This window comes from Corallococcus exiguus (assembly GCF_009909105.1).
Classification (GTDB): Bacteria; Myxococcota; Myxococcia; order Myxococcales; family Myxococcaceae; genus Corallococcus; species Corallococcus exiguus.
This window is the reverse complement of sequence record NZ_JAAAPK010000003.1, coordinates 397,303-512,645: the sequence shown is the minus strand read 5'-3', so window position 1 is coordinate 512,645 and position 115,343 is coordinate 397,303. Positions and strand designations below refer to the sequence as shown.

Genomic DNA, 115,343 nt, shown 5'->3' with positions numbered 1-115,343 from the left:
ACTGCTTGAAGCGCTCGGCGCCCGCGTTCCAGGTGGAGACGCGGCCATCCGGGTCGAGCATGTAGATGGCGTAGTCCTGGATGTGCTCGACGAGCAGGCGGAAGCGCTCCTCGCTCTGCAGCAGCTGCTCCTGGGCGAGCTTGCGCTCGGTGAAGTCGCGCGTCACCTGGCCGTAGCCCACGAGCTGGCCCTGGGGGTCGCGCATCTCGGTGATGACGACGTTGGCCCAGAAGAGGCTGTGGTCCTTGCGGACGCGCCAGCCCTCTTCCTCGATGCGGCCCTCGCGGTTGACGGCCTCCAGGTCCTGCTGGGGCTTGCCCCGGGCGATCTCCTCGGGCGGGTAGAAGCGGCTGAAGTGCTCGCCGAGGATCTCCTCGGGCCGGTAGCCCTTGATGCGTTCGGCGCCGGTGTTCCAACTCATGATGTTGCCCGCTGGGTCCAGCGTCACGATGGCGTAGTCCTTCACGCTGTCGATGAACAGGCGCAGCTGTGCGCCCATGTCTCGAGTCGCGTGCGGGGTCGCGTAGGCGATGTCGCCACCGCTGGCGGACGAGGGGGGCTGGCTGTCGTCCAGGGGACTTCTCATAGACGGTCCAGACTAATGCACGGCGCGGGGGCTTCGGTGGGGAACGACAGGGTGGATGCATCCACCACCCAACCCTGCTGGCAGGCCGTGCTTCCGAGCAGAGCGGAAGCTCACACCCTGCGTGGAGAACCCGTCGATTTTCGGGGGCCGCATTGGCCCCAGGTCCAATACGCGGGCCGGGGGCTGGCGTGACGCGCGGCCGGCCCGGCTAGGGCTTGAGGTGGTCGTAGCTCAGGAAGACGACGCCGCAGTCGAGCGAGCGAGTGCCCGTGAGCTTCAATCGGTGGGGCGCGAAGCCCGCTTCGACCAGGCGGATGTCCTGGCCGACGATGACGGGGTTGACCTTGATGATGAACGCATCGATTTCGGGAAGCAGCTCGGCCGCGAGCGCGCCGCCGCCGCACAGCCAGATGCCCAGGCCGTCGCGGGTCTTCAGCTCGCGCACGGTGGCGAGCGGTGTGCTGGAGAGGTTGACGGCGGGGTCGGGGCTCTTCGTGAGGGTGCGGGAGAAGACGTGGTGTTCCAGGTGCGGGTACGCGTTGGTGACGCCCGCGTCCAGGCCGACCTGGTAGGTGTTGCGGCCCTCCAGCACGGTGTCGAAGTGCTTGCCCGGACCGGTGATGCCCTTGAAGGCGCGATAGGCGGCAGGGAGCGTCTCCGGGTATTCGGCGGCGATGGCGTCGAAGTACTCCTGCTCCGTGCTGAAGAAGTCGTACGCGCCGGTGGGCGAGGCGATGAAGCCATCGAGCGAGGTGGCGACGTAATAGGTCAGTTTCCGCATGGGCGTGCTTCCTCCTGAAGTCAGGGCTTAGCACCGGGCGGGCGGACGCACCTGTTAGAACGGCGGCGTCGGTTGCCTGCACGGCAATCACAGAGGAGGGAGTGCCATGCGGATCCTGTGGATGCTGGGAGGAATGGTGCTGGGTTCGGTCCTGACGGTCATCGCCGGGGTCGCGCTGTGGTTGCACGACACGGGGCCCGCGCGAGCGGGGATTGAAGTGCGCGTGGAGAACCGCACCGGCCAGGACGTGCGGGAGGTGCGCCTGGAGCACGACCACGGCCAGGTCCTCTACCGCGCCATGGGCAAGGGGGACACCGTGGCCCTGACCTATCCCGTCCGAGGTGAGTCGTCGTACCGCCTCATCGCTGTGTTGGCGGACGGACGGGAACTGCGAGGCGGTGCGGGCTACATCGAGAGTGGGGCTCGGACGCGGGAAGTCCTGGAGCCGGAGCGGGTGGTCTCGTCGGATCCGTGAGCCGTGGAGGGCACATGAAGCTCTGGGCAATGGCTGTGCTGCTGTGGCTCACGGCAGGCTGCGCGACGACGCGCGTGGTGAACCTCGACACGGGGCGGGGCAGGCCCATCGCCTATACGCCGGTGGAAACGAAGCCGGTGCGCATTGACGAGGATGCGTTCAGGGACGCGGTCACGCAGCTCGTGCTCGAGCTGAAGCTGGATGTCGCGATCCGGGAGGATGGCCGGCGCTCCCTGCTCGCGTCGGCGGGAGGCATCGTCGCGGGCGCTCAAGGTCGGCACGTGCTCCGCTTGAGCGATGACTTTCCCCTGGACCCGATGGAGCGGAGGAGCATGGCGCTCTCCTTCGCGCTCGATACGGTTTGGGAAGGGGTGGCGGACGCGGTGGAGGACCTGATGAATCCCGCCGCGCTGCGGACCCTGGTCACGGCGATGATTGGCACCGCGATGGTGATGCTGGTCGCACCCGAGCCCGTGTCCAAGTTGGTCGCGGTGGTGCTGACGGCTTCGCTCATCGCGTATCTGGGCACAGGACCTGTGTGGAACATGGGGCAGGCCTTCTTGCGGCTCATGGACGAGTCGCGGGACGCCCGGGACGAGGCTGCTCTGAAGGAGGCGGGGCATCGCTTCGGGCGCGTGCTTGGGGACAACGGGGCCCGGGTGTTGGTCATCGTCGCGATGACGGCGCTCGGTGGCAGGAACGCGATGGCCGCGCAAGGGCCTCGCATGCCGGGCTTCCCGCAGGCGGCGCTGAGGGCGGAAGTGGAGGGTGGGTTCCAGCTGTCGCGGGCGCTGGCCGGTGAGGTGCAGTCCATCTCCGTGTCGTCAGCGGGAGTGCTCAACGTCACGTTGGCGCCCACGGCCGTGGCGGCCGTTGCCATGGGGCCCGGGGGCGGAGGGATTCAGGGGGATCCCGAGGGAGACGTTCATCACATCTGTACGGACAAGAACGAAGTGTCGGAGCAGTCAGGCGGCCCTTGGACGCCCCTCTTCGAACCGTTCTTCGAACAGGCGGGAATGAGCCTCAATGACTCCGCGAACCTGGTGCGGATCAACGGGCACCGAGGGCCGCATCCTGCGGAGTACCATCGAGAAGTGCGCATTCGAATCAACCAGGCCATGCTGAGCTGCCGGGGCGTCGCGCAGTGCCGAGCCGCGTTGGTGGACATCCTGACGGCCATCGCGAAAGATCTGACGACTGCGGGCACTCGCCTACGCAAGCTCGTCACCAGGAATCCCGATGCCTGACGTGATGCAACGACAGTTCTTCGAACTGGACATTGATGTGTATGTGCCGGGGCGGTGGTACTTCAAGACCCCGACCCAACTCGACGGTCAGCCATTGGAGGACCCCTGGGTGTTCACGATCGGGGGGCCTATTGCCGACCCAGGACCGCTGCTGATTCCTCTCTCCCTGTCTGGGAACCCCCTGGACTTCACCTCCGCCGGGGTGGGGTTCACACCCATCCTCAACACCAGGACGGCCGAGGTGTTTCGCGCGCTGGCCCCCAACGACGTGCAGCTCTTCCCGGTGCAGGTCGAGGGACAGGCCGAGCCTTATTTCCTCCTTGTCGCGGCACGCACGCTCCGCTGCGTTGATGAAGTGGCGAGTGAAGAGGTCCAGTTCTGGAGACCTGAGGACGGTCAGCCTGCGAAGGTAGGGCAGTACCGGTACATCGCTGGACTGCGTATCGACAAAGCAAGGGTTGCTGACGAGCGCGTGTTCCGCGTGTGGGGATTCCAGACCGCGCTAATCGTCGACGGACAGCTTAAGCAGGCCCTGGAACAGACCGGCATCGTGGGAGGAAAGTTCGTCGAAGTGTAGAACCCGAGCCCATGGAACTTCGTCCCGCCGTCCTCCTGGGCCTGCTGTGCCTCCTGCCAATCACAAGCACCGCGCGTCTGCGGTCCAGTGACCTGGGCATTCCCTTCGGCGGACAGCCGGGTGCGCTCAATGCCATCACCGACGTGAAGGGCGTGGAAGTGGGCCACGTCACGCTGAACACCGGCGCACAGGTCCGAACCGGCGTCACCGCCGTGCTGCCCCGGGGCCGCGAGGCCGTGGCTCGGCCTGTCTTCGCGGCGACCCATGACCTCAATGGCAGCGGTGAAATGACCGGCACCCATTGGGTGAAGGAGTCCGGCCTGCTCTCCGGCCCCGTGATGATCAGTGACACCCACGCCGTGGGTGCCGTGCACGAAGGCGTCATCGCCTGGGCCCAGAAACGCGACCTCACCTGGGAGCTGGGCTTGCCCGTGGTCGCGGAGACCTGGGACGGCTTCCTGCACGACATCGATGGCTTCCACGTCCGGCCCCTGCACGCCATGCAAGCGCTCGACGCCGCGCGCCCGGGCCCCGTCCTGGAGGGCTCCGTGGGCGGCGGCACAGGCATGATCTGCCATGGCTTCAAGGGCGGCATCGGCACTGCCTCCCGCAAGCTCCCAGCGGAGCAGGGCGGCTACACCCTCGGCGTGCTCGTGCAGTGCAACTACGGCAGCCGCCGCCTCTTCTCCGTCGCGGGCGCTCCCGTGGGCGAGGAGATCCCCGACCTGCGCTCCTGCTACTTCGGAGACACGCCTCCCCAAGGGCCCTACCGCGCCAATCTGCCGCCCTGCTCGCGGCGAGCCAGCGCCGGTCCGCCGCCTCCGGAAGGCATGGGCTCCATCATCATCGTGGTGGCCACCGACGCGCCGCTCCTGCCGCACCAGCTCGACCGCGTGGCCCGGCGCGTGCCTCTCGCGATCGGGAAGATGGGCGGCCTGGGGGAGAACGCCTCCGGCGACATCTTCCTCGCGTTCTCCACCCAGCCCGTGGGCTCCACGGAGGTCGCTCCGGTCTCCATGCTCGACAACGAGCGGATGTCCCCCCTCTTCGAAGCCACCGTGCAGGCCACCCAGGAGGCCATCCTCAACTCGATGCTCGCCTCCGACACGATGACCGGGTTCCAGAACGTCCGCGTCCACGGCCTGCCCGCGGACCGGCTTGTGAAGTCCCTGCGGAAGTACGGACGCCTGCCTCCGGCCCCGAAGCCCACGAAGTGACAGCGGAGCCGCGCGGCCTTCCCCGCGCTCCATCCGCTGCGTCATGCTGCGCCGCCTGATGCCAGCAAGGGGATGCGGGATGGAGACGGACGACTACGGAGCGCCGAAGGATGAGCAGGAACTGGCCGCCATCGCGGACATCACCGCGCAGGCGTTCGCCATGCCGCTCGCGGACTCCGACACCGTGGTGCGCAAGAACTTCTCCGAGTCCTCGCTGCGCATCCTGCGCGTGAACGGCGAAGTGGCCGCCACGCTCACTCTCATCCGCATGGGCCAGTTCCTGGGTGGCCGCTCGGTGCCCCTCATCGGCGTGGGCGGCGTGGGCGTCGCTCCCGCGCACCGGGGCGCCGGCGCCGCCACTCGCCTCTTCCATCACTTCCTGCGCGAGATGCGCGACGAAGGCGCTCCCCTCTCCGTCCTCTACCCCGCGACCCAACCGCTCTACCGGCGCGTGGGCTACGAGGTCTCCGGCGCGCGCTACGAAATCCACGTCGAAGCGGCCTCGCTGGAGCTGGGAGAGCGCTCGCTGTCCCTGCGCCCCATGCGCCCGTCCGACGCCGCGGCGGTGGAGGCGTGCTACCGGCGCTTCGCCTCCCAGCACCACGGCTGGTTGGACCGCGGGGACTACATCTGGCGGCGCGTGCGCACGCCCCGCAACGACACCGCCTACGGCTACGTCGTGGAGGGCGCGTCCGGCTTGGAGGGCTACGTGTACCTCGTGCGGGGCCTCTCTCCCCAGGGCGCCGTGCCCACGCAGGTCCTCAAGCTCACGGACTTCACCGCCACCACGCCCGCCGCCGCGCGACGGCTCCTGCGCTTCCTGGGCGACCACCGCTCGCTGGCGCGGGACGTGATGTGGTTCGGCGGCGCGGACGAGCCGCTCCTCGCGCTGCTGCGTGAACAGACCTACCAGGTAAAGCTCTCCATGCACTGGATGACGCGCCTGCTGGATGTTCCCCGCGCCCTGGAGGCACGCGGCTTCGCTCCCGGCCTGTCCGGCGCGCTCCATCTGGACGTGGAGGACGACCTCCTCCCGGAGAACACGGGGCGCTTCGTGCTGGAGGTGGAGGGAGGCACCGCCCGCGTCCGGCCCGGCGGCGAGGGCCGCCTCAAGCTGCACGTGCGCGCCCTGGCGCCGCTCTACACCGGCTTCCTCTCGCCCCGAGCGCTCCAACTCGCCGGCATGCTGACCGGGGACGACGCGTCGCTCGACACCGCCAGCGCCCTGTTCGCGGGCCCCGCCCCCTCGCTGCGCGACATGTTCTGACGGACAGGCGCGGGCTACCCGGCCCGCGCGGGGAGTGGTAGGAGCGGCGTCTTCGGTCGGAGGAGGCTTCACACGTGCGCGCGTTCGTCACCGGTGGCTCGGGGTTCGTCGGGAAGCACCTGCTCGCGGCGCTCGCGAAGCGCGGCGAACCGGCGCGTGCGCTGGCCCGCTCGCCAGAGGCCGCGAAGGCCATCCAGGCCGCGGGCGGCGAGCCGTGGGAGGGCGACCTCACCGACCCGGAGCGCCTGCGCCTGGGCATGGAGGACTGCGACACCGTCTTCCACGCCGCCGCGCACGTGAAGATGTCCGGCCCTCGCGCCGCCTTCTATGAAGCCAACGTGCGCGGCACGGAGGTCGTGCTGGAGGCGGCGCGCGCGGCGGGCGTGAAGCGCTTCGTGCACGTGAGCACGGAGGCCGTGCTGGTGGACGGCGGCCCCATGGTGAACCTCCACGAAACGCACCCGCTGCCCGAGCGCCCCGTGGGCCCGTACCCGTCCACCAAGGGCCAGGCCGAACGGCTCGTGCTCCAGGTCAACTCGCCGGAGTTCACCACCGTCGCGGTGCGGCCCCGCCTGGTCTGGGGACCAGGGGACACCACGGTGCTGCCGCAGCTGGTCGCCGCGGTGAAGTCCAGGCGCTTCCGCTGGATTGGCGGCGGGCACTACCTGACGTCCACCTGCCACGTGGCCAACGTGGTGGAGGGCCTGCTGCTGGCCGCGGAGAAGGGGCAGGGCGGTCAGGCGTACTTCCTCACCGACGGCCCGCCCGTGGAGTTCCGCGCCTTCGTCACCGCGCTCCTGAAGACGCAGGGCGTGGAGCCCGGCGACAAGACCCTGCCCACCGCGCTGGCCGCGACCGTGGCCGTGGTCAGCGACTTCGTCTGGGACATCCTGGGCCTCAAGAGCACTCCGCCCCTGTCCCGCACGGAGCTGCTGCTCGTGGGCCAGGAGGTGACCGTGAGCGACGAGAAGGCCCGGCTGGAGCTGGGCTACACGGGCAGCGTGTCGCGGGACGAGGGATTGCGCTCCCTGGCCACGAAGGTGGAGTAACCTCCGCGTCCATGCGCAGGTTCGAATTCGTCGACGGCAACAGCTCCAAGTTCTGGATGCCCGAGGTCCAGGGCGCCAACTTCATCGTCACCTACGGCCGCATCGGCACCGCGGGGCAGCGCAAGGAGAAGGCCTTCCCGGACGAGGAAGCCGCCCTGCGCGAGTACAACAAGAAGGTCGCGGAGAAGGTCCGCGAGGGCTACGCCGAGGTTTCCACTGGCGAGGCCCCGCCCGCGGCGCCCCCGAAGGCCGCCGCCCCGCCGCCTCCCGCGCTCGTGCTGCCGCGCCGCGTGGCCGCCGCCTCGCCGGGCCCCGAGGCCGTGACCGCCGCCGCGTCCGCGCTCGCGCTGCTCCAGTCGAAGCTCAAGGGGCCCAGCTGGAAGGTGACGCGGCTGGCGCGCAAGGCCCGCCACGCGCTCCGCGCCCTGGGCGGCGTGGACCCCTCGGCGCACCCGGCCCTGGCCGCGCCCTTCACCGCGCTGATGGCGCACGTGGTGGGCCCCAAGGCGGAAGGTCGGCTGCCCGTGCGCCACGCGCTGGGGCTTTTGTCCCAGGTGGACGTGACGGCCTTCCAGCGCGCGGCGGAGATGTGGAAGGCCGCGCCCGCGGGCTCGGTGCCGGCGGGTGTGGCGGCCGCGCGGACGCTCAACGACCCGGAGCTGGCGCTGCGCGTGACGGCGCTCCTCTCCGAGCGCCCCGACCTGCGCGACGGCTCCGAGGACGCCTGGACGAAGCGCTGGACCGTGCTCAAGCCGCACGTGGAGGCCTACCTGTCCGGCGCGGGCCAGTCGCTCGCCGCCTTCGTGGGCGGCGTGGACGCGGGGGGCGACGCGCACCTGTCCAAGCGGCTCGCCCGGCTGGGAGCGTGACGGCGGAGGCCCGCGCGTCACGCCCTGGCCTACGGCGCGCCGCCACCCGCGGACGCTGCGGGCTTCTGGAGGGTGGGGGCCGTGGGCTCGCGGTCCATCTCCTCCTCGGGGTAGGTCTGCGCCGCGTCCAGGTACTTCTTCGCCTGCACCCGGCGGCGCTCCGCCTTGCTCAGCCCCTCCGGGCTCAGCAGCGTGGGCTCCCCGCCGGCGGACTTCTCCACCACGTGGCCGTCGCAGAAGAACCACTCGGTGCGCCCGTCCGGCGACAGGCGCGCGAAGAACACGTCCGGCTGACCCACCTTCACGGGCTTCGGGCACCACGTCTCGCGCGCCTTCGCCTCGCGCTCCCCGCCCTGCTCGCGCCACTGCTTCTGCGCCTCGCGCAGCGCCGCGGCCGCTTGAATCCGGGGCCCCAGCTCCATCCGCTCCCGCGTCTCCGTCAGCAGCTCCCCACCGCGCCGGGCCAGGTCCGGGAACGCGCCCGCGCGACGGAAGTCGCAGGTCTTCAGCGCCTGGAGGTTGGCCTCGTGCACCTTGAGCACCGGGGGCAGCGTGCGCAGGCCCTCCTCCAGCAGCTCCAGGTGCTTCGCGTGCTCCAGCCCCTTCGGGTCCAGGGCCTGCTCCGTCTCCTTGACGAAGCGGGCCAGCAGGCCGTTCACCGCGGTCAGCTCGTCCTGGAACCAGCGCGGCTCCGCGTCGCAGGGGCTCGCCTTCGCCCCCGTGTAATCCCGATACTCCGCCCGGGACATGCCCAGCGCGTAGTGCTGGACGGGCGGGGCCTGCTTCGCCGCGCAGCCCCCCAACACCGCTCCCAGTCCCAGGAGCGCGATGCTTCGTGCCAGTGTCGTCATCCGGCCCATTCTGCCAGTCCTATGAGGGCAAACAAACCGACAGGATGGTTCCTGGAAGGGGAGCGGCCGGGGGAGAGGCTGTGAGTGACAGGGTTGTGACAAAAGCACCGGTGGGCTTTCCGGGACCGCGACCCGGGGTACGAGGGGGAGCATGAAGCCCCGGGCTCTCCTCCTCATTGGCATGCTGGCCGCGTTGCTGGGGGTGTTCTACCTGCTGGCGGCCCCGATGGCGCCCCTGCAGGGGACGCCGGAGCCGGAGTCCACCGTGCTGCCGTCGCGGCGGCGGGTGACGGACATCACGTTCCTCTACAGCACGGAGAAGCGCGCGTGGGTGGAGGCGGCGCTCGCGGAGTTCGAGCGGACGCATCCCCGGGTGCGGGTGACGCTGGTGGGGCGGGGCTCGTTGGAGGCGGCGCAGGCCATCCTGGAAGGACGGGAGAAGCCCACGGTGTGGAGCCCGGCGGACAGCGCGGAGTTGCGCATGCTCGCGGCGGATTGGGCGACGGACGCCTCGCACGGGCCGCTGTTCGCCACGGAGGGAGACGCCGCGCCGCATCCGCTGGTGATTACGCCGCTGGTGTTCGTGGGCTGGCAGGATCGGATGGAGGTGTTGCGCAAGGCGGGCGGTGGCGCGGCCCTGTCGTGGAAGACGCTCCAGCGCGCGGTGGCGAGCGACCGCGGTTGGCCCGCGGTGGGCGGCCCTCCCGAGTGGGGCTTCGTGAAGCTGGGCCACACGGACCCCCGGAAGTCGAACTCCGGCCTGCAGGCGCTCCTGTCCGCGACGCTGGAGTACCTGGGCCGGCGCGAGAGCGTGAAGGAGGGTGACCTGCTGGATCCGGGCTATCAGGCGTGGCTCCAGGGACTGGAGCGGGGCGTGACGCGCTTCGAGCCGTCCACGGGCACGTTCATGACGGACCTGGTGCGCTACGGGCCGTCCCGCTACGACCTGGCGCTGGTGTACGAGAGCCTGGCCATCGCGCAGTTGGATCATGCCCAGGGCCGGTGGGGTCCGCTGCGGGTGGACTATCCGCCGGTGACGCTGTGGAGCGACCATCCGGCGGCGGTGCTGCAAGCGGACTGGGTGACGCCCGAGCAGCGCGAGGCGGCGCTGGAGTGGGTGGCCTTCCTGCGCAGCCCGGAGGTGCAGGCCCGGGCGCTGGCGTTCGGCTTCCGGCCGGCGGATCCATCCGTGCCGCTGAAGACGCCGGACGCGAACAACCCCTTCACGCGGCTGGCGGCGCACGGCATCCGCGTGGACGTGCCGCCCGCGGCGGACGTGCCGGATGCGTCCGTGCTGCGCACGCTGTTGGAATTGTGGACGCGCATGGGCGTGGGGCGCTGAAGGCCGCCGCCTACCGCACGTGCGCCACGAACTCGGAGACGCGCAGGGCCCAGGCCTCCGCGGAGTCCAGCTCCGAGCGGGCATCGCAGTAGCGATCGAACGACGCCTCCGAACCGTCCCTCGCGAAGAGGGCCGCGTTGAAGTCCCTCTGCGCCGTGGTGAGCCACTGGCTCGCGCGCATGCGCAGCCAGTTCGCCACCTGCGGGGTGGGATCCACCTGGTTCAAATCCAGCGAGGTGGGGTGCAGCTCCACCATTTCTCCATCCTTCTCAGACTCTGGCATCGCGTTCATGGATCGGATGGTTGCCACGCCCCCCAGGCTGAGCACCCGACCCGGATGGACGAGACAAACGTCGATAGTGAGCAGTTGCCGACGCTGAAATCTTCGCTGGAGGACGGAACGTCAGACTGGCGGGCTGCGTCAGATGACGCCGTCCCACCCGGTGTCATTGCGACGGAAGGCGTCCCGGATGGCCTGAACGGTGGGCTCGGGGAGGGGACCCTGCTCCAGGGTGCGAGCGTTGGCGCGCAGGTTGTCCAGGCGCGTGGTGCCCACGATGCAGGTGGCCACGCCCGGCGCGAACGCGGTGAAGCGCAGCGCCAGCTCCGGCCAGTCCAGGCCGTCCGTCTGGAGGGCCATGCGCTGCATCCGTTCCCAGTACTCGCCCACGTCGTGAGCGTAGGGGCGCCCCGGAAAGCGCCACGGTGCATTGGCCAGGGGCCGCTTGGCGATGACGCCCACGCCGCGCTCCTGGGCCTTGGCCACGCCATGGTCCAGCGAGCGCTGGTCGAAGAGGTTCACGGACGTCTGCACCACGGCGAACGCGCCCGTCTCCAGCGCGGCGTCCAAACCCGCGTTGTCGCCCGAATACGCGGCGGCGCGCACCTTGCCCGCCTCCACCGCGCGGGTGAGCGCTTCAATGAGCCCCGGGCGGCGGAGCACGTCCGGAGGACACGAGTGGAAGTGCAGCACGTCCAGCACGTCGGTGCGCAGGCGCTGGAGGGCCAGGTCCACGCCGCGCGTGATGCACTCGGGCGTCCAGTCCTCCACGCCGGGCACGCCATAGCCGCACTTGGTGGACAGCACGAACTCGCGGCGGCGAGCGCCGAGGAACCGGCCGATTCGCTCCTCGGACACGCCGTAGCTGGGCGCGGTGTCGATGAGGGTGATGCCCGCGTCCAGCACGCCGTTGAGGAGCGCCTCCGCGTCGGCGTCGCTCAGCGCCTCACTGCCCACGGGCCCCGCGCCGAAGCCGAGCGCGGACACGGTGAGGCCGCTCTTCCCCAGGGGACGTTGAATCATCGGGTGGGCCCCTCTCCACGCGCGGCCAGGTCGATGAAGCCGCGGATCCAGATGAGGTTCACGGCGTCGCAGGCGTCCTGCGACATGGGCGTGGTGGTCTCCAGCGCGGCGGCGTACGGCACGCCCTGGCGCATGTACCAATCGGTGACGCTGCCGTCGTGGAAGACGATGAGGCCGTGCTCGTCCGCGTAGGCGTTGTCATCCACCTTGCGGCTCTTCACCACGGTGGCATGCGCGGCGGCGGCCTCCTGCATGGGGTGATAGGCGGCCTTGTCCCCGAAGACGTACGCGTACGTGGCGACGCCGCCCAGGTAGTTGTCCTGGTGGATGTCGAGCGCGGCGTCCGGAGCGGGGAAGCGCGCCAGGTCCGTGCGCACCGCGCGCGTCTCCTTGGGGCCGCCGTCGTACAGGGCCCAGCGGAGGATGGACGGGTCACCCACGAGCTCGCCGCGCCACTCGCCGGGGGCGACCTCGTAGCGCATGAAGTCGTTGTTGGGCTTCTCGCCGCTGCGGTTGTAGCGGGTGCCGTCCTCGAAGCCGGAGGGGTTGATGCACGGGTAGACGCGCAGGCCCACGCCCTTGGACTTCGCGTACGCGACGATGTCCGGCAGGTGCTTCGCGAGCGTCAGCGGGCCGGCGGGCTCCTCCCCATGGAAGCCGGACGTGATGACGAGCCAGCGGTCGCCCGGGACGATGAGGCGGAAGAGGGGATAGTCGCGCCCCCCTTCATGCACCTGTCCGTATTCAGAGAGCTCCCCCAGGGAGGCGTGGGAGCGGATGCGTCGAGCGTAGTCGGTGTAATCCACCGACCGACAATAACCGCGCGCGTCATCCCTGCCCACGAAGGTTCACGGTGGGACACGGAATGTGTCATTCCGAGCGCACCGTGAGACCCACCCGGGTGGGGTTACTTCTCGCCGGTGCGCTCGCGGAAGTCGCTGACCAGCTCCTGGCGCTGGGCAGGGGTGAGCGTGCGGTGGACTTCGAGCACGGCATCCACGGCCTTGTGGGCGAAGGCGCGAGCGGCGTCGATGCGCGCGTCCACCAGGGCGTGGAGCTTCGCGGAGTCAGGCGTTTCGGACGCCAGCTGGCCCACGGCCTCGGAGCGTGCGGCCTTCTGGCCCTCCATCAGCGACTGCCCTTCGTTGAGGAGGCGGTCCTTCACGGCGTGGATGGAGGAGCGCTGCGCTTCGGTGGCGTTGAGGTCATCCAGCTTGTCGTCCAGCTTCCAGGTGACCATCTGGTGGATGCGCTCCGGGTCGGGCGTGCCGCGGTGATGGCGGCCCCAGCCGAAACCGGTGAGCAAGGTGACGGCGACGACGGCGGTACCGGCGATGACGAGCGTCTTCTTCATGGCGTGTGGCTCCAGGAGTGGGGGTGCTGTTTCCCGCTGCTTGACTGGAACCAATATGGAAGCCGCCGGTTGCGGTGGTTTGAGCAGGGCGTGAAGAAGTGTGAAGGCCGAGGGGGCGGCTCAGCGGCCATCCCAGAACGACATGTGGCCGTATTCCCAATCCCAGGGCACACCGGCCTCGCCCAAAACGAAGCGCACCAGGTGGGGATACGCGGGTTCGGCGCGGACGTCGTTGCTCAGGATGAGCACGCAGCGGCGTCCGCGCGGCAGACACACGAGGGTGTTGGCGGTGCTGTCGTTGTGGCCGTTCTTGAAGAACCCGCGTCCCTGAGGACCGTCGAACACCACCACGCCAAGGCCTGCCGCCAGATCCTTGCGCCGTGACTCCGGCGGCAGTTCGTCCTGGAGGGTAGGGAACTGGCTCTGGGTGGTAATGGGCAGCTGCGGTGAGGTCATCCGGGCGAAGAGCTCCGGGGACAAGCCTTCACCGCTCACCAGCGCGGCCGCGAAGCGCGACAGGTCGTCCAAGGTGGTGTCCATGGAACCGGCCGCGCGCACCCTGCTGCGTTCGTCGTGCGGTTCCACGCTGCCGTCGAGCTTCCATCCGTCGGCCAGGTTCTGTGCGAAGTCCGGCCGCCACATCATGCTGGTCGTGCGCATGCCGAAGCGGTCGAACACGCGCCGTTGCATCTCCGCACCTACGTCCAGCCCGAGCCCGCGTTCGAGCACGAACTGCATCAGGATGATGCCGTCACCGGAGTACGCGAAGCGGCTGCCCGGAGCGAAGTGGATGCGAAGCCTCTCGTCCGGTTCGAGGAACCCGAAGTTGGCGAAGCCCGCGCTATGGGTGAGCAGCACGCGAGGCGAGATGTCCCGCCAGCGTTCGTCGCCGGCCAGGTGGGACCAGGTCGAATAGCGGTCCTCGTCCGGGTACTCAGGTAGCGGCTTGTCCAGGTACTTGGAGATGGACGTGTCCAGGTCGATGCGCTTCTCGTCCGCCAACTGCATCACGAGGTACGCGAAGACCGTCTTGGTGATGGACGCGCCATACATCACCGTGTCGGTGCGCAGCGGTTCGCCCTTCGCATCACGTGCGCCGTAGGCCCGGGTCGCCACCACGCGCCCGTTGTCGATGACCGCGATGGCCAGCCCCTTCGCGCCGGTCGCGGACATCGCGCGAGCCGCTTCCGCATCCAGCGCGGCCACATCGGGAACGGGCGGCGATTCACGGACCGCGGACGTCGTGGCACAGCCGCTGGCAAGCAACACACACAGGCTCCAGGCACGCAGCGCATTCCGCAATCGGCTCTCCTCCAACGCGAAACATCCGCGAGGCTGGAAGCGTACTACGGGCCCGAGCGCGGCTCCCTGCATCCGGAGGAACGCATCCGCGTTCGCGCTGAACGCGGACGCCGTGGCCCTGCGCGAGAAATTCCGGGCGTTCCCTGGGATGGGGACCCGCATCCACGGCTGGCCCTCCGGTTGCTAACGGCAGCCCCGGAGCCCGCATCCCCCTATTCGCACTCCCCCAACGACAGGATGGAATCGCCGTGCCCAACTCTCCCCCGCCCTCGACGCCTCAGGTCCCGCTCATCCCTCCTACCACTGAGGTCATCAGCATCCCCGTCGCCGGGCCGCTCGACGTCGACGGCGACGACGGAGAGTTCCGCCTCATCCAGACCGGCTCCTCCCTGGCCCTGGTCGGAGTCGACGATGACGAGAAGCTCCAGGGCTACTTCAGCGCGTCGACCGTCGCCTACCTCAGCCGCCCCCAGGGGAATCCGAAACGACTGGATCCCTGGACCCACTTCACCATCGAGAAGGACTCCACGCAGTCCTCCCTAGCCTTCCTGACCCAGAAGCGCATTGGCGTGGTCGCGAACCGCGACCTCGTCTACATCTTCTGGATCGACACCACGAACAACCTCCTGTGCGCGACGCGGGTCTCCCCCGGCTCCACTCGCTCCACGACGGACTGGTGCCAGGTCTTGCTGCCCGCGACGACGGGAGGCAGCGCGACTCCCGTGAAGATCCTCGCCCACGGCGTGTCGACGTGCGCCGGCAAGGGCGCGACGGAAATCCTGCTCAACTACCTCGTCTGGGACTCCGCGCATAACCAGGTGCAGGTCTGGCACCTCGTCCTGGACACGGGTGATTACAATCCATTCACCAATCACTGGGTATCCAAGGTCCCGTCCTGGTACGTGACGGCCCCCGCCACCAGTCCCTCCCAGACGTCCTCGAACCTTTCGCATCTCGACGTCCGCACCATCCTCGTCACCCAGCCGGGAGCCGCCGCCACCGACGCTCCCGTCAACTGCGTCATCGCGGCGCTGTGGGATGAAACCCATACCAACACGACCACCTTCTCCTGGACGCTGGACGCCGCGTGCCACGCCAACGTCAGCGCTTCGCCGCCAGCGCCGATGCTCCTCAGTTGGCCCAACTCGATCAAGAGTCGCAAGGCCCTGGGGACGAGCCTGACCGTGGATCCCGCTGGACGACTGGTCGCCCTGTTCGCCGACGGCAACAAGAGCAACGCGATCTCCATCGCCGTGATTCAAGACATCCTGCCCCTGCGCCAGCTCAGTGCGTCGGTCGCCGCGCCTGTCTGGAAGGAGTACGGCAAGATCTTCACGAGCACGGAAGAGGACACGAAGGGTCCTCTCTCGATGTTCTTCTCGGTCGGCGCCATCCCCGAAGCGTCGAGCCAGGACGCAACCACCCTCCCCATCATTCTGGGGATGGTGTGGGTCCGCGAGGCTTCCTCCTCGATCGGTTCGCCCATCCAGATGTCCTCCCTGAAGTATGGCGACTTCAAGATGCAGACCGCCCTCCACCCGCCGAAGCAGGAGAACGCGGGCAAGCGTTTGCTCACGTCGGTTTGCGACCCGTTCCCCATGCCCATCCCGGCGCCGGAGGTCTGGAGGAATTCCAGCCCCGACGGCATGGCCGACTGGAACATGTTTGATTACGAGATGAACACGACCCAGGAAGACGTGGTCTTGAATGAGATCAACTTCTCCGCGACCCTGGGATTCCAGACCTCCTCGAAGGCGACCGCCTCCGTGGCCGCGTTCGATGGCCTCAAGGCGGGCGGGAGCTTCGGCCTTTCCGTGAAGGCCGGAGGCTCGGGGCACTTCGCCTGGCAGGACGGCAAGTTCACGGCCCAGAGCATCAAGGTGCAGACGAAGGCCTACCGGCATCCCTATTACCCGCTCAGCGACGCGTCTCCCTACCTGGTCCGGCCCTACAGTTGCTACTTCGGGCGGTCGCTGTTCTGGCTGCGTTCCCAGTACGGCACGGCGGCGAACCTGTCCTTCAACCAGAACGCCTCGTTCAGTCCGGCGCCGTTGATCGTGGCCCACTGGCCCGTGGTTTCGAAGGACGCGGATGAAACCGCGGCGGGTGACTTCTTCAGCTACGCGTGCACGCCCGGCGTGGTCGACTCCTACACCGAGGCGGCAATCAACGCCCGGATGTTCAGCCTGTATACCGAGTGCGTGAACAGGTTGGCGGCCGCCGGCAAGACACCGGCGGAGATCCAGCAGATCTTCACGGCTCCGGACGGAACCGACCTCAGCCAGTTCTACAAAGGCAACAACTACGTCGCGGCCGTCGTCGCGAAGTACGGCACGGAAACCAACATCAATGGCCAGAAGTACCTCAAGTTCGCCATGAGCGGCGGCTCGGTCTGCGACGGCGAGTACCGGGTGGCGAACAGCGAGACCTCGGGCTTCGGCGTCCACCTGGATGTCAACGCCTATGCCGGCTTCGTTCAGGAAGTGGAGGTCGGGGTCCCGGGCCTCTCTGCCTCTGGAGAGACGTACATCGGAGGGTCGTTTGACTTCTCCTTCTCGTTCAAGCGCGATTCGACGAGCACCACCTCGAGCGGCGTCGGCGTCTACACCTACCTGAATACGCTGGCGCCGACGCAATCCCTGTCGGCGCGGCTGTACATCCTCAAGGAGGCGTATCTGTGGGCGCTCGAGCTGAAGTACTTCCCGGCCATCGCGCGGGATTGGTACCTCCAGGCGCTGGCCACCGCGAAGCAGCAGGGGGAGTTCACCTCTCCGGCGGCGGAGCCGAACCTGGACATGCTGGCCGGCACCACGTCGGCGGACAACCTCCTGCTCTACGAGCAGTCGCTGCCCACGCGCTTCATGTTCGTGGTCACGGGCTGGGACCAGGGGCCGCAGCCCTACACGCCCATCAACGTGCCCAGGGACCTGCCCGGTGGCTACGACATCGCCACCTTCAACGTCGGCGTTCCGGATGGCGCCACCTTCAAGCTGCCGGGGCCCTGCGACGTGGCCTACGGGGCGAACGGCCACTTCCGCTTCATCCCGGGGGTGACGGGCAGCATCACCTTCAACGCGGCGACCTTCGGTGATCCGCAGTCCGGTGGAGCGAACCTGGGCTACTACCGGCAGGTCGGCTACCCCAACCGCTCGGCGTACAACGTCCAGCAGGACTTCACCCAGGTCTGCTCCGAGAACCAGACGTATGCCCTGGGAGATGAGCCGACGACGGTGGCGTTCGGAATCGACACGCTCTGGAACGTGGTCGGTGGGCTGACAGGGACCGTCAGCGCCTCGGATTCCACCTTCGGAGATCCGGCGCGAGGGAAGGGCAAGGAGCTGCGGATCCTGCCGAAGTAACGGACCATGGGCCCCCGGTGACGGCGTCGTCACCGGGCTGGCCGTTCCAAAGCCAGTGACAGCCGTCGCGGATCGCGTGTTTCATGGGTGTGTCCGCGTCTTGACGGAAAACGGGCGACTCAAGTCTATTCAGAGCATGGCGACTCTTCTCGACTTCAAGACGGTCTTGACCGAGCTTCGTACTGCCCGGAACGTTCTTCCCCAGGAGACAGCGAAGAACTTCCTGGGGTTTGGCGGAAGCAAGGTCTACAAGCGCGACGTCGCGAGGGCGCTGGGGCAGGACCTCATTGATATCTGTGCCGATTGTGTGAACGCGCTCGCGGATCGCTCGACGGCCCGGTTCAATTTCAATGACGAGGTCGCTGTCATTGATGCCCTGTTGAACATCCAGATGGTCACCAAGCCAAAGGCCCAGGTTCAACGCCTGCACGCGGCGGCGCTCGCGTTGAGGGGGCATTGCCAGACAACGGCGGCCATCAACAGGGTGGATGCGGTTTCCACCCGGGGCGACTGGAATGGCTTGAAGGCCATTGATGTTGTCATGGCCGAACTCAATGGAAATGCAGGGCGGCTGACCGCCAAGCAACTCGCGGGGCGCGCCCAGTTGATCATCAACAACGCCGGTGACCCCGCCAACATCGACGACGGTGATGGCTGGAATTCCAGCAGGCGGGCGGTCGTCGCGGAGCCGCTGGAGCGGGTCCCGGAGGAGAGCCGGGACCTCGTAGGGGCCGCGAAGGAGGCGTCGCTCGACGCTCGTCAGGTGGGCTCCCTGGCCATCTGCCATGCCACGGCGGCCGGGATGATCAACATCCTGGGCCGCAAGCACGCCACCTACAAGGCGGGAGGCAGGGGCCCCGTCCTTCGCGAACAAGCGCGGGCCCTCGCCGTGCAATTGTTGTCGGATCACAACAAGCTCTATCTCTTGCATTTCAGGTGCACCGCGCAGGCGGACGGGCACTCGTTCATGCTGTGCATGAACCATGATGGCACGGTGACGCTCTCTGAGTCCTGGGCCAACCCGGGGGGCAACGGCCTGTTCCTGGAGCTTCAGGCTGGCAAGGTGCTGAGGGGCAGGGCGGAGATTTCGAACGGCAACGCCATCGGCGCCGTCAACCGGATCTTCGACGAATCCCCCGCCGTCCGTACCCAGGGCTATACGAGGCTCTCACAAGCCTATGGTGACAGTGTGCGCTACGAACTGCGCGCCCACGACGAGCATGCGGAGGGGCATGACTGCGGTGACGACTGCCGGGCCAACGACGCTGACATCTCCATCGTGGTCCGGGCCCGGCAGCTCACCAGGCCGGCGACGGTGAGGAACCGGCTCACGGAGCTTCGAGGCGTCTACGACGCCATCCGCTAGCGTCCGCCCCAGTCCCCCGGAGAGGAGGAACCGGGTCACTGTCGGGCCGCCGCCCGCATCAGTCAGGGAGGTCTCCCGGTCAGGACGCGGTGCCTGCTCGGCCAGCAGCCGCTGGATCCGCTCCGCTTCGGCCAGGCAGTCCGCGGCGCTCATCATTCGTTGGCACTGTGGCATGGAGGCGTCAGCCATCAGCGCAAGCCAATGGATCAGAGCACTCCGTCCTGGATGAGCCCACGGCGCTGGTAGTCCTGCATCTGCGCGCCGTCGTGGGCCACCACCGGGTGCAGCTCGGGCGCGGTGCGCAGCAGGTCGTGCAGCCATCGCAGTTGGTGTGCCATCGCCTGTGCATCCTCGCCGCCCAGCCAGTTGGTGAGCCGCGGGTGCATCCTCGGGAGCCGGATGTTGTCCTGGTGCCAGGCCACGTCGCCGACGAGCAGGAACTCGCGCCCGTCGCCGAGCCGCACGTACACCAACTGGGTGCCGGGCGTGTGGCCCGGGGCCTTGATGAGGACCACGCCGGGGCGCAGCAGGTGCAGGCGCTCGTACTGGAGCGGAGTGAGCCTGGCGCGCAGCTCCGCGGTGAAGCCGGCTTCCTGCGCGAGCGGGCTGCGCAGTTGTTCGTCCGTGAGGTGAACCTTGCTCGCCACCTCGTCCAGGTATGCCGAGTGCGCGATGCCCGCGCAGTGGTCGAAGTGCTCGTGGGTGACGACCGTCGCGTCCGCGCGGCGCAGCGCCTCCTGGACCCGGGTATAGGCCGCGGCGTCGAACTCCGAGCCGGGGAACTGGGCCCGCTGTGTCTTCTCGTCGTTCACGACGTCCACCAGCACCGTGCGGCCGTCGGCATAGACGACCTGGTACGCGTAGAAGTCGAAGGTGGCCTCTCCGAAGCCGCTGCCGGCCACCACGAGCGCGTGCGGCACTCCGGAGGCCCGGCCCACGCGCTGGCTGCGCAATCCTGTGGGGAGCGGCGCACTGGTGGAGACGGCCAGGGCCCGGATGGCGCCCAGATCGGCGTCGAAGCGAGAGGTCTCCGGTACGTTCACGTCGCTCAGTCCCACGGCCGCGACGACGACCAACACCAGCAACAGGGCCGCGACAGCCAGGCCCACGCGACGCCACAGGGTCCGCTTCATGGCCGGCATCTTGCCGACTCCCGCCGCCACCCTGCGTGAAATTTCCGCGGTGTGCGCACCTGCGGTGAATCAAGCGGTGCCCTTCTGGGGGCGCAGCAGCGCGGCGGCCAGCACGACTCCGTAGATCGCCGCGCTTCCATGGACCGCGAGCGCGAAGGCGAGCGAGGCACCGCCATTCATCACGGTCAGCGCGTCCACGATGGGCATCACCATGCAGGCGAGCACGAAGACGCCTGCGGCCTGTCGCTGCCGGATGGCCACCAGCGCGAACATCGCCAGTGCCAGGCCGAGGTCCCTGCCCGCCTTGATGTACAGCCAGGGGATGACCTCGCTCCCGGAGTCGCGCAGACCGAAGCCCCTGGCCGCGCTGATCGGGTCCCGCGCGGCATTGAGGCTGAGGAACAGCATGAAGGCGCCCAGCAGCAAGGTGAACAAGGCCGTGGGAGACGTGAGCTTCCAGGGCAACTGTGAGGGATTCGGATTCATGAGGCCTCCAGCCGAAGAGCGGGTGTCGTTCATGACTGGGAATGTGACGGTCTGGCCTCGGAGTCGCCATTCGCGGACGACTCAACCTTTTGTCTGAAACGCTCAGGGCGTGAGCGTTGGGGGCAGCCCGCTGCTAGCCTTGAGGGCATGGACCTCTCGCATGCTTCCGATCTGCTGGGGCAGATTCTCGAGCGAACCCGGCTGCGAGGGCAGCTCTACTGCCGCACCGTGGCGCGGGCTCCCTGGGGACTGCGCTTTGCGCCCACGGCCTCGGCGGCCCTGCATCTGATCCTCGCGGGCTCCTGTCATCTCACGCAGGGGCGGGACACCGTCGCGCTGGGGCCAGGGGATGTCGTGCTGCTGCCGCGCGGCGACGGGCATGCCGTGGCGGACTCGCCCCGCAGCCCCAAGCTGAGGGTGGAGGAGTGGCTGGCGACACGTGGGGAAGGGGCTTCCTCGTATGTCCTGGGCGGGGCCGGCGTGGAGTCGCGGGTGCTCTGCGGCTTCTTCTCGTTTGACGAGCCGGGGGCGCATCCCGTGTTGCGGTTGCTTCCCGAGCGGGTCCACCTGCGGGGGGCTTCCGAGGACGCGCGTGCCCTGTTGCCCACGGTGTCGCTGCTCGAACGGGAGTACGAGCGGGGAGAGCGGGGCTCCTCGATCATCGTCTCCCGGTTGCTCGACATCCTGCTGGTGCAGGTGCTTCGTGCCTGGGCGGACGCGCAGCCGCCGGGCGGCGCGGGCTGGTTGGGGGCGCTCGGCGACCGGACGCTCGCCAGCGCCCTGGGCTGGATGCACGCGGAGCCAGGGCGGAGTTGGACCGTGAGCGAGCTGGCGCGGCGCTCGGGGACATCGAGGGCGACGCTCGCGCGGCGCTTCTCGAGCGAGGTGGGCGTGGCGCCTCATGAGTACCTCACGCGGCTTCGGATGCAGGAGGCAGCGCACGCGCTGCGTGACGGACAGGACGGGCTCGCGGCCATCGCGGGCCGCGTGGGCTACGAGTCCGAGTTCGCCTTCAACCGGGCTTTCAGGCGGGAGATGGGAGTGCCTCCCGGCGAGTACCGGCGCAAGGCTCGTGAGGGCTGAACCGGAGTTCGTGCGGGGCTTCGGCGCTGCTTCACAGGACTTCGGCGTTTACGGGCTGAACATGCCGGTGAGCACGCTGACGCGGCCATGAGGCAGCGAGTGCTTGAACCGGCTCGTCGCGAGGTCCGAGCCGGGCGGGCACACGTTCTGGGGGGGCCGTGTGCAGCACCGCCACGCGCGTCGCGGTGGTGGAATCGTTGCTCGTGCTGAGGCGGTAGATCGTCACTTCGACGTATAGGCGGACGTGTGCAAAAACATTGGACTTCGCTCTGACCTAGAGGTTCCAACGGGCTCGCCTCGGACTGCTTGCCCACTGGCGGGCGTGCAGTGCGAACCATGCGGCAGCAGCTGCTGCTAGTTCCGCAGGAGCCCCCTGTTCAATCTCGATTCCATCAGGTGGTCCAACGTCAACGCCTGCTTCTTGCGCCGGGACCCCATCGTCCCCATTTAGAAAACTTCGACTCCAGCCACCACGAATCGCTCGGCCGTCGAAGTCGAGTCGCAGTGTGTCGCGAACTGCTCCGTCCTCGACGAAGTCCATGGACACGATAAGCCACGGATGTCCCTCCGCGCTCTCGTGCTGCCACACATCAAGATCCGGTTGAAGATGGAGCAGCGCCTCCAGAAACCTGGCCTCGGCATCAGTCCTCGCGACGTCTTGGAGATCAGGGATTGGCATTTCCTCATGATGAGGTCGTTCTCCTCTCGCTCAAAGTGGGGAGGTAGCATCGGCCGCCATGGATTCACCTTCCGACCCGTCCTCCACCGCCCATTCGCCGGTCCCCACATCGCCGCCACGCTTGTGGACGGTCCTGGTTGCGTTCGCGCTCCTGGTGACCGCAATCGTCGTCGGGGGCGTCATTTCCGCCAGCATCGCGATGGCGATGGAGATGCTCCGCGCAGGAGTGAAACCCCAGGACACGGTAGCCATCCAGGCCCTGACTGAGCAGCTCAAGTCGATGCCCTGGCTGATGGTCGCGGCCGTGATGACGTCCAGTTGCTTTGGGCTGGTCGCTGCGCTCCTGGGCGGGTTCTTGTCCCCCACGCCGTTGAGGCAGCGGCTGCGCCTGGACGCGGGAGCGCCGATACCTCCTTGGGCCTGGGTGGCCGCGCTGGTGGGTTGCTTCACGATGGGACAGGCGATGGAGAGCCTGTCGGTGCTCACGGGCGTATGGAATTACGCGGCGTCGCTGAAGGGGCTGCAGGCCGCGAGCCAGGGCTCGTTCGTCACCTTCGCGGCGTTGCTGTTCTTCGGGGCGCTGGTCGCGGGCACGGCGGAGGAACTCTTCTTCCGAGGCTATGTGCAGACGCGGCTCGTGGAGCGCTGGGGGCGCACGGCTGGCATCGCGGGAGCCGCCACGCTCTTTGGCATCCTGCACTTCGATCCCATCCACAGTCCCATGGCCCTGATGATGGGCCTGTTCCTGGGCTGGCTCGCGGAGCGCACGGGAAGCCTGCGGCTGCCCATCTTCGTCCACGTCTTCAACAACCTGACCTCGTTCCTGCTGTCTCGCTATGCGCCGTCCACCACGGAGCTACCTGCCTCCGTCCACGTGACGTTGCTGGCGGTGTGCTCGCTGGCGTTCGTGGGAACGGTGACAGCACTGCGGCGGATGGATGCCCGGCCGCCAGAGCCTGTGCTCGCCGGGCCCTGAAAGCATCTCAAGGACCCACGGCACCGCGAGCCTCACCGGCCACGTCGCGCAGTTCCGCCGGATCCGCCACCGTATCGAAGAGCTGCACGAGCCGTCCCTCCGTGGGTGTCAGGGCAGGGCACGGCCGGCGTCCCCTGGGGCGTGCCGGGCTTTCCCCGGTCCGCCTATAAGGGTTCCATGCCTCAGCCCCAACCGGTCGAGCTCACCCCGCGTCGTCGCCGTGCGCTCCTCACGCAGCGGCTCCTCACCGAGCGGCTGGCCCCCGAGGCGCTTCGCGGCCTGCTCGCCGCGTCCGATCCGGAAGAGGTCCACGCGGCGCTGCTGCACCTGAAGCGCCGCCTGGAGCGGCTGGAGGGCGGTGACACGCCAGTGTCCCTGATGGAGGCGCTTCCGGCGGCTATGGGCGCGTGCGCTCCCGAGTCGCAGGTGCTCCTCGCCAAGCTGGCCCGGCTGCTACCGCCGGAGATTCCCCTGGCGAGACTGAAGTCGCTGGCGAAGGGAACGGAGCCGCTCCCCGTTGACGCGGAGGCGGAGTGGCTCGTCACGGAGATGCTTCGTGAACCCGCGAAGCTGGCCGTCCTGCCGGGTGGCGCACTGCTGTTGCATGCCGTGCAGCGACTCTCCCCAGCCGATGGGGTTGACGCGGAGGCGCTGGTCGACGCGCTGTGCGGCCACCTGGACCCGGAGGTCCAGCTCGAGGGTCTTCGCCACCTGGGCGGGGCGCTCGGTCTGGGACTCGTCACGGTGAAGCATGCGCTGGCGGTCGCGGTCCGCGCGCTCGAAGCCCCGGACGCGCGGGTGGCGCTCCAGGCCGCGGAGCTGCTCGCTGAACCCTGGGCGGCGAGGCCCGACCTGGCGCCTCCCCTCGGTTCGCTCCAGGGCCTGCTGGAGCGCTCGGAGCGACTGGCCCTCGCTTCGCTGCGCATCCTCGCCCGTCGAGGAGACGCCGCCGCGCTGCGGCTCGTGCTGGAGGACGGCCGGCGATCGCTCCGGGTGCGACGCGAGGCCATGGCCCTGCTGGCACCCTTCGCGAGCCATGCGGAGTTGCGGCTGTCGCTCCACCTCTCACTTGAGGATCCGCTCCTCTTCGGCCCCATGTGCGCGGGGTTTCTCCAGACGCTCTACCGGCGGGGCGTGCGGTGCGAGCCGGACGATGTCCCCCGGGTGCGCGAGCTGTTCCTCGCCAACCCGGCCATCACGCCCGAGGTCATCGCGGAGGTGTTGAGTCTCCGGCAGCGTGAGTACGTCGAACCGCTGTGGCGGTTGTCCGCCACGGACGCGGACTTCACCCGGCACCTCGCGCTCCTGCGCGAACTGGACGGTCCGGAGGCGTTCGACCTGCTCCGCGCCCTGCTCGTCCGGCCCGAAGCGCGCACGCTCCGGCCGGAGGTCATCGAGGCACTTGGACACCAGGGACACGCCGCCGCCGAGGAGGACCTCCTCGCCTGCTTCGATGCCGAACCCTGGGCCTGCCTCGATGCGCTCCACCACCTGGGCGGCGCGCGCACCGTGGCGTTCCTTCGTGCCCACCCGGGCCTGACGGATTCCGCCTGGCGCGCCGAAGCGCACGCCCTGCTGGCGGCGCTTGAAGACACCTCCGCGTCCATGCCCTCGCCAGTGGAGGTCGAGCCGAGCCGTGAGGTGCTCGCGAGCCTTCAGCCCGGCTACGACGACGCGTCCTTCTCCGAGGTCTCCCGCATCGCGCTCCAGACGCAGCATCCGCTGCGACTCCAGGCCATAGGCCAGCTCGGCCATGAAGCCCGGCGGCGCGCACTCGTGCCGCTGGGGGAGCTGTTGCTCGATGCGGACGAGCATGTCCGGTCCGCGGCGCAGCAGGCCGTCGCACAGGTGGGGCGTGGGCTCCATGCCCGGGGTGGTGTGCGCCCGGACCGGCGCTCCGCCCCCGTATCGGAAGACGAAGCCGGCGCGCGGGTCCTCACGGAGTGTCTGCTCGACCTGCTCCAGCGGCGGGACCTGAGCGACGCGCAGCTCGAACGGGTGCTGGGGCAACTCGTCGGCCGGAGGCATCCCGCGCTCGCGCGGCGGCTGCGGCGCTTGCTCCGCCATGAGGGCGTGCAGGTGCCGAAGCTCGTGCTGGAGTGCCTCGCGCACTCCGGAGATTCGCGGGCCGTGGCCTGGCTGGTGCCCTTCGCGCGGTCGGAGGACATCTATCGCCTGCGACAGGCGCTCAGTGGCCTCGGGGTGTTCAAGGTGGAGTGGGCGGTGCCGCTCCTCGCGGCGGGGCTCGCGCACCCCAACATGAACATCAAGAAGACCGCCGCCGAGGCGCTCGTCAACGCGGGCCCCGGTTGGCCGCCGCCCATCGGGCTGATGCTGGGCTGGCTCCGGCGCCACGACAACCCGGGCCTGCGCGAGTCCCTCATCCGCGCGCTGCGTGCGGCCTGCGGACGGGGCCATGTGGCGACCGTGCTCGATGCACTCGAGGACGCGGACACGCCTCGTGAGCAGGAGTTGCTGTGCGAGCTGCTCTCCGGCGAGCTGTCGCCCCATGCGCTCGTGTCACTCCTGCGGCGTGGGACACGCTCCGCGAAGGTGCTGAACGATGCGGTCCATGGCGGAGTCCTCCTGCTTTCGTCGCAGGCGCGCGAGACGCTGGAGGTGCTGCTGCGGCGCCATGGCCTGTCGCAGTGGATTCCCGCCACGTCCGACGACCCCGTGCAGGCGAGGCTGCTCCGGGAGCGGCGGCTGGATGCGGACCTCGCGTGGATGGATGACGCGCTGTCGTCCGGGGACGCGGCCCTGCTCGAAACCGCGGAAGAGGAGTTCACGAAGCGGCTCGCGGCGGTGGCCAGCGCGGCCCTCACGGACACGCGAGCGGCCGTCCTCAAGCGGCACCTCGATGGGATTCGCGGCCTGCTGGACAGCCCCAGGCCTTCCTTGCGGCGACTGGCCATGGGCCTGCTGACGGCGCTCGCCGGACGGCTGTCCGAGCCCGAGCAGGTGGGGGTGCTCGCGGAGGTCCGACGCGCATGGACGGGGAAGCTCATCGAACCTCACGAGGCCCTTGGCGTCCTGTTCCGGTTGGGGGCCGTCCCTTCTCTGGAGGAGGCTCGGATGGCTTCCTCGCTCCCGGACGAGCGCGTGGCGCTCTGGGGGACGGAGCGACGCATCCTCGCGGGGGACCTGTCCGGCCCTGGGCTGATGGAGGCGCTGACCCAGGCCCGCGGGCCTTCGGTGCGGCGGTTCCTTGTGCCGTACGCGCTGCGAGAAGTGCCGCCGCTCCAGGTGCTGGCCGCGGCGGCGCGAGGGCCGCACGGGGACCTGTTGGAGCTCGTCCGCGATGAGTGGGGCGCACGCGTGCCGGAGGATGCGCTGCTCGCGGAGCTTGCCCTCGCCGCCGGATCCGGGACGTCTCCGCGAGCGGGAGTGCTCGTGCGGTGGCTGGCGGAGGTCGGAACGGAGGCGGCTCGCGCGGCCCTGCGGCGACTCGCGCGCAACCATGAACGGGGGATGGCCCTCGCAGCGCTCGCGGCGCTGGGGACACCCACTTCGGCGGAGGATGAGGCGCTGCTCGTCGATCTGCTGTCCCATGCCCACGTCGAGGTCCGCCGACAGGCCGCGCGACAGCTCTGGCGGGTGCGGGGACTGCCTCGCCTCGAATCCCTGCTCGACATCCTCGGCGAGGCGCGACCGCTCCGGTGGATCCCTCCGTGGGCCGTGGACCGACAGGATCTGGAAGCACTGCGCGCGACGCTCGGCTCCCTCGGAGCCCCGGGCTCCGATGCGGAGAAGTTGGAAGGAGAAGTCTGGTTGGAGTCGCTGCTGGAGTTGCTCGGCGGGCTCGGGTCGAAGCGGAGTCTGCTGCCCTCCCTGGTGCTGCTCCTGCTGGACGTGTGGCGGATGGGCCGGGGTCGGTCGGGGACGATGGCGGCGGACATGCTGCGCTCGCTCCCGGCGGCCCGGGTGCTGCCCTTCGTCCTTCCGATGCTTCGAGAAGGCCACTCCGCGGCGCTCGAAATCCTCCCGGGCAACACGGTGTGGGGACCCGAGTTGATGGCGATGTTCCTCCAGGCGCGAGGCCTGGCGCGAACGCACTTCCTGGAGTGGCTCCAGCGAGCGGACCCCGCGCAGGGCCGCGACGGTCGGATGCTGGAGGACGCGCTCTTGCGCATCGTCCACGAGGACGACGGTCATCGCGAGGCGGCGTTGCAGGTCCTCGCGGGACGCGCCTCCTGGGGGAGCCGTGAAGACGCCTTCCGCCTGGCGGACGGGCTCATCGAAATCGTGAACCAGAAGGACGACGCCCAGGCCCTGGCGGCGGTGTCGCGAGGGCTCGAACGGCAGGGCCCGGAGGTGCGGAGCGCGCTGCTCGCGCGGGTCACCACGCCCGCGCTGCGGACGGAGGTCGTCACGGCGCTCGCGCTCCTCGTCGTGGATGATCCGTCGCTCGAAAAGAAGCTCCCTGCGGGGCTGATGCGCGACGTGGAGCGGAGGCTGGAGGCGCTGGCCTGGGAGGTCCCCGAGCCGGAAGTGAAGGCGATGAAGTGGATGGTGCTCAGGCGTGCGCCTCACGTCGTCGAACGACTGACGGGGCTGCTCACCCACCGGAAGCCCTCGGTGCGCCTGCATGCGCACCGGCTGCTGAAGGTCCAGGTGCCACGGGAGCCGTACCTGGAGCTGACCCGCGAGCTGCTCAAGGATGCGGAGGCCGGGCACGTCGTCCGGGCCGTCCGGACGCTCACGTTCGGAGGGCACCTGCCAGCGGTGGCGGAGGTGGCGGCGCTGCTGCCTGACCGCCGCAATGCGGTGGCGCGCGCGGCCTGGGATGGATTGCTCGTCATGGGAGGGGCCGCGCTGCCCATCCTCCGAGGCGAGCTGGCCCATGCCCGCCCGGACCGGCGCGCGCTGCTCGCGCGGGTCATCTCCAGCCTGGAGGAGGTGCCGGGGAGGGCCGCTGACGGGGCCTTCAGGGCGAGGCTGGCTTGAACAGCATCCGCTGCCTCAACGCCCGCAGGGACTCCAGGTCGGGAGCAATCTTGCGAACCTCCGACATGACTTCGTCCGCCGCCTCCAACGCCTCTCCAATCAGCCCCTGGCGATACTGTTGCGCGGAGTAGTCCGGCCACTGCGCCCAGCGCGAGTAGAGCCTCATGGGCCAGTCGGCGATTCGGACCTCCACATAGTAGGGCTCGGCTTCTGGTTTCGCGGGACCGCAGCGCAGGAGCCATCTGGGCGCCTCCGCCAGCAGGACGCCGTGGCCGCGAATGGATTCATCTCTCCAGAGATCAAAGTAGCCGCGGGAGAACCGCTCACGGTGCGGCCAGTGAGCCAGGCATTCGAGATGCAGCGGAGCGTCGCAGTAACGCCAGAGTTCATCCCGTTCAGGGAAGGCCCCGCCGGATGTCGCGGTATACGGCTTCGATAAGTCGGTGCTGCCGCAGATGGGACAGCTTGTCAGTCCCTCCATGATGATGGCCATGGCACGGCACCCTAGCAGCGGTGCTTCGTTCATGGTCCCACGGCGCCGCGAGCCTCACCGGTCGCATCCGGCAGTTCCGCCGCCAGCTTCGCCCGCATCGTGGCCACGACGTTCGGATTGTCTCCCGCCACGTCCCGCAGTTCCGCCGGATCCGACACTGTGTCGAAGAGCTGCACCCGAACCCCATCCGGCGTGGGCAGCTCCAACAACTTCCACCGTCCCAGATACAAACCTCGGTGCCGCGCCCGGCGCACCGGTCCCTCCCACTCTGGCTTCAGCGCAATCTCCCCCGTGTCGCCCTCCACCATCGCAATCTCATAGAGCCACGGATACGGCACGCGCACCGTCTGATATGCATGCCCATCCCTGTCGCTGAACCAGATATCCGTTTCAATCAGTGCGGGCACATCCGGCAACGCCTTGGGCTCAGGCCCCGGCCTCGCGAGCGACGCCAACGAGCGCCCCCGGAACGACTCCGGCGCGGGCACGCCCAGCAAATCCAACACCGTCGGCGCCACGTCCAGCGAACGCGCCCGCTGCGTCACCTGCCGCCCTGAGGCCACCTGCCCGGGCAGCCGCACCACGAACGGGATCCGCAACCCCGCGCTGCCCCACAGGTGGTCTCCATGGCCCTGACCCAGCCCTTCATCCTCCAGGTGCTCGCCATGGTCCGACACCAGCACCACCAGCGTGTCATCCCACCGCCCCCGGCGCTCCAGGTCCGCGCGCACATTCCCCACGAGCCCATCAAACGTGCGCACTCCCGCGTCGTAGTTCGCACCCAGCGCCGCGACATCCTCCGGCGTGGTCGCGGGCGCATCCGGATCCACCTCCATCCGAGGCGTCGCTCCAAACCGCCAGGGCCCCCGATATCCCCGCTCCACGTACTTGCCCTCCAGCGGCCACGGCGCGGCGTACGGGAAGTGCGTGGATGACGCGAACACCACCAGCGCGAACGGCGCGTCCTCCGGCAGCCCATCCAGCACATGCCGCACCCGCGTGCGCAGCGGGGCAGGGTCCGTCAGCTCCGGGAACTCGCCCCGTTCCTTGAACAGCCCCGGCGCCAGCGCCGTCCACGGCAGCAGCGCCACGTGGGTGATGAGCATCCGCTGCCGCACCAGGTCCGGGAAGCGGAAGTCCGGCGCGGACACCTTCTGGAATCCGTACGGGAACCGCGAGAAATGATCCCCCGCGTAGTCCGCCACCACCGCCGTGCGGTACCCCTGCGCCTCCAGCGCTGTCGCCAGCGTGGTGAGCTTCGTCTCGCGCGCCTCACGTCCCACCAGCGTGTGCACCACCGGGTGCTCGCCCGCGTACTGCGACGTGAGCAGCGTCGTCCACGACGGCGCCGTGCGCGGCACCTGCACCACCGTATCGTTGAAGCGCGTGCCTTCCTCCATCAACTGGTCGATGTTCGGCGACGTGGACCGCGAATAGCCGTTGCCCGACAGGTGATCCGGCCGCAGCCCGTCCGACGCCAGGATGAGCAGGTTCGGCCGCGCACGTCCGGGGGATTCCGGCCCCTGCTCCGTCCGAGTCAGCCCCAGCCCCGTGAAGCCCGCCACCGCCGCCGCGGCCGTCACGCCACCCAGCACGCCGCGCCAGCGGGGCGACTCCGCCAGCCACCGTCCCACCACCGCCAGCACACTCAACACCGGCAGCACCAAGGCCGCGAACGTCCACCCCGACGGCTGCGTGCCGCTCAGCACCCGCAGCACCTCCGCCGTCACCTCCGAGCGCTCATACAGCGTCGCCGCGTACAGGTGCGGATGCCTCGCCATGTCCGCCGTCACCAGGAAGCCCTCCACCACCAGGCACCCCAGGCCGCTCAGCCAGAACACCGCGCGCCGGCTCCGCTCCGCCGCCCACAGCCCGGCCCCCAGCAGCGCCCCCAAGAGCAGCCCCACCGCGCAGTACGCGCCCAACAGCCGCGCCACCTGCCACAGCACCACGCGCCGCCACTCGCTCCACACGTACTCCGTGACGACGCGGCTCTCGTTCCCCTGGTAACCCAGTTGCATGTTCAGCAGGGCACAGAGCGTGTAGAGCGCCAGGAAGACGAGCAGGCCCGCCCGGCAGCCCAGCAGGAGGGCGCGAGCGAGCGTCGGCGGTGTACGGGCGAAGGCGGGCATCCTGGGGCAGCGTGGTCACGAATCCCACGGCGGCCACCCCACTCCCGGAAGGAGTGCCCACGCCCGGACGGACGGGGGGCTGGAATTCCGCTCCCGGTGTCTCCCAGGCCGGTAATCCGGGCCCTGGATCCATCGCGGCCCCGCTGTTTTCACCTGTGCCGTTACTGGACTGGCGAGCAGGGGTTGCGGGCTCTAGTGTTCGGGCGCCTCTTTCTTCACCGGGAGCCGGAACGCCCATGTCCTTTACCCACCTCCACCTCCACACCCTCTATTCGCTGCTGGATGGGGCCATCCGGATGAAGGACCTCATCAAGACGGTGAAGGAGAAGGGCATGTCGAGCGTGGCCGTGACGGACCACGGCAACATGTTCGGCACCATCGACTTCTACAAGAAGGCCAAGGACGCCGGCATCAAGCCCATCCTCGGCCTGGAGGCCTACGTCGCGGGCCCCAAGGGGCGCGAGGACCGTTCGGAGAAGGTGGCCCACCACCTCATCCTCCTGGCCAAGAACGCGGAGGGCTACGCGAACCTGCGCTACCTGTCCTCCACCGCGTACATGAACGGGTTCTACTACCACCCGCGCATCGACAAGCAGGTGCTCGCGGAGCACAGCAAGGGCCTCGTCGGCCTCACCGCGTGCCTGGGCGGTGAAGTCACGAGCGCGTGCTTCCGCGGCGACATGGACCACGCCCGCCGCGTGGCCGCCGAATACAAGGGCATCTTCGAGCCCGACAGCTTCTACCTGGAGGTCCAGTCCAACGGCATGGTCGAGCAGGACAAGGCCAACGAGAACCTGAAGCAGCTGTCTCGTGACCTGGACATCCCGCTCGTCGCCACCGCGGACGCGCACTACATCAAGCGCGAGGACGCCAAGGCGCACGAACTGCTCATGTGCATCGCCAGCGGCAAGACGCTGGCGGACAACAAGCGCCTGCGCCACTCCACCGACAAGCTCTACGTCACGAGCCCGGAGGAGATGCTCGGCTTCTTCTCCGACTCTCCGGAGGCCGTGCACAACAGCATGCGCATCGCGGAGATGTGCAACGTGGAGCTGAAGCTGGGCAAGCCCATGCTCCCCACGTTCAAGGTGCCGGATGGCCACACCCCGGACTCCTTCATGTCGGAGCTGTCCTATGAGGGCCTCCGCCAGCGCTTCAAGGAACTGGAAGGCCAGTACCCCATCGACCGCGAGCAGTACCAGGCGCGCCTCACGCTGGAGCTGGGCGTCATCCAGCGCATGGGCTTCTCCGGCTACTTCCTCATCGTCCAGGACTTCATCAACTGGGCCAAGGACCACAACATCCCGGTGGGCCCGGGCCGTGGCTCCGGCGCCGGTTCGCTGGTCGCCTACGCGCTGCGCATCACCGACCTGGACCCCATCCCGTACAACCTCCTCTTCGAGCGCTTCCTCAACCCGGAGCGCGTGTCGATGCCGGACTTCGATATCGACTTCTGCCAGGACCGGCGCGACGAGGTCATCAAGTACGTGGGCCGCAAGTACGGCGAGATGAACGTGGGGCAGATCATCACGTTCGGCTCGCTCAAGGCCAAGAGCGTGCTGCGCGACGTGTGCCGCGTCTTCGGCCTGCCGTTCAGCGAAGGCGACCGCATCGCCAAGCTGGTGCCCGAAGTCCTCAACATCACCTTGAAGGAGGCCATCGAAATGGAGCCTCGCCTCAAGGAGATGATCGAAAAGCCCCAGAACATCGGCGAGGTGGAGGGCAACCCCGTCACCACCAAGGACGTGCTGGAGATCGCGCTCGCGCTGGAGGGCCTGCACCGCCAGCCCGGCATGCACGCCGCGGGCGTGGTCATCGCGGACAAGCCGCTTTGGGAGTTCGTGCCCGTCTACCAGCCGCCCGGCGAGAAGATCCTCATCACCCAGTTCGCCAAGGACGAGGTGGAGGCCGCGGGCCTGGTGAAGTTCGACTTCCTCGGCCTGAAGACGCTCACGGTCATCCAGCACGCGCTGGACCTGGTGAACCGCAACCACGGCAAGGACATCAAGCGGCACGAAATCCCGCTGCACGACGAGAAGATGTGGCAGCTGATGGCGGAGGGCGACACCGCCGGCGTCTTCCAGATGGAGTCCAGCGGCTTCACCGAAATGGTGATGAAGCTCAAGCCCACCTGCTTCGAAGACGTCATCGCCGCGGGCGCGCTCTACCGCCCGGGTCCGCTGGACGCAGGCATGGTGGACGTCTTCATCAACCGCAAGCACGGCCGGGAGAAGGTGTCCTACCCGCACCCCAACCTGGAGCCGGTGCTCAAGGACACCTACGGCGTCATCGTCTACCAGGAACAGGTGATGCAGATCTCCCAGGTGCTGGGAGGCTACACCCTGGGCCGCGCCGACCTTCTTCGCCGCGCCATGGGCAAGAAGAAGGCCGAGGTCATGCAGGCCGAGCGGGCCGGCTTCCTCGAAGGCTGCAAGATCAACAACGTGGACCTGAAGGTCGCGGGCGAAATCTTCGACCTGATGGAGAAGTTCGCCGAGTACGGCTTCAACAAGAGCCACTCCGCGGCGTACGGCCTGGTCACCATCCACACGGCGTGGCTCAAGGCCCACTACCCGTGCGAATTCATGGCCGCCCTTCTCACCAGCGAGAAGGACAACACCGACAAGGTGGTGAAGCACATCGGCGAGGCCCGCGAGTCGGGCACGCAGGTGCTGCCGCCGGACGTGAACCTGTCCGACCTGGCCTTCGGCGCGGTGGAGGGGAAGATCCGCTTCGGTCTGGGCGCCATCAAGGGCGTGGGCGAGGGCGCCATCGAGTCCATCCTGGAGGCGCGCAAGGAAGGCCCCTTCAAGAGCCTCTTCGACTTCTGCGAGCGCGTGGACGGCCGTCGCGTGAACCGCAAGGTGCTGGAAGCGCTGGTCAAGGCCGGCGCCTTCGACTTCGAGAAGCGCCCCCGCGCGCAGCTCTTCGAGACCATCGAGCGCGCGATGAACCGCGGCTCCTCCAGCCAGAAGGACAAGGCCGCGGGCCAGAGCTCGCTGTTCGGCATGCTCTCGGGTCCCGCGTCCGCTGGCACCGGCCTCAAGGATGACTACGCGGCGGTGGAGGAGTGGCCGGAGAAGGAGCGTCTGGCCTTCGAGAAGGAGTCCATCGGCTTCTACGTGTCCGGCCACCCGCTGTACCAGTACGAGAAGGAGCTCAAGCGCTACGCGCGGCCCATCACCGCCGTGCAGCGCGCGCGCCGCGACGAGAAGCTCACCGTGGCGGGCATCATCACCGTGCTGCGCGAGCGCCCCACCAAGACGGGCAAGCGCATGGCGTGGGTCACCATTGAAGACCTGTCCGGCTCCACGGAGCTGGTGTGCTTCCCGGGCAAGGACGGGACGCGCAACGTGATGGGCAAGGACGGCAAGTGGGCCAAGCAGGGCCCCAAGCCGGGATACGAGCACTGGGAGCACCTGCTCAAGTCGGACGACCCCATCCTCGTCACCGGCACCGTGCAGATTTCGCAGCGCGACGAGAACACGCCCACCGCGGAGCTCATCGTCGACGACATCCAGAGCCTCAAGGCCGTGCGTGAGAAGCGCACCAAGCGGCTGGAGTTGCGGCTGCCCGCGGAGATCGTCACGGAGGAGCGGCTGGCGAAGCTCAACGAGCTGGCGAAGAAGTACGCGGGCGCGACCCCGGTGGCGGTGAGCGTGCTGTTCCCCGGGGAGGCGGAGGCGCACATCTCCGGCACCACCCTCAAGGTGCAGGTGAACGACGATTTGCTCCTCGCCGTGGACCGCCTCTTCGGGCAGAAGGTCGTCGAGTTCGGCTGATTTCGAAAGGAAGCGACTCCATGGCGGACAGCGTGTTCAAGGATGGGCTGCTCAAGGGCAAGACGGCGTTCGTCTCCGGCGGCAGCAGCGGCATCAACCTCGGCATCGCCACCGCGTTCGTGAAGGCGGGCGCGAAGGTGGCCATCAACGGCCGCAACGTGGAGAAGCTGGAGGGCGCGGTGAAGGGCCTCCAGGCCCACGGCACCGCGATGGGTGTCGCCGCGGACGTGCGCGACTACGCGTCCGTGGAGAAGGCGTTGCAGCAGGTGAAGGACGCGTACGGTGAGATCGACGTGCTGGTGTGCGGCGCCGCCGGCAACTTCCCCGCGCCCGTGCTGGGCATGTCCTCCAACGGCTTCAAGGCGGTGATGGACATCGACGTGCTGGGCACCTTCAACGTGTCCCGCGCCGCCTTCGAACATCTGCGCAAGCCGGGCGCCGCCGTCATCAACATCTCCGCGCCCCAGGCGTACCTGCCCATGGCCATGCAGGCCCACGTGTGCGCCGCCAAGGCCGGCGTGGACATGCTCACCCGCGTGCTCGCCATCGAGTGGGGCGGCACGGGCGTGCGCGTCAACGCCATCACCCCGGGCCCGATTGAAGGCACGGAGGGCATGAGCCGCCTCGCCCCGTCGGAAGGCGCCCGGCAGAAGCTCGCGGAAGCCCTGCCGCTCCAGCGCTTCGGAAAGCCGGATGACATCGCCCGGCTGGCCCTGTTCCTGTCCTCGGACGCCGCGTCGTACATCACCGGCGCCATCATGGTCTGCGACGGTGGGCAGTCCCTGTTGGGCGGCGCCGCGGTGCTTCAAGCCATCAACGGCTGATTCCAGTTGATGTGCAAACTTCCGGCCCTGCTTCGCGGTGGCCGGGGGATGTCTGCTAGAAAGCACTGCACCCCCGCGTGAGGCGCACGCTGCCGCGCGGGGCTGCTCGCTGGACGGAGACATTCATGTCCCCACGGATTGCTGTGCTCGCCCGCTGTCTGGGGCTGAGCGTGCTGTGTCTGGGCTTGTCGCTGGGCTGCAAGGATTCTGGAACCCCGCCGCAGCCTCCTCCGGAGGTGGAGAGCGTGGTGGACGCCGCTGCCTCCAAGGTGGTGGTGGACCGGCCCACGGGGGTGTTGGCGAACGGCGTCGACGCCGCGGTCGTCACGGTGACGGCGCTGCGCAAGGCGGACGGCTCGCGGCTGTCCGCGCGCGCGGTGTCGGTGACGGTGGAGGGGGAGGGTGCCTCCGTCCTGGAGTCCGCGGTCATCACCAACATCCAGGGGGAGGCCCAGACGCGGGTGATGTCCACGGTGCCGGGCGTGAAGACGGTGAAGGCGTCCGTGAAGGACGACACCGGCAAGATGGTGCAGCTCACCCAGACGGCCACGGTGGAGTTCGCCGACGTCAGCACCGTGAAGACGCTGGCGTTCCGCTCGGCGCTGCCGGATGGCGTGGCGGGCGAGCCGCTCAAGCTCCTGGTGGTGGAGGTTCGGGACGGCGCCGGCGCGGTGGTGACGGACAGCACGGCGGAGGTGACGCTGTCGCTGGGCTCCGGCGGCATCGTGTTCCCGGAGGGCCAGGTGAAGGTGACCGCCGTGAACGGCGTCGCGACCTTCCCGGACGTGGTGCTGAAGAAGGCGGGCGGGGGCTACCACTTCATCGCGAACGCCCCGGGCTTCGAGCCCGTGGCCAGCACCGTCTTCTCAGTGGCGCCCGGTGCGGTGAAGGGGGTGGGGCTGGACCGCTTCCTGGACAACGTCACGGTGGGCGTGGCGGAGGCCCAGGAGGTCACGCTGGAGGACCTCCATGGCAACGCGGCGACGAACTACACGGGCACGGTGACGCTGACGTCCACGGACGCGGCCGCGACACTGCCCTCCCACACGTTCACCGCCACGGATGCGGGCAAGTTCAAGTTCCAGGGCATCACCTTCCGCACGGCCGGGCCCCAGTTCCTGACCCTCGCGGACAGCGAGGGCGCCTTCTCCTTCGAGTTCAGGGTGATGGTGTCCGCCGCGGCGGCCTCGAAGCTGGCGTTCACGCAGCAGCCGGCCACGCGTGTGTCGACGCGTGCGTCCCTGGGGACCGTGAAGGTGGCGGTGCTGGACGCCTTCGGCAACCCGGTGTCGGTGACCGGACTGGCGGTGAATCTGTCGCTGCCTGCGGGGGCCTTCACGCTCGCGGGGACCGTGAGCGCGGCGCCGGTGGACGGCGTCGCGACGTTCACGGGGTTGAGCATCGCGGGGCATGGCACCACGCACCTGGTGGCCTCCGCGCAGGGCCTGCAGGACGTGAGCAGCGCGGACGTGCAGGTGGTGGACGACGTGGCGCCCGCGAAGCCGGTGCTGACGCAGACGGGGGCCACGGAGACAGGCCTCACCGTGCAGTGGACGGGCGTGGGCGATGATGGCGCGCTGGGGCAGCTGGCGTCGCAGGAGCTGCGCTACTCGACGTCCGCCATCACCACGGACGCGGCCTTCAACGCGGCGACGCCGGTGACCGTCGCTGCTCCGGTGCCTCCGGGCACGGTGCAGTCCGCGACGCTTACTGGCCTGGCGCCGGGCAAGACGTACCACGTGGCGCTGAGGGCCACGGACGCGCACGGCAACTCCGCGCGCTCGGACAGCCTCGCGGTGTCCACGGTGAACGCGGCGGTGACGCAGCTGGCTTTCACGACGCAGCCTTCGAATGGCAACGCGGGCTCGGCGCTCGCGAACGTGGCCGTGTCGCTGCTGGACTCGCGCGGTGATGTCGTCCCCGACGCCACCACCGCGGTGACGCTGAGCCTCACTGGCCAGTCCGGCTTCCAGGCCGTGACGGTGGCGGCGGTGGACGGCGTGGCGACCTTCTCCGGCCTGCGCGTGGACATGGCGGGCACGTTCACGTTCACGGCCACGGCGGGCGCGCTGACGCAGGGGAGCCAGTCCTTCACGGTGGGCGCCGGTGCGGCGGCCAGGCTCGTGCTCCCGGCCTTCCCGGACCCGATTGACGCGGGCGACGCGAACGACGTGACCGTGTCCGTGACGGATGCCTTTGGCAACCGCATCCCGGACTACGTCGGCACGGTGCACTTCACGTCCTCGGACGCGCAGGCGGAGCTGCCTCCGGACGCTGTCTTCGCCCCGGCGGACCAGGGCGAGAAGACCGTCTCCGGCCTCGTGTTCAAGACGGCGGGCACGCAGTCGCTCACCGCCACGGACACCGCGACCCCGGCCCTCACCGCGACGGTGGACGCGGAGGTGCGCGCCAGCACGGCCGTGTCCTTCGAAGTCGTCGCGAGCGCGGGCCCCTTCGGCGCGGGCCAGTCGCTGAGCTACGAGCTGGTGGCGCGTGACACCTACGGCAACGTGGCGAAGGAGTACGCGTCCACGGTGACGTTCTCCTCCTCGGATGCGCAGGCGGTGCTGCCCGGCGCGTATACGTTCACCCTGCTGGACGAGGGCCGGCACACCTTCAGCGTGGAGTTGCGCACCGCCGGAGACCAGGAGGTCACCGCGGAGGACGTGGCGGACCCGTCGCTCACGGCCTCGCATACCTACGCCATCATCCCCGCCTCCGGAGACCACCTGACCTTCGCCTCCGCGCCCACGACGGGGGCGGTGCGGGAGTCGCTGGTGGACATCGAGGTCGCGGTGCAGGACGCCTACGGCAACACCGTCACGGACGCGGCGGTGGACGTGCAGCTGGCGCTGGCGGGCGGCACCTTCGCCCAGGGACTCCCCACGCGCACCACCGTGGGCGGCGTGGCCACCTTCGCTGAGCTCAGCGTCAATGACGAGGGCACCTACCAGTTCCAGGCGAGCGCGGACGAGTTCCAGGACATCACGTCCGCGGACCTGATCATCTTCGACACGCAGGCACCGGCCGCCGCGGCGGGCTTCAGCGCGACGGCGGTGGACGGCGCCAGCATCCGGCTGGACTGGCAGGCGCCGGGCGATGACGGCGCCCTGGGCACGGCCGCTCGCTACGAGCTGCGCTACGCCACGGCCGCCATCACCGACGCCAACTTCGACTCGGCCACGCTCGTGACGGGCGTGGCGGCGCCGAAGACGGCGGGCGCGGCGGAGTCCTTCACCGTGACCGGCCTGACGGAGGCCACGACGTACCACTTCGCGCTGAAGGCGTTCGACGGCGCGGACAACGCCAGCGCGCTGGCCACCGCGAGCACCGCGACCACCAACCCGTGCAGCGGCTACGTGTGCACGCCGCCCGCGTCCCAGTGCGCGGAGGACGGCACGTCGCTGGAGGTCTACGCGTCGGTGTGCGTGGTGCAGAACGGCGCGCCGACCTGCGTGGACGGCGAGACGACGCTCCAGGCCTGCCCCGGCGCGGACGCGGTCTGCTACGCGGGCGCGTGCGCCAACGCGCCGCACCCGGGCGCGGGCGAGCTGGTCCTCTCGGAGGTGATGCACTCGCCGTTCGCGGGCACCACCGAGTACCTGGAGCTGACCAACACCACGTCGAAGCTGCTGGACGCCAACGGCCTGGTGGTGGACCTGGTGGACGGCGCGGGCACGGCCACGTCCATCACGGTGAACCACGGCCACGCGCTGCTGGTGCCGGCGGGGGGCCGCACGGTGCTCGCGCAGAACGCGAACTTCGGCACCAACGGTGGCGTGGCGGCGAACGACGCCTGGGGCACGGACAAGTCCATGGACAGCACCGGTTCCATCACGCTCAAGCAGGGCTCGGTGACGGTGGACAGCCTGACGTACACGAGCGCGTTCCCCCAGACGACGGGCCGGGCCATGAGCCTCGCGTCCAGCATCATCGGGACGAAGGGCAGCAGCCACGCCTGGTACTGGTGTGACTCCACCGGCAGCCTGTCGGGCGGGGACCGGGGCACGCCGGGCCAGGCCAACGACGACTGCGGCCTGAACGTGGAGAAGCCGGTCAACTACTGCGCCATCCAGTACCCGAAGACGTTCCCGTCGCCGGACGGCACGTACCCGGCGGCCATCACCCCCAACGACAGCTACGACATCTTCAGCCAGTTCTACAGCTACGACGTCACGTCGCGGAACACGAAGGGCAACGACTTCTACCCGCGCATCGAGGCGCAGCTGGGCTACGGCACGGACGCCACCAACCCGGCGGGCTGGACGTGGACGGCGGCGGCCTTCAACCCCGGCTTCACCACGCCGGGCTCCAACAACGACGAGATGAAGGCCGTCCTCCAGATTCCCACGGCCGGCACGTACAGCTATGGCTTCCGTTACCGGTTCACGGACGCGGGCGCGCCGTGGGTGTACTGCGACCAGAACGGCAAGGTGGCTCCGCCCGCGGGCACCTGGGGCACGGTGCAGGTGGGCAAGCCCGCGCTGACGAACCACGTGGTCATCAGCGAGTTCAGCGGCGGCAACGGCGCTGGCACCGCTGCGACGGACGAGTTCATCGAAATCTACAACCCGACGAACGTGGACGTGGACCTGTCCAACTGGCAGGTCAGCTACAAGTCCGCCACGGGGACCACCTGGAGCTCCACCGTCACCATCCCCGCCGGAAAGGTCATCCGCGCCCACGGCTTCTTCCTCCTGGGCGGGGCGAACTACGTCGGCACGGGCACGGCCACCAAGGACGTCGGTTACACCTTCGACGCCTCGGCCTCCACGACCGCCGGTGGCCACGTCCGCATCCAGCAGCTCGTGAGCGGGACGTACGTGGACGTGGACAAGCTGGGGTGGGGAACCGGCAATGCCCCCGAGGGCACCGCGGCCCCTGCCCATCCGGGGGTGGGCGGAAGCCTGGAGCGCAAGGCCGTGTCCACCTCCACTTCCACCACCATGGCCGTGGGAGGCACGGACGCCGCCCGGGGCAACGGGCAGGACACGGACAACAACAGCGTGGACTTCGTGACCCGCGCCGTCCGGCAGCCGCAGGGCTCCACGAGCCCGCTCGAGTTCTACTGACGCCTCTGTTTCACCCCTGAGAAGTCCCAGGAAGGCCGCCTCCGGCACGCACGCCGGGGCGGCCTTCCGCCTTTGAGGCACCGGCCGCCCGTCCGCCGCCCGACGGACGGGGCGGGGGAGGGCGTCCACTGCCCGGCAACCGCTCGCGCCGGAGCACACGGATGCTGCCAGGGCGTGCGGGGCGCATTAGCTTTGAGCCCTTTGCAGCACACCCACGGCTTGAGAGGAGCCCTTCCCGTGTCCGACCCCCTGGTCCCCGACGCCGCCCGCCACGTCACCTGCCCGCCGGAGGAGTTCCGCCGCGCGAGCGAGGAGGCCCTGGCCAAGGCCCGCGACGGCATCGCGCGACTGAAGACGCTGCCCGCCTCCACGCCCTCTCAGGACGTCCTGGAGCTGTTCGACGAGTCCTCCGCCGCGCTGGATGACGCCGCCGCGCGCGCCAGCGTCGTGCGCCACACGCACCCGGAGGTCGCCCTGCGCGAGGCCGCGGAGGCCGCCGAGCAGGCCATCGAGAACCTGGCCAACGACATCCGCATGGACCGGGGCGTCTACGACGTCCTCGCGGCCGTGAGCCTGGCCAACGAGGACGCCGCCACGCGCAAGTGGATGGAGAAGGTGCTGCGCGACTTCCGCCGCGCCGGCGTGGACCGCGACGAAGCCACCCGCGCGAAGGTGAAGGCGCTCCAGGAGGAACTGGTCCGCATTGGCCAGGAGTTCAGCCGCAACATCAGCCAGGACACCCGCAAGGTGGCGCTGCCCCCGGCCGCGCTGGACGGCCTGCCGGAGGACTACGTGCGCGCGCACGCCCCTGGCGAGGACGGCCAGGTGCGCATCTCCACGGACTACCCGGACCTGGTGCCCTTCCTCACCTACGCGCGCGACGGCAAGGCCCGCGAAGAGCTCTGGCGCGCCAACCGCCAGCGCGGCTACCCCGCCAACGTGAACGTGCTCCAGAGCCTGGTGCAGAAGCGCCATGAGCTGGCCACGCTCCTGGGCTACCTCCACTGGGCCGCCTACGCCACCGAGGACAAGATGGTGCGCAGCGCGGACGCCGCGGGCACCTTCATCCGGAAGATCGCCGACGCGTCCGAAGAGCGCATGAAGCGCGACTACGCGGTGCTCCTGGAGCGCAAGCGCAAGGACGACCCGAAGGCCGACCAGGTGAACCCGTGGGACTCCGGCTACCTGGATGACCGCGTGAAGGCGGAGCAATACGCCTTCGACTCGCAGACGGTGCGCCCGTACTTCGAGTACACGCGCGTGAAGCAGGGCGTGCTGGACCTGACCGCGCGCCTCTTCGGCGTCACCTACCGCCCGGTGAAGGACGTGCCCGTGTGGCACCCGGACGTGGAGGCCTATGACGTCTACGAAGGCCAGACGCTCAAGGGCCGCTTCTTCCTGGACATGCACCCGCGCGCGGACAAGTACAAGCACGCGGCCCAGTTCACGCTGACGAGCGGCAAGTCAGGCCGGCGGCTCCCGGAAGGCGCGCTCATCTGCAACTTCCCCAAGCCCGGCACGGAGCCCGCGCTCATGCAGCACGGCGACGTGGAGACCTTCTTCCACGAGTTCGGCCACCTGCTGCACCACATCTTCGGCGGCCACACGAAGTGGGCGGGCCTGTCCGGCGTGCGCACGGAGTGGGACTTCGTGGAGGCCCCGTCGCAGATGCTGGAGGAGTGGGCGCGTGACGTGACGTGCCTGCAGACCTTCGCGAAGCACTACCAGACGGGGGAGGCGCTGCCCGCGGAGCTGGTGGAGCGCATGCTCGCCGCGGACGAGTTCGGCAAGGGCCTCTTCGTGCGCCAGCAGATGTTCTACGCGGCGCTCAGCCTGGAGCTGTACCGGCGCGACCCGAAGAACCTGGACGCCACCGCGCTCGTGCGCGAGCTGCAGGGCCAGTACATCCCCTTCCCGTACCTGGAGGGCACGTACTTCCACCTCACCTTCGGGCACCTGGATGGGTACTCGTCCAACTACTACACGTACATGTGGTCGTTGGTCATCGCGAAGGACCTCTTCACGGTGTTCCAGACGAAGGGCCTGCTCAACCCGGAGCCCGCGCAGGACTACCGCCGCGCGGTGCTGGAGCCGGGCGGCTCCGACGACGCCGCGCGCCTGGTGCACCACTTCCTCGGCCGCGACTACGACTTCCGCGCGTACGAGGCGTGGCTGAACAAGGCCGCGTAAGCCGCTGACGACACGGCAGCCCCAGGAGGCTGGGGCTGCCGGTGCTCAGCGGAACGTCACTCCACCTTCGTCTGCTGCACGCGCCAGATCTCCTCCGCGTACTGCTTGATGGTGCGGTCGGAGGAGAAGATGCCCGCGCGGGCGACGTTGATGATGCACTTCTTCGTCCAGGACTCGGTGTCCTTGTAGGCGCGCGCCACGTCCTCCTGCTTCGCCGCGTAGGCCGCGAAGTCCGCCAGCACCAGATAGCGGTCCTCGTTGAGCAGGCTGTCCACCAGCGGCTGGAAGAGGTTGCGGTCCTCCGGGGAGAAGAAGCCGGAGCGGATGAGGTCCAGCGCCTCGCGCAGCTCCGTGTTGGACTCGTACACCTCGCGCGGCTTGTAGCCGGCCTTCTTGCGCGCGATGACCTCGTCCGCCGTGAGGCCGAAGAGGAAGAAGTTCTCGTCGCCCACCGCGTCGCGAATCTCCACGTTGGCGCCGTCCAGCGTGCCCAGCGTCAGCGCGCCGTTGAGCATCAGCTTCATGTTGCCCGTGCCGGACGCTTCCCAGCCCGCCGTGGAGATCTGCTCGGACACGTCCGCCGCGGGGATGATGCGCTCCGCCAGGCTCACCCGGTAGTTGGGCAGGAACACCACCTGCAGCCCCGTGGCGCCCGCGTCGCTGTTGACCACCTCCGCGATGCCATTGATCAGCCGGATGGTCAGCTTCGCCAGGTGGTAGCCCGGCGCGGCCTTCGCGCCGAAGAGGAACGCGCGCGGCGCGATGACGCTGGACGGGTCGCGGCGCGCCTTCATCCACAGCGCCACGATGTGGACGGCGTCCAGCAGCTGCCGCTTGTACTCGTGCAGGCGCTTGATCTGCACGTCGAAGATGGCGTCCGGATTGAGCTGCACCCATCGCAAGTCCCTCACGTGCTGGGCCAGCTCGTCCTTGTTGGCGCGCTTCACCTCGCGGAAGGCCTTGCGGAACTCCGGGTCCTCCGCGTGCGCCTCCAGCTTCAGGAGCTGGTCCAGGTCCGTGGCCCAGCCCTCACCAATGCGGCTGGTGATGAGCTTGGACAGGCGCGGGTTGCACCACGCCAGCCACCGGCGCGGCGTCACGCCGTTGGTCTTGTTGTTGAAGCGCTCCGGGTACATCTGCGCGAAGTCCGGCAGCACGTCGCGGCGCAAGAGGTCCGTGTGCAGCGCGGCCACGCCGTTGATGCTGTGGCTGCCCACCACGGCCAGGTGGGCCATGCGGATCTTCTTCTCCGAGCCCTCCTCCACCAGGCTCATCCGCTGCTGCTTCTCCACGTCGAACGGGTAGCGGATCTGCACCTGACGCATGAAGCGCTGGTTGATCTCGAAGATGATCTCCAGGTGACGCGGCAGCAGCCGCTCGAACAGCGACACCGGCCAGCGCTCCATGGCCTCCGCGAGGAGCGTGTGGTTGGTGTAGCCGAACGTCTCCTGGGTGATGGACCACGCCTCGTCCCAGAGCAGGCGCCGCTCGTCCACCAGCACGCGCATCAGCTCCGCCACGCCAATGGCCGGGTGCGTGTCATTGAGCTGGATGGCCACCTTCCGGGAGAAGTCACGGAAGTCGTTGTGGTTCTTCAGGTAGCGCCGGACGATGTCCGCGATGGAGCACGCCACGAAGAAGTACTGCTGCTTGAGGCGCAGCTCCTTGCCGGCCTGGAACGCGTCGTTGGGGTAGAGGACCTTGGAGATGACCTCCGAGTCGTTCTTCTCCACCACGGAGCGCTCGTAGTCACCGGCGTTGAACAGCAGCAGGTCGAACTCCGCGCTCGCGCGCGCCTGCCACAGCCGCAGCGTGTTGACCGTGTTGTTGCCGTAGCCCGCGATGGGTGTGTCGTACGGCACGCCAATCACTGTCTTGCCGCCCACCCAGCGCGCCACCGGCCGGCCATCCGGACCCTGGTGGTGCTCCACGCGCCCGAAGAAGCGCACCGGCACCGCCTTCTCCGGCCGCACGATTTCCCACGGGTTGCCGAACTTCAGCCACTCGTCCGCGCGCTCCACCTGGTGTCCCTCCACCAGGTCCTGGGAGAAGATGCCGAACTCGTAGCGGATGCCGTAGCCCATGCCCGGGTAGCCCAGGGTGGCCAGCGAATCCAGGAAGCACGCCGCCAGCCGGCCCAGACCGCCGTTGCCCAGGCCCGCGTCCGGCTCCATCTCCAAGAGCTGGCTCAGATCCACGCCGACTTCCTGCATGGCGGCGGCCGCGGCCTCGTACATGTTGAGGTTGAGCAGGTTGTTGCCCAGCGCGCGACCCAGCAGGTACTCCGCGGACAGGTAATAGGCGCGCTTGACGTCCTGCTCGTAGTAGGTGCGCGCCGTCTTCACCCAGCGGTCCGTGAGGCGGTCGCGCACGGCCAGCGACAGCGCCATGAAGCGGTCGTGCGGGGTGGCCGTCTCCGGGTTCTTGCCGCGCGAATAGCGCACGTGTTCGAAGAAGCCGCGACGGACGCTGGCCGCGTCGAGCCCGGTGCGGCCGCTGTCTTCGGGAGCTCCCGAGGCGGAGGGCGTGGGCGATGCGGGGCGCGCGGAGGCGGGAGGAGCCATAAGTCGGTCGTCTCGAGGGTCGCGAGGGGGTTGATGGACTGCGCAAGCGCCCGCGCTTTTGACGCGGGACGCCCATGACGGAAGGGTACCGTGTCATGCCAGCCCAGGGCAGGGGAAACCCTCGTTCCCTGCCGGGGTCGGCCGCTTCCCCCGCCAGGGAGGGAAGGTGCTCGGGGACCCGCCGTGACGCGGCGCGGCCCCAGGGCGTGTGAAGGCAAGCACATCCAATTCGTGGAAGGACCGGAAGCGCGCGGAACTGGAGTACAACGGATCGCGAATGTCCTTCCCCCTGGATGACCTGGAGCAGCGCATCGCCCTCACCCGGCCAGGGGACACCGTGCGGGGGTTGAGCTTCGCGGCGGTGCTGAGGCTCGTGCACCAGCGGCTGGGGCGTGACGCCTCGGAGCGCCTGCGCGCGCCGCTCATGCAGCGCAGCCCCGTGGACTTCTTCTCCTATCCGGCGGTGGATTTCCTGCGGCTGCTCGCCTTCGCGTCGGAGGCGCTCCAGCCGGAGTTCGGCACGCGTGACGCGGCCCTGCGGGCGTGCGGGCAGTCCATCGTCGGGACGTTCTTCGAGTCCACGGTGGGGCAGACGCTCCTGCGCCTCACCTCAGGCGGCGGAGACCCCAAGCGCCTGTACAGCAACGCGCCCGCGTCCTACTCCACCGCGGTGAGCTACGGGCAGCGCGAGTACCAGGCCCTGGGCGACAAGCGCGTGCGGCTGCTCTTCAAGGGCGACCTGCTGCCCGTGGAGGTCCACGAGGGCATCCTCATGGGTCCCCTCACCGCGCTGCACCGTGAAGGCAGTGTGCGGGGCTCCGAGCGGTGCCTGGGCGACTCCGAGTTCATCATCGATTGGAGCTGAGAAAAGCGACGGGCCCCGCTCCACCGTGAAGGGGAGGGGGCCCGTGGGCTTTCAACTCAAGACTCCTGAGTCTACTTCGTGGCGGTGGGCGGCGGGCCCGCCTTGCCGGCGACGGCGGCCACGGACACGGCGTCAATCTGCTGGGCCATGTCATGCGCCTTGGCGAGGAAGTCCGCCGTCAGCTCCTTGGGCAGCGGATCCGCGCGAGGGAACTTCTGGGTGAGCGGGTTGGCGTAGGTGCCGTTGCGCTTCAGGCCGAAGTGCAGGTGCGGGCCGGTGGAGCGGCCGGTGTTGCCGGAGTAGGCAATCACCTGCTTCTGCCGCACGCGCTGGCCGGCGCGCACGCCGTCACCGAAGCGCGACAGGTGCATGTACTGCGTCTCCATGCCGTTGGCGTGGCGCAGCAGCACCATGTTGCCGGCGGCGCCCGCGTTGCCCGCGGACACGACGGTGCCGTCCGCCACGGCCCACACCGGGGTGCCAATGGGCGTGCCGTAGTCCACGCCGTTGTGGTTCTTCAGGTACTGGAGCACCGGGTGGAAGCGCGACCCGAAGCTGCTGGTGACGTGCGCGTACTTCAGCGGGCTCTTGAGGAAGGTCTTCTTCGCGCTGGCGCCGTCCTCCTGGAAGAAGTTGGCCTCGCCGTTGGGCAGCACGTAGCGGAACACGCGCTTGTTGCCCACCAGGCCGCCCTCATACGTGGCCGCCAGCACCTCGCCGTAGCGCAGCACGCGGCCCTTGGAGACGAACTTCTCCACCAGGGCCTTCGCCTTGTCGCCCTTGCGCACGTCCCGGTAGAAGTCGATGTCCCACGCGAACACGTCCGACAGCACCAGGCCGATGGACGGGTCCTCGCCCGCGGCCAGCGTCGCCTCGTACAGGGACGAGTTGATCTCCAGCGACACCAGCGACACCTGCTTCTCCACCTCGATGGAGCGCTTGCTGCCGATGTACTTCTCCCCGTCGCGGCGCACCTGCCACTCGTCCACGGTGCTCTGGCGGTAGTCGAAGAAGTCCAGCTCGCCGTTCTTCATCACCAGCCGGAACTGGTCGCCCACGCGCGACTTGCGGAAGTCGAACACGCCCTCCAGCGCGGAGATGACCGCTGTCACCTGCTCGTCGGGCAGCTGCGCGTCGTGCAGCGCACCCGCCAGCGTCTGGCGCGGCTCGATGCGACGGTTCTTGATTTCGAACTGGGTGGCGGCTTCGGACGTCGAAGCCACCCCGAGGGCGGCAAGGCAGAGGAGGGAAGCGGTCTTCATGGGGGGCGATACAGGAGTGTAGAGGACTGTTGGTCCTCCGCCCAAATCCTGACCGCACTTCCCCGCCCGCCTGCCTGCTTGGCGGTTACAGCTCCACTTTCTTTTCCGAGTGGTGCTGCCCGTCGTAGCGCAGCAGGGCTCCCTTGCCGTCGTAGCGCGTGATGATGTTCACGGGCCGCCGCCACAGGGACTGGAGGTTGCGCAGCGTCTCCCGCGCGTAGTCGCTCTTCAGGTCCTGCCCGTCGTGCTTGTGCGCGAGCAGCAGCTCCGAGCGGTTCTCGTAGTTGCCATCCACCACTTCGATGATGGGCTGGCCGAAGTTGGTGAGCGACGTGAGCAGCTTGTTCTTCACCTTGCGGAACTCGCGGTCGAGGATTTCCCACGAGTTGCGCTTGTCGTTGAAGCCGTAGACGAAGAGCTTCTGCTGCTGGGCGAACTCGGCGGTGAGGAACGTGTCGATGAAGGTGATGTCGTTGTAGTGCTTGCGCACCTCGAAAATCTTTTCGCGCCCCGCGCCCAGCTTCTTGTCCCAGGCCTGGCGTGCGCGAAGGTCATCGCACTCGTCCCACTCCTTGCCGAACTTGCCCTTGTTCCACCGGTCCTCGATGTCCCGCCACAGCTCGATGCCCAGCTTGTATGGGTTGATGGCGCCAGGGCGCACGCCCATGGTGCCGGAGTGGTGGTCCGCGTAGTCGATGATCTCATCGTCCCGCAGCGCCCGACGGGTCATGATGGTGGAGTGCCAGTAGCTGGCCCACCCCTCGTTCATGATCTTCGTCTGGCCCTGCGGCGCGAAGTAATACGCCTCGTCGCGCAGGATGGAGAGGATGTCCACCTCCCACGGCTCCAGCGGCGCGTGCTCCAGCAGGAAGTAGAGCACGTCGCGCTGAGGGCGCTCCGGGAAGCGCTTGCGCTGCTGCTTCTCGTCCTCGGCGCGCTTGCGCTGTGAGTCCATGAACTCGGAGGGGTTGATGAAGCCGCGCATGTACTCGCGGTTCACCTTGAAGCCCTCCACGCGCTCGTTGGACTTGGCCTCTTCCTCCGCGCGCTGCGGGTCCGGGTTGCGCCGGATGTGGGGCGCGTGCTGGTCGATGAGGTTCTCCAGCGACAGCGTCCGGTCGATGAAGTCCTCCACCTTCTCCACGCCAATCTTGTCCACCCACCGACGGACGCGGGTGGCGTGGTTGGCCATGTCGTCAATCATCCGGCGGTTGGTGTGCCGGAAGGAGAAGTTGTTCTTGAAGAAGTCGCAGTGACCGTAGACGTGGGCCATCACCAGCTTCTGGTCCACCTCCGGGTTGCTCTCCATCAAGTAGGCGTAACAAGGGTCGTTGTTGATGACGAGCTCGTAGATTTTCGAAAGCCCGTACTCGTACCCCTTCGCCAGCTGCTCGTACTCCATGCCCCAGCGCCAGTGGGGATAGCGGGTGGGGAAGCCGCCGTAGGCGGCCACCATGTTCATCTCGTCGTAGCTCACCATCTCGAAGACGGTGTCGAAGAAATCCAGGCCGAACTCCTTGGCGTAGCCGTGGATTTCATCCCGCAGCGCTGCGAGTCGCGGTGTAAGGCTCTTGGGCATGGGGCGGTGGCTCCGGTGGGGGATGAGACAGAAGCGCTGGTGTCAGCGCCCCTTGCCGAGGAAGTCCTTGATGGAGGCGTAGATGGCGTCCTTGTCCGCGATCTCGCTCAGCGCGACGTTGTTCGTGTCACCCACCGCCTCGCGCAGGTCCTTGATGAACTGCCCGCTGCCGTAGGGGGACTCCACCTGTCCGTAGGCGAACTGGTTCACCTGCGGGAGGATGTCGTTGCGGAGCATCTCGATGCACTGGCGCGTGTCGTCCGCGCTCCAGTTGTCCCCGTCGCTGAAGTGGAACGGGTAGATGTTCCACGCGCTCTTCGGGTAGTCCGCCTGGATGATGTCCCGGCACAGCTTGTACGCGCTGGAGATCATCGTCCCGCCGGATTCACGGGTGTGGAAGAACGTGTCGCGGTCCACTTCGCGCGCCACCGCGTCGTGGATGATGTAGCGCGACTCCAGGCCCTTGTACTGATGCTTGAGCCACGTATCGAGCCAGAAGCTCTCGATGCGGACGATCTCCTTCTGCTCGTCCCCCATCGAGCCGGACACGTCCATCATGTAGATGATGACCGCGTTGGTTTCCGGCAGCTCCTGGAGCTTGTAGCTGCGGTAGCGCCGGTCCTCGCGCGTGGGGATGATGACCGGCATCTTCGGGTCGTAGGTGCCGGTGGCGATCTGCCGCTTCAGGGCCTGCTTGAAGGTGCGCTTGAAGTGGCGCAGCGACTCCGGGCCCGTGGTGTTCACGCCCGTGTACTTCACCTTCTGCGTGACGATGCGCTCGTTCTGCCGCCGTTCGATGCGCGGCAGCTGGAGCTCCTCGCCAAGAATCTGCGCCAGCTCCTCCAGCGTGACGTCCACCTCCAGGGCGTGGTCTCCCTCGCCCTGGCCGGCCTGGTGCCCGTCCCCGGGCTCCACAGCCCCGGGGCCGAGCTGCTGACCCACCTCACCGTCTCCCTGTCCGACGCCGCCCTGCTCCTTGTGGCCGTACTTGAAGCGCGGGATGTCGATGAAGGGGATGGGGATGCTGATGGCATCCTTGCCCTTCTTGCCCAGCATCTCGCCCTTCTGCACGTACTTGCGCAGGTTGGCTTTGATCTTCCCGCGGACGATCTGTTTGAAGCGGGAGTGGTCCTGGTGGATCTTCAAGGTCACGGTGTCACGTCCCTCTTGAGGCAAGTCGCTAGGCGTTACTCCTTGGCGTCACCGCGGGCGAAGATGCTGGCCACGAAGTTCAGCACGTCCGTGGAGCAGATCTCGCAGTACCCGTAGTTCTTCATCATCCGGTCCTTCACCAGGTCGATCTTCTCCTGGGTCTCCTTGTCCACGACGGACGACACCAGGTTCTTGAGCTTGATGCTGTCCTTCTGGTCCTCGAACAGCTTCAGCTCCAGCGCCTTGTGCAGCCGCTCGTTGGTCCGGTAGTTGAAGGTCTTGCCCTCCACGGCGAGCGCGCCGATGTAGTTCATGATCTCCCCGCGGAAGTCGTCCTTGCGGCTCTCGGGGATGTCGATCTTCTCTTCAATCGACCGCATCAAGCGCTCGTCCGGCACCTCGTAGATGCCGGTGTACTTGTTGCGGACCTTCTCCTTCTGGGTGAAGGCCTTGATGTTGTCGATGTAGTTGCCGCACAGCTTGCCGATGGCGTCCTCGTCGGCGCTGATGGCGCGCTGGACCTCGTTCTTGACGATGTCCTCGTACTCCTGCTTCACCGTGGTGAGCAGCTCCTTCATCCGCTTGCGCGCGTCCTCGGTGTTGATGAGGGAGTGTGTCTTCAAGCCGGCTTCCAGCTCGTTGAGCACCATGAAGGGGTTGATGCAGCCCTCGCCCTTGTCGCTCACCAGGGCGTTGGAGATCTTGTCCTGGATGTAGCGGGCGCTGATGCCCTCCAGGCCCTCGCGCACGGACTCCTTGCGCAGCTCCTTGATGTTGTCCTCGGTGAAGTTGGGGAGCGTCTTGCCGTTGTAGAGCTTGAGCTTCTGCAGGAGCGACAGGTTGTGCTTCTTGGGCTCCTCCAGGCGCGTGAGGACGGCCCACATGGCGGCCATCTCCAGCGTGTGCGGGGCGATGTGCTTGCCCTTGATGGCGCGGGAGTTGAAGTCCTTCTCGTAGATCTTCACTTCCTCGGCCAGCTTGGTGATGTACGGGATGTCAATCTTCACCGTACGGTCGCGCAAGGCCTCCATGAACTCGTTGTTCTCGAGCTTCTTGTACTCGGGCTCGTTGGTGTGCCCGATGATGACTTCGTCGATGTCCGTCTGAGGGAACTTCTTCGGCTTGATCTTGTGCTCCTGCGACGCGCCGAGCAGGTCGTAGAGGAACGCGACGTCCAGCTTGAGCACTTCGACGAACTCGATGACGCCGCGGTTGGCGATGTTGAACTCGCCGTCGAAGTTGAAGGCTCGCGGGTCGGAGTCCGAGCCGTACTCGGCGATCTTCCGGTAGTTGATGTCGCCGGTGAGTTCGGTGGAGTCCTGGTTCTTCTCATCCTTGGGCTGGAACGTGCCGATGCCGACGCGGTCCTTCTCACTGAAGATGAGCCGGTTGACGTGGATGTGGCCCATGACCTGGGCGAAGTCACCGCCGTACTGGGTCATCAGCTCCTTGAAGACGAAGCGGCAGGCGGGGCACAGCTCGCAGCCATTCGGAATCGTGTAGCCGGACTCCGGCGGGGACAGCTCGGAGAAGACCTTGTCGCGCCACTCGCGGGGGATGAGGTTGAGGGGCTCCTCGTTCATCGGGCACTTCATCTTCTCCTTCGTCACCGTGCCGTCCGGCTGCTTCTTGTCGGTGAGCCAGGAGAAGGTGTACGCGGCGCCCTCCGGCGTCTTCGAGTACTCCTCCATGCCCTTCTTGAGCAGGCGGGCGATGGTGGACTTGGACGAGCCCACGGGGCCGTGCAGGAGGATGACGCGCTTCTCCGTGCCGTAGCCCTGGGCGGCGGACTTGAAGACGTTGACCAGCTTCATCAGCGGCACGTCCAGGCCGAAGATGGCGTCGCGGCCGCCGAAGCGCTCGTCGCTGAAGAAGTGGTAGCGGGTGAGCTTCTTCTTGTTGTCGATGTACTCCGACTTCCCGTGGCTGAGGATCATGTCGTAGATCCTCTGGAAGGCGGTGCGGGTGACCTTGGGGTTCTTGCGGACGATTTCGAGGTAGTCCTCGAAAGAGCCCTCCCAGTTGAGTTCCGCGTAGGTCTTCACGTCCTGGAACGCGGCGATCCTGGAGACCCACGAGCCCTTCTCAGCGTCCTTCATGTCTCTCCCTCGTAGCCTCACAGGAGGACGCGAACGGTCGCGTGCTTCCGGGGGGCCAACATGGTGAACCTGGAGGGCTGGAAGGCCATTCCACACCCACTCCGAAGAGGTCCCAGGCGACGACAATCGCGATGCTTCAGCCCCTTCGGGACCCCGCCGCGGAGTGGGACCGCGCGTTCGGCTCGTGTCGGAGGGGAGCCGCCCTCCTTCACGGGGTGAAAAGGCACTTCGATTATAAGGACCCTGACGCGCGCTGGGAGGAGCCCCCCCGGTGCGATGTGTCCGGTCCCACCTCACCCAAGCGCGTACTTCCCGACGCTTGGGCTTCCGCCGGAGGACGCCCCGTCCAGGCAGGCCCTCACTGTGGGGCGGCGTCCGTGTCCGCTCCACATGTCGGCATGACGGCCGGCGCACCGGTTCCGTCCCGCCCAGAAGGGTGCGTAACGGCGCGAATCACACGCTGCCCGGGGAAGTGATTCCCGAGGAAGCACGGGGCAGGCGGGCGGGCATCGGGCAGGAGGGAGGGACGCTGGCTTGGCTTTGAGCCCTGCCTGCGTATCCTCGCGCGCGCCATGGTTCCCGCTTCGAGTCCCGCCGCCCTTGCTTCCCCTCCCTCCGCCGTGCCCGGTCTGTCCGCGGTGCCCGCCCCCCAGCCCGAGCCGTCCATCCGGTGGTTGGTGGGTCTGCTGCTCGTAGCGGCGCTGCTCCCCCGGTTGGGGGTGTTCTTCATCAACGAAAACCTCTTCGGTGACGCGGTGGTGCGCACGGAGCTGGCGGAGCGGTGGCTGGCCGACCCCCACGTCATCACGTCCTACAAGGACGGCACGTATCAGTTCGGCCCGCTGCACCTGTACCTGGTGGGCGCGGTGCTGTCGGTGTTCGAGCGCGACGTGGCGGGCCGGTTGGTGAGCCTGTTGTTCGGAGTGGCGTCGGTGGTGCCCCTGTTCGCGCTGACGCGGCGGCTGTTCGGCTGGCACGCGGGCGTGGCGGCGGGGCTGGCCTTCAGCGCGTGGGGCATGCACCTGCAGTTCTCCACCACCGCGGGCAGCGAGTCGGTGTCGCTCTTCTTCATGCTGGCGGTGTTCGCGCTGGTGGCGGAAGGGGTGGAGGAGAACCGCTTCCAGCCGCTGTTCTGGGGCGCGGTGCTGCTCAACTTCGCGTGCGCGCTTCGCTACGACGCGTGGCTGTACATCCCGCTCATCACGGTGGCGCTGGTGTTCAGCAGCGAGGACCGGGTGGCGTCCCTGACGCGCGCGGTGGGCTTTGGGCTGGTGTGTCTACCGTTCCCGCTGTTGTGGATGCAGGGCAACGAGCTGGCGCACGGCGACCCGTTCTTCCCCATCAAGGCGGTGGAGGACTTCCACAGGCAGTGGGTGGCCGACTCGGGTGGTGCGGGGGGCGCGCTGGGCTGGCGGCTGCAGCAGCTGGGGTTCTGGCCCGCGGTGGCGCTCTTCACGCTGACGCCCGGCGTGGCGCTGCTGGGCGGGGTGGGCATGGTGCGCGCGTGGAAGAAGCACCCGGAGACGCGCTGGCTGGTGGTGATGGCGGTGGTGCCCGCGCTGTACTTCACCCTGCGCGCGGCGGTGCTGCTGAGCTTCGTGCCCCTGGCGCGCTTCACGGTGACGCAGCTGGTGCTCCTGCCAGTGTTCATGGCGCCGGGCCTGGCGGCATTGGTGGGCAACAAGGGGCCCTTCGCGCGCCGCGCGGTGGTGGGCGTGAGCGCGGTGCTGGCGGTGGTGATGCCGGTGGCGCTGGGCATCTACACGTTCCGCACCGAGGGCGGGCTGCACGACTCGCTGCGCCCGGTGAGCCCCACGTCCACGAACCCCGTGGCGGTGATGCAGGTGGCGCGCTTCCTCAAGGAGGAGGTGGCGGCGAAGGGCGGCGCGGCGGCCATCGACGATGACCCGAGCTACATGGACCTGCAGGTGGCCTTCTTCTCCACGCTGCCGGAGATGCGCATGGCGCGCGTGCGCTGGGACACCTTCCGCCAGCGCCTGGCTGACGCGCGGCCGGACGTGCTGGTGCGCTTCGACGGCGGCAAGCTGGTGAAGGACCCGGGCGTGAAGCTGGACGGGCGCACGCTGACGCTCGACGGCGTGGCGTACCAGGAGCAGGACGGCTTCTCCGCGCCGCTGCACGTGTACCGGCGCCAGCCGTAGTTCGTCAGCGATTCCCGGAGGTGCTGCTCAGCCCTCCGGGTTGTAGTTGTCGTCGTAGCCGTCGTCGTCCTTGGGGCGGTGCGCGTCCAGCCAGCCCTGCAGGATGAACTGCGCGGCGAGCTGATCGATGACCTCCCGCCGCTTCTCCCGGCGCACGTCCGCCTCCAACAGGGTGCGCTGGGCGGCCACGGTGGACAGCCGCTCGTCCCACAGCTCCACGGGCAGTCCGAGCGCGCTCTCCAGCACCTGCGCGAACTTGCGCGAGGCCTCCGCGCGGGGGCCCTCCGTGCCGTTCATGTTGAGGGGCAGGCCCAGGACGAAGCGCGTCACCTCGTGTTCCTTCACGAGCCGGGACAGCTCCGCCAGGTCCCCCTTGAGCGACGTGCGCCGCACGGTGGTGACCGTCTGGGCGGTGAGCCCCAGTCCATCCGAGACGGCCACCCCGATGGTCTTGGTGCCGTAGTCGAGCCCGAAGGTGCGCATGGGCGCGGGACTCTAGCCGCAATCCTCCGCCGCGGACCGACCCGTCCGTGGGTGGGGACGCGGCTGGCGGCCCCCTCGGGCCAACCCCGCGTTTCGACTCATCCCGCGAGCCGGACTGCCCGGCACCGCCGCTGCAATGCCTGTCCGCGTCCGAAGAGACGGCGCGCGGCACCTGGCAGCACCCACTTCAACCCGTCGCGCGGGAGTATCGATGCTCGACATCCTGAAAGGCGTGGCGAACCTGCTGGGCGGTCCCATGGCCGCCGTGACCGACCTGGCGGGGGACGCCCTGGGGCTTCCGCCCGTCCTCACGAACTCCATCAAGACGGCCGCGGGGGTGATGACCGGCAACGTGATGATGGCGGCCAGCGGCGCGCTGGGCGTGGCGGATGAGCTGAAGAAGAACCCATCCGCGAAGACGGAGTACTGCGCGCCCCAGAACGCGGCGAAGGCGGGCGCGGGCTACGCGAGCTCCGCTTCGTCGGGCGCTTCGCAGGCGGGAGGCACCTCCGGAAGCCGCAGCCCGCTGGACCCCAAGCTGCTGGACTACGCGGACTCGCTGCGCACGCTGGAGGCGAACTTCGGCTACCTGGACCTGCTGGACGGCAAGAAGGACGGCTCGCTGTCGCACGCGGACCTCCAGCGCATCTCCCATGACAAGAACGTGTCGCCGTCGCTCCGGGACGCGGCGAAGTTCCTCGTCGACAACCGCGGCTTCTTCGAACAGGTGGACACGGCGAAGAAGAGCCTCCTGATGCTGAAGCTGCCGGGCCTGAACGATGACCGCATCGAGCTGGTGGGTCTCCAGCAGGAGTCCAAGCGGCTGGCCGGCGAGTTCGCGAAGTACGGACGTCCGGAGCGTCCGGGACGCCCGTCTCCTTCGCCTTCGGACTGCGCGCCTCCGCCGACGGACTGCGCGCCGCCCAGCACCGGCGGTGGCTCCCGGCCGGGACCGGGAAGCGGGGCAGGGCGGCCGGGCACTGGCGGCACGGGGCGGCCGGGCAGCGGCACGGGAAGCACGGACGGTGGTGTGTCGGGCCGGCCGGGCCAGGGCGGGGGAAGCACGGGGGGCACGGGGCGGCCGGGGAGCAGCGGTGGCTCGGGGGCGGTGGATCCGGACCTCCAGGAGTACGCCGACGCGCTCCAGGTGCTGGATGAGAACTGGGACACCTTCGACACGGCGAAGGGGACGAAGGACGGCAAGCTGACGATGGCGGACCTGCAGGCGGTGCTGGACAGCCCGGCGGCGTCCTCCACGCTCAAGCGCGCCGCGCAGTTCTTCACGGACCACCCGGAGTACTGGCACCGCCTGGAGATGGCGGCGGGCGGCGGCCGGGACGGCGTCACCAGCTGGCAGGACCTGGACGCGGAGCTGGACTCGGTGCCGAAGCCGTCGAGCGGCAGCGGCCGGAGCACGGGCGGCTCGCGTGCTCGGGACATCGTGGACAACCCGAACCTGAGCATCGAGCAGAAGGTGCAGGCCCTGCTGATGGGCATCACCGAGGACACCGACGACGAGCTGCTGGACGTGATGAACGAGATGGCCAGCGCCCGCGAGGAGCGCGCCACGTTGGGCACCAGCGGCTCGGACAAGGCGCGCGGCGCGAAGCTGGACACGAGCATGCAGGAGCTGGAGCTGCGGCTTCAGACGCTGATGGAGAAGCGCAAGGCCATGTTCGACCTGATGAGCAACATGTCTTCGAAGTTCAACGAGATGGCGAAGACGGCCATCTCCAACCTGCGCAGCGCGTGAGGGCCGCCATGGGACGCATCATCAAGCACGACGGCGGCGAGGGACTGACGATGGAGATCGGCACGGCGCGCAGGCTGAAGGCATTCGCGCGAGGGGAGACGACCTGGGCGGAGGTGGAGGGGATGACCTTCGAGGAGGCGAAGGCCATCGCGCAGGTGGGCTGTGACCTGGCGGCGGCGGGCCGGTTGGAGGAAGCGCGCATCCTCTTCGAGGGGCTCGTGGAGGGGAACCCGAAGGACTCCGCGGCGCACGCGGCGCTGGGCACCGTGTACCAGAAGCTCGGGAGGGTGGAGGACGCGCTCACCGAGTACACGCACGCGCTGACTGGAGACCCGCGCAACCCCGTGGCGCTGACGGGCCGGGGCGAGCTGCACCTGCGCCGGGGCGAGCGGCAGGGCTTCACGGACATCGCCAACGCGGTGGAGGTCGACCCTCATGGTGAGACGTCCGCGGGACGCCGCGCGAAGGCCCTGGTGAAGGCCATCACCCTGGTGGCGGTGGAGAAGCTGAAGGAGGGCGCTCCGCCGACGTGAGCGGTTGAAGGGAGAGACGTTTCAAGACGGATGTGCCACCGGACAGTTGGGGAGCGGTCCGGGGGCGGCCGGCCGGAGGGTGGGCCTGGATGGCGAGGGGGAGTGGAGTGGAGGCCCATCCACCGGCGGCTTCTTGAAAGCGGCTTCAGGGCGCGTCGAGCGCGGCGAGCCGTTCCCCGATGGGGGGATGGCTCATGCCCTTGAGCACGACCCATCGGGGCGGCTCGGGGTCCATCTTGTTCACCCGGGCGGCCTTCACCAGCATGCGGCGGAAGGCGCCGGAGTCGCCGGTGAGGTTCAGGCCGTAGCGGTCCGCCTCGCGCTCGCGCTCGCGGGAGAGCGCCCCGGCCACGGGGGCCGCGAGCGTGATGAGGAGGAACACCACCAGCGAGATCAGCGGCAGGGTGCGGATGTCGCCCGAGCGCTGGATGCCCCACCAGCCCCGGCGGGCGGACAGGCGCAGCAACTGGTCGATGAGGAAGAGCAGGGCCAGCACCGCGAGCGACGAGAAGATGCGGCCGGGCCAGCGGGGCTCGTTCACGTGGCCCGCCTCGTGTGCCACCGCGGCCAGGACTTCATCCTCCGAGAGCTCACCCAGGATGACGTCGTTGAGGACGATGGTGCGCGTGGGGCCCTGGCCGGCGAAGTACGCCTGGATGCGCTTGGACTGCACGGACGTCTTTTCCACCACCACGTCGGAGAAGGTGATGTCCGCCTTGCGCATCAGCTCGGTGATGCGCGAGCGCAGCGGCCCTTCCTGCAAGGGCGTCTGTTCGTAGTAGAGGCGGGCGCGGTACGGGTCCAGGGCGGAGGCCACCAGCATCAGCAGGGCCACCGGCACGCCCAGCACCAGCCACCACCGGCGCACGCGGCGGGCCAGGCCATACAGGCCGATCACGAGCGCCGTCAGCGCGATGGCGCCCACGAGGGTGCCCTTGAACCACATCCACGCGAAGGTCGCGGGCGTGTCGTTGGACAGGCCGTGCCGGTGCTCCAGCACATAGAAGAAGTACACGTTCGCGGGGGCGTAGAGCAGCTGGGTGGCCAGGTCGATGAAGAGCGCGAAGAGGAGCGCGGCCCCCCAGCCGGGCTCGCCCCACAGCCGGTCCATGGCGCTGAAGAAGGCGCGGCTCACCGGGGCCTTGCGCAGCGTGACGCCAAACCTGCGCTCCAGTGACGCCGCCGCGGCCGTTGCCCCCCGGTACACGGGCCGCACGAGCACGGCCAGGATGAGCGCGGACAGGGCCAGCCGCACCAGCGGGTCCACCGCCGCCCGGATGTAATAGGGCTGGTGGTAGGCGTGGATGTCGGCGAGCTGCTCCGGGGTGAAGAGCGGTTCCATGGCCGGCGGGGGCGCTAGCGGTGCTTCGCGCCCGCGTTGGAGGCGGGCATGGGCACGGAGACCCCTTCCGACTCCGTGTCGGCGTCCGCGAGCAGGAGCGTCTTCACCTTCTCCAGGCTCTGGCGGGTGCGGTCCACGAAGGCGTTCTGCGAACCGATGCGCTCGGCGGCCTCCAGCGTGCGCTCGTAGATGTTGATGGACTTGGTGAGCAGCACGCGGATCTTCTTGCGCAGCTCCTGGCGGTAGACCTCCGCCTCCTCGGCGTTGAGCTCCGGGGGCGTGGGCGAGTTCACCATGTGCTCGTGGAGGTTCTCGTACAGGGCGCCAATCTGCGCGCCCGCGGCGGTGGCCCAGTAGCCGTTGCCCACGCGGATGGCGCGCAGGTAGTGGCCCTGCGCGGACAACAGCAGCTCCGCCTTGTAGTTGAGGTCCTGCGCCAGCCCGTCGCTGCCCCGGCTGGCCTCCAGCTTCACGGCCTCGTAATGCAGCCGGTAGATTTCGCCGACGAAGAAGTGCGCCTGCGCGGGGAAGTAGTCCTCCACCTCCGCCTTGTCCGGCAGGGCGTCATACGCGGCCAGCGCCTTGCGCAGTGTCCCCTCCGCGTCGTCGGTGCGGCCGGCCTCCACCTGGCAGATGCCCTGTTGCACCTGGGCCTCGATGCGGCGGCCCGCGGGCAGGTCCGCGCGCGCGGCCAGCGTCGTCAGCAGCTTCACCGCATCCTCGTAGCGCTCCAGGTGGTAGAGCGACTCCGCCACGCGGAAGGACGCGTCCAGCGCGTCGCCCTGGCCCTTCTCCGGCTCCGCCAGTTCGGAGAAGCGCCCGTAGGCGTCGTCCCACTCCTTGAGGCGCTGGTGCGCGAGGCCCGCATTGTAGAGGGCCTGCCGGCGGTGCTGGCTGTTGGGGTGGAAGTCCGCGAGCCGGCCGAAGTAGCGCGCCGCCTGCTTGAAGTCGTTGGCGGCGAAGGCGGAGGTGCCGCCCGCGAAGAGCTCCTCGTCGTTGAGCTTGTCCAGCTCCAGGTCCGCCGTCACCGTGACGGGGTCGAACTCCACGACCTGCTTGTTCGCCGTGGCGTCCGGCTTCGTTCCCGCGCCCGTGGTGCGGCAGCCCGTGAGCGTCAGGCCCAGGCCCAACACGCCCACCCACAGCCACCGCCGGGCGACTCCGGCTGACTCCATCCGCTTCCTGCCGTGCATGCAGCTCGCTCCCATCCGGACGCCCACGTCACCCGGTGCGGCCCCGGACATCGACACCCCGGCGACCCGCCAGGTTCCCGGGGTGCTCTTCCGCGGTGCTTCCGGAGCCCGCCAGTCTAATGCGGGCAGGCCTCCGGTGCTCAGTCGCCCGTCCGCCCGGCATAAACGCCCCCGCGCGCCGGAAATGCCCGGGGTCTCCGAGCCTCCGGCGAGCCTCCGGCGCGTCACGCGGGGTGGGGGAGGGCGCTCAGGCGAGGACGTCGTCGCCCAGGAGGTAGCGGCCGGTGCCCCACAGCGCGGTGAGGTCGTGCACGTCCAGCCCGAAGCGCGGCACCTGGATGAGGGGCGTGCCCGGACAGGCCTCGCGCAGCTGCGCCAGGCCCTCCAGGTCCTGCTGCGCCAGCACCTGGAGCTCGCGCAGCGTCTCCTCCACCTTCGCGCGCCGGGTGGGCGTCAGCGTGGCCGCGTCCGCCCACTGCGCCTGGGTGGGCAGCGGGTGCACGCGGTTCACCACGATGGCCGTCATCTCCATGCGGTTCTGCTTGAGCAGCTTGTGGAAGTGGATGGCTTCGTCCAGCCGCTCCGGGTTGGGGCTCGTCACCAGCACGAACCCCGTTGTCTTGTCCTCCAGCAGCTGGCGCACGCCGCGGGCGCGCTCGCGGAAGCCCTCGTTCATGGAGGAGAGCGTCAGCATGAAGGAGGACAGCTCCTGGAGCATCTCCGTGCCGGTGAAGCGCGACAGCGCGCGCGTCACGTAGCTGCCGCCCAGGTTGAAGAGGGACAGGCCCACCTTGCCCGCCTTCAGCGCGGGCGTGAGCAGCCACTTGGCAGCTTCGTTGTCCAGGAAGTCCAGCACCCGGTTGGGCGCGTCCAGGAAGTCCAGCGCGTGCGCGGTGGGCGGCGTGTCCAGCACCACCAGCTCGTAGTCCTTGCTGCGGCGCAGGTCCCAGACCTTCTCCATGGCGATGTATTCCTGGCTGCCCGCCAGGGCCGTGGAGAGGGACTGGTAGAAGCGGTTGGCGAAGATTCGCTCGCGCTGCTCCGGCGGGGCCACGCGGGTGATGAGGTCGTCCCAGGTGGCCTTCATGTCCAGCATCATCGCGTGCAGGGCCGCCTTGGGCTTCACACCCAGGGGCTCCAGCACCGACGCGGGCACCTCCGCCTCCTCGTTGCCCAGGCCGGACAGGCCCAGGGAGTTGGCCAGGCGCTTCGCCGGGTCGATGGTGCACACGATGCTGGGCCGGCCATCCACCGCCGCGCGCAGCGCGAGCGTGGCCGCCACCGTCGTCTTGCCCACGCCGCCAGAGCCCACGCAGATGAGCACGCGCTTGTTCGCGAGCGCCGTTTGCAGCGCCGTCATGCTCCCGTGCCTCCGGTCACCATCGCGTTCAGGTGCCCCATCACCGTCTCCACCGCGTCCCGTCCGAAGCGCGGCACGAACAACCTGGGCACCGTGTACACCGGCGCGTGGAGGTTGCGCTCCAGCTTCGTGCCCGCGAGCACCGCCTGCGACGCGCGGTCATGGTGCGCCTGGGCCACGCGCATCAGCTCCGGGTGGCCCGCGAGCGCCTCCAGGTCCGCCTCCGTGAAGCGCTGGGGGAAGGCCTGGTTGAGCACCGCCGCGTGCGTGCGGATGTGCACCCGGTCTCGCAGCGCGCCGTGCAGCTCCAACGCCTCGTTCACCGGCATCTCCTCCGGCAGCGCCACCAGCACCGCGGCGGTGACGGACGGGTCCACCAGCAGGTCGCGCATCTTCAGCGCCTCGCGCGTCATGGGCCCCGGCGGCACCGTCTGCAGGAGCACCTGCGGCACGCTCAGGAAGGAGATGGCGTGGCCGGTGGCGGGCGCGTCCAGCACCAGCGTGTCGTACTTCCAGCGGCCGTCCGGCAGCTTCTCCTGGAGGTGGAAGAGGATCTTCCCCAACAGCACCAGCTCCTGGAGCGACGGGATGAAGCGCAGGAAGTAGCGCACCAGCCGGTTCTCGAAGACCGTCTTGTAGAGGGTCTCGAAGCGCAGGACCATCAGGCCGTACTCGCGCATGGCCTCCTGGGGGCGCACGTCCACCGCCCAGAGGTTCTCCTCCAAGAGCTTCACCTCCGGGCCGGCTTCGGGCAGCTCCAGGATGCGGCTGACGCGCTCCTGGGTGTTCACTTCGCACACCAGGGTGCGCCGGCCGGCGCGCACCGAGGCCAGGGCCAGGGCGGCGGCGACGGTCGTCTTCCCCACGCCCCCCTTGCCAGAGACGATCCACAGGCGTTTGTCGAGCAGTCCGGCCATAGAGGGCGCGCGAACCGTAGGGATGGGCTCCCGGAGAGTCAACGAGAGTCCACGAGCGGAAATCCCCAATGTTGCCCTGCTTGACACGTCGCGTTGGCCCCTCCCAGAGTGCGGCGTCCTCTTCCTGACGTCCCGCCTGTCCCGACGGCCGAGAGGCCGTGTCCGGGGTGGGCCGGACCTGAACGGTTCCAAGAACATGCTCAAGAACAACCCGGTGATGAAGAAGCTCGTGGAGACGGGCGAGGAGCGCGTGGGCAAGCTCGCGCAGCAGCTGCTCTCCAACGAGAAGTTCGTGGGGGCGGTGCAGACGCTGGTATCCCGCTCGCTCGCGGCGAAGGGGACGCTGGACGCGGCGCTGCGCACGGCGCTGTCCGCCATGAACCTGCCGTCCACGGCGGACCTGGAGCAGCTGCGCTCGAAGGTGGACGACCTTGAGAAGCTGCTCGCGTCCGTCGAGGGCAAGCTGGACACGCTGGTGTCGAACACGTCCTCGAAGAAGAAGGGGTAGGGCGCGGCAAGCCCTCACGGCCATGCGGCGCATCGCGTTCATCAACGAGAAGGGCGGCACCTGCAAGACGACGCTCGCGGTGAACACCGCCGCGTGGCTCGCGTTGGAGCAGCGCCGCCGCGTGCTGCTGGTGGACCTGGACACGCAGGGCCACGCGGGCAAGTCACTGGGCCTGGACGTGCGCACGCTGCCGCGCAACGTCTTCCACCTGCTCACCGACGCGGAGGTGTCCCTGGCCTCCGTGGTGCGCCCCACGGGCGTGAGCGGGCTGGACGTGGTGCCCGCGTACAAGGAGATGGCGGACTTCCCGGTGGTCGTGGCGCAGGACCCGCGCCGCGCGCACCGGCTGGCGGACCGCATGCGTGAAGCGGAAGCCGCGGGCTACGACATGGTGCTGTTCGACGCGCCTCCGTCCATGGGGCTCACCACGCGCAACATCCTGGTGGCGTCCACGGAGGTGGTGGTGCCGGTGGCGCTGACGTACCTGGCGCTGGACGGGTGCGCGGAGCTGGCGGAGACGGTGCGCCAGGTGGGCGAGGCGGAAGGACGCACGGACCTCCGCGTCACCCGGGTGGTGCCCACGCTGTACCGCAAGACGGCGCTGGCCACGGCCATCCTGGAGCGGCTGCGGACGTACTTCCCCGAAGCGCTCGCCGCCACGCCGCTGGGCTACAGCGTCAAGGTGGACGAGGCGCAGAGCCACGGGAAGACCATCTGGGAGTACGCACCCCAGAGCCCGGGGGCGCGGATGCTCGCGGCCATCGCGGCGGAGATTGACGGCGGGGCCCCTCCGGCGAAGCGGAAGCGGACCCGGCCGAAGGTGGCCTGAAGCGCCGGCGCCCGCTTCCTCACGGGCGCCACGGCGTTCAGGCACGGGTGCTTCAGGACGCGCTGGTGTCCTTCTTGTCGCCCTTCTCCACGGCGTCGAGCTTCTTCTCCAGCTCCTCCAGCCGCTGCGCGAGCGCCTGCATGTCGCGGCCCAGGGCGGGGAGGTTGCCGGTGAGGTTCTCCACGACCTGCTTCACGCGCTCGTCGATGCGGCGCTGGAAGTCCTCGAAGGCGCGCTGGCTGGCCTTGAGCAGCTCCGCCGGGTTGAGGCTCGCGGCGCTGCCCTCGGCCTGCGGCGCGGGCGTGGCGGCGGGGGCCTCCGGAGGGGCTTCCTGCAGGCTGCCGTCCTCGCGGCGCAGCAGCTTGTCCAGCCGCTGCTCGGCCTCTTCGCGGATGGAGGCCACGCGCGGCGAGACCTCCTTCTGGATGAACCCGGAGATGGACTCGCCGGGGTGGCGGATGATCTCCCGCAGCACCGACAGCGGCATCTGGTTCTTCTTCTTCTCCTCTTCGAAGATGATCTGCGCGAGGGTCACGGAGGTCAGGTCTTCCTTCGTGCGGTTGTCGACAATCCGCACCTCGGTGCCCTCCTTGATCATCGCGGCGATCTCATCGAGCGTGACGTACCGGCTCTCCACGGTGTCGTAGAGCTTCCGGTTCGTGTAGCGCTTGATGATCTTCGGCTCCTTGGTGTTGCTAGGAGCGTTTGCTTGCTCGGCCTCGCTCATGTCTGTCGTCTCCGACCCCGGCTGCGCCTTGGCATTTACTGGTTTACTTCTTGATTTCCAAAGGGGCGAACCTCGTATCAAAGGGGTTGGAAGCGAGCAAGTTACCCGGGCCCGACTCGCGGTGGTTGCCGGGTGGGCCTATGCTCCAAGTCCCCCCGACCCGACCCCATGATCGTCCAGTGCGAACAGTGCCAGACGCGGTTCAAGATCCCCGACGAGAAGGTGACGGAAAAAGGGGTCAAGGTCCGCTGCACCAAATGTCAGAACACCTTTCGGGTCGCGCGTGAGCCCGCGCCGGCCCCGAGCGCCCCCCCGCCCGCTGGCCCTCCGGCCGAGCAGCCGGACCCGTTCCAGGCGTTCGGAGACGCCCCGGAGCCCACCGGGGAGGTCACCCGCCCGGGTGCCGCGTACTACGCGCCCGGCGCCCCCGCCGTGAGGTCCCAGGTCCAGTCCTGGGGTGACGTGGATGTGGACATCGACGTGGACGCCCCGCAAGCGGCCCCCGGCCGGGCCCCCGCCATGCCGGGCGCCCCCGGGGCGATGATGCCATTCGACCCGCCCACGCCGGTTCCGGGCGTCGCGTCCCGGCGTCAGGCGGCCCCTCCGCCGCCGCCCCCGAATCCGGTCGTGCCGGACCTGGATGACCCGTTCGCGGACTTCATGATGGACGCGCCGGCGCCGAGCGCTCCGGTGGCCGCTCCCCGGCCGGCCGTGGCTCCTGCTCCTCCGGCGGCGGCTCCCCGCCCGGTGCCTCCGGGGGCCTTCGCGCCTCCCCGGGCCGCTCCTCCCGGGGCGCTCGCGGGTGCGGCCCGTCCGGCGGCCGTGGCTCCAAGCGGACCCGGAGCGTTCGCCGCGGAGGCCGCGCCTCTGGGGGGACCTCCGAGGCCAGTGGCGCCCAGGGGCCCGGTTCCTCCTGGGGCGGTGGCTCCTCCTCCCGGCGCCTCCCCGTCCGCCGCTCCGGGGCGTGCCGCCATGCCTCCGGCGCCTGGCGCCTTCTCGGCCGGCGGACCGGCACCGTCGGGCGCTGCTCCCGCGCGTGCCCCCATGCCTTCGGCGGGAGCCCCCGTCGCGCGCATGCCCCTGGCCTCGGTCCCTGTCGGGGCGGCACGTCCCGGGACCGCGCCCGTGGCCTCCGCGGGGCTGGCCGCCGCCGGTTCGACGGACCTCGCGCCGGATCCGCTCTTCGACTTCCCCATCGACGCTCCGGCGGTCCCGGACGCGGCGTCCCTGCGCCATGCAGCGAACGTCGCCCAGGCGCCCGCTCCAGGCGGCGCCACGGCGGTGGGGCCGGTGACGCCCTCGCCGGGCTTCGAGAGCGAGGATCCATTCTCGTCCATCGACATGGCGGCTCCGTCCCCGGACCTGTCCGCCGCGCCCGAGGACGCCCCCGAGGACACGCACGTCGGTCCGGAGCCGATGGGCGACCTGTTCGACTTCTCCGGCGCGGGGGCCTCCGGCGAGGAGGGGGTGGCCGCCTCCGACACCGGCCGTGCCGCGCTGCTCGGGGATGTGCCCGCGGAAGCGGGCGCGGAGGAGCCCGGCGGCATCTCGCTGCTGAGCGACGTGCCGGCGTACGACGACGGCGACCCGTTCAAGATCACCACGCCTCGCCGCGAGGTGGTGGACCTGGCCAGCATGCGCGGGGGCCCGGCCGTCACCGTGGCCAAGCCCTCCGCCCGCATCGAGGACGTGGGCATGCCCCAGCGCCGGATGCCCGGCCGCGCGCGGAAGCTGACGGGGCTGGTCCTCAACCTCACCATCGCCACCGTGTTGGTGGTGGCCCTGGGCGCGCTGGGCACCATGTACCTGCGCGATGGCAAGGTGGACCCCTCCACGCTGTCCCCGGACCGCCTGCGCACGCTGGTGATGCCCGCGTCCCGTCCGTTCATCGCGAGCGACGTGTCCAACGGCCTCTACGAGACGCGCGACGGCCGCATGCTCTTCGTCGTGCGCGGAGAGGCGGAGAACCGCACTGGCGCCGCCGCGGCCGTGCGCGTGCGCGCCGCCCTCTTCGACGGCGACCAGCGGGTGCGCTCCACGGAGGGGCTCGCGGGCGCGTTGGCCACTCCGGAGGAGCTCCACGCCGTCACCACCCGCGAGGCCGCCACCTCGCTCCGCCAGCGCATGGACGCGGCGTCCCTCCCGGTGCCGCCGGGCGGCAAGGTGCCCTTCCTGGTGCTGTTCCAGGAGTTCCCCGCGGACCTCACCGGCCTCCGGCTGGAGGTGACGCTGGAGCCCATCCCCTCCGAACCCACCGCGGACCGCACGGGAGACTGAGCCGTCATGTCCACGCTGGAGGAGGCCCGCGTGCTCGCGCGCAACCTGCACGCCCTGGGCGGAGGCGCCACCGTGCGCCGCAAGGCCGCCGCGCGCGAGCTGGCCCGGCGTGAGCCCTTCGACACGAACGAGCTCATCGGCCACCTGCTGTCGCTGTCCCGCGCCGGACAGGCCCCCGCCACCTGCGTGCTGTCGGACTTCCTGGCCGCGTTGGACCAGGAGGCCGAGCACATCCCCCACGTGGAGGCGCTCCGGCGCATGGCCCACGTGCAGTCACTGGAGGCGGTGGCGGACCTCTTCGCCCAAGGCCCCGCGCGCAAGGAGCTGGACGCGGACGCCGCCGCCCGCGCGGACGCGCAGGCCGCCAGCCAGTCGCTGGGCCACCTGAAGCAGCAGGCCCGTCTCACGCGCGACCCGGACGTGCTGTCGCGCCTGGCCACCGTGAGCAACCCGGCCGTGCTGCGCAACGTGCTCATCAACCCGCGCCTCACCGAGGACCTGGTGGTGCGCATCGCGGCGCGCAGGCCCGCGCGTCCGGAGCCGCTCGTCGAAATCTGGAAGTCGCCGCGCTGGTCCGTGCGCCACAAGGTGCGCCGCGCGCTGGCCTTCAATCCATATCTGCCGCCGGAGGTGGGCGCGAAGCTGGTGCCGCTGCTCTCCACCCTGGACCTGCGCGAGATGGTGGAGGACACGGGGCTGCTCCCCGCCCTGAGGCAGCAGGCCGCGCGCCTGCTGCTCGCTCCATCGCCCGGCAGCCCGCCCGGTCCGTTGGTGCTCCCGACAGGGGAGGAGTTCTAGGAGCGGCGGTCCTTGGAGGAGCCTTCGGTGTAGTCCGCGTCGGTGGTGCCCCGGCGCGAGTGGGGCAGGTGCTTCACGTCCACCAGGTCGTCGCCGCGCGACGCCTTGCGGAACGAGTAGACGAACTTGCCCACCGCGTTGCCCAACTGCCCCATCCGGGCGGCCGAGAAGACCACCAGCAGGATGAAGCCGAGGACGAGGAACTCTCCGGTGCCCAACATGCGTCGGACACTGCAATAAACCCATCCGCGAGGCAAGTCGCGCCAACGCGTCCGCCCTCGGACGCGCCCGCCACGTCGGCGCTGCGCGCGGGGGGCGTTTGAGCGCACACTGCGCGCCCATGCTCCTGCTCGCTCACCGTGGTGCCAGCGCCGACGCCCCCGAGAACACCCTGGAGGCCTTCGCGGAGGCCGTGCGCCAGGGCGCTGACGGCGTGGAGCTGGATGCCATGGTGTGCGGCTCCGGCGAGGTGGTGGTGTGCCACGACGAGCGCCTGGACCGCCTGGCGGGGCAGCCCTGGGAGGTTCGCTCCACGCCCTGGTGGAAGCTCTCCCGCGCGGACGTGGGCACGCCCCTGGGCTTCGCCCCCGCGCGCATCCCGCTGCTGGAGGAGGTGCTGGACGCGCTGCCGGAGCACTTCCTGGTCAACATCGAGCTGAAGTGCGACCGCTTCGACGACGGCGGCCTGGCGGCGGGCGTGGCGCGGCTTCTGCGCGAGCGCGACCTGGCGGGCCGCGTGGTGGTGTCCAGCTTCAACCCGCTGTGCCTCTTCCGGCTGGCGGCGGTGGCGCCCACGCTGCGCCGGGGTTTCCTCATCGACCCGGACAAGCCCTGGGCGCTGCAGGCGTACGCGCTGAGCCCGCTGGTGTCCTCGCACTCGGTGCACCCCTTCCACGAGGCGTGCACTCCGGAGCGCGTGGCGGCGTGGAACGACGCGGGCCTGCGCGTGGCGGCGTGGACGGTGGACGACCCCCAGCGCGCCCGCGAGCTGCGGGACCTGGGGGTGTCCTACCTCATCACCAACCGCCCGGGCCGCGTCCGCGAGGCCCTGCGCTGACTAGAAGTCCAGGCCCAGCGTGGTGTTGAAGGCGAAGACGGAGGGCAGGTCGCGGCTGCCGGCGCCCTCCTGGTCGAAGCTGCCCAGGTTGGTGAGCGAAATCTCCGCGCCCAGCTGCAGCACGCCGCCAATGAAGCGCGCGCCCGCGTAGAAGCGCGGGGTGAGGTTGTCGCCCGCGTTCACCCGCGAGTACGGCGCGGTGTTGGTCAGCGCGTCGCGCGAGTCGTTGCCCGCCGTGTCCGCCGGGTTGCGGCTCGGGTCGAAGTCCAGCGTGCGCGTGGTGGCGCTGACGAAGTTCAGGTCCAGGCCGCCGTAGGGCGTCACCGTCACCATGCCGCCCAGCGGGAACTGCTTGCCCACGCCGATGTCCAGGCCCGTGGTGGTCAGGTCCAGGTCTTGCGCGCTGAAGAGCTTCGTCACGTGCAGGCGCACGCCCACGTCCGGCAGGTACGTGAAGCCCTCGTTGACGGCCCACTTCAGCTCGCCCGTGGCCGTCACCATGCTGCTCTTCTCAATCCAGCCCACGCGCCCGCCCAGCTCCAGCGAGAAGGGCAGGCCCTTGCGCACGTGCAGGGACGGCACCAGCACGGAGCCCGGCTGCGCGCCTTCCGTGGGCAGCTGCACGTCCTCCGGGAGCGACACGACGGACAGCTCCGCGTTGAAGGCGAAGCCCGAGTGGCCCGTGGTGCGCGGGGGCATCAGGTTCGCGGACGTCATCACCGCGCCGAATGTGCGCGCGAAGGCACGGAAGTCCGCGCTGGCTTCGGCGAACTCCGTGTTGGTGATGACTGCCGTGGCGCCCCGGCGTTCGACGCCGAAGCGGGAAATGACCAGGTCGTTGGCGTCCGCATGGGCCGCGGCCCCTGATAGCGCCGTCGCGAGCACCAGCCACCGACTGAACGTCCGCATGGGGGAATCACGCCTCCGGGACGCGTGCCGGCCAAGCGGGCGCCCACCTCCGGCGGACCCTAAATCGGCCCTCGGTGAAGCGTCAACAAAACGGGCGGCCCTCCTCCAGGGAAACGCCCCCGTTCGAAGGGGGACGTCCGCTGGAAGCGAGCCGCCCGGGGCAGGCGGTTTCCGGGTTCGTGCCCGGAAGGCCTACTGCTGGCGCGGCTTCACCGGCGTGGTGGCCGTGGCGGCGGGCGTCGCCACCTTCTGGGCCACCTCCGCCGGACGGCGGCGGATGACCAGCGTGCGGCGGCTGGCGAACTCGGTGCTCTCTCGGGCCACCACCAGCACGTTGTTGTTGCCCTCCTTGAGCGCGAAGTCCGCGGTGAACTTCAGCGTGTTGGGCTCGCCGCCCTTGGGGTCCACGGCCTTGAAGTAGACCTTCTGGTCGTTGACCAGCACGTAGACGTCCAGCAGGCCGTTGGGGTCCTTCACCGCGCCGGAGAGGGTGAACTTGTCGCCGTTCACCACCACGCCGCCGTGGGACGGATCCACGTCCAGCTTGATGTCCGGAGGCTGGTGCGTCGTGGTGAACGCCACCGTCTTGGGCGCCGCCGCCTTGCCGGTCTTCACTTCCTTCGCGTCCTGCGTGCGCACGAAGGCGAAGCGGTCCTTCTCCAGCGCGACCTTGTAGTAGCCCTTGGTGGTGGCCTCCAGGGCCAGCGTGGCGCCCTGCGGCAGCTTCGCCACCGGACGCGAGTCCGCGGTGGGCGAGGCGAACAGCTCCGCCTTGTCGTTGAGCTTCACCAGGCCCTTCTTCGCCTCCAGCGGGGCCACGGGGCCGTCCTTCACGGGCAGCTGGAGCTTCTCCAGGACGAACTCCTCCAGGGGCTCGTCGAGGATGGCCAGCTTCAGCGGGAAGGTGTCGCCCTTGAAGCCCTTCTTCAGGGACACCTGGAAGCGCGCCGTCTTCGTCTCACCGGGCTTGATCTCCCCCAGTTTGAAGCGGCCCTTCTCGATGAAGATGTTCGCGTCGCCGCCGTTCTTGATCTGCGCGAACGAGTCCAGCGCCGGGCCCACGCCCGTGTTGGTGACGTCCATCACCACCGTGACGTCCTCGCCGCGCTGCACGACGCCGTCGCCGTTGCACTCGGCGCAGTCATCCACCACCTGCCAGTTGAAGGCGAACGCGGGGCGGGGCAGCTCCACGAAGGACAGCTCCGACACCAGGGTGTCGCGCAGCGCGCCGTTGTCGTCGAACAGCTTCACCTTCACGTCGTCGCGGCGGCTGGTGAGGTCCTTGGGCAGGCGCACCTGCACCTTCCAGGACTTCTTCTCACCCGGGGCGATGGCGCCGAACAGGAACTCGCGGCGGTCGAGGAACGCGTTGTCGCTCTCCGTCCAGCCACGCACGCGCTTGAGCGGCTCCGTGCCCTTGTTCTCCACGTTGATGACCATGTCCAGCTGCTCGCCGGCCAGAATCCTGGCGTCGGAGCCCGGGGCGAAGCTGGCGTCCAGCTGCACGTTCTTGGGCGTGGGACCGGGGCTCCAGTCCAGGCCGAGCGCGGCGATGGCGTTGTTGATGCGCTGCTCCTCCTCGTTGCGCTTCTGCTCCACGAACGTCTTGCCCTTGGCGAGTTGCTCGGAGCGCTTCACCGCCGGCACCTTCAGGACGAAGTCGCGGGCGAACTGGACCTCGAAGTCCTCCTTGATCTCCTCCTGGGACTCCGCGTCCAGCTGGTCATCCAGGTCCTCGCCCTGGCCGGCCACGTCCACGTCCAGGAGCGGATCATTCTGGCCGTGCTCCTTCTTGGTGTCCTTGGCGCCCGTGCCCGGCTTGGCGGCGACCTTCTCCTTGGGCTCTTCCTTCTTGGCGGCGGCCTGGGCGGCCTTCTCGTCCACCTTCAGGTACTTGAGGCTGGTGCCCGGCTTCTCGCGGTCCAGCACCTCTTCGCGCTTCTTGGCGACGGTGGAGGACTCCGGGTTGCCGAAGTGCTGATCCAGGTCCGCCTCGCCCATGGACTTGCGGGGCGCGAACACGTCCACCCGGTCCGCGGTGACGCGCGTGGGGACGAGCTGGATGTCCGGCACGATGCCCACTTCCTGGATGGAGACGTCACCCGGGGTGAGGTACTTGGCGATGGTCAGCTTGAGCGCGCTGTCGTCCGGGAAGTCGTAGAGCACCTGCACGCTGCCCTTGCCGAACGTCTGGCGCCCGATGATGACCGCGCGGTCCAGGTTCTTGAGCGCGCCCGCGACGATTTCAGACGCGGAGGCGCTGCCCGCGTTCACCAGCACCGCGATGGGGTAGGTCTCCTCGCCGTCCGTAGGGCGCGCGCGCTTCTCCTCGCGCAGCTTGTCGCTGAAGCCCACCGTCGCGACGATGGTGCCCTTGGACAGGAACGTGTCCGACACCTGGATGGCCTGCTCCAGCAGGCCGCCCGGGTTGCCGCGCAGGTCGAGCACGAGGCCCTTGAAGCCGCCCTTTGCGTCCGCCTGCTTGCGGATGTCCGTCAGCGCGGCCTCCAGGTCGCGCGTGGTGTTGCCCTGGAAGTTCTTCAGGCGCACGTAGCCCACGCCGCCCGCGAGCAGCTTGTGCTGCACGGACTCAATCGAAATCATGGCGCGCGCCACCGTCATGTTGCGCGGCTTGTCCCAGCCGTCGCGCTCCACGGTGATGGTGATGCGGCTGTCCACCGGACCGCGCAGCTTGGACACGGCCTCGTTGAGGTCCATGTTTACGGTGGACTCCTCACCAATCTTCTTGATGCGGTCGTCCTTCTGGATGCCGGCGCGAGACGCGGGCGTCTTGGGCAGCACCTTCACCACGGTGAGGTTGCCCTCCTTCATCTGGATGACGAAGCCCAGGCCGCCGAACTCACCCTTGGTGGACAGCTTCATCTCCCGGTACAGCTCCGGGCGCAGCAGCACCGAGTGCGGATCCAACGTGGAGAGCATGCCGTTGACGGCGGCGTACTCGATGTCGCGCGTCTCCTCGATGGGACGCATGTTCTTCGACAGGAAGTCGAACACGTCCTTCAGCGCGAAGGACATCTTCCACAGGGAGTCGACGTGGGAGATGTCGAACTCCTTCTGCTTGCCGTTGACGTTGACGTTGAGCTTGCCCGTCTCCGGGTTGCCGTCCACGAGCACGTCCGGGACGCTCTTCTCCACGTACTCCAGGGAGGCGATCATCATCTCCTTGGGCTTCACCCGCTTGGGGTCGACGTAGTTCTCCTTCACGTAGAGGATGACCTTCGTGAGGACGCGGAGGCTGTTGAGGTCGTGGGGGGCCTTCTCGGCCTTGCTGGCGGAAGGCAGCGCGCCGTCCCAGGAGTCCTGCCCCGCCTCCGCCGCTCCCACGGTGAGCGGGAGGGGAGCACGGTCACTGCCTGCGAATGCCCAGGCCCCCAACAGAACAGCGACGGCGGTGATGCGGCGGAAGATACGCGGCATGCGGTTCATCCCAGCTGGGGCGCGAGAGGCGCCCCGGGTGATGCGTGAAAAGCCCTGTGAATCCGAACGGTTCAACGTAAGCCAAGGAACCAGGCAGCGGCCGGGCAAGCCTAATCACGGCTTCCAGGTGCTTCAAGGCGTGGCGTTGTCACTAGCGACCGAGAACGTCCACCGCAGGCAATGCGTTCCCGATCGGCCTGGACGTACGGACACCCGGCCTGCCCCTTTATTTCGCGTCCGCCCGGGCATCCGGTGGCGGGGGCAGGTCCCCGGCCTCCCGTAGGGCCCGGTAGAGGAGGGTGCCCCCGACGATGGCCACCGGGAGGAAGAAGGTGTTGAGGATGGGCACCCACAGGAGCAGGTAGACGCCCGCCCCGAAGCCCAGGCAGAGGGCCCGGCGCTCGCGCAGCATGCGGCGCACCTGGGCGAAGGGGTACAGGTGGCGCGTCATGGGCGCGGCCAGGTGCTCCGCCGCCATCCAGAGCATGGTCCACAGGCTGGCCAGCACGGTGAACGCCACGCTGCCCAGGCCCGGCAGGAGGTTCAGCGGCAGGAGCACCGCCAGCCCCAGGAAGAGCAGCGCCATGCGGGCGAGCGTGTGCAACAGCCCTGTCGTCATGCTCCGCAGGAAGGAGGCGGGTGAGAGTACGGCGTCCGCTCCCACACACTCGGCTTCCGTGGCCTCCGACACCGGGTCCTGCAGCGGCGTGAGGAGCAGCGGAGGCGCCACGTTGGCGCCCACCACCCAGGCGACCAGGGAGCCCAGCACGAGCGCGGTGTACCAGCCGGCCTGTCCGTACCAGGACTCGGGCCGGGGCCACACGGACTCCAGGAGTCCGGGGGCGTACCGGTAGAGCAGGACGGCCAGGCCCATCAGGGTGATGGCGGTGAGGACGGCGCACAGGCTGGAGAGGAGGAAGAGGCGGCGCGAGCGGAAGATGAGCCCGGAGGCGCGGCCGAGCACTCCCATGCCCTGGAGGAAATCCGACAGACGGGGCCGGGGAGACAGGGTAGGGACGGGGGATGCAGGGCGCATGGGGTCAGGGTGCTCAAATGAGGGCAAGGCCAACGGCCCCCGTTATATAGGGCGCCCTCATGTCCCTCGACCTCAAGCGCGTGGCCTCCGAGCCCCTCACTTCCGCCGCCCCCCTGGTGGAAGAGCTTCGCAAAGGGGAGAAGCCCCGGACCCAGCACCGCCTGGGGCTGGAGCACGAAAAGTTCATCTACCCCGTGGGGTCCGCCCAACCCGTACCCTATGAGGGACCGAACGGAGTGGGTGCCCTGCTGGAGCGCATCGCCCCGGGCGGCTACGAGCCCTTCCGGGAGACGCCCCAGTCGCCGGTCATCGCGCTGCAGCGCGGGATGGCGGCCATCTCCCTGGAGCCGGGCGGGCAGTTCGAACTGTCCGGCAGCCCCTTCCACACGGCGCGGGAGGCGCACCAGGAGAACCTCCAGCACCTGAAGGAGACGAAGGCGGCGGCGTCCGCGCAGGGCCTGCGGCTGGTGGCGCTGGGCTACCGGCCGGTGGGCACGACGGGCGAAATGCCCTGGATGCCCAAGACGCGCTACCAGGTGATGCGCCGCACGCTGCCGGAGCGCGGCCGGCTGGCGCTGAACATGATGCTGATGACGTCCACCGGGCAGGTGTCGCTGGACTGGGCGGATGAAGCGGACTGTGTGCGCAAGACGGTGGCGGTGGCGCGCCTGTCGCCGCTGCTGGTGGCGCTGTACGCCAACAGCCCGCTCCTGGAGGGCAAGCCTTCCGGCTACATGTCCTTCCGCAGTCGCGTCTGGGAAGAGGTGGACCCCACGCGCTGTGGCTACCTGCCGTCCTGGTTCGACGGCTCGTTCTCCTATCAGGCGTATGTGGACTGGGCGCTGGATGCGCCGCTCTTGTTCCTGCGCCGCGAGGGCGAGTACCGCCACCCGAAGCTCACCTTCCGCCAGCTCATGAAGGAGGGCTACGAGGGCCAGCCGCCGGACATGGGGGACTGGACGGACCACCTGTCCACGCTCTTCCCGGAGGTGCGGCTGAAGAAGGTGCTGGAGGTGCGCGGCGCGGACAGCGCGAGCGCGGCCATGACGGGGGCGCTGGGCGCGCTCTGGCGCGGCATCCTCTATGACGCGCAGGCGCTGGAGGAGGCGGAGCTGCTCCTGCCGCGGCTGAACTTCACCGAGCACCTGGCCTTCCACGACACCGCGCGCCGCGAGGGCCTGGCCGGGAAGCTGGGGCCTCGCGAGCTGCACCGGCTGGCCGGGGAGATGGTGGCCATCGCGAAGCGGGGGCTGCAGCGGTTGGACCCAGAGGACGCGCCGCTGCTCGCGCCGCTGGAGGCGGTGGCGGCTTCGGGCCGGTCGCCGGCGCAGGCGGTGCTGGACGCGTGGAAGGAAGATCCGCGTCCGGAAGTGCTGATGACGCGCTTCGAGCTGTGAGGACGTGGCGCGTCCGCGGGGGCGTGAGTCCCGCGGACGCGGAAGCCGGCTAGAAGCGGCCGCCCACGGTGAGGTTGCCGTTGAAGAGGTTGCCCTTGGCCTCCTCGGTGGTGCCGGGGATGGTGGTCAGGTCCTCGCTACCGACGAGGCGGTAGGTGGCGCGCACGCCGGCGGACAGGTGGCCCAGGCGGTATTCGATGCCCGCGGCCAGCGGCAACTCCGTCTGCCAGTCATTGCCGTAGATGGGCGCGGAGCCCGAGGACGCGTGCAGGAAGCTGAGGCCGAAGCCCGCGCCCACGAAGGGGTGCCACTTGTGGTCGACGACGGGGCCGAGCTTGCCCATGAACGTGCCGTTGTTGCGCCAGATGTGGTTGCCGCCGAGGACGCGGGCGTCATCGATGGGGATGTTCTGGCCTTCGTAGCCGACCTCCACGCCGATGTACTTCCAGGGCTGGGCGTTGGCGGTGATGTTGAACAGCCCGCCCACGCCCGTCTCGTCGCCCAGGTCGCCGGTGAAGCCGCCCAGGCCCACGCCCACGTCCAGGCCGGCCGTGGAGTCCTCTTCGCTGAAGCTGAGCTTGCGCGACACCTCGCTCGCGTCCACCGCGAGGGCTGGCCCCGCCACGCACGTGCCGGCCACCACCAGTCCTGCCACCATCGAAGTCCGTCTCATGACCAGGTTCCTCCCGCTAGAAGTGTGGGACCTGGAATGGAAGCTGGGACGACAGGGCCTGACAGCACACCCGCCCTGTGGACGGAGCCAGGAGGCCGAGGGCCTCAGCGCCGGCCGAAGAGCTTCTTCAACCCGGAAAGCAGGCCGCTCGGCCGGGCTTCTGGTTCGGTGTGGAAGGGCGAGCGGGCGATGAGTGCATCGCGGGAGGCGTCGTCCAGTTCCTCCGCCGCGAGCGTCACCGGCTGCCGCTTCGCGCCGGGCAGGGTGGCGCTGAAGGCGAGGGTGCCGTCGGTGGACAACTCCAGGTGCACCTCCACCTCGCCGGGGCGTTCCACGGAGAGGGTGAGGCAGCCGAGCCATTCGTTCTCCACGGCGGTGGCGGCGGTGCCCTGGAAGAAGGCGAGCGCCAGCGGACCGGGGACGGTGATGGGGATGACGAGCGTCTTCGCGGTGGGCAGGCGGGTGTTGCGCTCCAGCACGCGGCGGAAGGTGCCGGCGTCCTCGGCGACGCCGATGGGGGCGGTGAGGACCTCCGAGACGCTGGCGGCGGGCTTGCCGGTCTCCGACAGCAGGAGCGCGTGACCGAGCAGCGCGGCGCCGCGCACCACTGCGGTGCGGGCGTCCACGTCGTCGTCGCGCACGGGTACGCCCAGGCTCTCCTCCAGGCGGCGGCGCACGAGCGGTGAACGGGACTGGCCGCCCACGAGGAGCACGGCGTCCAGGCCCTGTGGGGACAGGGCGTTGGACTCCAGCACCTCGCGGGTGACGGAGACGACGCGCTGGGCGAGGTCGGCGGTGAGTGCCTCCATGCGCTCGCGGTCGAGCTTGGGTCCGGGGCCGGTGGGCAGGGTGACGTCCACGCTGTCCTGGGTGGAGAGGGTCTCCTTGGTGGATTCCGCGAGGGTGCGCAGGGGGCCCCAGTCGAGCAGGTGTTCGGGGCGGGGGTGGCCCTTTTCGGCGAGGTCGCTGACGAGCGCCTCGGCGATGCGGGCGTCGAAGTCCATGCCGCCGAGGGTGGGGTCGCCGCCGGTGGTGACGACCTCCAGGTCATCGCCGGTGACCTGCACGACGCAGACCTCCAGGCCGCCGCCGCCCAGGTCCACGACGAGGACGCGTTTGCGAGCGAGGCCCCGGCCGTGGGCGTACGCGAGCGCCGCGGCGGCGCTGTTGGTGAGCACGCGGGGCACGTCCAGGCCGGCCATGGTGGCGGCTTCGCGAAGGGCGGCGCGCTGGCGTTCGGTGAAGTGCGAAGGCGCGCAGAGCACGGCGCGCGTCACCTTGCGGCCGAGGTGCGCGGTGGCCGCCTGGTGCAGCTCGCGCAGCAGCATCGCGGTGAGGAGGGTGGGCGCCACGTGGCGGCCATCGAGCTCCACGCCCGCGTCGCCATGGCGGTCGGTGGCGATGGGGAAGTGGAGTTGAGGGGAGAGCCAGCGCAGGTTCGGGGAGCGGGTGCGAATGCCGAGCAGGCGCTTGAGGCCGGTCGCGGCGCGGCGGGGTGCGCGGGAGGCTTCGACGAGCGCGGCGGCACCGACCAGGAACTCTCCGGCGCTGTTCACCGCGATGACGGAGGGAAGGCCCGAACCGTCGTTGCCGGGGATGGGGATGGTTGTGGCGACGCCGTCGATGAGCGCGGCGACGCGAGCATGCGAAGTGCCCACGTCGATGCCGAGCACGACCTCCGCCGCCGCGGGCGTGGTGACGGGCACGGCGGGAGTCAGGTCGAAGAGCGTACGGCGACGGCTGCGCGCGGTGGCGGCGCTGCTCTGTGCGTCAGCGGAAGGCGGCGGCGCGGCTTCGTCGGTGCGCGGGGACTGGGGCGCGGTGGATGTCTGGGTCGGCGGTTGTGACGAGGCCGTGAGGACAGATGCTGTGGCTTCGGTGGACCGTGGGGTTTCTGTCGAGGCCGATGCTTGGGAGTTCGGTTGTTCCGACGTCGCGCTGGTGGGCGCGTTGGCTTCGCTGGAGCGCGGAGATTCTGTCGCGGCCGATGCTTGTCCCAACGCCGCGCTGACGGGAGCGGTGGCTTCGCTGGAGCGCGAGGACTCTGTCGCGACCGATGCTTGGGGATTCGGTTGTTCCGCCGCCGTGCTGATGGTCGCGGCGGCTTCACTGGAGCGCGGAGATTCTGTCGCGGCCGATGCTTGTCCCAACGCCGCGCCGATGAGTGCAGCGGCTTCGCTGGATCGCGAGGACTCTGGCGCAGCCGATGCTTGAGGATTCGGTTGTTCCGACGCTGCGCTGAGGGTCGCGGCGGCTTCACTGGCGCGCGGGGATTCTGTCGCAGTTGATGCTTGAGGGGGCTGGGGTTCCGAACCCGTGCTGATGCGCGTGGCGGCTTCGCTGGCGCGCGGGGGCTCTGTCGCGGCCGGTGCTTGAGGATGCGGTTGTTCCGACGTCGCGCTGATGGGCGAGGTGGCTTCGCCGGAACGAGGCGGCTGCTCCGTGGCGGATGCCTGCTGCGAAGGCGTACTGACCTGTGCGGTGGTTTCGCTGGCGGCGGCGGGCTGTTGCTCGGCGGAGGTCAGCGCAGGCGGTTGCTCCGAGGTCGAGCTGTCCGCACCGGAAGCTTCGTGCTCCACGGCGGATTCGCGCGGCGATGGTTCCTCGGCGGTGCTGCCCGGAGCGGCGGCTTCGTTGCCGCTGGGGGCATTCGCCGCGGTGTGCTGTGTGGCTTCGCCCGATGCGACCGGTGACGCGGAGGCGCTGGTGGAAACCTGGAGGGGCTCCGATTCCTCGACGGGCGGCTTCGTGTCGGAAGCGAGCGCATTCGAGGCGTCCAGTGCCGCCGGGGTGGACACCGTCGATGGCGGAGTCTCTTCGGGGGGCGGCGCTACCGGGGATGCGGACCGCGTCTCTTCGTGGGACTCCGCAGCCAGCACAGAAGCGAGTGCCTCATCGTGCTCTGGCGCTTGGACCAACGCCGATTCGAGTTCGGCCGAAGCAGCCACCGCGGGCGCGGCCACTGCCGGGGTCGTGTCTGCGGATGCAGAGGACCCGACGAGCGCCGTCCAGGCATCCTCGGTCGGCAGCTCGACCACGACGACTGTCGATGCGTCCTCCTCTTCCAGCGGAGGCACGGAGACGGGCTCGGGCACAGGGGCCGAACTCGCAGTAGGAGCGACCGTTGAAGTCGTGACGGCTTGCGTGTCGCGCTCGGGCTCGTCGGTGTCCGTGGCTCCGACAGCTTGTTCAAGCGCCGCGCTGAATGGATCCACGTCCTCCGTGTCCGTGCTGAGCGCGCGCGGAAGGGAGTCCGGATCGATGCCCCATGCTCGAAGGCGTTCGGCCTCCCGTTGGCTCGGCGTCGTGAACGGCTCTGGAGGAGGGGGCGTTTCCTTCGGAGCATCCTCCGAGTGGAACTCCACGGGCTGCGACGTCGCCTGGGGAAGGTCTTCTACGACGTCGGAGTCCGTGACTGCCGGAGCGGCCTCCGCTGTCGAGCCCTCGGCGGCGTCGAAGTCCGGGGCGGCCGGGAAGTGCTCCGCCGGCGGAAGCGCTGCTTCGGTATCGCCCCCCTCGGCATCGGAGGCCGACACCGTCCGAGCATCGTCTTCTTCCGAAGGCACCGTTGCCGCGAAAGAGGCGCCCTCGGTGTCGGAGTCCGGATCCGTCCATTCACTGCTCGCCTCTGGATGAATCGGCTCCTGGGCGCTGACGGCGTCGGGGGCTTCTGAGGGAGCCCAGGAACTCTCTCCCGGAGGGAGCGTCGCGTCCTCGGCGCCTTCCGTCGCATGCGCGTCCGGTGCGAACGAGGAATCGGGCTCCGCCGGAGCGGGGGACTCATCCGACTCCATGCTGAGGTCGACGTCGAAGTCGAACGACGAGCCGGAGTCCGCCTGCGTCTCGCCGGACACGGCTGCCACTTCCACGTGCGCCGGTTCCGCTGCGCCTGGCGTGTCCGCGAACTCGGAAGCCGTGTCTCCAGTCTCCTCCGTCGCGTACTCGGGGCTCCACCCGGAATGCTCGGGAGCACGCGCGGCTCCGAGCACGGCGTTCGGATCAAACGCGTCCACTGACGCGGGAGTGAAGTGGTGCGCGGATGCTTCACCAGCGTCAGGAGCGCCAGATGCCTCTGTTTCCGGTGGAAGCGCTTCGTCCTCGCGTGCATCCGGAACGGAGCCGTCCCCATCAGCCGCCGCGGGCTGCGCTTCCACGCGACCGTCATCGGCCTCTGGCGCAGGCGATGCGTCCGCTGTGCTCGGAGTCGAATCCCATGCAGAGGCTTCGGCGAATGAAGCGGCGGGGAGATTCTCGGTACTGGCGGGCGCCTCCCAAGGCGAAGCTTCCGCCGGTGCGTTCGTCTCCGCCTCGGAAGCCTCAACCTGCTGTGAATCAGCGGGAGGCTCCGGCGGCCTCACGGCCGCGAAGGTGCCAGAGGTCGCGGGCGTCCGTTCCCCGGCCTGGACTCCTCTGGACGCAGGAGTCGTCGGCTGGACCGTGAACATCTCCTGGGTCGCCCGTTGTGGATCCAGTCCGACCGGACGCCTCCGTGGCTTCCGCAGGAAGTCCACCGACGGAAGGGGCGCCAGTTCCTCTTCTTCGTCGACCGCGTGCTCCGGAAACAGCGACACCGGGTCATCCGGTTCAGCCAGGTCCGGCGGCGGCTCCGCGACGGGCAGCTTCACGGCCGGCAACGTCATGGACGCCTTCGGCGGCGCGGCGCGTGTCCCCGGTTCATCGAGGACCACCTTCGCCGGAGGCTCCACCGGTGCCGGCGCTTCAATGCCTGACGCAGGCCGTGCCGGATTCACGGTTGGAGTCCGTCGCACCAGCCCCGGCGGCGCCACCTCCATCCCGCTCCGCCGCGCGACGATGCGATCGATGAGCGCCTTGCTCGCCGCGTCCAGCTTGGTGAAGCGCACCGTCATCCCGGTCCGCGCACTGCCCGCGTCCGGCTGCGCCTTCAGCACCACGCCTTCACCGCGCAACAGCCGCGTGCCATCCGCGAGGACGAACTCGAACGCCAGCCCCGTGCCTTCCGGCTTGAGCGCTCGCGTGGCCACGAACACTCCACCGCGCCCCACGTTCGAGCCATACCGCTCGATGAACTCCTCCTCCCCCGTGTACGGGAGTCGGATGCGCAGCGGGAGGAGCTTGGGGGCCGGCCCGGTCATCGCAAGGGGATCCGCACGTCCCCGCCGGAGCCCCGCACCACGAGCGCCAGCCCATCGTCTTGCACGGCGTCCGGCGGCACCTCGAACAGCAGCGCCACTTCCGTGCGCTGCGATGGCGCCCACGTGGAGGGCAGGGGCTTCGTGCCGGCCACCGCCTGCGCGTCACGCGCCAGCGGATACGTCTGCCCCTTCGCGTCCGTGAGCTTCACGCCCTCCAGCGTCAGCGGCGCGGGCATCCCGCCCACGTTCTGGGTGATGAGCTCCACGCGCAGGAACAGGTCCTCCGTCGTGAGGCTCAGCCCCGCCTTGCTGGAGCCCTTCACCGAGTGCGACGCCTCCAGCCCGGTCACCTTCATCGCCACCGTGTCCACGTGCACGGTGTCGTTGCGCTCGGGCAGCCGCAGCTTGCGCGGGCCGTTGTCGCCCATGCCCGCGGCCAGGCCCGCCAGCTTCGACTCCTCGGGCTCGCGCTGCGCTGGCTGTGGACGCGCGGCCACGGCGCCGCCCTGCTTCACCCGGTCCGCCTCCGCGCGCAGCTTCTGGAGCGTGCGCGCGTCGGCTTCCTGGCCCTCTTCGGACGTGGAGGCTTCCTTCGTGCAGCCCCCCCACAGGAGGGCCGCCGTCAGGAGCGCCAGGGTGCGGGATGAAGCGCGAGGACTCACGCCGGGCTCGCGCCCTTCACCAGCTCGAAGAGCTTCTCGAGCGCCACAGGCAGCTTGTCCGCGTCCGGGCCACCGGCCTGGGCCATGTCCGGCTTTCCGCCGCCCTTGCCGCCCACTTCCTTGGCCATCTCGCGAACCAGGTTGCCCGCGCTGATGCCCTTGGCCACCACGTCCTTGGTGAGCGCCACCAGGATGACGGCGCGGCCGTCCTTCTCACCGCCAATGGCGATGACGCCCGAGCCGATGCGGTCGCGCAGTTGATCCGCCATGCCGCGGAACACCTTGTCGTCCGCGGGGTCCACGCGCGTGGCCAGCACCTTCATGCCGTTGACCTCGCGCGCCTGGTCCAGCAGGTCCTTCTGCGAGGCCGACTGGGCCTTCACCGAGACCTCCTCCACCTTGCGCTCCAGCTCCTTCACGCGCTTCTGGGTGGCCTCCACGCGGGTGGCGACCTCCTTCGGGTTCGTGCGCAAGAGCGCCGCGACCTTCTTGAGCTCGTGCTCCTGCTCGCGAACGAACTGGAGCGCTCCCACGCCCGTCACGGCCACGATGCGCCGCACGCCGGAAGCGACGCCGCTCTCGCTGGTGACCTTGAACAGGCCGATGTCGCCGCTGCGCTTCACGTGCGTGCCGCCGCAGAGCTCCGTGGACTCCGGGTGCACGGTGACGACGCGCACGGTGTCGCCGTACTTCTCACCGAACATGGCCACGGCGCCGGACTTCTTCGCGTCGTCCAGGTTCATGACGCGCGTCTGCGCGTCCGCGTTGTCGCGCACCCAGGTGTTGACCAGGTCCTCCACCTGCTCCAACTGCTCCTGGGTGGCGGGGGAGAAGTGCGAGAAGTCGAAGCGCAGGAAGTCCGGCGCGACGACGGAGCCCGCCTGCTTCACGTGCTCGCCGAGCACGCGCTTGAGCGCCTTGTGCAGCAGGTGCGTGGCGGAGTGGTTCGCGCGGATGGCCTTGCGGCGCTCCACGTCCACGGACGTCTGCACCATGTCGCCGACCTTCAGCGTGCCTTCCTTCACCTCCACGCTGTGGACGATGAGGCCCTGCACCGGGCGCTGCGCGTCCTTCACCTGCACCACGGTCTTGCCGCCGTGCGCGACGATGCGGCCCGTGTCGCCCTGCTGGCCGCCGGACTCGCCGTAGAAGGGCGTGCGGTCCAGCACGACTTCCACCGTGGCGCCCGCGGAGACCTGCGGCACCTCCACGCCGTCCTGCACCAGGGCGATGACGCTGCCTTCGCCCTCGTGGCCCTCGCCGTCGTAGCCCAGGAACTGGGTGGGGGCGGTGCGCGCGAGGACGGTCTGGAAGACCTCCGTGGTGCCCTTCTTGGTCTTGACGAAGTCGTCCTGCTCGTCGGCTTCCTTCTCCTTGATCTTGTTGAAGCCCTCCAGGTCCACGTCGTAGCCGCGCTCGCGCGCGATGATCTGCGTGAGGTCCCAGGGGAAGCCGTAGGTGCCGTGCAGCAGGAAGACGACGTCGCCAGCGAGGATCTTGCCGCCGGAAACCTGGAGCTTGGACAGCTCCTCGTCCATCAGCTTGAGGCCGCGGTCGAGCGTGCGGCGGAAGCCCTCTTCCTCGTGCTTGGCGACTTCGAGGATGAAGGTGCGGCCGTCGCGCAGCTCGGGGAACGCGTCGCCCATGAGCTCGATGACGCGGTCCACGACCTTGAAGAAGAAGGGCTCCTTGATGCCCAGCTGCGTGTCACCGTGGCGGATGGCCCGGCGCATGATGCGGCGCAGGACGTAGCCGCGCGCCACGTTGGAGGGCTGGACGCCGTCGGCCACGAGGAACGCGGTGGCGCGGGCGTGGTCGGCGACCACGCGCTGCGAGGCGCCGGTCTCCTGGGTGTAGGGCTTGCCGCACAGTTCGCTGACGGTGGCGAGGATGCCCTGGAAGAGGTCGGTGTCGTAGTTGGAGCGCTTGCCCTGGACGACGGACGCGATGCGCTCCAGGCCGGCGCCTGTGTCGATGGACGGCTTGGGTAGCGGGATGAGGGGCGCGTCCTTCTCCTTGCGTTCGAACTGCATGAACACGAGGTTCCAGATTTCGAGCCACCGGTCGCAATCACACGCGACGCCCTGGCACTTCCTGCCCGCGGCCTCTTCCACACAGGGGATGTCGTCGCCCTGGTGGTAGTGGATTTCAGAGCAGGGGCCGCACGGGCCGGTGTCGCCCATGGCCCAGAAGTTGTCCTTGTAGCCGAGCTTCAGGATGCGGTCGCGAGACACGCCCTCCTTCGCCCACAGGTCGAAGGCCTCTTCATCCCAGGGGATGTTGTTCTCGCCGTTGAACACGGTGACGGCGAGCCGGTCGATGGCCAAGCCCAGGCGCTTCGTCACGAACTCCCAGGCGAACGAGATGGCGTCGGCCTTGAAGTAGTCGCCGAAGGAGAAGTTGCCGAGCATCTCGAAGAACGTGTGGTGGCGCGCGGTGTAGCCCACGTTGTCGAGGTCGTTGTGCTTGCCCCCAGCGCGCACGCACTTCTGGGACGAGGTGGCGCGGCGGTAGTCGCGCTGCTCACGGCCGGTGAAGACGTCCTTGAACTGGACCATGCCGGCGTTGGTGAACAGCAGGGTCTGGTCGCCAACGGGCACCAGCGAGGAGGAGGCCACACGGCGGTGGGCGCGCTCCTCGAAGAACTGGAGGAACGCCTCGCGGATCTGGGAGGCGGTGAGGGCGGAAGGCATGGTGTGGGTATATGCCACAAGAGGGCCGGGCGCAGCAGTTCCTGGACGGGTCATCCCCAGTGGGACGGAGCATGTAGGCAGGGCTGACGACAGGAGGGCAGGGGAGCGGCCGGGGGCATGGCGTTCCGCGCGTCCCAGGTGCATTGGATCCCAGCATGGATGCTTGTTCGAGAACCCGGCGCGCACTCAAAGGGCGAGTTGATACATCTCGGCCCATTCGCTTCGGCGGGGTGGCCATGGCCGTGCTGACTGCCGTGCTGTGGCAGTCGCAGGGATGCTTGAAGGCAAGAATGGGCCCGGATGCAGTTCGCCATTCAGGAATGGGAAGGGAGGGGCGAAGGCACTTGATCCCGTTGTGCTACAGCCCCTGCGAGAATGCCTCGGCGGATGACGGCGGACTCGAATGTCGCTGCCCTCCAGGGTTTGACGGTGGAGCCCCGGAGGCCGACTCCGGGACGAGGTAGGGGTGTCTATCGCACCGCGCCACGCGCCCGGAGTCTCGGCTTCTCACGGACTTGGAACGGGCACGCAACTCCCGGCGCCATTTACCGACAATGTAGGCAAGCCTCTCGCTCTACCTCTCGGCTCCCCCCTCCCGAGGTCCCCTCATGGTCCAGGTCACGCGTCCTTCCAGCCTCACTCCGTCCACGCAGACGCGGGCCACGCCGGAAGCCCCTGCCCGGGCCAAGGGGGCGCAGGGCTTCAACGCCATCGTGAAGGGGGACAGCTTCTCGTCGACGACTCAGGCGGGGTCGCAGCAGGTCAATGCCCTGCGCCTTCCCATCCCCTGGCCCGGCAAGGGCGAGGCGGACAAGATCGGCTGGATCCAGAAGGCGTATCCGCCGGCGAAGGACTCCACCGCGGAGTTCATGAAGCTCAATCAGGCCGTGCGCGCGGGCCAGAACGTGATGCCCCCCGAGGCCAAGAACTGCGTGTTCCTGGCCGTGGGCGGTCTGCTCTCCGAGGCCGCGCCCAAGCAGATCTACTTCGACAAGAACCTGGACGCGCTCGAAGCGCAGGGCCTCCAGGTCGGCCGCGTGCCTGTCGACACGGACATGGGCGTGGAGCACAACGCCGCCATCGTCCGTCAGGCCGTGCTCGAGGCCTCCAAGAACGGCAAGCAGGTGGTGCTCATCGGCCACAGCAAGGGCGGCCTGGACTCCGCGGCGGCACTGTCGATGTACCCCGAGCTCAAGGAGCACGTGCGCGCCCTGGTCACCATCCAGTCGCCGTACGGCGGCTCGCCCATGGCGCAGGACCTGCTGGACAACCCGCTTGTGCGCTACGGCGTGGGCGGCGCCGTCGAGGCGCTCGGCGGCAGCATCCAGGCGGGTGAGGACCTGACGTACGACTCGCGCAAGGAGTTCCTGGCGAAGCACCCGATGCCCGAGGGCATCCCCACCGTCTCCATGGCCTCCACCACCGCGAACCCGACGTCACCGCTGTTCGCCATGCAGGAGTACATGCACCAGCGCTACGGCGTGAAGTCGGACGGCCTGGTGCTCCCGCAGGACGCGTTCATCCCCGGCTCCAAGTCCGTGACCCTTTCCGGCCTGGATCACCTCGACTCGACCGGGACGACGCTCAACCCGTTCAAGCCCTACCAGCCCGAGGACCTGACCCTCTCGCTGGTCGCGATGGCGCTGAAGATGCCCAAGGGCGGCTGAGTTTCACGTCCCCGTGGGCGGGACCTTCTGCTTCAGCTCACGCGCCGGAATCCCCGCCACGGTGGTCCCCGGCGCCACGTCGTCCAGCACGATGGCGTTGGCACCAACCTTCGCGCCGTCGCCAATCACCACGGGGCCCAGCACCTGGGCGCCCACGCCGATGTAGACGTCGCGGCCCACGCGGGGCACGCCGACGCGTCCGGGCAGGGGCTCCAGGCTCACGTTCTGGGAGATGAAGCTGTTCTCTCCAATCTCCACACCCGGCGCGATGATGACGCCGATGCCTCCGTAGCCCAGCTCCACCGTGGGGTGCAGCACGGCCTTCGTGTCCACGTGGCTGTTGTGGAGGCGGTTGCCCACCGTGGCCACCATGTTCGCGAGCCGCGGGAGCGCCTGGAGCCGCTTCGCGGCCCGGTAGAACGTCAGCGCCGTCGGACCCATCTGCCCACCATCCTTTTCGCCACCGGAGCCCAGCGGAACTTCGAGCGTTGCAGCGTCTGCCCCATCCACGTGTCCCGGTAGATGAACAGCCAGTGGTGCGGCCGGACCTGCTCCGCCCACTCGCGCTTGTAGGGAGCATCATCTCCCAACAAGTCCAGCTCGCCCAGGCCCCTTCCGATGCAGTCCTGGATCAGGTTCTCCGTCAGCAGGTGACCCGGACTGACCTCCGCCAACGACTCATCGTAGCCCGGCTTCATCGCCAGATAGCGACCGCCGTATTCCAGCCCGTACTGGAACGCGATGGGACGTGAGTCCAGTCTCAGGAAATACAACCCCAGCCAGCCGCGCTCCGCCGCCGTGTGCGCGAGCCCCGTATAGAAATCCCGACGGTGCCGCGCCTGCGCGATGGCCGTGCCCTCCCTCGCCTTCCAGCCGCTCTGTTCCAGTGCGAAGGCCTCCTCCAGCTTCGACCCCAGGCCCTCCACTTCGGCCACGCGCTCCACCTCCACGCGGCCCTTCTCCTCCAGGCGCCTGCGCCTTCTGCGCAGCGGCTTCGCGTTGCTCCGGCCCTTCGTCCACGCTGCCACCGTGGAGGGCAACACCAGGTAGGGCGAGCGCGAGCTCGGCCATGCGCCCCAGGGCATCCCCGCGCCCTTCGCCGCGTTGAGCAGCTCCCAGGCCGCGCCGCCCTCCGGCACGTCCGACAGCCGGAGCACCTCCCAGCTCGGGTCGCCCATCAGATGCGACAGGAAGGCCACCGCGGCGCGCTTGGGCTCCTCCGCCACCAGGTCGAAGCGGCACGAGTGCTTGTTCGTCAGCGACGACAGCTGCCGCACCGGCACGCCGTACTGGTGGCCCTGCTCCTCCTGCAGCCCCAGCACCGCCACCAGCACGCCCAGCGCGTTCCTCGCCGTGAGAACGCGCAAGGCCGCATTGGGCGCGAAGTGCTGAAGCCAGCAGCGCACGAACTCGTGCCGGTGGAACACCTGGTCGTCCACGCGCTTCACCAGCGCGTTCCACTCCACCTCCAAGGCATCGAAGGCCGCGAGACTCCGGACCTCCTCCACGCACAAGGGCTCCACGCGCCCGCGCGTCATGAACTCCACCGCGTTGGGGCGGGGGAGGGAAGGGACGCGTTCCCCGAGCATCGCGTCCGTGATGGGACTCTCCTCCATGAACATCGCTCCTCGGGGTGCTCTCTGTCGGGGACTCAGGACAGCGGCTCGCCTGCGTCATCCGCCGCTTCGGGTCCCAGCACTTCCGGTCCCTGTTTCTGCAGCGGCTCGTCGCGCGGCAGCACCGGCCCCTCGAGCTTCGCCAGCGCGTTGGTGTCCAGGGGGACGTGGTGCACCTGCACCGGGCCCCTGGTGCTGGTGAGCTCCACCGTCGCCTTGAACACCGCCTCCGCGGGGGCCTGCATGACGGGCGTGGGCGCCTCCACCACCGGCGCCAGCCGCTTCGGCTGCTTCTTGAGGCCGCGGAAGAGCCAGCCGCCCTTCTGGCGTTCGTACAGCTTGCGCGTCTCCACCGCCGCGCGTGCATGTGACACGCGGCCCGTCTCCAGGTCCTCCAGCAACATCTCGCTCAGCCGGCGGCGCGTCACGCTGTCCAGGTAGTCGAAGACCTTCTCCAGCTTGCGCACCACCACCTGCGTCGCGCCGCCCGCAGCCGTGTGCGTCAGCGCGGCGATCTTCAACTCGTGCCGCGCCCTCGCGCGCTCCGCCAGCTTGCGCAGCCGGTCCGCTTCATCCGGCGACGCGGCCTTGCCGACGAGTCCCGGCAGCACCGTGCGCGCCAGGCCCGCGTCCACGAAGCCCGAGTCGTCGAACGTCTCCAGCGACTCCAGCGCCCGCCGCCGCGCCTCCACCGACGTGCCCTCCAGCGCCTTCAGCGCCGTCGTCACCCGGTCCAGCGCCATCCAGCGGTACACCCAGTCCAGGCCCGTGCCCTTGATGTTCTGCGCGCCCATGATGCTCACCTGCATCCCGGGCGCCACCGCGCGGGCGCACGTGTCCACCACCTGGTCGCCCGTCGCCTGCGAGTCGGACACCGGCACCAACTGCTCCAGCATCATGGCCTTGTACGCGTCGCGGAACTTCGCGTGGAACGCCTTCACGCGGCCCTGCGCATCCGCTTCACCCCGGGGCAGCAGCGCCTTCAGCCGCGCGTGCACCGCCATGCGCGCCAGGAGATACAGCGCGTGTTCGCGCACCTCGTCCTTCGTCGCGGCCGTCAGCACCTCCGGCAGCGAGGAAGGCTGTGCGCGCGACACCGGAGACAGCGCCTCGTCGATGAGCGGGCCCACCTCTCGCTCCAGCGCGCGGCGCACCTTCTCCACTCCCACGTCGTCGTCTCCGCCCTCCAGCGCCTTCTCCACCGCGGCCGTCAGCGCCAGCGTGGCAGTCGCCTGGAGCCCCGCGCCGGCCGCGTACCGCTCTAGCCGGTCCAGGAACGTGGCCTTCGTGGGACGCGGCACCTTCAGCTTCGCCAGCTCCTTCGCGAGCCGCGCCTCCGCGCGGGCCTGACCCTCGGGGCTCGAGACCTCCTCCGCCGCGACGACCTCCGTGCTCATGAGGTGCCGATCCAACGCGCCGCGCACGTACTTCTGCAGGCCCTCCAGGTTCGTGCCGATGAGCACGTGCCGGTCCGCGGGCGCGTCCTCCACCATGATGCGCGCGAACACCTCCGAGCGCGACACGCGGTCCCAGCGGTTGTTGATGACGGTGATGACCGCGCGCTCCGGGTTCGTGTCCGGATCCACGTCCCCCAGGCCCGTGCGGATCCAGTTGTTCATGAAGCCCGTGCGCTCGTTCGCCGAGTGCCCGTTGATGAACTGGAGATGCCGCCCGCGCACCTTCGCCGGCGGGAAGACCTTCAACACGCCGATTTCGGGCTGCACGTGCTCGGCCATCAGCGCCAGCGCGTACGACCGCGACACGCCGAGCTGCTCCGCCAGCGTCGCCACCAGCGCCATGTTGCGCGGGTGTTCGCGGTAGGGGAACAGCGCGAGGAACTCCTCGGGAATCAGCTCCGCTTCCCACCACGCGCTGTGCAGCAGCGTCGTGTCCTTCTCCTGCGCCGCCTGCTTGAAGAGCGGGAGGAAGTGGTCCTCCGTCGTCACCACCCGGCCGCCCTTGGGCATGAAGTTGGTGATGACCGACGCGACGTTGATGCCCGCAGGACCCTGGATGTCCTCATGGTCCGGATAGGCGTTGGTCAGCGTGGCGAAGTCGTCCTTCATCCAGTCGTTCTGGAGCAGCTCGACGAAGTTGGGCTGCAGCGCCATGCACTCCCAGAGGAACACCTCCGTGCCCAGGCGCGCGCCCAGCTCCACCATGTCCTTCTGTTCCCAGATGGTGGCCTTGTCGTAGGGCCGGAAGATGAAGAACTCGGACGGCCCGGCGCCCGGGGCGCTGTGCACGAACATCGCCTCCGAGCCCGTCGTCTTCGCGAACACTTCGAAGCCCATGCCGGAGAAGAGCGCCGCCTTCAGGCGCTCCGTGCCGGACTTGCCTCGCGTGCCCCAGCCGCCGATGACGAGCGGAATCTTCTCCCGGGACTTCCGCACGTTCTGGCGCTTCACGTACGTGTCGCCCAGGAAGACGGAGAAGAGCGCCGCGGTGAAGAGGCCCAGCGCCGCGATGCCGTTGCCGCCCATGCCGAGGAAGTAGCCCTCGTTCTCCATGATGCGCTCGGTGAGGAGCGCCAGGAACCCGCTCTGCAGGCCCAGCAGCGCGGGCGTGTGCAGCGTGGACGTGGGCTTCGCTGCGGCCTCCGGCTCGTGGAAGAGCGTGGCGAGCGGAGAAGGGACCTGCTTGTGCTGACCGTACGGCGTGAAGCGCACCTGGACGCCCAGCTCGCGCTCCACCTGCTCCACGAAGCGGCGGCGCTCGCGGGGCTCCTCGCCTCCCAGTGAGTCAAGCCGCAGCGTCGCGAGCCGACGGTAGTCCTTCGACACCTTCAGGCGGTTCGTCAGCCGGCGCAGGCGCGAGGCGGGCGGCACCAGCACCGTCTCTCCGTGGCTGCTGAACAGGTGCACCTTGCCGTCCTTCGACAGCGGCATGTCCAGCAGGTCGTCCACCGTGGGGAGGTGACGGCCCCAGCTGCCCTGGCTCGCCACGTGGACGCGCTCGCCGGGGACCAGCGTCTCCGTGATTTCGTCCAGGTGGCCCGGGTGCGCGCGCAGCGTGCCGGACATCACGCGGCCGGTGGTGTGCAGGAACGCCTGGCGCTTGTTCGGCGCGGGGCGGCCCAGCTCGTGCCACACGCGCCACAGGCGACGCTCCTGCCGGTCGCCGTGCCACAGCGTCAGCGTCTTGTCCGTGCGCTCCGCGTACAGCCCGTGCCCGTCCTGCGACAGGTCCGCGAGGATGGCGCCCAACCACGCGGGGCCCTCCGGCATCGGCGGCAGGTTCTCCGGCGCGGTCTGGAGCGGAATGCGCGTGCGGCTGCCCGGGCGAAGGTTGGAGACGCGGCCCGCGAGGAACACCGTCCACGCCTGGCGCACCGGGTCCTTCACCCGGCGCAGCACCTGCGCGGCGGCGGCGGCGGCCTCCACCACCGGACCCGTGGCGCCCGGCTGCGTCGCCAGGGATTCCACCGCGTCCAGCAGCGCCGCGTGCGCGGGGCCCAGTCCGGCGGCCCCCAGCGCTTCCGCCAATGCGGCGGCGCGTTCGCACGACACGCGCAGGACCAGCGGCGCGGTGTCACGGCCGAGCACGTCCACCAGCACCTGGAGCGCTTGTCCCTTCACCTTCGGCGACGCGAGCGCCGCGTCCACCGCGGCCAGCACGGCGGCGGTGCGCACGCGTGGACTCGGCTCCGACAGCGTGGGTCCCGCGACGGCTGACACCTGCTCCAGCCCCGCCAGACGGCGCAGCAGTGGTTGCCCCTCCGGACGCTGCGCGATGAGGGCGCACAGGCCCATGCGCACGTATTCGCTCGGGTCGTGGTGCGCGACCTCGGTGAGCAGCGGCACGCGGTGCTCTTCCGACAGCAGCGGCGCGCATTGCTCCAGCACCTGTCGGCGGAAGAGGAAGTCCCTCTCCGACGGAGCCTTCGCACGCAGACGCTGGCGCAGCAGGGTGATGCCCTCGAGCACGTCCACCGTGAGCAGCGCGCGCAGTGCCTCCGCCTGGAAGAACGGACTCACGTCCTCCTGGCCCGCGAGGCTCGTCAGCGTGGGGCCCACTTCGGGCAGCGACGTGGCGACTCCCGGCACCGTCTGCGCGAGCTGCCGGAAGGCCTCCAGCGCGGCGGAGCGGTTTTGCGACCGGGGTGCGTCCACGGCGCGGTCCAGCAGCTGCCTCGCCAGCGGCACCGCGGCGGGTTGCAGCTCCTGCGCGTGGGCCTTTTCCAGCACGCCCGTCAGCGCACGGAGCGCCGTCTCTTCTTCTATCAGCAGCTTGTGGCGGCGCTTCTCCAGCCGCTCGCGCAGGGCATCGAAGCCCATCCACCGGTCCAGAGCGCGCAGGTCCTCCTTGCGGTCCTTGCGGTCCTTCACCGTGGCCTTGATGTGATCCACCAGCACCTGGCGGCGGGCGGCGTCATCCAGCGCCTCGTTGTGCTGACGCGTGAACTGGACGATCTCCGCGTGGACCGCGGACAGCTCCGTCTCCAGGGCCTCCAGGGCGACGCCCAGCCACGGGGCCAGTCCCTCCAGGCCCGCGGGGCGAGGGCACGACTCCACCAGCCGCTGGGCCAGGACCTCGACCTGGGCCCCGCGCACTCGACGGTGCAGCGGGGGCAGGGCTTCCAGCAGTTGGGACTCGAGAGGTTCGTTCGCCAGGTGCATGTCGCGGCCAGAGCTATTCATTGCTTGAGAAACCTGCCCGACCCCCCCAGGCACGCGTTCGGATCAAGACAGCTCAGGCACCCTCAAGGCTGCAAACGTCGTTCATCGAGCAGCTCCTCGAACTCCTCCTCGGTGGGGGTGACGTCCTGCAGCCCACGTCCACCTGTCCAATCCCACCGCGCTCCGAGTGAAAACATGTTCTGCATTCCGTACGGGCCGGAGAGGAAGGCGCGGTCCTCCGCGAAGAGCATCAGCCGGTTGCCGCCCTTGCCCATCCACACGTTCCAGTCCAGGCGGCCCGACACGCGGTGGCGCAGGTACGCCGTGGCGCGGTGATCATCCTGGAAGCGCTGTGACGCGCCGTAGCCCAGCTCCACGCGCGTGCCCTGGAGCTTGCCGCCCAGGAGCGCCGCCCAGCTCGCGTAGGCGCCCGCGTTGTCCATGGTGTAGAAGTTCGCGTTGGTCACGGCGGACATGCCCAGCGTGGCCACGTGGTCCTGGAAGGGCTGCCAGCGCAATGACAGCCGGGGCGACAGGCGCCTCGGGTGGTCCTTGCCGTAGAGCCAGTAGACGTTCTGGTCGTAGCGCGTGGCGTCGATTGCGCTGCCGCCCTGCATGGACTCCAGCGTCAGGCCCAGGCCGGGGATGAGGCCCACGTCCGGGGACAGGCGCACGTAGCGGTCCGCCGCCACGCGGCCTCGCGCGCTCCAGCGCATCGCACCGTCGATGGACTGCGAGAACACGGAGCCCTGCATGGACAGACGCAGGTCGCCGGGCAGCTGATTCACATAGCCGGCCACGGTGCCGCCGAACACGGCGGACCGGTTCAGCGGGTAGCGCGCTTCGGGTGTGAAGCGCAGCCACGCGCGGCCCGGGGACAGCTCACGGCGCAGGGACAGGCGGACCTCCAGGCCCGTCTGGAGCGGGCGGTTGAGCAGCTCGCCTTCCTGCACGTCCTCGCTGCGATAGCCCATCTCCGCGGACACCATGCCCAGGCCGTCGGTGCGCGCTTCCGGAGGCATGCCTTCCGGCAGCAGCGACAGGCTGGGCGGCAGCGCGGGCCAGGGCAGCGGCTCCAGGCCCGTGGTGCCCTGGGCCCACGACGGGGCCGCGAGCGCGCTCGGATCCGAGGCGACACCCAGTTGCACCTGCACCAGGGCTTCACCGGTGGGCGACTCCAGGCTCACGCGGTGCGGGCCGCGCGAGGGCAAAAGCAGCCACGTCTCGCCCATGCGGCCCAGCGGTTGGGACGCGCCCTGGAGGCCGGGGTCGGCGTCCTCGGGCAGGCCCAGGTGCATGAGCGGGCCTTCCTCCGCGCTGGAGCCGCCGGTGCCGTCACCCGAGGGCAGCGGCGTGCTGCGCAGGAGCAATTCGCGGCCCGCGGTGGGGGCCAGGGCGGTGGCGCGCACGCGCAGGGCGGTGGGCCCCAGCACGGTCATCACCACCGGCGCGCCCGGACGGCTGCGCAGGAGGGAGAGGGGCTGCGGGGCGGCCACGACGCGGGCGTTGGTGCTGGCTTCTTCGGACTCCACGAAGCGCACGAGGCCGGACTGCTGCGTGTCGGCGCGCGCCATCACCACTTCCACCTGGTGACGGCCGGGGACGTCCAGGCGCGTGCCCAGGATGGCGGTCTCTCCTTCGGCGACCTGGAGCTCTCGCACCACGCGGCCGTCCACGCGGAGCGCGAAGGCGCAGGTTCCGGTGGCGTCCACGCCCGGACGCGGGGTGGTGCCGCAGAGGACCTCCGCGCCCAGGGGCCGGGGCTGCTTCACCACCAGGCTCATCACGCGCGAGGCTCCGGCGGGCAGCAGCTTCGCCTCCGACAGCTTCCACGGGGGCGCGAGCAACGCCTTGCGCACGGACATGGCGACGTCCTCGTCGTCCGTGCCGGCCTCCGACGTGGCGACGAGCGAGCCCGCGGTCTCCTCCGCGTCGCGCAGTCCTTCCCAGCGCGTCCAGCGGCCCGCGGTGAAGCGCATGCGGCGGACATCCGGATGATCCGCCCATGCCTGGAGCTGGCTCGCGAGCGCCGCGCCCAGGGGCGCACCGCCGTCCTTCCACGCCTGCGGCGAGTCCTGCAGACGCTCCAGCATTCCGAGCGCTTCCAGGCCCACCTGGGGCAGGCCCGTCTCGCGGTACAGCGCCGCCATGGCCAGCGCGCCCGCCGCGTCCTCACCGGAGGCCGACAGCAGTCGAGCACGGAGGTAGCGGCCCGCGAGGCTCTTGTCTCCCGACACCGCCGTGAGCGCCGCGTCCGTGTGGCCTTCGCGAGCCTGCGCACTGAGCGCGGCGAGCTTCGCACCTTCCGTGTCCAGCGCCGGGAACGCAGGCGAGACCAGCGTGGGCTGGGTGATGGCCTGCGTGAAGCGCACCGTGCGCGGGGCCGTCTGCGACAGGCGGTCCATCAGCGCGAGCAGTCGCCGCTGCTGCTCCGGCGTCAGCTTCGCCTGCGCGTCCAGCAGCCGGCCCACGTCCGCGCGGGCGAAGCCGTCCTCCTGCAGCGATGAAAGCAGCTCGGCGCGCGCGAGGCGCGGCTCCACGTCATCGGGCCCCGTGCGCAGCGCGCGGGAGAGCGCCTGGAGCGTCTCGTACGCCGTGCCTGCCTGCGGTTGCTGCGGCAGGGCAGGGGACTCCTCGGACGTGGCCACCTCCGCGCGGCGCACCGACAGCGAGACGGCGAGCTGTGCCTTCGGATCCTCGGGCTCGAACCACACCTCGCGCGCTTGCGCGGGCAGTGTCACCACCGCGGACACCGGCGCGGACGACGTGCCCTTCGCGCCTTCCAGCGCCACGTGGCGCGGGCTGGCGGCGGTGGGCATCAGCACCAGCCGACGCGGATGGCCCACATCCGTGTTCATGCGCACCACGAGCGGCTTGCCCGCGGTGGCATTCAACGGACGCAGTTGCACGCGCACCGGCGAGGGCAGCTTGGCGTCCGGCACCCCGAAGCGCACTGCCTTCTTCTCCTCCTTCACCGGCCACTGCGAGCGCACGTAGCCCACTTCGCCCGGCGTCCCCTCCGCCTTCGCGGGCGCGAGCGACAGGAACGCACGCGTGCCCTCCACGCCCTCCAACTTCAGCGCGTGTTCGCCCGGAGGCAGGGCAATCTCCATCGGCTCCACCGCCGACAGCGGCAGCAGCGGGAAGGCGTTGCTCCCCACGCGCAGCACCGGATTCGCCTTCGCACCCGGCGGCGTCATCACGTAGGCGCGCAGCAGGGTGGGGGCCTCCGCGAGCCCCGTGGCCTGCACGTGCGTGGTGCCGCCTGCGGCGAGCGGCCACAGCGCGCTGCCCGTTATCGACGCGTCGGCCTCCATGCCCTGGAGATCCAGCCAGTGCGAGGCCTTCACCTCGGTCCCATCGTCGCGGGGCGCGGGCGTCACCTGCGACCAACGGCTCGCGCGCCACCACGCGGCGCGGTAGCTCCGGCGGATGTCCTCCGACAGCGGATCCGCGCGCCACGCCAGCTCCAGCGCGGCCAACTCGCGGCTGCGCAGCGGATTCCCCAGCGGCAGGCGGGCCACCAGCTCCGATGCCTCGGCGGTGAGGAATCCCGCGTCCGGCAGCGCTGGCGCGGTGCCCAGGAGCGCGTGCGCCACGTCCGGCTTGTTCGCGTCCAGGAGCTTCTTCGCGGTGAGCAGCCGCAGGTGCCACGCGAGCGGCGACGCATCCGCGCCCTTCAGCGTCTCCACCGCCACGTCCGTGTCGCCGTCACCCAGGGCGGCCATCACGGTCAGCAGCGGCGACAGGCCCTCCGTCTTGATGCGTCCGTACGTGCCGCGCGCCAGGTCCGGCATCAGCGCCACCAACCGCTGACGCAGCAGCGATGGGCGGGCGGCGGGGTCCTGCTTCACCACCTCCCATGCCTTCTCCGCCAGCTCCGTCCAGTGCGTCTGGTGCGACAGCGCCTCGGACAGCGTGGGCCGGCGCGTGGCGACGCGCGCACGCATCAGCGGCGCGGGACCCTTCCAGCTCACGCGGTAGTTGTGCTTGCCCGGAGGCAGCGCCACGCGCAGCTCCTCCGCGATGCCCACGCGCTCACCCGCCGCGAGCACCCTCGCGGTGCGCCCGTCCGGCAACGCCGCACCTTCGGACGCCTCCGCCCACGCGGGCTGCGGCGTGAGTTGCGCCTGCGCGAGCACCCCGCCCACGCCGTATACCTCCACCGTCGGTGCCTCGGCGGGCGAGCCATTGCCCAGCACGGCGCGCGCCTCCAGTGACAGCACGCCCGGGCCTTCCATCTCCAACGCCCAGACCGAGCCCTTCCCCTCCGGGCGGACCCAGGGCGCGTCCATTCCCTCCAGCACCACCTCCGTGCCGGTGGGACGCGGGCGCTCCACGCGCACCGCTTGTCCGTAGAGCGGTGACACCAGCGCCCACTCGCGCAGTGCGGACGCCTTGCGCCAATCGCGCACCGCGGTCCGGAAGGGCGAGGACTCGGGCTGGTCCTTCACGAGCTCCGCTTCCAACGCCGCGTCCACGTCCAGCCGCGCTCGCGTGGCCGCGTCGAAGGCCAGCGCCGGGCGCGGCCCCTTGCCGTCCACCCACTTAAGGAGCGCGTCACGCATCCGCTCCTCGGTGCGCGCCGTGGACGTGTGCGTGGGCCGCTCCACCACGATGCGGGCGTTCTTCGTCGCCGTGACCCACCAGATGCTGCCGGCGCCCATGGGTTCCGCCAGGTACCAGCGGCCCGGACGCTCCGACACGCCCTCTTCCTCCACGCGCAGCTCGGGCGCTTCTCCGGCCTCCGACAGCGGCACGCGGGTGAAGCGCAGCGCCCCGGCGGGGCCGGTGACGCGCACCACGTCCAACGGGCCCAGCCACACGGCCGCGCCCTTCTTGGAAGTCACTTCCATCGCGCCCGTCACCTGCGGCACGCCGCCCGGTACGTAGGGCGCCTGGCCCCGGAGGTCCTCCAGTGCCACCGGCCCCCGGATGGCGCGCGGCTGCCAGGTCATGCCCTCCTCGCTGCGAGCGATGACGGACGGCTGGGAGACGGCGGGCTGCGCGATGACGGGCAGCGCCGCGAGCGCTCCCACGAGCAGGGTGTAACGGGCGCGGCGTCGAACAGGAAACATCGGCGCTCAGTCCTCCAAGGGTGCGAACAGAATCTGGGCCAGCCGGTCCAGACGTGCCGGGTTCGCCAGCGCTTTGCGCGTACGGGATGACATTTCCAGGTGCAGGAAGCGGGCTTGCGGATAGGACTGGAGCAGACGGGCCTGCGCGTTCTGTGTCCCTCCGAGCACCTGCACTCCGTCCGGGAACAGCTTCACTCCAGGGCCAAGTGCCTCCTCCAACGGTGCGGCCACCTGCCGGGCCCACCTGCCGGGCTTGCGCGTCCCGTCGCTGAGCACCGCCGCCAGCTTCTCCGTGCGGCCCTTCTGGACCTTGGTCTCGCCGAAGCCGTGCAGCTGCACCACGCGCGGAGCGGAGAGGTTGCGCGCGGCCAGGTCCGTCACGGTCTGGAAGAGGTGCTCCGGGTTGTGCGCGACGTCCGCGGGGTGCTCCGGATCCTCGGGCGTCTCACCGGGCGTGCCCTTGTAGCGGTGCGCGGTGGCGGTCATGAACAGGCGTGGCGCGAGGCCCTCGGGAGGGCAGACGAAGAGGGTGGAGCCGATGTCCTCCGTGCCGATGTCGAAGTAGGGGTGCGGCACCTGCACCACGTCGTTCGTCGCTTCACCCGTGCGGATCAAATACGCGCCCGCGCCGTGGTAGCGGTCCGGCCGCTCCCGCAGCACCCAGAAGGTGTCGCGCGGCGTGGTCCACGTCTCCAGGAAGAAGCCCACGGACGCGGCCACGTTCATCAGCTCCGGGGGCACGTCCTTCTGCTTCGGCGCGGCGGCCAGCAACGCGGGGATGAGCTTCGCGAACGCGGTCCGCTCCTCCAGCGTGGTGGGGTGGAACGTCACGGCGTCCGCGCGGGGCCACAGCCCGGAGAAGCGCGCGTCCACACGGCACCCTGACTGCTCGGGCACGTTCACGGTGGGATCCTCCTGGGGCACGCGCTCCGGAGCAGGCCGTGGGGCCGCCTTCGCGCGCATGGCCGGCTGTGCGTTGGCGCTCATGCCGGCGCCCAGCACCGACACGACCCCCGCTGCCACGAGCGGGCGCCACGACCCGGTCCTCCCGAGGAACCTCACAACATGTCCTCGTCGGGCTGCCAGCCGCCCCGGTTCCACATGCGCGGCGCGGCGTTGTCCACCGCCTGGCCGAACATGAAGAACCGCGCCCACATGGGCCCGCTGCCCAGCGACTGGATGCGCACGGTGTGCACGCCCGGCGCGATGTCCTCACCCAGCGTCACCGGCACGGTGCGCGCGTACCACTTCACGCCCGGGCGGCCGACCGGCATGGCCGGCTCGCGCTCGGAGGCAGGCAGCACCACCGTGCGCTCGGCGCGCGTGACGTGCGGCACCAACACACTTGCGCGGCGCACGGGATTGCCGCCATCCACCGTCACGGACAGTTGGGGCTCGGTCGCGCCCTCCGCCACCGGCGTGTAGACGACCACGTTGAGCGTGACCGCGCCGGGCCCCGTCTTGCGCACCGGCACACGCAGCCCTCCCTGGCTCACCGGATACACCGTGCGCGAGCGCAGACCGCTGCCCGCCGCCGGAGGCCGGTTGAGCAGCGCCGTCAGCCCCGGCGCCGTGGAACGCAGCAGCACCTCATGCTCACCCGGCGGCAGCGGCGGCAGCAGCTCCCTCGCCCGCGTGGAGCGCACGGTGAAGCGGTGCAGCGGCTCGCCGTCGAGCAGCACCTCCACCTCGTTGCCCAGCGCCGCCGCGTCCTTCAGCGACAGGCGCACCTCCGGACGGGTGGGCGTGCGCGCATCGAAGCGCGCCCGCACCGCGCGGCCCGGCTCCAGCACCGTGGACAGCGCCCTCACCATGTCCACCGTGTCCGCCGGTCCGGACTCCAGCACCTCCACCACCGAGGGCGAGCCATACGGACGCACCACCACCGCGTCGCCCGTCGGCGGAGACCTCTCCTCCTCGGGACCCACGGGCTCCAGGCGCACCTGGCTCAGCAGCTCCATGCGCGCGCCGCCCTGCATCAGCGCGTTCATGTTCGCCGGACGCATCGGGTGCCACGCGCGCTGTTCCACGGGCGCGTTGCGCCAGCGCACGCCGGTGAGCGCGTCGTTCGTGTACGGCGTGGACACCGCGATGGGCTGACCGCTGGACAGGAAGCTGTAGAGCTGCACGATGGTCGTGCGCGGCGCCTCCACGCGCAGCTTGCGCGCCCCCATCGGCAGGAACACCCGAGCGCTCGTCGCGCCCGACACCCACGCTGGCAGGTCCGTCACTTCTCCAGAGCCCGCGGAGCCCGCGTCCTGGGCCACCGTCGCCACGGGCGTGCAGGGCAGCGCGCCGCCCGGCAGCGGCACCAAGGCCGCGCTCTCGAACGGCGCGGGCTCCGGCGTCGCGTCCAGCGAGGCCTGTCCCAGGGACTGGCCCTGCGCATCCAGCACCGTGAGGCTCAGGTGCAGCGGCTCGCGCGAGGGCACGCGGTCCAGCGAGCGCGCATCGATGCGCACCAGCCGCCCCACCGCGTCCATGCGCGGATCGATGTCCAGCTCCAGCACCGGGCATGCCGGGCCGGTGGCGAACGCCTCCGTGCGGCGCGTGTCCGGCAGGAAGGCCACGCGGCCCTCCGACGCGACGCCCGGCTGGGAACGCGACTCGGCGGGCAGCAGCCACGACTCGAACGGGCCCTCCACCGTGTAGCGCAGGTCCTCCTGGCCGTCGTTGCGCACCATCACCGTGTGCACGCCCTCCGGCAGCTCCAGCGGGTGCGACATGGGCGAACCCGCCACGGGGCCCGGCAGCTCCATCGTGTGGGCCGTGCCGTCCGCGGAGAGCGTCTGCACCGTCACGGGGCCGTGCGGCTGCGCCTTCGTGTCCGTCGCGTCGCTCCACAGCCACAGCACCGGCTTCGCGGGCCCGGTGACGTTGAGGGCCACGGCGCGGCCCGCGCCCAGGCGCTCCTGCACGGACTCGGTGGCCTCCACCAGCGGCAGCCGGTACGGGGTGCGGTAGACGGGTTCAATCTGGTAGTCGGTGCCCGCCTCGCCCTCCGCGTTGAGGCGCTCCCAGTGCTCCTCCGCGAGCCAGCGGCGCGTGTCGGCGGAGAGCTTCTCGAAGGGCTCGAAGGTGGCACGCCCGGCGCGCACCTCCGCGCGGGCCTGGGCCAGCTTCTGCGACGCGAGCAGCGGCAGCGTGCGGTGCGCGCGCACGTAGACGCGCGCCAGGAGCGTGTCGTTCGCGCCCGCGGCCCGCAGGTACAGCACGGAGTAGTCCGGCCGCTCCTTGGGCAGGCGAAGCACGAACTCGCGCTCGTCCGTCACCTGTTGAACCGCGTGCGTGGTGAAGGCGCTCTCCGCCAGGAACGTGCCGTCCTCCTGCGGCTGGCCCTTGCTCTGGCGCGTGCGCGTGAAGATGGAGCGCTCCAGCAGGACGCCGTCCGGCCCGCGCAGGATGGCCTTGAGGCCGTACTGGTACTGCTTCTCCGGCGCGTAGGGCGAGCCGTCCGGAAGCAGCTCGTGCGTGACGATGAGCAGCTCCTCGGCCTCCGCGGGGACGCGCACGCGCATCTCCCGGCCTGGCTCCAGGCGATAGAAGATGAGGCGCTCGGCGTTGACGAACTTCGCGTCGCGCCGCGCGGTGGGCGTGTCGGTGTTGCCCAGCACGGCGAGGCTCGCGCCCCAGATGAGGGCCAGGCCCACCATCAGTCCAAGGAGCGCCACGAGGGCGCGGCTGCGGGTCTTCATCGACGGGCCTCTTCGCGGGAGACTTCCCCGGTCAGCACCACCGGACGGCGGTGCCGCAGCGCCAGGTCCACCGTGCTCGCGAGCTCCGCGTCACCCGCGGTCAGCTCCGCGCGCTTCGCCGGCGACGGGTGCTGCTGAAGGAAATAGATGGCACGCAGCACCTGCTTGCCCTGCCGCGCTTCCACCAGGAGGAAGGGCAGGCCGTATTCGGCGCTGAAGCCGGACTTCACCTGACGCGTCACATTGCCCACGCGCTTCGTCTCCGCCAGCGCGCGGAGGTCATGCACATTCTGCTGTGAGACGTAGCGCTCCGCGCTCGCGGTCAGCTCCGCGAAGTGCTGCTTCAGCGCCGCGGACACCGGCTGCGTCGGCGCCACCAGCCGGTCCGCCAGCAGCGCGCGCTCGGGAGACTCGCGCGGCTCCTCGGGCAACAGGCCCGTGATGGCCAACTCCTCCGCCACGAGCCGGGGGCCCACGAAGGCACCGCGCAGCGGTTCGGACAGCCACAGCGTGGCCAGCCGCGCCCCGCCGAAGGTGCGGGAGAAGACCTGCTGCGGGCTCGCGTCGTTGAGGCCCGTCAGCTCCGGAGAGCCGTCGTGGTAGCGCACGCGCTGCCCCAGCCAGCCCAGCGGGCCCTCTTGCGACAACAGCCGCTCCAGGTCCGCGGGCCGCTGCGCTTCAGTGAGCACCGGGCTGCCCACGTCCACCAGCACGTCCGCTTCCACGGCCGGCCGGCCGGAGAAGCCGCGCAGGTGCAGCACCCAGCCCTGTTCCTTCGGTAGCGCGCGGTGCACCGCCTGATGGAACGCCTGGAAGCTCGTGCGCAGCTCACCGAAGGTGGCGGGGTGGGGCATGTCGCCGGACGCGGTGGCGAACACCAGCGCGGTGGAACGCGACTCGTGCCACAGCTCCGCGGCCACCGGCAGCGTGCCCGCCTCGCGGGCCGGCGACGGCACCTCCAGCGCGAGCGGAGCACCGCCCGGACGCACCATCAGCCCCGCGCCCAGCCGGCCCGGCGTGTCCTCCGCGTCCGTCACCCACCAGCATCCGGTGGCCGCATCCGCGCACTCCGTCACCGGATGCACCCGCAGGCCCATCAGCGCCGCCATGGCCCCGGCCCAGCGCGAGCGCAGCTCCCGCGGCACGTCAGCCGTCCCACCGCCCAACAGCGGCGAGGCCACCTGCTGCTCCAGCACCAGCAGCTCCGCGTCCGAGGGCCGCACCGCCGGCACGCGCGCCACTTCCGGCGTCACCATCAGCGTGCCCAGCGCGTCGCGCTCCGTCATCGGCGCGGCCAGTGCCTGCGCGTGCGCAATCACCAGCGAGGCCAGGTCCGCGGCGCCCGCGCGCAGCACGCTCACCCGCGACTCACCCCAGTTGCCGCCAGGCTCCGGCGGCGGATTCGCGGTCACCGTCGCGCCCGGCCACAGCATGTCCAGGCCCTGCGGCGCCTTGCCGTCCGGCGTGTGCAGCACCACCTGGCCCGGCTTCAGTGACGGATCCACGCGCAGCTGCACCCGCTCCCGTGAGGACAGCGCGTCGTGCGCGTGGCGCAGCGGCGTCTCCGACTGCGCCAGCGCATCACCCAGCACCAGGCCCGCGCGGCGGGAATCCACGCCGCTCACGATGATGGCGCGGCAGTTCACGCGCTCGCACAGGAGCGCTGCGGCCTCGGCGCTCGGCGCCTCCGTCAGGGGACGCGGCACCTCCAGCACCGGCCCCTGCGCACCGGGGACGAGCAGTGACGTGTCCCAGCCCGCCTTGCCGGCGCCCTCCACTCGCTCCACCAGCGCGAAGCGCGCGGGCACGCCGTCCTGCTTGGGCAGCTCGCGAAGCTCCAGCCCCAGCGCCACCGCCTTCGTGCGCAGCGCGCTCAAGCCTTCCCCGCGGCCCGACTCCAGCCACGCGTCCAGTCCGTTCCACAGCCCGCTGTATTCGCGCAGGTCGCCGTGCTTCAGCCGCAGCGACTGCCCGCCCACGTCGCTTTCGCGCGCGGTGGCGCGGCCCAGCACCATCAGGCCCAGCGGAGACCGGTCCAGGCCCAGCCCTGGCACGTGGTCGCGCGGCGCCTCCGCGGTGAGGGCGGTGGCCGGACGCGGTTCGATGAGCGACAGCCCGAAGCCCGCCAAGCTGCCGATGAGGAAGCCCGCCAGCGACGTGTGCAGCGTGGGCAGCAGCACGCGGGCAATCACCTGCTTCTGCAGCATCTTCACCGCCAGCAGCGTGGGCACCAGGTAGCCGAAGCCGAACAGGTCCGTGACCTTGAGGCCTGGAATCCGGCCGCCCATGGCCCAGCCGATGCCCCACTTCACGAGGAAGCCCAGACAGAAGACGAGCACCGTCTTGCGCGGGCCCTCCAGGTTGAGCGTGCGCAGCCCCGGCACGGACAGCACCGCCTTCGCGGCCACGACCAGGAGCAGCACTTCCGCCAAGGTGGCCACGAGCTTCAACGGCTCCAGCCACGTGAGCGCCAGCAGCGCGGGCACGAGGATGCCGTTGAAGTCCCAGCCGTACTTGAGGTTGAAGCGCGCGGCGAGGAACGCCGTCGTCAGCAGGATGATGTAGGCCTTGGGGCTGGACAGGAAGTCCTGCGCCACGTCCTCGTACATCAGCTCCAGGCTGGAGAAGGACAGGTTGGTGCCGGGCAGCAGCACGAAGCGGAGGATGACGTACGTGAGCGCCACCGGCACCGCGACCTGCCACAGCCCGCGGCGCAGCTTCAGCTTCCAGAAGGCGTTCGCGGTGAGCGGCACCAGCACCAGGCCGATGCTGTGCAGGCTGCGGTCGACGATGAAGGACGTGCCCCACCGCTCGTCCATCCAGTGCCCCAGCACGGGGAGCAGCCACGTCTCGCTGACCGCGCGCACCACCACGCTGGCGAGCACCACGGCGAAGAAGCGGTCTCGGCCGAAGAATTCGCTCCAGGCCCCCGTGCGGGACAGTCCGCTGGAGAACGCCAGCGCCAGGCCGTACGTGAGCAGCGACTCGGCGACGACGGTGCAGCCCGCCTCCGGGTGGATGACGAACACCGAGGCCAGGTAGCCGGGAACCACGAGGCCCACGAACACCCACCCGAGCGTCTCCGTGAGGAGCGCCAGGATGAGCACGCCCACGAGCACCGCCACCAGGATGGAGGTATCGAGGGAGTAGGCCGGGAAGAGTGTCAGGGTCGAAAGGAGCGCCATGGTGGCCGCTCGAATCTAGGGAGGGCGCCGGACCCGACCAGGGTTGCCCCTCTCGGCTGCTGAGAAGCGTCCGCTGTCCAACCGAAACTTCGGGCCTCCAGTGTCACTGAATGCCCAGCCCCGGACACTGGTATCGGATCCGCGGACGGATCAGCCCGCCTGCTTCACGTGGCGAGCAGCCGCCTGGCACGGCACGTGCGGACGTCTCTCGCGAGACACTTCACGGGCAGTCCTGCGCGACCACGGCAGGGCAGCCCAGGCCGGAACCGCCGAGCGTGCAGGGCACGGTGTCCGCGAGCGCCTGCATGACGGCCTTGGACGACGCGCCGGTGCCGCGCAGCGTGGCGGACTGCTCCAGGTGGACGAAGCGGTCCGTGGCGGCGGCGGCCTCCGCGAAGCAAGCGTCGGAGGCCCCGTTGTCGATGCGGCCCTGCACGTTGCTGGTGCCGCACAGCGTGCGGTGCTTGCCCGAGTCATCCGCCGCGTTGCAGGAGAAGGCCTTCTTGGTGCCCGTCAGGTGGGTGTTGAGCGAGTCGCGCAGGCGGTTGGAGAGCGCATCCGGCCGCGGCGCGCTGGTGCCGTCGCTCACCACGGCGGCCTCGGGACCGTCGCCCGCGTCCATGCCGTGGATGCTGGCGGCGATGGCGTCCGGGTACGTGTCGCGCAGCGCGCGGTGCGCGGCGGTGAAGAAGTTGTTGCCGTAGTGCGCGGCGTCGGAGATGCGCAGGCCCTTCGTGCCGCACACGCTGGTGGTGCCGCTGCACGGGCTGGCGGTGGTGACGGCGCAGCGGTTGCTGCCGGTGATGAGAAGCGCTCGAGCGCCCAGGGTCACCAGCTGCGTGGCCGTCTGACGCAGCGTGCCCTCATCAGAGTCCGCGTGCGGCGCCTCCAGCCACAGGTCGCGCGCGGGGAACAGGTTGATGATGAAGGTGCCGCCGCCGCGCGACAGCAGGCCCTGCTCGCGCACCACCAGCCACCCGCCGCCCGTGTCATTGCGGAAGGTGGACACGCCGTAGCCCATCCCCGCCAGGTCCTGCACCACCCGCGGCGTGGGACCTTCGGTGAGCAGCGTGCGGAACGCGCCCTCGAACGCGGCGAGCTCCGTGCCGCCCGGCTCCTTGAAGCCGCCGCTGTTGGCCGTGGCGATGGGCGCCGTCTGGAGCCACGTCGTCAGGTTGCCCGTCAGGCTGGACAGCGAGCCGAGCGGCGAGCACACGCCCGTCGTGGGAGCAGGCGTGCTGACGACCGGCGTCTCGGGCGCGGGCGTCTCCACGGGCGTCACCGTGTCGGTGGGCGTCGGCGTGGTGGGCACCTGGCCCACGTCCTCCACGGGCGCGGTGGGCGAAGTGGGCGTCCCGACGACGGTCCCCGGAGCGGACGTGGAGGGGCTCTCCGCCACGGCATCGCTCGGTCCCGCGACGGCATTGCTGCAAGCGGCTGCGAGAAGCAGGAGGCAGGACAGGGATGCGCGCAGGGGGGGCAAGGACATGGTCCTGTCCCGAACAGCACGCCCTGCGCATGCATTCACACCCCGTCAATCCGGGATGACAGCCGGGGCGGGGCTCGGTTGCCCGTCCGCCCTATGTCACCCGCCCGCTCAGGGCAGGGTCCGCAGCAGTCCCTCCGCGTCGGGTGCGCCCCAGCCGGTGGGGATGTCCCAGCCCGGCCCGGCTTCGTACTGACGGTCGGTGACGCCCACGGTGATGTCGCGGAACGTCTGCTGCACCGCGGGCAGCGTGTAGAGCTGCGAGTTGAGCCAGCCCACCCTCGGCTTCGCCGCGTCCGCGCGCGCGCCGTTCACCACCGTCATGATCCCCGCGAAGATGGGCGAGGAGAACGACGTGCCGGTGTTGGGCGTGGTGACGCCCAGCCACGTGTACCAGTAGCCGGTGTCCGCGTTCAGCGCGACGTCCACCACCGCGCGCTTGGCGGGCATCGGGACCAGGCCCTTCTGCCATTCCGGCGTGGCGAAGGTGCGGGTGATGCCGGAGCCGGAGTAGTACCAGGCCGTCTCGCCCGTCACCGTCATGCCGTTCATCTTCAACTGCGTGCCGCCCACGGCGGTGACGTAGGGGCTGTTGCCCGGGACGTCCACGCCCGCGGAGTCGCCGCTCGCCGCCGCGACGGTGATGCCCAGCGCGGCGGCCATGGTGCTGGCGTGGCTGTAGGCCTCATGCACCGCTTTGGGTTCGGAGTCCTCGCGGTGGGCGAAGGACGTGGTGATGACGCTCACCTCGCCGCGGCCAATGGCCTCGTTGTAGGTGTAGAGCATGGACGTGTTGCGCGCGTCCGGGCCCATGTAGACGAGCACCTCCGCCTTGGGTGCCATCGCCGCGGCCCACTCCACGTCCAGCGTGCCTTCGCGGTAGCGCGTGACGGGCGGCTCCATGGTCTGGATGACCTTGGGGTCCTCGCGCTCGATGCCCCACATCTTCCAGAAGGCGCGCACGTCCTTCCACCGGAAGCTGGCGCCAATCACCACGCCCAGCTTCATGCCCTGGCCCTGGTGGCCCTGCTGATAGATCGAGTCCACGTTGTACGCGCGCGCCACCTGCTGTGGCGTGAGGCCGCGGCTGACGGGGTTCGGCGGCTCCGTGGACGGCTGTCCGAACTCGCCGGGCAGCGTGCCCGTCTCCGCCGGCAGGTCCAACGCCACGACGGCGTGGATGCGCTGCTGCACGAACGTGGGGGCCTTGATGGTCTCCACGAGGCCGTAGACGTCGTGCGGATCATTTCCGCCTTGCGGCGACTTTCGCTCCAGCACTCGCAGCGTCACGCCGAACGCCTTGTTGAACTGGCCCACCGTGCCCACGAACTGCACCAGCAGCCGGTTGGTGGCGACGTAGGGCACCTGCATGCCCTCGGACTTCAGCCAGTCCGTGACGACGGTGACGTCCTTCTCCAACGGAGCGTGCTTCGCCATCCACTCGGCGGGCGTCATGTACTGACGGAAGCGGGATCCGCCTGGCTTGTAGATGTCCGCGATGCGCTCCTCGAGCGCGGACGGGTCGCGGATGGGGAAGGACACGAGCCCGCGGATGAGGTCCGTCACCGGCGCCTCGCCCTGGTCCGTGTAGACGCCCGGCAGGGGGCCCGGGACGCCGTCCGTCGTCGGGATGGGCGTGGGGTCCAACACCTCCGCCTCCGGGTCGGGCGGCGGCGGGTCCACCACCTCCGGCTCCGGCGGCGGTCTGCCGGGCGGGGGCTGTGAGTTTTCGGAGTCGGGAAGGGTGGGCGTGGATTCCACCGGCGTCGGCCCGGGAGGCCGCGGCTTGCCCACGGACGTCAGGCGGTCCGAGTCACGGCAGCCACCCATCCACCCCGCCAGCAGAAGAACACCCGTCAGGATGTATCCGCGCTTCATTGCGCCCCCAGCCCGGAGTGACCCGCCTCGGGTCCCCGGCACCCCAGCCGTCCTCCCCCTGGAAGACGTCGGCCCTTGTGCGCATCGAAGGTGGGAGCGATTGCCCTGCGAGGCAACTGTCGTGGACAGGTAAATCGCGGCTACACTGTTGGTACTTCTTTGCCCATCCCATGCGGCTGCCGACAGCACTCCTGCTCTTCATCATCTTCCTGCTGCCGTGCGCTGCGCTGGCGCAGGGAGACACGCGCATCACCTTCCTGGGCCGTCAGTTGGAGAAGGGAAGGGATCCGCGTGCGCGCTCACAGGCCGCGCTGGTGTTGGGCGCCACCGAGGATCCCGAAGCGGTGACACCGCTGTGCGGCGGCCTCAAGGACCCGAGCGAGCTGGTGCGCGCGGCGGTGGCCAAGGGATTGGGCGCGCTCTTGGAGCCGAAGGGGCTCGACTGCCTCCAGGCGGTGCAGGGGGAGGCGGACGCCACGGTGCAGGCGGCGGTGGCGGAGTCCATCAAGGTCATCAAGGCGTTCCAGTCGCGCCGGCCGCGCTTCTACCTGTCGCTGGACGCGCTGAAGGACAAGACGGGCAGCGTGCCCGCGGAGCTCGTGAAGGTGACGCAGGAGCGGCTTCGTTCCAAGCTGGTGCGCCGGGGCGCGCAGATGGCGCCGGAGAAGGAGTCGAAGGCCGCGGCGAAGGGCGCGCTCAAGAAGCTGGGCGTGCACGGCTACCGCATCACGGCGGAGATCCAGGCGACGGACAGTGGAGGCCTGCGCCTGCAGCTTCTGTGCATGACGTACCCGGAGCAGTCCCTGATGGGACAGGTGGAAGTGAACGCCGCGGGGGCTCCGCCCGCGGACCTGTTGAAGGCCCTGATCCCCCGAGCCATCGAGGAAGCCGCCGCGACCTTCGAGTGGAGCAGCGAGACATGACGACGACCACGGCCCAGGCCCCGACGACGAAGCGCCGCTGGCGCAACTTCCTGCTCGACGCGCCCTTCCAGCTGAGGCTCACCGCGTACATCGTCGGTGTGACGCTGGTGATGGCGGCGCTCCTGGGCATCTTCCTGGTGCGCGCGGCGAACTCGCTGTTGCACGAGACGGCGACGGCGGTGGACGCCCGCTCGGCTGCGGCGGAGGTGAGCCGCGAGTTGTCCGGAGCCACGCTCTCCAACGAGCTGATGGCCCACATGAACGACCCGGCGTTCGAGAAGCAGTTCCGCGAGCAGGCGCAGGCCATCGACGCCAAGTACGACGCGGAGCGCGCGGCCATTGTCACGCAGCGCGCGGAGCTGGAGCGCCATCAGCAGCTGACGTGGTGGGTGCTGGGCGGCTGCCTGGTGTCGTTCATCGCGGTGGTGGCGCTGGCGACCATCGTGGTGACGCACCGGATGGTGGGCCCGCTCTTCCGCATCAAGCGCATGATGCGCGAAGTGGCGGAAGGCCACCTGAACCCGCCGCAGCACGGCCTGCGCGAAGGCGACGAGCTGCAGGATGTCTTCGAGGTCGCGCGGGACATGACCCAGCGGCTGCGCGCGCAGCAGACCGAGGACGCGCGCGCACTGTCGGAGGCCCTGGCGCAGGCGAAGACGAGCGGCGCCACGGGCCCCTGGGTGGACGAACTGACCGCCCTGGAGACGCGCTACCGCGAGCGGCTGGCGCGGTAGGGCAGGGCCTTGGGGCTCACACCCGCGCGGTGTCCGCGGTGAGCCCCATCTGCAAGAGCTCCGAGTGCAGCAGCAGCCGGGCCTGCGCCCACGGCAGCGCGACGACTCGGTAGCCCGCGAGCGCCTGGAGCAGCAGCGGCCGGTAGCTCGCGTGTCCTGGGTCCGCCACCACGACGATGCCCCGGTCCGTGGTGGAGCGGATGAGCCGCCCGACGCCCTGGCGCAGGAGCAGCAGCGCGCGCGGCAGCCGGTACTGGAGGAAGCCCAGGTACTCGTTGCCCGCCTTCGCCAGCGGCTCCTCGCGCGCGGCCACCAGCGGCCGTGACGCCGGCTCCAGGGGCAGCTTGTCGATGAAGACACACCCCACGCCGCGGCCGGGGATGTCCACGCCCTGCCAGAAGCTCTTGGTGCCCAGCAGCACCGTGCCCGTGTCGCGCTCCTGCCGCGCCGCCAGCGAACGGCCGTGCCCGCGCGACTGGCGCAGCACCTCGATGCCGTGCGGCTCCAGCCGCGCCTGCACCTCGCGCGCGACGCGCTCCAGCCGCCGCGTGGAGGCGAACAGGCCCAGCACCCGGCCGCCCATCACCTGCGCCAGGCCGGAGATGCGCCCGGAGGCCCAGTCGATGAACGGCTCCTCGTGCGCGCGCGGCGCGTCCGTCACCAGCACCACCAGCGCCTGCTGTCCCAGATGGAACGGCGACGGTGCGCGCAGGATGGGCGGCCTCAGTCCCAGCCGCTTCAGCACGAAGGGCACAGGGTCACCCGTGCCCAGCGTGGCGGACGCCATCACCAGCGCGCGCTTGTTCGCGGCGAAGTCCTTCGCCACGGACTCGGACACGTCCACCGGCTGCGCGCCCACGCTCCAACGCGCCTTGCGAGGCTCCGCCCGCGCCGCGTAGCAGCGCTTCGCGTCCGGCTCTCCAGCCAACTCGCCGGCGAGCACCGACAGTTCGCCCAGCTCCGTGGTGGCGCCGGCCAGCTCCCGCTCCAGCGAAGGCTGCTTCACCGCCAGCTCCGGCAGCGCCGCCAGGACGCGCACCGACAGCAGCGTGTGCACCCGTTGCAGCGCCGTGCGCACCGCCACCAGTCCCTCTCGCACGGGCTCCCAGGCGGGCAGGGCGCGCACCGCGTCCGTCACCCGCAGCTCCGGCGCGTAGGCCGCGTCGTCCGCGTCCTCGCCGGGCATCGCCGCCGCGGGCTCGCACAGGGCCGTCACCTGTTCGCCCAGCAGGCGCGCCTCCTGGAGCAGCGTGCGCAGGGCGTCGTCCACCTCGGACATCAGCACGCGGGACTCGTCCCGGCGCGTGGCCGCGAGCGCGCGGCGCAACTCCGCGAAGAGGCCCCGGCGCCCGTCGCGTCCGTGCAGCCGCTCCGTGAGGCGCAGGAAGGCCAGGTCGGACAGCTCCACCGTGAGCGCGGTGGTGGCCACGTCCTCCAACTCGTGCGCCTCGTCCAGCACCAGGTGGTCCAGGCGCCCGTAGCGCGCGGGCCACGCGAACGCGAGCGACTGGTTGATGACCAGCACGTCCGCCTCGCGCGCCTGCGCCACCGCCGAGTGGTAGAAGCACTTGTGGTGATGCGGGCACCGCTCGCCCAGCGTCGTCGCCGCCTCGGAGCGCACCGCCGGCACCAGCCCGTGCATGCCGGGGAAGCGCTCTCGGAACCAGTGGCTCAGCCGGTCCAGGTCCCCGTCCACGCTGCGGCGCATGTACGCGCGCACGTAGGCCCGGGGCGCCCGCGCGGAGTGATTCATCCCCGGCTCCACGCGCGTGGCCTCCAGCGCGCGGCGGCGGCACAGGTAGTTCGTCTGGCCCTTGAGCAGCGCGTAGCCGAACGCGCCGCCGGTGGCCTGGTGCAGCCGGGGCAGGTCCTTCTCCAGGAGCTGGTCCTGGAGCGTCTTCGTGTGCGGCGCCACGCCCACCTTCAGCCCGTTGCGCGAGGCGAACAGCGCCGCGGGCGTGAGGTACGCCAGCGACTTGCCCGTGCCCGTGCCGGCCTCCACCGCCACCTGCCCGCCGTCCGACAGCGTGCGCGCCACCGCCTGCGCCATCTCCAGCTGCGCGGGCCGGGACAGGAATCCGCCGCCCCGCTCCAGCGCGCCGCCTGGCCCCAGCACCTGGGCCACCTCTTCTGGCCGCACCGGCAGCGGCGTCGCGTCCAGCTCGGGCTCCGGGGGAGGCCTGCCGCCATTCGCGCGCTTGCGCTCCGGCCGCGCGCGCAGGAAGCCGCCCGTCGTCTCCAGGTTCAGCGGCGTTGGCGTGGCCCGGCACGCCTCCCACAGCCGCGAGAGCAGCTCCAGCAGCGGGCGCGCCTCCGCGTCCATCGCCAGGTCGCGAGCGTCCTCATCCGACAGGGCATCCAGCAGCGGCGTGGGCCCCAGCGACGCGCGGGCCCTGGGGTCCATCGTGGACAGCAGGTCCGCCACGTCCTCCGCGCGCCCGTCGCGCACGCAGCCATCCAGCGCGTGCACCAGCACCGCGTGCACCGCCACGCAGTCATGCAGCGCCCGGTGCGGCTGCTGTGAGCCCAGCTTCGCCCACCGCATCAGCGACTCCAGCGAGTGGCTGGGCAGCTCCGGGTGCAGGTAGTGCATGAGCTCGCACGAGTCGAGCACCGGCACGCCGCCGAGCACGTCCGGCAGGAAGCCCTTCTCGAACGGGGCGTTGTGCGCCACCACCGTCCAGCCCTTGAGCCGCTCCCGCAGCTGGGCGCGCTCCGCGTCGAAGCGGGGCTGTCCTGCGAGCTGCGCGTCGGACAGGCCGGTGAGCCGGCGGATGGTGAGGTTCAGCGGGCGCGAGGCCGAATACAGCTGGGAGAAGCGGTCCACCTCCCGGCCGTGCTCGAAGAAGAGGCACCCGACTTCGATGACCTCATCCACGCGGGGGTCGAGCCCCGTCGTTTCGAGGTCCAGGAAGACGTGCCGGGTGAAGAGCTCCGAGCTGCCCATGCAGGCCCGCGAGACTACCCGCCCGGGCGGACATCGCCAGTTAACGGAGCGGGGCGCTACTGCACGAAGAAGCGGCCAGTGGTCTCTCCCGTCGGGCACCCGTAATGGAGCGTCCCGGACTGACGGGGCGTGAAGGCAATCTCCACCAGCGTGTTCAGCGGCAGCTTCGCGTCGATGCCGTAATCGGCCATCACCAGCGACGTGGCGCACGTCGCTTCCGTCCTGCGCGTCACCAGCAGCGTCACCGGCTGGTTCTTCTGGAGCAGGCCCCCCGAGGAGGGCTCGAAGCCCTTCTCCGTGACGGACATCTCCAGCATCAGCTTCCCGTTCACCACGTGGCCGTCGTCCACGAGGGCCGTGTAGCCGTGGCCCCGGTGCTCATCCGCTTCCGGCGCCTTCGCGGCGGTGGGCTCCTTCGAGCACGCCAGCTGCGTCACCCCCACGAGGACCGCGGCCACGGTGAGCACGACGATGCGACGGGAGGAGGGGGGCATAAGGAGTCCGGGGCGTCAGTCCACCACGAACGTACCGGCGATCATCTTCCCCATCGCGCAGCCGTACCTCAGCGTCCCGGACTGGTTGGGCGTGAAGGTGATGTCCACCGGCGTGTTCAGGGGCAGCTTCGTGTCGATTTTGTACTCGTCCATCACGAGCTCGGTGGCGCACGTCAGGTCCGTCTTGCGCGTCACCACCAGCTTCACCGGCTCGCCCTTCTTGAGCTGCACCGGCGAGGGCTCATAGCCCTTCTCCGTGACGGCCAGCTCCACCACGTGCACGCCGTTCTCCCGCCGTCCCACCTCCTGCGCGGCGGGCGTGCCCGGCTCCTTCGCGGAGGACTCCTTCGTGCACGCCTGCTGTGACGCTCCCGCGAGGACCGCCGCCGCGGTGAGCGCGAGCCAGGGCTTGATGATGCGGGAGAAGAAGGGGCGCATGGATGAAGTCTCCAGGGGGAGGAAGGACACGGGCGGCCCGCCACTGAAGGCAGGGCCGCCCGGAAGTAACGACACCGCGAGCCGCTTTCAGCCCTCGGCGTCGGGCTCTGAACCGGCCTCGTCGTCGGAAGCATCCTCGGGGGGGGCTGGGGGCGCTTCGAAGCGCAGGAGCGCGTGCAGCGGGACGAACAGCTCGTGCCCGGGCTCGCCCAGCAGCACGTCGAAGCGGCCCACGCGCAACAGCGGCGCCTCCACCGTGATGCCGTTGCGCAGCACCAGCTTCACCGTCTGCCCGATGTGCGGCAGGAACGGCCGGGGGTCCGAGTAGGGGCGCTTGTCCGGCTGCCGCGCCACCTGCGCCGGCTTCTGCGTGAGCTTCGCGTCGCGCTCCAGGGTCGGCATCAGCCGCTCCCAGTCACCCCTGCGCGCGATGAGCACCACCTGGAGCTTCTCCAGACGGCCCGTGCGCTCGAAGGTGAAGGCGATGGCCTCCTCCGCCAGCAGCGTGTCCAGCAGCGACCGCTCCGCCAGCACCACGGACAGCTCGGTCTTCTGCTCGATGAAGGCGCCCAGGAAGTCCGCGACGAGCGCGTTGTCCACCTGGCCGCGCGCCTGCTTGATGGCCGCCTTGCGCTGGCTGCGCTCCTTGCGTGCCATGAACTCCTGCACGGTGAGGCCGCTCTGGAGGATGCCGAACGCGTCGCCCAGCGACAGGCCCGGCGTCTGGCCCATCAGCTCGTAGACCTGGTCGAAGCGCTTCGCCTCCTCGGCGTGCAGCTTGCGCCAGATGCGCGCCTTCATCTTCCCTTCCAGCTCACCCTTGGCGATGCGCGCCGGCACGTGCTCGCGCGTGGCCAGCGCCAGGATCTGCTCCGGCGTGGGCGGCGGGCGCGGGGGGCCGGGGCGCGGCGCGAAGCGGCCCGGAGGCCCACCCGCGCGAGGGGGCCCACCCATCCCGGGACCCCGGGGAGGCGGACGTGACGCGGCCCCCGGCGTGAAGCCCGGTGCCGGCGGACTGGATGGCCGGGGCGGCGCCGAGGGAGCCGCCGTCGCCGTGCCTGCCTCGCCCGCCGGGCCCGGAGCCGGGCGGGGAGGGGGAGCGGACGGCGCCACGGACGGCCGGGGCGTGGGGGAAAGGCCGCTCGGCCGGGGCGCGGGCGCCACGCCCGGTGTGGGGCGGGGGGCCGGCGTCGCCGCGCGCGGAGCGCCTTCCGCGCTGGAGGGGGAGGGGGCCACCGGGGCGGCGGGCGCCACCGGCGTGGGCCGGGGCGTGGGCCTCGGCGTGGGGGAGGGGGTGGGGGCAGTCGAGGACGGCGTCACCGGGCCACCGGGCGTCGAGCCCGGTCTCCGGATGACTTCGACTGCGGGGAGCACCCGCCGTGTCTTCCTGTCGTTCACGGTTGTACGTTACCTGATGCGCGGGGCCCGGGCATGCCCGGGCTCACGGCTGGGGGGATGCTGAAAAGTCCACCTTCCACCCGGACGGTTCCCTCACCATCCGGACCTCGCCCGACCTTCCCGCCGAGCGCACCACCAAGGTCGCCACGTCGCCCTCCTGCCGGAGCAGCGAAACCTCCTGAACATCCGCCGGCACCGGGACATTCGCGAAGAACAGCGGGAGCGGCTCCGGCTTCACCATGCCCCCGGACGCGTCGCTCACCTGCTGCGCTCGCGTCTTCAGGACCTGCTGGGTCTGTTGTGACAGCCCTGCGTACGCCTTGGGTAGCTCTCCGCGCTGCACGTGCCGGTGGAACGTCTGGTAGGCCCCCACGGGGGTATCCGGCTGCAGCCGGCTGCAACCGCTCAGGGCTAGGAAGGCGAACAGCAGCCAGGTCGTCATCGCGAGCGGGCGCATGGGGCCTCCGATTTAGGTCAAACCGCCGCCGTGGGGAAGCGGGAGGTGTGTCACGCCGCGTGCTGGTGGACGCGATTGCGCCCCGTTCCCTTGGCGGAATACAGGCTCGTGTCCGCCGCGCGCAGCAGGGCCTCCGTGCCCGGCAGGTCGTCCGCGGGCACCGTCGCCACGCCCAGCGACGCGGTCAGCTTCACCTCCTGCGACACTCCGTCCGGCGACTTCCACGTCAGCTCCAGCCGCTCAATCGCCTCGCGCACACGCTCGCACGCCCGCAGCGCGTCCTGGGGGGCCGCCTCCGGCAACAGGGCAATGAACTCCTCGCCGCCGTAGCGGGCCAGCAGGTCCACCTCCCGCAGCGTCGCGCGCGCCGTGTGCGCCACCGCGCGCAGCACCTCGTCCCCGAAGGGGTGGCCGAACGTGTCGTTGATGCGCTTGAAGTGGTCGATGTCCAGCATCACCAGCGACAGGGGAGACCGGTACCGGCGCGAGCGCATGAACTCCTCGCTCAGCCGCTCCTCGAAGTAGCGCCGGTTGTACAGGCCCGTGAGCGCGTCCGTGCGGCTGAGCGCGAGCAGCTCCTGCCGGCGGCGGTCCAGCTCGCGGT

76 protein-coding genes and 1 pseudogene (2 of these 77 only partly in view) are annotated in these 115,343 nt (G+C 69.8%); 31 read left to right on the top strand and 46 right to left on the bottom strand.

Annotated elements, in window-relative coordinates; genetic code table 11:
- Both GTZ93_RS13545 and GTZ93_RS13540 read right to left on the bottom strand, forming a co-directional pair.
- Positions 1-586 carry the beginning of a sensor histidine kinase gene (locus GTZ93_RS13545; protein ID WP_139916909.1) on the bottom strand. 992 nt of this gene lie to the left of the window's left edge, so the window shows 586 of its 1,578 coding nt (coding positions 1-586); it begins with the start codon at positions 584-586; the stop codon falls past the left edge of the window.
- Between the two features lie 208 nt (positions 587-794).
- Positions 795-1,367: a dihydrofolate reductase family protein gene (locus GTZ93_RS13540; protein ID WP_139916911.1), complete on the bottom strand. Its 573-nt coding sequence runs from the start codon at positions 1,365-1,367 to the stop codon at positions 795-797.
- Between the two features lie 106 nt (positions 1,368-1,473).
- Here GTZ93_RS13540 and GTZ93_RS13535 point away from each other — a divergent pair, with 106 nt between their 5' ends.
- From GTZ93_RS13535 to GTZ93_RS13505, 7 genes are all read left to right on the top strand, one after another.
- Positions 1,474-1,842, top strand: coding sequence for a hypothetical protein (locus tag GTZ93_RS13535; protein ID WP_139916912.1), 369 nt, complete (start codon positions 1,474-1,476; stop codon positions 1,840-1,842).
- 14 nt (positions 1,843-1,856) lie between these two features.
- Positions 1,857-3,089: an AHH domain-containing protein gene (locus GTZ93_RS13530; protein WP_139916914.1), complete on the top strand. Its 1,233-nt coding sequence runs from the start codon at positions 1,857-1,859 to the stop codon at positions 3,087-3,089.
- A complete protein-coding gene (locus tag GTZ93_RS13525) occupies positions 3,082-3,666 on the top strand; it encodes an imm11 family protein (protein WP_257979075.1) in 585 nt (194 codons plus the stop codon). The genes GTZ93_RS13530 and GTZ93_RS13525 overlap by 8 nt, the downstream gene beginning before the upstream one ends.
- A gap of 11 nt (positions 3,667-3,677) precedes the next feature.
- A complete protein-coding gene (locus tag GTZ93_RS13520) occupies positions 3,678-4,883 on the top strand; it encodes a DmpA family aminopeptidase (protein WP_139916916.1) in 1,206 nt (401 codons plus the stop codon).
- A 79-nt stretch (positions 4,884-4,962) separates the two neighbouring features.
- The gene (locus GTZ93_RS13515) at positions 4,963-6,150 is read left to right on the top strand and encodes a GNAT family N-acetyltransferase (protein WP_139916918.1); all 1,188 of its coding nucleotides are present in this window, start codon (positions 4,963-4,965) and stop codon (positions 6,148-6,150) included.
- A 74-nt stretch (positions 6,151-6,224) separates the two neighbouring features.
- Positions 6,225-7,199: an NAD-dependent epimerase/dehydratase family protein gene (locus GTZ93_RS13510; protein ID WP_139916920.1), complete on the top strand. Its 975-nt coding sequence runs from the start codon at positions 6,225-6,227 to the stop codon at positions 7,197-7,199.
- Positions 7,200-7,210: 11 nt separating this feature from the next.
- Positions 7,211-8,068, top strand: coding sequence for a WGR domain-containing protein (locus GTZ93_RS13505; RefSeq protein ID WP_161662804.1), 858 nt, complete (start codon positions 7,211-7,213; stop codon positions 8,066-8,068).
- Positions 8,069-8,097: 29 nt separating this feature from the next.
- Here the strand turns inward: GTZ93_RS13505 and GTZ93_RS13500 are convergent, their stop codons facing one another.
- The gene (locus tag GTZ93_RS13500; protein WP_257979000.1) at positions 8,098-8,919 is read right to left on the bottom strand and encodes a hypothetical protein; all 822 of its coding nucleotides are present in this window, start codon (positions 8,917-8,919) and stop codon (positions 8,098-8,100) included.
- Positions 8,920-9,070: 151 nt separating this feature from the next.
- On the opposite strand from GTZ93_RS13500, the gene GTZ93_RS13495 reads away from it, so the two are divergent.
- On the top strand, positions 9,071-10,261 hold the full coding sequence (locus tag GTZ93_RS13495; protein ID WP_139915877.1) for a substrate-binding domain-containing protein: 1,191 nt from the start codon (positions 9,071-9,073) through the stop codon (positions 10,259-10,261).
- Between the two features lie 10 nt (positions 10,262-10,271).
- On the opposite strand, the gene GTZ93_RS13490 is transcribed toward GTZ93_RS13495, so the two are convergent.
- The 5 genes from GTZ93_RS13490 to GTZ93_RS13470 form a co-directional block, all read right to left on the bottom strand.
- A complete protein-coding gene (locus GTZ93_RS13490; protein ID WP_120575856.1) occupies positions 10,272-10,517 on the bottom strand; it encodes a FruA-associating protein, FapA in 246 nt (81 codons plus the stop codon).
- Positions 10,518-10,682: 165 nt separating this feature from the next.
- A complete protein-coding gene (locus tag GTZ93_RS13485; RefSeq protein ID WP_139915878.1) occupies positions 10,683-11,564 on the bottom strand; it encodes an aldo/keto reductase in 882 nt (293 codons plus the stop codon).
- Entirely contained in the window at positions 11,561-12,370 is an 810-nt protein-coding gene (locus GTZ93_RS13480; RefSeq protein ID WP_139915879.1) for a M14 family metallopeptidase, read from the bottom strand. Before GTZ93_RS13480 ends, GTZ93_RS13485 begins: the two co-directional genes overlap by 4 nt.
- Positions 12,371-12,471: 101 nt before the next feature.
- On the bottom strand, positions 12,472-12,918 hold the full coding sequence (locus tag GTZ93_RS13475) for a Spy/CpxP family protein refolding chaperone (RefSeq protein ID WP_139915880.1): 447 nt from the start codon (positions 12,916-12,918) through the stop codon (positions 12,472-12,474).
- 120 nt (positions 12,919-13,038) lie between these two features.
- A complete protein-coding gene (locus tag GTZ93_RS13470; protein ID WP_257979001.1) occupies positions 13,039-14,187 on the bottom strand; it encodes a serine hydrolase domain-containing protein in 1,149 nt (382 codons plus the stop codon).
- Positions 14,188-14,468: 281 nt separating this feature from the next.
- Here GTZ93_RS13470 and GTZ93_RS13465 point away from each other — a divergent pair, with 281 nt between their 5' ends.
- Both GTZ93_RS13465 and GTZ93_RS13460 read left to right on the top strand, forming a co-directional pair.
- A complete protein-coding gene (locus GTZ93_RS13465; RefSeq protein ID WP_139915881.1) occupies positions 14,469-17,579 on the top strand; it encodes a hypothetical protein in 3,111 nt (1,036 codons plus the stop codon).
- Between the two features lie 136 nt (positions 17,580-17,715).
- Positions 17,716-18,945, top strand: coding sequence for a hypothetical protein (locus GTZ93_RS13460; RefSeq protein WP_139915882.1), 1,230 nt, complete (start codon positions 17,716-17,718; stop codon positions 18,943-18,945).
- 206 nt (positions 18,946-19,151) lie between these two features.
- On the opposite strand, the gene GTZ93_RS13455 is transcribed toward GTZ93_RS13460, so the two are convergent.
- Together GTZ93_RS13455 and GTZ93_RS13450 are read right to left on the bottom strand one after the other, a co-directional pair.
- Complete coding sequence (locus GTZ93_RS13455) at positions 19,152-20,078, bottom strand: MBL fold metallo-hydrolase (protein WP_161662803.1); 927 nt, start codon at positions 20,076-20,078, stop codon at positions 19,152-19,154.
- 69 nt (positions 20,079-20,147) lie between these two features.
- A complete protein-coding gene (locus GTZ93_RS13450; protein ID WP_139915884.1) occupies positions 20,148-20,564 on the bottom strand; it encodes a DUF4267 domain-containing protein in 417 nt (138 codons plus the stop codon).
- Between the two features lie 147 nt (positions 20,565-20,711).
- Here GTZ93_RS13450 and GTZ93_RS13445 point away from each other — a divergent pair, with 147 nt between their 5' ends.
- The 3 genes from GTZ93_RS13445 to GTZ93_RS13430 all read left to right on the top strand — a co-directional run bounded on the left by GTZ93_RS13445 (position 20,712) and on the right by GTZ93_RS13430 (position 28,249).
- Positions 20,712-21,647, top strand: a complete 936-nt coding sequence (locus GTZ93_RS13445) for an AraC family transcriptional regulator (protein WP_257979003.1) — start codon at positions 20,712-20,714, stop codon at positions 21,645-21,647.
- 833 nt (positions 21,648-22,480) lie between these two features.
- Positions 22,481-23,302: a CPBP family intramembrane glutamic endopeptidase gene (locus tag GTZ93_RS43245; protein WP_161662802.1), complete on the top strand. Its 822-nt coding sequence runs from the start codon at positions 22,481-22,483 to the stop codon at positions 23,300-23,302.
- A 177-nt stretch (positions 23,303-23,479) separates the two neighbouring features.
- Complete coding sequence (locus GTZ93_RS13430) at positions 23,480-28,249, top strand: hypothetical protein (RefSeq protein WP_139915887.1); 4,770 nt, start codon at positions 23,480-23,482, stop codon at positions 28,247-28,249.
- On the opposite strand, the gene GTZ93_RS13425 is transcribed toward GTZ93_RS13430, so the two are convergent.
- Positions 28,230-28,742 carry a hypothetical protein gene (locus tag GTZ93_RS13425; RefSeq protein ID WP_139915888.1) on the bottom strand — a complete coding sequence of 171 codons (513 nt, stop codon included), beginning with the start codon at positions 28,740-28,742 and terminating at the stop codon, positions 28,230-28,232. The genes GTZ93_RS13430 and GTZ93_RS13425 overlap by 20 nt on opposite strands.
- A 29-nt stretch (positions 28,743-28,771) precedes the next feature.
- Positions 28,772-30,874, bottom strand: a complete 2,103-nt coding sequence (locus tag GTZ93_RS13420; protein ID WP_139915889.1) for a sulfatase family protein — start codon at positions 30,872-30,874, stop codon at positions 28,772-28,774.
- 236 nt (positions 30,875-31,110) lie between these two features.
- On the opposite strand from GTZ93_RS13420, the gene dnaE reads away from it, so the two are divergent.
- The 4 genes from dnaE (at position 31,111) to GTZ93_RS13400 (ending at position 42,742) form a co-directional block, all read left to right on the top strand.
- The gene (dnaE, locus tag GTZ93_RS13415) at positions 31,111-34,656 is read left to right on the top strand and encodes a DNA polymerase III subunit alpha (protein WP_139915890.1); all 3,546 of its coding nucleotides are present in this window, start codon (positions 31,111-31,113) and stop codon (positions 34,654-34,656) included.
- Positions 34,657-34,676: 20 nt separating this feature from the next.
- Positions 34,677-35,480: an SDR family oxidoreductase gene (locus GTZ93_RS13410; RefSeq protein WP_139915891.1), complete on the top strand. Its 804-nt coding sequence runs from the start codon at positions 34,677-34,679 to the stop codon at positions 35,478-35,480.
- Between the two features lie 125 nt (positions 35,481-35,605).
- Positions 35,606-40,552: a lamin tail domain-containing protein gene (locus GTZ93_RS13405; RefSeq protein ID WP_139915892.1), complete on the top strand. Its 4,947-nt coding sequence runs from the start codon at positions 35,606-35,608 to the stop codon at positions 40,550-40,552.
- A 237-nt stretch (positions 40,553-40,789) separates the two neighbouring features.
- Entirely contained in the window at positions 40,790-42,742 is a 1,953-nt protein-coding gene (locus GTZ93_RS13400; RefSeq protein ID WP_139915893.1) for a M3 family metallopeptidase, read from the top strand.
- Positions 42,743-42,798: 56 nt separating this feature from the next.
- Here GTZ93_RS13400 and GTZ93_RS13395 read toward each other — a convergent pair whose 3' ends face one another.
- Positions 42,799-45,306: a glycogen/starch/alpha-glucan phosphorylase gene (locus tag GTZ93_RS13395; RefSeq protein ID WP_120575837.1), complete on the bottom strand. Its 2,508-nt coding sequence runs from the start codon at positions 45,304-45,306 to the stop codon at positions 42,799-42,801.
- 277 nt (positions 45,307-45,583) lie between these two features.
- Here GTZ93_RS13395 and GTZ93_RS13390 point away from each other — a divergent pair, with 277 nt between their 5' ends.
- Positions 45,584-46,171 carry a DUF2378 family protein gene (locus GTZ93_RS13390; protein ID WP_139915894.1) on the top strand — a complete coding sequence of 196 codons (588 nt, stop codon included), beginning with the start codon at positions 45,584-45,586 and terminating at the stop codon, positions 46,169-46,171.
- Between the two features lie 71 nt (positions 46,172-46,242).
- On the opposite strand, the gene GTZ93_RS13385 is transcribed toward GTZ93_RS13390, so the two are convergent.
- From GTZ93_RS13385 to GTZ93_RS13370, 4 genes are all read right to left on the bottom strand, one after another.
- On the bottom strand, positions 46,243-47,433 hold the full coding sequence (locus tag GTZ93_RS13385) for a M23 family metallopeptidase (protein WP_120575835.1): 1,191 nt from the start codon (positions 47,431-47,433) through the stop codon (positions 46,243-46,245).
- Between the two features lie 85 nt (positions 47,434-47,518).
- Complete coding sequence (locus tag GTZ93_RS13380; RefSeq protein ID WP_139915895.1) at positions 47,519-49,012, bottom strand: SpoVR family protein; 1,494 nt, start codon at positions 49,010-49,012, stop codon at positions 47,519-47,521.
- Between the two features lie 42 nt (positions 49,013-49,054).
- On the bottom strand, positions 49,055-50,164 hold the full coding sequence (locus GTZ93_RS13375) for a DUF444 family protein (protein ID WP_014399124.1): 1,110 nt from the start codon (positions 50,162-50,164) through the stop codon (positions 49,055-49,057).
- 35 nt (positions 50,165-50,199) lie between these two features.
- On the bottom strand, positions 50,200-52,263 hold the full coding sequence (locus GTZ93_RS13370) for a PrkA family serine protein kinase (RefSeq protein ID WP_120575832.1): 2,064 nt from the start codon (positions 52,261-52,263) through the stop codon (positions 50,200-50,202).
- Positions 52,264-52,835: 572 nt separating this feature from the next.
- Here GTZ93_RS13370 and GTZ93_RS13365 point away from each other — a divergent pair.
- Positions 52,836-54,425: an ArnT family glycosyltransferase gene (locus GTZ93_RS13365; protein WP_161662801.1), complete on the top strand. Its 1,590-nt coding sequence runs from the start codon at positions 52,836-52,838 to the stop codon at positions 54,423-54,425.
- Positions 54,426-54,452: 27 nt separating this feature from the next.
- Here the strand turns inward: GTZ93_RS13365 and ruvX are convergent, their stop codons facing one another.
- Positions 54,453-54,908: a Holliday junction resolvase RuvX gene (gene ruvX / locus GTZ93_RS13360; RefSeq protein ID WP_121754150.1), complete on the bottom strand. Its 456-nt coding sequence runs from the start codon at positions 54,906-54,908 to the stop codon at positions 54,453-54,455.
- 211 nt (positions 54,909-55,119) lie between these two features.
- Here ruvX and GTZ93_RS13355 point away from each other — a divergent pair, with 211 nt between their 5' ends.
- Both GTZ93_RS13355 and GTZ93_RS13350 read left to right on the top strand, forming a co-directional pair.
- Positions 55,120-56,661 carry a hypothetical protein gene (locus tag GTZ93_RS13355; RefSeq protein ID WP_161662800.1) on the top strand — a complete coding sequence of 514 codons (1,542 nt, stop codon included), beginning with the start codon at positions 55,120-55,122 and terminating at the stop codon, positions 56,659-56,661.
- Positions 56,662-56,669: 8 nt separating this feature from the next.
- Positions 56,670-57,194: a tetratricopeptide repeat protein gene (locus tag GTZ93_RS13350; protein ID WP_120581731.1), complete on the top strand. Its 525-nt coding sequence runs from the start codon at positions 56,670-56,672 to the stop codon at positions 57,192-57,194.
- Positions 57,195-57,339: 145 nt separating this feature from the next.
- Here GTZ93_RS13350 and GTZ93_RS13345 read toward each other — a convergent pair whose 3' ends face one another.
- The 4 genes from GTZ93_RS13345 to GTZ93_RS13330 form a co-directional block, all read right to left on the bottom strand.
- Complete coding sequence (locus GTZ93_RS13345) at positions 57,340-58,536, bottom strand: M48 family metalloprotease (RefSeq protein WP_139923166.1); 1,197 nt, start codon at positions 58,534-58,536, stop codon at positions 57,340-57,342.
- 14 nt (positions 58,537-58,550) lie between these two features.
- Positions 58,551-59,729 (bottom strand): tetratricopeptide repeat protein, encoded by a 1,179-nt coding sequence (locus GTZ93_RS13340; protein ID WP_139923168.1) that lies wholly within the window; start codon positions 59,727-59,729, stop codon positions 58,551-58,553.
- A gap of 247 nt (positions 59,730-59,976) precedes the next feature.
- Positions 59,977-61,089 (bottom strand): ArsA family ATPase, encoded by a 1,113-nt coding sequence (locus GTZ93_RS13335; protein WP_139923170.1) that lies wholly within the window; start codon positions 61,087-61,089, stop codon positions 59,977-59,979.
- Entirely contained in the window at positions 61,086-62,006 is a 921-nt protein-coding gene (locus GTZ93_RS13330; RefSeq protein ID WP_014399115.1) for an ArsA family ATPase, read from the bottom strand. The genes GTZ93_RS13335 and GTZ93_RS13330 overlap by 4 nt, the downstream gene beginning before the upstream one ends.
- A 196-nt stretch (positions 62,007-62,202) precedes the next feature.
- Between GTZ93_RS13330 and GTZ93_RS13325 the strand changes: the two genes are divergently transcribed.
- Both GTZ93_RS13325 and GTZ93_RS13320 read left to right on the top strand, forming a co-directional pair.
- The gene (locus tag GTZ93_RS13325; protein WP_120581280.1) at positions 62,203-62,514 is read left to right on the top strand and encodes a hypothetical protein; all 312 of its coding nucleotides are present in this window, start codon (positions 62,203-62,205) and stop codon (positions 62,512-62,514) included.
- Positions 62,515-62,536: 22 nt separating this feature from the next.
- The gene (locus GTZ93_RS13320) at positions 62,537-63,343 is read left to right on the top strand and encodes a ParA family protein (protein WP_139923172.1); all 807 of its coding nucleotides are present in this window, start codon (positions 62,537-62,539) and stop codon (positions 63,341-63,343) included.
- Positions 63,344-63,395: 52 nt separating this feature from the next.
- Here GTZ93_RS13320 and GTZ93_RS13315 read toward each other — a convergent pair whose 3' ends face one another.
- Positions 63,396-64,070, bottom strand: a complete 675-nt coding sequence (locus GTZ93_RS13315) for a polyhydroxyalkanoate synthesis regulator DNA-binding domain-containing protein (protein ID WP_120581282.1) — start codon at positions 64,068-64,070, stop codon at positions 63,396-63,398.
- A gap of 168 nt (positions 64,071-64,238) precedes the next feature.
- Here GTZ93_RS13315 and GTZ93_RS43410 point away from each other — a divergent pair.
- The 3 genes and pseudogenes from GTZ93_RS43410 to GTZ93_RS13305 form a co-directional block, all read left to right on the top strand.
- Positions 64,239-64,337: pseudogene (locus tag GTZ93_RS43410) on the top strand (zinc-ribbon domain-containing protein); the annotation flags it as partial.
- Between the two features lie 858 nt (positions 64,338-65,195).
- Positions 65,196-66,347 (top strand): hypothetical protein, encoded by a 1,152-nt coding sequence (locus tag GTZ93_RS42740; protein ID WP_257979033.1) that lies wholly within the window; start codon positions 65,196-65,198, stop codon positions 66,345-66,347.
- Between the two features lie 6 nt (positions 66,348-66,353).
- Positions 66,354-67,145, top strand: a complete 792-nt coding sequence (locus GTZ93_RS13305) for a hypothetical protein (RefSeq protein WP_121755902.1) — start codon at positions 66,354-66,356, stop codon at positions 67,143-67,145.
- Here the strand turns inward: GTZ93_RS13305 and GTZ93_RS13300 are convergent.
- Positions 67,142-67,366: a twin-arginine translocase TatA/TatE family subunit gene (locus tag GTZ93_RS13300; RefSeq protein ID WP_120579459.1), complete on the bottom strand. Its 225-nt coding sequence runs from the start codon at positions 67,364-67,366 to the stop codon at positions 67,142-67,144. The two genes, GTZ93_RS13305 and GTZ93_RS13300, sit on opposite strands and share 4 nt — an antisense overlap.
- 119 nt (positions 67,367-67,485) lie before the next feature.
- Here GTZ93_RS13300 and GTZ93_RS13295 point away from each other — a divergent pair, with 119 nt between their 5' ends.
- Positions 67,486-68,202 carry a glycerophosphodiester phosphodiesterase gene (locus GTZ93_RS13295; protein ID WP_139916078.1) on the top strand — a complete coding sequence of 239 codons (717 nt, stop codon included), beginning with the start codon at positions 67,486-67,488 and terminating at the stop codon, positions 68,200-68,202.
- Here the strand turns inward: GTZ93_RS13295 and GTZ93_RS13290 are convergent, their stop codons facing one another.
- From GTZ93_RS13290 to GTZ93_RS13280, 3 genes are all read right to left on the bottom strand, one after another.
- Complete coding sequence (locus GTZ93_RS13290) at positions 68,203-69,111, bottom strand: hypothetical protein (protein ID WP_139916079.1); 909 nt, start codon at positions 69,109-69,111, stop codon at positions 68,203-68,205.
- Positions 69,112-69,303: 192 nt separating this feature from the next.
- Positions 69,304-72,558: an MXAN_5808 family serine peptidase gene (locus tag GTZ93_RS13285; protein WP_139916080.1), complete on the bottom strand. Its 3,255-nt coding sequence runs from the start codon at positions 72,556-72,558 to the stop codon at positions 69,304-69,306.
- 217 nt (positions 72,559-72,775) lie between these two features.
- On the bottom strand, positions 72,776-73,585 hold the full coding sequence (locus tag GTZ93_RS13280; RefSeq protein ID WP_139916081.1) for an EI24 domain-containing protein: 810 nt from the start codon (positions 73,583-73,585) through the stop codon (positions 72,776-72,778).
- Between the two features lie 59 nt (positions 73,586-73,644).
- On the opposite strand from GTZ93_RS13280, the gene GTZ93_RS13275 reads away from it, so the two are divergent.
- Entirely contained in the window at positions 73,645-74,982 is a 1,338-nt protein-coding gene (locus tag GTZ93_RS13275; RefSeq protein ID WP_120599298.1) for a glutamate--cysteine ligase, read from the top strand.
- Positions 74,983-75,031: 49 nt separating this feature from the next.
- On the opposite strand, the gene GTZ93_RS13270 is transcribed toward GTZ93_RS13275, so the two are convergent.
- The 4 genes from GTZ93_RS13270 to alaS all read right to left on the bottom strand — a co-directional run bounded on the left by GTZ93_RS13270 (position 75,032) and on the right by alaS (position 84,124).
- Complete coding sequence (locus GTZ93_RS13270; RefSeq protein WP_139916082.1) at positions 75,032-75,655, bottom strand: outer membrane protein; 624 nt, start codon at positions 75,653-75,655, stop codon at positions 75,032-75,034.
- 104 nt (positions 75,656-75,759) lie between these two features.
- The gene (locus tag GTZ93_RS13265) at positions 75,760-80,769 is read right to left on the bottom strand and encodes a TIGR02266 family protein (protein ID WP_257979034.1); all 5,010 of its coding nucleotides are present in this window, start codon (positions 80,767-80,769) and stop codon (positions 75,760-75,762) included.
- Entirely contained in the window at positions 80,766-81,431 is a 666-nt protein-coding gene (locus tag GTZ93_RS13255) for a hypothetical protein (RefSeq protein ID WP_139916083.1), read from the bottom strand. The genes GTZ93_RS13265 and GTZ93_RS13255 overlap by 4 nt, the downstream gene beginning before the upstream one ends.
- The gene (gene alaS, locus GTZ93_RS13250; protein WP_139916084.1) at positions 81,428-84,124 is read right to left on the bottom strand and encodes an alanine--tRNA ligase; all 2,697 of its coding nucleotides are present in this window, start codon (positions 84,122-84,124) and stop codon (positions 81,428-81,430) included. The genes GTZ93_RS13255 and alaS overlap by 4 nt, the downstream gene beginning before the upstream one ends.
- A 608-nt stretch (positions 84,125-84,732) precedes the next feature.
- On the opposite strand from alaS, the gene GTZ93_RS13245 reads away from it, so the two are divergent.
- Complete coding sequence (locus tag GTZ93_RS13245) at positions 84,733-85,791, top strand: esterase/lipase family protein (RefSeq protein WP_139916085.1); 1,059 nt, start codon at positions 84,733-84,735, stop codon at positions 85,789-85,791.
- Positions 85,792-85,794: 3 nt separating this feature from the next.
- Here GTZ93_RS13245 and GTZ93_RS13240 read toward each other — a convergent pair whose 3' ends face one another.
- The 9 genes from GTZ93_RS13240 to GTZ93_RS13200 all read right to left on the bottom strand — a co-directional run bounded on the left by GTZ93_RS13240 (position 85,795) and on the right by GTZ93_RS13200 (position 107,348).
- A complete protein-coding gene (locus tag GTZ93_RS13240; protein ID WP_120578076.1) occupies positions 85,795-86,232 on the bottom strand; it encodes a serine O-acetyltransferase in 438 nt (145 codons plus the stop codon).
- Positions 86,214-87,407 carry a GNAT family N-acetyltransferase gene (locus tag GTZ93_RS13235; RefSeq protein WP_180946014.1) on the bottom strand — a complete coding sequence of 398 codons (1,194 nt, stop codon included), beginning with the start codon at positions 87,405-87,407 and terminating at the stop codon, positions 86,214-86,216. The genes GTZ93_RS13240 and GTZ93_RS13235 overlap by 19 nt, the downstream gene beginning before the upstream one ends.
- A 35-nt stretch (positions 87,408-87,442) precedes the next feature.
- On the bottom strand, positions 87,443-92,047 hold the full coding sequence (locus tag GTZ93_RS13230) for a hypothetical protein (protein ID WP_139916086.1): 4,605 nt from the start codon (positions 92,045-92,047) through the stop codon (positions 87,443-87,445).
- Positions 92,048-92,109: 62 nt separating this feature from the next.
- A complete protein-coding gene (locus tag GTZ93_RS13225; RefSeq protein WP_139916087.1) occupies positions 92,110-97,104 on the bottom strand; it encodes a hypothetical protein in 4,995 nt (1,664 codons plus the stop codon).
- A gap of 6 nt (positions 97,105-97,110) precedes the next feature.
- On the bottom strand, positions 97,111-98,127 hold the full coding sequence (locus GTZ93_RS13220; protein WP_139916088.1) for a hypothetical protein: 1,017 nt from the start codon (positions 98,125-98,127) through the stop codon (positions 97,111-97,113).
- Between the two features lie 35 nt (positions 98,128-98,162).
- A complete protein-coding gene (locus tag GTZ93_RS13215; RefSeq protein ID WP_139916089.1) occupies positions 98,163-100,799 on the bottom strand; it encodes a hypothetical protein in 2,637 nt (878 codons plus the stop codon).
- A complete protein-coding gene (locus GTZ93_RS13210; RefSeq protein WP_139916090.1) occupies positions 100,796-103,984 on the bottom strand; it encodes a poly-gamma-glutamate biosynthesis protein PgsC/CapC in 3,189 nt (1,062 codons plus the stop codon). The genes GTZ93_RS13215 and GTZ93_RS13210 overlap by 4 nt, the downstream gene beginning before the upstream one ends.
- A 220-nt stretch (positions 103,985-104,204) precedes the next feature.
- On the bottom strand, positions 104,205-105,473 hold the full coding sequence (locus tag GTZ93_RS13205) for a hypothetical protein (RefSeq protein ID WP_120578070.1): 1,269 nt from the start codon (positions 105,471-105,473) through the stop codon (positions 104,205-104,207).
- A gap of 108 nt (positions 105,474-105,581) precedes the next feature.
- Positions 105,582-107,348, bottom strand: a complete 1,767-nt coding sequence (locus GTZ93_RS13200) for a S53 family peptidase (protein WP_161662798.1) — start codon at positions 107,346-107,348, stop codon at positions 105,582-105,584.
- 170 nt (positions 107,349-107,518) lie between these two features.
- On the opposite strand from GTZ93_RS13200, the gene GTZ93_RS13195 reads away from it, so the two are divergent.
- Together GTZ93_RS13195 and GTZ93_RS13190 are read left to right on the top strand one after the other, a co-directional pair.
- Positions 107,519-108,271, top strand: a complete 753-nt coding sequence (locus tag GTZ93_RS13195) for a HEAT repeat domain-containing protein (protein ID WP_139923354.1) — start codon at positions 107,519-107,521, stop codon at positions 108,269-108,271.
- Entirely contained in the window at positions 108,268-109,005 is a 738-nt protein-coding gene (locus tag GTZ93_RS13190; protein ID WP_139923356.1) for a HAMP domain-containing protein, read from the top strand. Before GTZ93_RS13195 ends, GTZ93_RS13190 begins: the two co-directional genes overlap by 4 nt.
- Before the next feature lie 16 nt (positions 109,006-109,021).
- Here GTZ93_RS13190 and GTZ93_RS13185 read toward each other — a convergent pair whose 3' ends face one another.
- The 6 genes from GTZ93_RS13185 to GTZ93_RS13160 form a co-directional block, all read right to left on the bottom strand.
- Entirely contained in the window at positions 109,022-111,952 is a 2,931-nt protein-coding gene (locus GTZ93_RS13185; RefSeq protein WP_139923358.1) for a helicase C-terminal domain-containing protein, read from the bottom strand.
- 56 nt (positions 111,953-112,008) lie between these two features.
- Complete coding sequence (locus GTZ93_RS13180) at positions 112,009-112,446, bottom strand: copper transporter (RefSeq protein ID WP_139923360.1); 438 nt, start codon at positions 112,444-112,446, stop codon at positions 112,009-112,011.
- Between the two features lie 15 nt (positions 112,447-112,461).
- Complete coding sequence (locus GTZ93_RS13175; RefSeq protein WP_120578064.1) at positions 112,462-112,884, bottom strand: cupredoxin domain-containing protein; 423 nt, start codon at positions 112,882-112,884, stop codon at positions 112,462-112,464.
- 87 nt (positions 112,885-112,971) lie between these two features.
- Positions 112,972-113,838 carry a hypothetical protein gene (locus tag GTZ93_RS42435; RefSeq protein ID WP_261778354.1) on the bottom strand — a complete coding sequence of 289 codons (867 nt, stop codon included), beginning with the start codon at positions 113,836-113,838 and terminating at the stop codon, positions 112,972-112,974.
- A 487-nt stretch (positions 113,839-114,325) separates the two neighbouring features.
- Positions 114,326-114,739: a hypothetical protein gene (locus tag GTZ93_RS13165; RefSeq protein WP_120580209.1), complete on the bottom strand. Its 414-nt coding sequence runs from the start codon at positions 114,737-114,739 to the stop codon at positions 114,326-114,328.
- A 50-nt stretch (positions 114,740-114,789) separates the two neighbouring features.
- Positions 114,790-115,343, bottom strand: the 3' portion of a protein-coding gene (locus GTZ93_RS13160; RefSeq protein ID WP_139920431.1) for a diguanylate cyclase. It continues 490 nt past the right edge of the window; only the last 554 of its 1,044 coding nucleotides appear in the window; the start codon falls outside the window, past its right edge — the gene reads right to left on this strand; the stop codon is at positions 114,790-114,792.

Coding starts and splice junctions, on each gene's coding strand:
- GTZ93_RS13540 (WP_139916911.1), bottom strand. CDS start 1,367: ATGCGGAAACTGACCTATTACGTCGCCACCTCGCTCGATGGCTTCATC.
- GTZ93_RS13535 (WP_139916912.1), top strand. CDS start 1,474: ATGCGGATCCTGTGGATGCTGGGAGGAATGGTGCTGGGTTCGGTCCTG.
- GTZ93_RS13530 (WP_139916914.1), top strand. CDS start 1,857: ATGAAGCTCTGGGCAATGGCTGTGCTGCTGTGGCTCACGGCAGGCTGC.
- GTZ93_RS13525 (WP_257979075.1), top strand. CDS start 3,082: ATGCCTGACGTGATGCAACGACAGTTCTTCGAACTGGACATTGATGTG.
- GTZ93_RS13520 (WP_139916916.1), top strand. CDS start 3,678: ATGGAACTTCGTCCCGCCGTCCTCCTGGGCCTGCTGTGCCTCCTGCCA.
- GTZ93_RS13515 (WP_139916918.1), top strand. CDS start 4,963: ATGGAGACGGACGACTACGGAGCGCCGAAGGATGAGCAGGAACTGGCC.
- GTZ93_RS13505 (WP_161662804.1), top strand. CDS start 7,211: ATGCGCAGGTTCGAATTCGTCGACGGCAACAGCTCCAAGTTCTGGATG.
- GTZ93_RS13500 (WP_257979000.1), bottom strand. CDS start 8,919: ATGACGACACTGGCACGAAGCATCGCGCTCCTGGGACTGGGAGCGGTG.
- GTZ93_RS13495 (WP_139915877.1), top strand. CDS start 9,071: ATGAAGCCCCGGGCTCTCCTCCTCATTGGCATGCTGGCCGCGTTGCTG.
- GTZ93_RS13490 (WP_120575856.1), bottom strand. CDS start 10,517: ATGGTGGAGCTGCACCCCACCTCGCTGGATTTGAACCAGGTGGATCCC.
- GTZ93_RS13485 (WP_139915878.1), bottom strand. CDS start 11,564: ATGATTCAACGTCCCCTGGGGAAGAGCGGCCTCACCGTGTCCGCGCTC.
- GTZ93_RS13475 (WP_139915880.1), bottom strand. CDS start 12,918: ATGAAGAAGACGCTCGTCATCGCCGGTACCGCCGTCGTCGCCGTCACC.
- GTZ93_RS13460 (WP_139915882.1), top strand. CDS start 17,716: ATGGCGACTCTTCTCGACTTCAAGACGGTCTTGACCGAGCTTCGTACT.
- GTZ93_RS13455 (WP_161662803.1), bottom strand. CDS start 20,078: ATGAAGCGGACCCTGTGGCGTCGCGTGGGCCTGGCTGTCGCGGCCCTG.
- GTZ93_RS13450 (WP_139915884.1), bottom strand. CDS start 20,564: ATGAATCCGAATCCCTCACAGTTGCCCTGGAAGCTCACGTCTCCCACG.
- GTZ93_RS13445 (WP_257979003.1), top strand. CDS start 20,712: ATGGACCTCTCGCATGCTTCCGATCTGCTGGGGCAGATTCTCGAGCGA.
- GTZ93_RS13430 (WP_139915887.1), top strand. CDS start 23,480: ATGCCTCAGCCCCAACCGGTCGAGCTCACCCCGCGTCGTCGCCGTGCG.
- GTZ93_RS13425 (WP_139915888.1), bottom strand. CDS start 28,742: ATGGCCATCATCATGGAGGGACTGACAAGCTGTCCCATCTGCGGCAGC.
- GTZ93_RS13420 (WP_139915889.1), bottom strand. CDS start 30,874: ATGCCCGCCTTCGCCCGTACACCGCCGACGCTCGCTCGCGCCCTCCTG.
- dnaE (WP_139915890.1), top strand. CDS start 31,111: ATGTCCTTTACCCACCTCCACCTCCACACCCTCTATTCGCTGCTGGAT.
- GTZ93_RS13410 (WP_139915891.1), top strand. CDS start 34,677: ATGGCGGACAGCGTGTTCAAGGATGGGCTGCTCAAGGGCAAGACGGCG.
- GTZ93_RS13405 (WP_139915892.1), top strand. CDS start 35,606: ATGTCCCCACGGATTGCTGTGCTCGCCCGCTGTCTGGGGCTGAGCGTG.
- GTZ93_RS13395 (WP_120575837.1), bottom strand. CDS start 45,306: ATGGCTCCTCCCGCCTCCGCGCGCCCCGCATCGCCCACGCCCTCCGCC.
- GTZ93_RS13390 (WP_139915894.1), top strand. CDS start 45,584: ATGTCCTTCCCCCTGGATGACCTGGAGCAGCGCATCGCCCTCACCCGG.
- GTZ93_RS13385 (WP_120575835.1), bottom strand. CDS start 47,433: ATGAAGACCGCTTCCCTCCTCTGCCTTGCCGCCCTCGGGGTGGCTTCG.
- GTZ93_RS13380 (WP_139915895.1), bottom strand. CDS start 49,012: ATGCCCAAGAGCCTTACACCGCGACTCGCAGCGCTGCGGGATGAAATC.
- GTZ93_RS13370 (WP_120575832.1), bottom strand. CDS start 52,263: ATGAAGGACGCTGAGAAGGGCTCGTGGGTCTCCAGGATCGCCGCGTTC.
- GTZ93_RS13365 (WP_161662801.1), top strand. CDS start 52,836: ATGGTTCCCGCTTCGAGTCCCGCCGCCCTTGCTTCCCCTCCCTCCGCC.
- ruvX (WP_121754150.1), bottom strand. CDS start 54,908: ATGCGCACCTTCGGGCTCGACTACGGCACCAAGACCATCGGGGTGGCC.
- GTZ93_RS13355 (WP_161662800.1), top strand. CDS start 55,120: ATGCTCGACATCCTGAAAGGCGTGGCGAACCTGCTGGGCGGTCCCATG.
- GTZ93_RS13350 (WP_120581731.1), top strand. CDS start 56,670: ATGGGACGCATCATCAAGCACGACGGCGGCGAGGGACTGACGATGGAG.
- GTZ93_RS13345 (WP_139923166.1), bottom strand. CDS start 58,536: ATGGAACCGCTCTTCACCCCGGAGCAGCTCGCCGACATCCACGCCTAC.
- GTZ93_RS13340 (WP_139923168.1), bottom strand. CDS start 59,729: ATGCACGGCAGGAAGCGGATGGAGTCAGCCGGAGTCGCCCGGCGGTGG.
- GTZ93_RS13335 (WP_139923170.1), bottom strand. CDS start 61,089: ATGACGGCGCTGCAAACGGCGCTCGCGAACAAGCGCGTGCTCATCTGC.
- GTZ93_RS13330 (WP_014399115.1), bottom strand. CDS start 62,006: ATGGCCGGACTGCTCGACAAACGCCTGTGGATCGTCTCTGGCAAGGGG.
- GTZ93_RS13325 (WP_120581280.1), top strand. CDS start 62,203: ATGCTCAAGAACAACCCGGTGATGAAGAAGCTCGTGGAGACGGGCGAG.
- GTZ93_RS13320 (WP_139923172.1), top strand. CDS start 62,537: ATGCGGCGCATCGCGTTCATCAACGAGAAGGGCGGCACCTGCAAGACG.
- GTZ93_RS13315 (WP_120581282.1), bottom strand. CDS start 64,070: ATGAGCGAGGCCGAGCAAGCAAACGCTCCTAGCAACACCAAGGAGCCG.
- GTZ93_RS13305 (WP_121755902.1), top strand. CDS start 66,354: ATGTCCACGCTGGAGGAGGCCCGCGTGCTCGCGCGCAACCTGCACGCC.
- GTZ93_RS13300 (WP_120579459.1), bottom strand. CDS start 67,366: ATGTTGGGCACCGGAGAGTTCCTCGTCCTCGGCTTCATCCTGCTGGTG.
- GTZ93_RS13295 (WP_139916078.1), top strand. CDS start 67,486: ATGCTCCTGCTCGCTCACCGTGGTGCCAGCGCCGACGCCCCCGAGAAC.
- GTZ93_RS13290 (WP_139916079.1), bottom strand. CDS start 69,111: ATGCGGACGTTCAGTCGGTGGCTGGTGCTCGCGACGGCGCTATCAGGG.
- GTZ93_RS13285 (WP_139916080.1), bottom strand. CDS start 72,558: ATGAACCGCATGCCGCGTATCTTCCGCCGCATCACCGCCGTCGCTGTT.
- GTZ93_RS13280 (WP_139916081.1), bottom strand. CDS start 73,585: ATGCGCCCTGCATCCCCCGTCCCTACCCTGTCTCCCCGGCCCCGTCTG.
- GTZ93_RS13275 (WP_120599298.1), top strand. CDS start 73,645: ATGTCCCTCGACCTCAAGCGCGTGGCCTCCGAGCCCCTCACTTCCGCC.
- GTZ93_RS13270 (WP_139916082.1), bottom strand. CDS start 75,655: ATGAGACGGACTTCGATGGTGGCAGGACTGGTGGTGGCCGGCACGTGC.
- GTZ93_RS13265 (WP_257979034.1), bottom strand. CDS start 80,769: ATGACCGGGCCGGCCCCCAAGCTCCTCCCGCTGCGCATCCGACTCCCG.
- alaS (WP_139916084.1), bottom strand. CDS start 84,124: ATGCCTTCCGCCCTCACCGCCTCCCAGATCCGCGAGGCGTTCCTCCAG.
- GTZ93_RS13245 (WP_139916085.1), top strand. CDS start 84,733: ATGGTCCAGGTCACGCGTCCTTCCAGCCTCACTCCGTCCACGCAGACG.
- GTZ93_RS13240 (WP_120578076.1), bottom strand. CDS start 86,232: ATGGGTCCGACGGCGCTGACGTTCTACCGGGCCGCGAAGCGGCTCCAG.
- GTZ93_RS13235 (WP_180946014.1), bottom strand. CDS start 87,407: ATGGAGGAGAGTCCCATCACGGACGCGATGCTCGGGGAACGCGTCCCT.
- GTZ93_RS13230 (WP_139916086.1), bottom strand. CDS start 92,047: ATGAATAGCTCTGGCCGCGACATGCACCTGGCGAACGAACCTCTCGAG.
- GTZ93_RS13225 (WP_139916087.1), bottom strand. CDS start 97,104: ATGTTTCCTGTTCGACGCCGCGCCCGTTACACCCTGCTCGTGGGAGCG.
- GTZ93_RS13215 (WP_139916089.1), bottom strand. CDS start 100,799: ATGAAGACCCGCAGCCGCGCCCTCGTGGCGCTCCTTGGACTGATGGTG.
- GTZ93_RS13210 (WP_139916090.1), bottom strand. CDS start 103,984: ATGGCGCTCCTTTCGACCCTGACACTCTTCCCGGCCTACTCCCTCGAT.
- GTZ93_RS13205 (WP_120578070.1), bottom strand. CDS start 105,473: ATGTCCTTGCCCCCCCTGCGCGCATCCCTGTCCTGCCTCCTGCTTCTC.
- GTZ93_RS13200 (WP_161662798.1), bottom strand. CDS start 107,348: ATGAAGCGCGGATACATCCTGACGGGTGTTCTTCTGCTGGCGGGGTGG.
- GTZ93_RS13195 (WP_139923354.1), top strand. CDS start 107,519: ATGCGGCTGCCGACAGCACTCCTGCTCTTCATCATCTTCCTGCTGCCG.
- GTZ93_RS13190 (WP_139923356.1), top strand. CDS start 108,268: ATGACGACGACCACGGCCCAGGCCCCGACGACGAAGCGCCGCTGGCGC.
- GTZ93_RS13185 (WP_139923358.1), bottom strand. CDS start 111,952: ATGGGCAGCTCGGAGCTCTTCACCCGGCACGTCTTCCTGGACCTCGAA.
- GTZ93_RS13180 (WP_139923360.1), bottom strand. CDS start 112,446: ATGCCCCCCTCCTCCCGTCGCATCGTCGTGCTCACCGTGGCCGCGGTC.
- GTZ93_RS13175 (WP_120578064.1), bottom strand. CDS start 112,884: ATGCGCCCCTTCTTCTCCCGCATCATCAAGCCCTGGCTCGCGCTCACC.
- GTZ93_RS42435 (WP_261778354.1), bottom strand. CDS start 113,838: ATGGGTGGGCCCCCTCGCGCGGGTGGGCCTCCGGGCCGCTTCGCGCCG.
- GTZ93_RS13165 (WP_120580209.1), bottom strand. CDS start 114,739: ATGCGCCCGCTCGCGATGACGACCTGGCTGCTGTTCGCCTTCCTAGCC.